Source organism: Kitasatospora sp. NPDC034023, from assembly GCF_055575795.1.
The window spans coordinates 229,598-341,433 of sequence record NZ_JBVIRY010000006.1 but is presented as its reverse complement, the minus strand read 5'-3'; the positions used below and the strand labels follow the sequence as shown (position 1 = coordinate 341,433).

The 111,836-nt window shown below is 73.8% G+C and carries 106 protein-coding genes and 1 riboswitch (1 of these 107 cut by a window edge); of the genes, 50 read left to right on the top strand and 56 right to left on the bottom strand.

Features of this window, described 5'->3' with window-relative positions:
* Nucleotides 1-23 precede the first annotated feature (23 nt).
* Nucleotides 24-698: a FadR/GntR family transcriptional regulator gene (locus tag ACZ52R_RS12610; RefSeq protein ID WP_360499688.1), complete on the top strand. Its 675-nt coding sequence runs from the start codon at nt 24-26 to the stop codon at nt 696-698.
* 179 nt (nt 699-877) lie between these two features.
* Here ACZ52R_RS12610 and fabI read toward each other — a convergent pair whose 3' ends face one another.
* Complete coding sequence (gene fabI, locus ACZ52R_RS12605; protein ID WP_360499686.1) at nt 878-1,645, bottom strand: enoyl-ACP reductase FabI; 768 nt, start codon at nt 1,643-1,645, stop codon at nt 878-880.
* A 2-nt stretch (nt 1,646-1,647) separates the two neighbouring features.
* A complete protein-coding gene (fabG, locus tag ACZ52R_RS12600; RefSeq protein ID WP_360499684.1) occupies nt 1,648-2,367 on the bottom strand; it encodes a 3-oxoacyl-[acyl-carrier-protein] reductase in 720 nt (239 codons plus the stop codon).
* 315 nt (nt 2,368-2,682) lie between these two features.
* Here fabG and ACZ52R_RS12595 point away from each other — a divergent pair, with 315 nt between their 5' ends.
* The 6 genes from ACZ52R_RS12595 (at nt 2,683) to ACZ52R_RS12570 (ending at nt 8,665) form a co-directional block, all read left to right on the top strand.
* Nucleotides 2,683-3,828 (top strand): MBL fold metallo-hydrolase, encoded by a 1,146-nt coding sequence (locus tag ACZ52R_RS12595; protein WP_465621152.1) that lies wholly within the window; start codon nt 2,683-2,685, stop codon nt 3,826-3,828.
* 217 nt (nt 3,829-4,045) lie between these two features.
* Complete coding sequence (locus ACZ52R_RS12590) at nt 4,046-5,608, top strand: TldD/PmbA family protein (protein ID WP_465621148.1); 1,563 nt, start codon at nt 4,046-4,048, stop codon at nt 5,606-5,608.
* Nucleotides 5,608-7,005 (top strand): metallopeptidase TldD-related protein, encoded by a 1,398-nt coding sequence (locus tag ACZ52R_RS12585; RefSeq protein WP_465662677.1) that lies wholly within the window; start codon nt 5,608-5,610, stop codon nt 7,003-7,005. Before ACZ52R_RS12590 ends, ACZ52R_RS12585 begins: the two co-directional genes overlap by 1 nt.
* A gap of 32 nt (nt 7,006-7,037) precedes the next feature.
* Nucleotides 7,038-7,586 carry an RNA 2'-phosphotransferase gene (locus tag ACZ52R_RS12580; RefSeq protein ID WP_465621184.1) on the top strand — a complete coding sequence of 183 codons (549 nt, stop codon included), beginning with the start codon at nt 7,038-7,040 and terminating at the stop codon, nt 7,584-7,586.
* 183 nt (nt 7,587-7,769) lie between these two features.
* Nucleotides 7,770-8,162: a DUF3099 domain-containing protein gene (locus ACZ52R_RS12575; RefSeq protein ID WP_360499678.1), complete on the top strand. Its 393-nt coding sequence runs from the start codon at nt 7,770-7,772 to the stop codon at nt 8,160-8,162.
* 275 nt (nt 8,163-8,437) lie between these two features.
* Nucleotides 8,438-8,665 carry a hypothetical protein gene (locus ACZ52R_RS12570; RefSeq protein WP_465753441.1) on the top strand — a complete coding sequence of 76 codons (228 nt, stop codon included), beginning with the start codon at nt 8,438-8,440 and terminating at the stop codon, nt 8,663-8,665.
* 20 nt (nt 8,666-8,685) lie between these two features.
* Here the strand turns inward: ACZ52R_RS12570 and moaA are convergent, their stop codons facing one another.
* From moaA to ACZ52R_RS12550, 4 genes are all read right to left on the bottom strand, one after another.
* Nucleotides 8,686-9,675, bottom strand: a complete 990-nt coding sequence (gene moaA, locus ACZ52R_RS12565; RefSeq protein WP_360499674.1) for a GTP 3',8-cyclase MoaA — start codon at nt 9,673-9,675, stop codon at nt 8,686-8,688.
* 75 nt (nt 9,676-9,750) lie between these two features.
* Entirely contained in the window at nt 9,751-11,370 is a 1,620-nt protein-coding gene (locus tag ACZ52R_RS12560) for a solute symporter family protein (RefSeq protein WP_360499672.1), read from the bottom strand.
* A complete protein-coding gene (locus ACZ52R_RS12555; RefSeq protein WP_360499670.1) occupies nt 11,367-11,723 on the bottom strand; it encodes a DUF485 domain-containing protein in 357 nt (118 codons plus the stop codon). The genes ACZ52R_RS12560 and ACZ52R_RS12555 overlap by 4 nt, the downstream gene beginning before the upstream one ends.
* A 260-nt stretch (nt 11,724-11,983) precedes the next feature.
* Nucleotides 11,984-13,027 (bottom strand): zinc-dependent alcohol dehydrogenase family protein, encoded by a 1,044-nt coding sequence (locus ACZ52R_RS12550; RefSeq protein ID WP_360499668.1) that lies wholly within the window; start codon nt 13,025-13,027, stop codon nt 11,984-11,986.
* A 126-nt stretch (nt 13,028-13,153) separates the two neighbouring features.
* On the opposite strand from ACZ52R_RS12550, the gene ACZ52R_RS12545 reads away from it, so the two are divergent.
* Entirely contained in the window at nt 13,154-14,137 is a 984-nt protein-coding gene (locus ACZ52R_RS12545) for a DEDDh family exonuclease (RefSeq protein ID WP_465621138.1), read from the top strand.
* Between the two features lie 31 nt (nt 14,138-14,168).
* Nucleotides 14,169-14,966, top strand: a complete 798-nt coding sequence (locus ACZ52R_RS12540) for an SURF1 family cytochrome oxidase biogenesis protein (protein WP_465753440.1) — start codon at nt 14,169-14,171, stop codon at nt 14,964-14,966.
* A 34-nt stretch (nt 14,967-15,000) separates the two neighbouring features.
* On the opposite strand, the gene trxA is transcribed toward ACZ52R_RS12540, so the two are convergent.
* Entirely contained in the window at nt 15,001-15,333 is a 333-nt protein-coding gene (gene trxA, locus ACZ52R_RS12535) for a thioredoxin (protein ID WP_465621136.1), read from the bottom strand.
* A gap of 3 nt (nt 15,334-15,336) precedes the next feature.
* Nucleotides 15,337-15,744 (bottom strand): MerR family transcriptional regulator, encoded by a 408-nt coding sequence (locus tag ACZ52R_RS12530; protein WP_360499660.1) that lies wholly within the window; start codon nt 15,742-15,744, stop codon nt 15,337-15,339.
* 123 nt (nt 15,745-15,867) lie between these two features.
* On the opposite strand from ACZ52R_RS12530, the gene ACZ52R_RS12525 reads away from it, so the two are divergent.
* Entirely contained in the window at nt 15,868-16,629 is a 762-nt protein-coding gene (locus ACZ52R_RS12525; RefSeq protein ID WP_465753439.1) for an SDR family oxidoreductase, read from the top strand.
* 31 nt (nt 16,630-16,660) lie between these two features.
* On the opposite strand, the gene ACZ52R_RS12520 is transcribed toward ACZ52R_RS12525, so the two are convergent.
* The 9 genes from ACZ52R_RS12520 to ACZ52R_RS12480 form a co-directional block, all read right to left on the bottom strand.
* Nucleotides 16,661-17,308, bottom strand: a complete 648-nt coding sequence (locus ACZ52R_RS12520; RefSeq protein ID WP_465753438.1) for an Asp23/Gls24 family envelope stress response protein — start codon at nt 17,306-17,308, stop codon at nt 16,661-16,663.
* Nucleotides 17,305-17,985 (bottom strand): DUF6286 domain-containing protein, encoded by a 681-nt coding sequence (locus tag ACZ52R_RS12515; protein ID WP_465621129.1) that lies wholly within the window; start codon nt 17,983-17,985, stop codon nt 17,305-17,307. Before ACZ52R_RS12515 ends, ACZ52R_RS12520 begins: the two co-directional genes overlap by 4 nt.
* Nucleotides 17,982-18,329, bottom strand: coding sequence for a hypothetical protein (locus ACZ52R_RS12510; protein ID WP_360499652.1), 348 nt, complete (start codon nt 18,327-18,329; stop codon nt 17,982-17,984). The genes ACZ52R_RS12515 and ACZ52R_RS12510 overlap by 4 nt, the downstream gene beginning before the upstream one ends.
* Nucleotides 18,329-18,520 carry a hypothetical protein gene (locus ACZ52R_RS12505; protein ID WP_360499650.1) on the bottom strand — a complete coding sequence of 64 codons (192 nt, stop codon included), beginning with the start codon at nt 18,518-18,520 and terminating at the stop codon, nt 18,329-18,331. Before ACZ52R_RS12505 ends, ACZ52R_RS12510 begins: the two co-directional genes overlap by 1 nt.
* Before the next feature lie 73 nt (nt 18,521-18,593).
* A complete protein-coding gene (locus ACZ52R_RS12500) occupies nt 18,594-19,106 on the bottom strand; it encodes an Asp23/Gls24 family envelope stress response protein (RefSeq protein ID WP_360499648.1) in 513 nt (170 codons plus the stop codon).
* 202 nt (nt 19,107-19,308) lie between these two features.
* Nucleotides 19,309-20,115 carry an enoyl-CoA hydratase/isomerase family protein gene (locus tag ACZ52R_RS12495; RefSeq protein ID WP_465621127.1) on the bottom strand — a complete coding sequence of 269 codons (807 nt, stop codon included), beginning with the start codon at nt 20,113-20,115 and terminating at the stop codon, nt 19,309-19,311.
* A 251-nt stretch (nt 20,116-20,366) separates the two neighbouring features.
* The gene (locus tag ACZ52R_RS12490; protein WP_030059940.1) at nt 20,367-20,600 is read right to left on the bottom strand and encodes a helix-turn-helix domain-containing protein; all 234 of its coding nucleotides are present in this window, start codon (nt 20,598-20,600) and stop codon (nt 20,367-20,369) included.
* 327 nt (nt 20,601-20,927) lie between these two features.
* A complete protein-coding gene (locus tag ACZ52R_RS12485; RefSeq protein ID WP_360499645.1) occupies nt 20,928-22,526 on the bottom strand; it encodes an ABC-F family ATP-binding cassette domain-containing protein in 1,599 nt (532 codons plus the stop codon).
* Nucleotides 22,527-22,730: 204 nt separating this feature from the next.
* Nucleotides 22,731-23,816, bottom strand: a complete 1,086-nt coding sequence (locus ACZ52R_RS12480; RefSeq protein ID WP_465621125.1) for a hypothetical protein — start codon at nt 23,814-23,816, stop codon at nt 22,731-22,733.
* Nucleotides 23,817-24,182: 366 nt separating this feature from the next.
* Here ACZ52R_RS12480 and ACZ52R_RS12475 point away from each other — a divergent pair, with 366 nt between their 5' ends.
* Nucleotides 24,183-25,403 carry a glycoside hydrolase family 26 protein gene (locus ACZ52R_RS12475; RefSeq protein ID WP_465621123.1) on the top strand — a complete coding sequence of 407 codons (1,221 nt, stop codon included), beginning with the start codon at nt 24,183-24,185 and terminating at the stop codon, nt 25,401-25,403.
* A gap of 4 nt (nt 25,404-25,407) precedes the next feature.
* Here the strand turns inward: ACZ52R_RS12475 and ACZ52R_RS12470 are convergent, their stop codons facing one another.
* The 9 genes from ACZ52R_RS12470 to ACZ52R_RS12430 all read right to left on the bottom strand — a co-directional run bounded on the left by ACZ52R_RS12470 (nt 25,408) and on the right by ACZ52R_RS12430 (nt 36,430).
* Nucleotides 25,408-26,568 carry a GNAT family N-acetyltransferase gene (locus tag ACZ52R_RS12470; RefSeq protein WP_465753437.1) on the bottom strand — a complete coding sequence of 387 codons (1,161 nt, stop codon included), beginning with the start codon at nt 26,566-26,568 and terminating at the stop codon, nt 25,408-25,410.
* The gene (locus ACZ52R_RS12465; RefSeq protein ID WP_465753436.1) at nt 26,565-27,506 is read right to left on the bottom strand and encodes a Wzz/FepE/Etk N-terminal domain-containing protein; all 942 of its coding nucleotides are present in this window, start codon (nt 27,504-27,506) and stop codon (nt 26,565-26,567) included. Before ACZ52R_RS12465 ends, ACZ52R_RS12470 begins: the two co-directional genes overlap by 4 nt.
* Nucleotides 27,507-27,555: 49 nt before the next feature.
* Nucleotides 27,556-28,671, bottom strand: a complete 1,116-nt coding sequence (locus ACZ52R_RS12460) for a glycosyltransferase (protein WP_465621120.1) — start codon at nt 28,669-28,671, stop codon at nt 27,556-27,558.
* Complete coding sequence (locus tag ACZ52R_RS12455) at nt 28,668-29,558, bottom strand: polysaccharide deacetylase family protein (protein ID WP_465753435.1); 891 nt, start codon at nt 29,556-29,558, stop codon at nt 28,668-28,670. The genes ACZ52R_RS12460 and ACZ52R_RS12455 overlap by 4 nt, the downstream gene beginning before the upstream one ends.
* Complete coding sequence (locus ACZ52R_RS12450) at nt 29,548-31,320, bottom strand: lipid II flippase MurJ (protein WP_465753434.1); 1,773 nt, start codon at nt 31,318-31,320, stop codon at nt 29,548-29,550. Before ACZ52R_RS12450 ends, ACZ52R_RS12455 begins: the two co-directional genes overlap by 11 nt.
* Complete coding sequence (locus ACZ52R_RS12445; protein ID WP_465753433.1) at nt 31,317-32,681, bottom strand: O-antigen ligase family protein; 1,365 nt, start codon at nt 32,679-32,681, stop codon at nt 31,317-31,319. The genes ACZ52R_RS12450 and ACZ52R_RS12445 overlap by 4 nt, the downstream gene beginning before the upstream one ends.
* 5 nt (nt 32,682-32,686) lie before the next feature.
* Entirely contained in the window at nt 32,687-34,210 is a 1,524-nt protein-coding gene (locus tag ACZ52R_RS12440; protein WP_465621112.1) for an exopolysaccharide biosynthesis polyprenyl glycosylphosphotransferase, read from the bottom strand.
* A gap of 394 nt (nt 34,211-34,604) precedes the next feature.
* Nucleotides 34,605-35,759, bottom strand: coding sequence for a glycosyltransferase (locus ACZ52R_RS12435; RefSeq protein WP_465621110.1), 1,155 nt, complete (start codon nt 35,757-35,759; stop codon nt 34,605-34,607).
* Between the two features lie 230 nt (nt 35,760-35,989).
* Nucleotides 35,990-36,430 (bottom strand): SRPBCC family protein, encoded by a 441-nt coding sequence (locus ACZ52R_RS12430; RefSeq protein ID WP_465621108.1) that lies wholly within the window; start codon nt 36,428-36,430, stop codon nt 35,990-35,992.
* Between the two features lie 91 nt (nt 36,431-36,521).
* Here ACZ52R_RS12430 and ACZ52R_RS12425 point away from each other — a divergent pair, with 91 nt between their 5' ends.
* Nucleotides 36,522-37,421 (top strand): HipA family kinase, encoded by a 900-nt coding sequence (locus ACZ52R_RS12425; protein ID WP_465662654.1) that lies wholly within the window; start codon nt 36,522-36,524, stop codon nt 37,419-37,421.
* Nucleotides 37,422-37,474: 53 nt separating this feature from the next.
* On the opposite strand, the gene ACZ52R_RS12420 is transcribed toward ACZ52R_RS12425, so the two are convergent.
* The 5 genes from ACZ52R_RS12420 to ACZ52R_RS12400 form a co-directional block, all read right to left on the bottom strand.
* Complete coding sequence (locus tag ACZ52R_RS12420) at nt 37,475-37,822, bottom strand: hypothetical protein (RefSeq protein WP_360499619.1); 348 nt, start codon at nt 37,820-37,822, stop codon at nt 37,475-37,477.
* Between the two features lie 158 nt (nt 37,823-37,980).
* A complete protein-coding gene (locus ACZ52R_RS12415; RefSeq protein WP_360499617.1) occupies nt 37,981-39,471 on the bottom strand; it encodes a S8 family peptidase in 1,491 nt (496 codons plus the stop codon).
* Between the two features lie 283 nt (nt 39,472-39,754).
* Nucleotides 39,755-40,873 (bottom strand): amidohydrolase family protein, encoded by a 1,119-nt coding sequence (locus tag ACZ52R_RS12410; protein WP_465621103.1) that lies wholly within the window; start codon nt 40,871-40,873, stop codon nt 39,755-39,757.
* 3 nt (nt 40,874-40,876) lie between these two features.
* A complete protein-coding gene (locus ACZ52R_RS12405; protein WP_465621101.1) occupies nt 40,877-42,340 on the bottom strand; it encodes a type I glutamate--ammonia ligase in 1,464 nt (487 codons plus the stop codon).
* Between the two features lie 76 nt (nt 42,341-42,416).
* Entirely contained in the window at nt 42,417-45,128 is a 2,712-nt protein-coding gene (locus ACZ52R_RS12400) for an MXAN_6230/SCO0854 family RING domain-containing protein (protein ID WP_465753432.1), read from the bottom strand.
* Nucleotides 45,129-45,669: 541 nt separating this feature from the next.
* Between ACZ52R_RS12400 and ACZ52R_RS12395 the strand changes: the two genes are divergently transcribed.
* From ACZ52R_RS12395 to ACZ52R_RS12355, 9 genes are all read left to right on the top strand, one after another.
* Entirely contained in the window at nt 45,670-47,445 is a 1,776-nt protein-coding gene (locus ACZ52R_RS12395) for a 3-hydroxyacyl-CoA dehydrogenase family protein (protein ID WP_360499609.1), read from the top strand.
* 176 nt (nt 47,446-47,621) lie between these two features.
* Entirely contained in the window at nt 47,622-48,551 is a 930-nt protein-coding gene (locus tag ACZ52R_RS12390) for a TetR family transcriptional regulator (protein ID WP_360499607.1), read from the top strand.
* 379 nt (nt 48,552-48,930) lie between these two features.
* Nucleotides 48,931-50,268, top strand: coding sequence for a crotonyl-CoA carboxylase/reductase (ccrA, locus tag ACZ52R_RS12385; protein WP_360499605.1), 1,338 nt, complete (start codon nt 48,931-48,933; stop codon nt 50,266-50,268).
* A gap of 10 nt (nt 50,269-50,278) precedes the next feature.
* The gene (locus ACZ52R_RS12380; protein WP_465753431.1) at nt 50,279-52,327 is read left to right on the top strand and encodes a protein meaA; all 2,049 of its coding nucleotides are present in this window, start codon (nt 50,279-50,281) and stop codon (nt 52,325-52,327) included.
* A 43-nt stretch (nt 52,328-52,370) separates the two neighbouring features.
* Nucleotides 52,371-53,333 (top strand): HpcH/HpaI aldolase/citrate lyase family protein, encoded by a 963-nt coding sequence (locus tag ACZ52R_RS12375; protein ID WP_360499601.1) that lies wholly within the window; start codon nt 52,371-52,373, stop codon nt 53,331-53,333.
* Between the two features lie 3 nt (nt 53,334-53,336).
* Nucleotides 53,337-53,840, top strand: coding sequence for a MaoC family dehydratase (locus ACZ52R_RS12370; RefSeq protein WP_360499599.1), 504 nt, complete (start codon nt 53,337-53,339; stop codon nt 53,838-53,840).
* Between the two features lie 141 nt (nt 53,841-53,981).
* On the top strand, nt 53,982-55,184 hold the full coding sequence (locus tag ACZ52R_RS12365; RefSeq protein WP_360499597.1) for an acyl-CoA dehydrogenase family protein: 1,203 nt from the start codon (nt 53,982-53,984) through the stop codon (nt 55,182-55,184).
* Nucleotides 55,185-55,673: 489 nt separating this feature from the next.
* Nucleotides 55,674-56,366, top strand: a complete 693-nt coding sequence (locus ACZ52R_RS12360) for a phosphatidylserine decarboxylase (RefSeq protein WP_465621092.1) — start codon at nt 55,674-55,676, stop codon at nt 56,364-56,366.
* Nucleotides 56,353-57,231: a CDP-alcohol phosphatidyltransferase family protein gene (locus ACZ52R_RS12355; protein ID WP_030059975.1), complete on the top strand. Its 879-nt coding sequence runs from the start codon at nt 56,353-56,355 to the stop codon at nt 57,229-57,231. Before ACZ52R_RS12360 ends, ACZ52R_RS12355 begins: the two co-directional genes overlap by 14 nt.
* 87 nt (nt 57,232-57,318) lie before the next feature.
* Here the strand turns inward: ACZ52R_RS12355 and ACZ52R_RS12350 are convergent, their stop codons facing one another.
* From ACZ52R_RS12350 to ACZ52R_RS12340, 3 genes are all read right to left on the bottom strand, one after another.
* Complete coding sequence (locus ACZ52R_RS12350; RefSeq protein ID WP_360499593.1) at nt 57,319-58,641, bottom strand: hypothetical protein; 1,323 nt, start codon at nt 58,639-58,641, stop codon at nt 57,319-57,321.
* A gap of 578 nt (nt 58,642-59,219) precedes the next feature.
* Nucleotides 59,220-60,356: an alpha/beta hydrolase family protein gene (locus tag ACZ52R_RS12345; protein WP_465753430.1), complete on the bottom strand. Its 1,137-nt coding sequence runs from the start codon at nt 60,354-60,356 to the stop codon at nt 59,220-59,222.
* Nucleotides 60,357-60,481: 125 nt separating this feature from the next.
* Entirely contained in the window at nt 60,482-61,165 is a 684-nt protein-coding gene (locus ACZ52R_RS12340; protein ID WP_465753429.1) for a helix-turn-helix domain-containing protein, read from the bottom strand.
* Between the two features lie 197 nt (nt 61,166-61,362).
* A riboswitch (cobalamin riboswitch) is annotated at nt 61,363-61,494 on the top strand.
* A gap of 153 nt (nt 61,495-61,647) precedes the next feature.
* Here ACZ52R_RS12340 and ACZ52R_RS12335 point away from each other — a divergent pair.
* From ACZ52R_RS12335 to cpt, 6 genes are read left to right on the top strand one after another with little or no spacing between them, the layout of a single operon-like run.
* The gene (locus ACZ52R_RS12335) at nt 61,648-62,634 is read left to right on the top strand and encodes a cobalamin biosynthesis protein (protein WP_465662646.1); all 987 of its coding nucleotides are present in this window, start codon (nt 61,648-61,650) and stop codon (nt 62,632-62,634) included.
* Entirely contained in the window at nt 62,631-64,169 is a 1,539-nt protein-coding gene (locus ACZ52R_RS12330) for a cobyric acid synthase (protein WP_465621083.1), read from the top strand. The genes ACZ52R_RS12335 and ACZ52R_RS12330 overlap by 4 nt, the downstream gene beginning before the upstream one ends.
* Nucleotides 64,166-66,283, top strand: coding sequence for a putative cobaltochelatase (locus ACZ52R_RS12325; protein WP_465753428.1), 2,118 nt, complete (start codon nt 64,166-64,168; stop codon nt 66,281-66,283). The genes ACZ52R_RS12330 and ACZ52R_RS12325 overlap by 4 nt, the downstream gene beginning before the upstream one ends.
* A 3-nt stretch (nt 66,284-66,286) precedes the next feature.
* On the top strand, nt 66,287-66,892 hold the full coding sequence (gene cobO / locus ACZ52R_RS12320) for a cob(I)yrinic acid a,c-diamide adenosyltransferase (RefSeq protein WP_360499581.1): 606 nt from the start codon (nt 66,287-66,289) through the stop codon (nt 66,890-66,892).
* A gap of 4 nt (nt 66,893-66,896) precedes the next feature.
* Entirely contained in the window at nt 66,897-68,285 is a 1,389-nt protein-coding gene (locus ACZ52R_RS12315; RefSeq protein ID WP_465621080.1) for a cobyrinate a,c-diamide synthase, read from the top strand.
* Between the two features lie 30 nt (nt 68,286-68,315).
* The gene (gene cpt, locus ACZ52R_RS12310) at nt 68,316-68,852 is read left to right on the top strand and encodes a chloramphenicol phosphotransferase CPT (RefSeq protein ID WP_465753447.1); all 537 of its coding nucleotides are present in this window, start codon (nt 68,316-68,318) and stop codon (nt 68,850-68,852) included.
* Nucleotides 68,853-68,924: 72 nt separating this feature from the next.
* Here the strand turns inward: cpt and ACZ52R_RS12305 are convergent, their stop codons facing one another.
* Nucleotides 68,925-70,565 (bottom strand): serine/threonine-protein kinase, encoded by a 1,641-nt coding sequence (locus ACZ52R_RS12305; RefSeq protein ID WP_465753427.1) that lies wholly within the window; start codon nt 70,563-70,565, stop codon nt 68,925-68,927.
* 75 nt (nt 70,566-70,640) lie between these two features.
* Nucleotides 70,641-71,240, bottom strand: a complete 600-nt coding sequence (locus ACZ52R_RS12300) for a TetR/AcrR family transcriptional regulator (RefSeq protein WP_465621077.1) — start codon at nt 71,238-71,240, stop codon at nt 70,641-70,643.
* Between the two features lie 116 nt (nt 71,241-71,356).
* Between ACZ52R_RS12300 and ACZ52R_RS12295 the strand changes: the two genes are divergently transcribed.
* On the top strand, nt 71,357-72,538 hold the full coding sequence (locus ACZ52R_RS12295; RefSeq protein ID WP_465621075.1) for an FAD-dependent monooxygenase: 1,182 nt from the start codon (nt 71,357-71,359) through the stop codon (nt 72,536-72,538).
* Nucleotides 72,539-72,877: 339 nt separating this feature from the next.
* Nucleotides 72,878-73,576 carry a class I SAM-dependent methyltransferase gene (locus tag ACZ52R_RS12290; protein ID WP_465621073.1) on the top strand — a complete coding sequence of 233 codons (699 nt, stop codon included), beginning with the start codon at nt 72,878-72,880 and terminating at the stop codon, nt 73,574-73,576.
* A 255-nt stretch (nt 73,577-73,831) separates the two neighbouring features.
* Here ACZ52R_RS12290 and ACZ52R_RS12285 read toward each other — a convergent pair whose 3' ends face one another.
* On the bottom strand, nt 73,832-74,344 hold the full coding sequence (locus ACZ52R_RS12285) for a MarR family winged helix-turn-helix transcriptional regulator (protein ID WP_465621071.1): 513 nt from the start codon (nt 74,342-74,344) through the stop codon (nt 73,832-73,834).
* Nucleotides 74,345-74,480: 136 nt separating this feature from the next.
* On the opposite strand from ACZ52R_RS12285, the gene ACZ52R_RS12280 reads away from it, so the two are divergent.
* Both ACZ52R_RS12280 and ACZ52R_RS12275 read left to right on the top strand, forming a co-directional pair.
* Complete coding sequence (locus tag ACZ52R_RS12280; RefSeq protein ID WP_465621069.1) at nt 74,481-75,434, top strand: EamA family transporter; 954 nt, start codon at nt 74,481-74,483, stop codon at nt 75,432-75,434.
* 22 nt (nt 75,435-75,456) lie between these two features.
* Nucleotides 75,457-75,753, top strand: a complete 297-nt coding sequence (locus tag ACZ52R_RS12275; protein ID WP_360499561.1) for a DUF1330 domain-containing protein — start codon at nt 75,457-75,459, stop codon at nt 75,751-75,753.
* A gap of 67 nt (nt 75,754-75,820) precedes the next feature.
* Here ACZ52R_RS12275 and ACZ52R_RS12270 read toward each other — a convergent pair whose 3' ends face one another.
* From ACZ52R_RS12270 to ACZ52R_RS12255, 4 genes are all read right to left on the bottom strand, one after another.
* Nucleotides 75,821-76,642, bottom strand: coding sequence for a hypothetical protein (locus ACZ52R_RS12270; RefSeq protein ID WP_465621066.1), 822 nt, complete (start codon nt 76,640-76,642; stop codon nt 75,821-75,823).
* Between the two features lie 93 nt (nt 76,643-76,735).
* Complete coding sequence (locus tag ACZ52R_RS12265; protein ID WP_465621181.1) at nt 76,736-77,743, bottom strand: TolB family protein; 1,008 nt, start codon at nt 77,741-77,743, stop codon at nt 76,736-76,738.
* 20 nt (nt 77,744-77,763) lie between these two features.
* The gene (locus ACZ52R_RS12260; RefSeq protein ID WP_465621065.1) at nt 77,764-79,128 is read right to left on the bottom strand and encodes an MFS transporter; all 1,365 of its coding nucleotides are present in this window, start codon (nt 79,126-79,128) and stop codon (nt 77,764-77,766) included.
* 5 nt (nt 79,129-79,133) lie between these two features.
* Nucleotides 79,134-80,084: an alkaline phosphatase family protein gene (locus ACZ52R_RS12255; RefSeq protein WP_360499555.1), complete on the bottom strand. Its 951-nt coding sequence runs from the start codon at nt 80,082-80,084 to the stop codon at nt 79,134-79,136.
* A 256-nt stretch (nt 80,085-80,340) separates the two neighbouring features.
* Here ACZ52R_RS12255 and ACZ52R_RS12250 point away from each other — a divergent pair, with 256 nt between their 5' ends.
* Nucleotides 80,341-81,678 (top strand): cobalamin biosynthesis protein, encoded by a 1,338-nt coding sequence (locus ACZ52R_RS12250; RefSeq protein ID WP_465753426.1) that lies wholly within the window; start codon nt 80,341-80,343, stop codon nt 81,676-81,678.
* Nucleotides 81,675-82,721, top strand: coding sequence for an Rv2231c family pyridoxal phosphate-dependent protein CobC (gene cobC / locus ACZ52R_RS12245; RefSeq protein ID WP_465753425.1), 1,047 nt, complete (start codon nt 81,675-81,677; stop codon nt 82,719-82,721). The genes ACZ52R_RS12250 and cobC overlap by 4 nt, the downstream gene beginning before the upstream one ends.
* A gap of 35 nt (nt 82,722-82,756) precedes the next feature.
* Here the strand turns inward: cobC and ACZ52R_RS12240 are convergent, their stop codons facing one another.
* The 7 genes from ACZ52R_RS12240 to ACZ52R_RS12210 all read right to left on the bottom strand — a co-directional run bounded on the left by ACZ52R_RS12240 (nt 82,757) and on the right by ACZ52R_RS12210 (nt 89,426).
* The gene (locus tag ACZ52R_RS12240) at nt 82,757-83,602 is read right to left on the bottom strand and encodes an MOSC domain-containing protein (protein WP_465621061.1); all 846 of its coding nucleotides are present in this window, start codon (nt 83,600-83,602) and stop codon (nt 82,757-82,759) included.
* Complete coding sequence (locus tag ACZ52R_RS12235) at nt 83,599-84,135, bottom strand: hypothetical protein (RefSeq protein WP_465753424.1); 537 nt, start codon at nt 84,133-84,135, stop codon at nt 83,599-83,601. The genes ACZ52R_RS12240 and ACZ52R_RS12235 overlap by 4 nt, the downstream gene beginning before the upstream one ends.
* Nucleotides 84,132-84,710, bottom strand: coding sequence for a hypothetical protein (locus ACZ52R_RS12230; protein WP_465621059.1), 579 nt, complete (start codon nt 84,708-84,710; stop codon nt 84,132-84,134). Before ACZ52R_RS12230 ends, ACZ52R_RS12235 begins: the two co-directional genes overlap by 4 nt.
* A 337-nt stretch (nt 84,711-85,047) precedes the next feature.
* Nucleotides 85,048-86,070: a glutamine synthetase gene (gene glnII, locus ACZ52R_RS12225; protein WP_360499544.1), complete on the bottom strand. Its 1,023-nt coding sequence runs from the start codon at nt 86,068-86,070 to the stop codon at nt 85,048-85,050.
* 244 nt (nt 86,071-86,314) lie between these two features.
* Nucleotides 86,315-87,337, bottom strand: coding sequence for an SCO1860 family LAETG-anchored protein (locus tag ACZ52R_RS12220; protein ID WP_465662635.1), 1,023 nt, complete (start codon nt 87,335-87,337; stop codon nt 86,315-86,317).
* 143 nt (nt 87,338-87,480) lie between these two features.
* Entirely contained in the window at nt 87,481-88,158 is a 678-nt protein-coding gene (locus ACZ52R_RS12215) for a uracil-DNA glycosylase (RefSeq protein WP_360499540.1), read from the bottom strand.
* A gap of 176 nt (nt 88,159-88,334) precedes the next feature.
* A complete protein-coding gene (locus tag ACZ52R_RS12210; protein WP_360499538.1) occupies nt 88,335-89,426 on the bottom strand; it encodes an amidohydrolase family protein in 1,092 nt (363 codons plus the stop codon).
* 108 nt (nt 89,427-89,534) lie between these two features.
* Here ACZ52R_RS12210 and ACZ52R_RS12205 point away from each other — a divergent pair, with 108 nt between their 5' ends.
* Nucleotides 89,535-90,620: a pyridoxal-phosphate-dependent aminotransferase family protein gene (locus ACZ52R_RS12205; protein WP_465621045.1), complete on the top strand. Its 1,086-nt coding sequence runs from the start codon at nt 89,535-89,537 to the stop codon at nt 90,618-90,620.
* A gap of 61 nt (nt 90,621-90,681) precedes the next feature.
* On the opposite strand, the gene ACZ52R_RS12200 is transcribed toward ACZ52R_RS12205, so the two are convergent.
* Nucleotides 90,682-92,325: an APC family permease gene (locus ACZ52R_RS12200; protein WP_465621043.1), complete on the bottom strand. Its 1,644-nt coding sequence runs from the start codon at nt 92,323-92,325 to the stop codon at nt 90,682-90,684.
* Nucleotides 92,326-92,422: 97 nt separating this feature from the next.
* Nucleotides 92,423-92,569: a hypothetical protein gene (locus ACZ52R_RS12195; RefSeq protein WP_465621041.1), complete on the bottom strand. Its 147-nt coding sequence runs from the start codon at nt 92,567-92,569 to the stop codon at nt 92,423-92,425.
* A gap of 83 nt (nt 92,570-92,652) precedes the next feature.
* Between ACZ52R_RS12195 and ACZ52R_RS12190 the strand changes: the two genes are divergently transcribed.
* The gene (locus tag ACZ52R_RS12190; protein WP_465621039.1) at nt 92,653-92,784 is read left to right on the top strand and encodes a hypothetical protein; all 132 of its coding nucleotides are present in this window, start codon (nt 92,653-92,655) and stop codon (nt 92,782-92,784) included.
* A gap of 13 nt (nt 92,785-92,797) precedes the next feature.
* On the opposite strand, the gene ACZ52R_RS12185 is transcribed toward ACZ52R_RS12190, so the two are convergent.
* Nucleotides 92,798-93,427 carry a hypothetical protein gene (locus ACZ52R_RS12185; RefSeq protein WP_465662632.1) on the bottom strand — a complete coding sequence of 210 codons (630 nt, stop codon included), beginning with the start codon at nt 93,425-93,427 and terminating at the stop codon, nt 92,798-92,800.
* Nucleotides 93,428-93,611: 184 nt separating this feature from the next.
* Between ACZ52R_RS12185 and tmpA the strand changes: the two genes are divergently transcribed.
* Entirely contained in the window at nt 93,612-95,201 is a 1,590-nt protein-coding gene (tmpA, locus tag ACZ52R_RS12180) for a 2-trimethylaminoethylphosphonate dioxygenase (protein ID WP_465753423.1), read from the top strand.
* 43 nt (nt 95,202-95,244) lie between these two features.
* Here tmpA and ACZ52R_RS12175 read toward each other — a convergent pair whose 3' ends face one another.
* Nucleotides 95,245-95,979, bottom strand: coding sequence for a GntR family transcriptional regulator (locus ACZ52R_RS12175; protein WP_465621179.1), 735 nt, complete (start codon nt 95,977-95,979; stop codon nt 95,245-95,247).
* 435 nt (nt 95,980-96,414) lie between these two features.
* Between ACZ52R_RS12175 and ACZ52R_RS12170 the strand changes: the two genes are divergently transcribed.
* The 10 genes from ACZ52R_RS12170 (at nt 96,415) to ACZ52R_RS12125 (ending at nt 104,499) form a co-directional block, all read left to right on the top strand.
* Nucleotides 96,415-97,578, top strand: coding sequence for an ABC transporter substrate-binding protein (locus tag ACZ52R_RS12170; RefSeq protein WP_465621033.1), 1,164 nt, complete (start codon nt 96,415-96,417; stop codon nt 97,576-97,578).
* Nucleotides 97,579-97,584: 6 nt separating this feature from the next.
* A complete protein-coding gene (locus ACZ52R_RS12165; RefSeq protein WP_465621031.1) occupies nt 97,585-98,556 on the top strand; it encodes an ABC transporter permease in 972 nt (323 codons plus the stop codon).
* Entirely contained in the window at nt 98,556-99,365 is an 810-nt protein-coding gene (locus ACZ52R_RS12160) for an ABC transporter permease (protein ID WP_465753446.1), read from the top strand. Before ACZ52R_RS12165 ends, ACZ52R_RS12160 begins: the two co-directional genes overlap by 1 nt.
* 54 nt (nt 99,366-99,419) lie before the next feature.
* On the top strand, nt 99,420-100,505 hold the full coding sequence (locus ACZ52R_RS12155) for an ABC transporter ATP-binding protein (protein WP_465621029.1): 1,086 nt from the start codon (nt 99,420-99,422) through the stop codon (nt 100,503-100,505).
* Nucleotides 100,506-100,555: 50 nt separating this feature from the next.
* A complete protein-coding gene (locus ACZ52R_RS12150; protein WP_465621028.1) occupies nt 100,556-101,263 on the top strand; it encodes an HAD family hydrolase in 708 nt (235 codons plus the stop codon).
* 7 nt (nt 101,264-101,270) lie between these two features.
* Nucleotides 101,271-101,591 (top strand): DMT family transporter, encoded by a 321-nt coding sequence (locus ACZ52R_RS12145; protein WP_465621026.1) that lies wholly within the window; start codon nt 101,271-101,273, stop codon nt 101,589-101,591.
* A 165-nt stretch (nt 101,592-101,756) separates the two neighbouring features.
* Entirely contained in the window at nt 101,757-102,248 is a 492-nt protein-coding gene (locus ACZ52R_RS12140) for a hypothetical protein (protein ID WP_465621024.1), read from the top strand.
* 146 nt (nt 102,249-102,394) lie between these two features.
* Entirely contained in the window at nt 102,395-102,727 is a 333-nt protein-coding gene (locus tag ACZ52R_RS12135) for a WXG100 family type VII secretion target (RefSeq protein ID WP_465621022.1), read from the top strand.
* 30 nt (nt 102,728-102,757) lie between these two features.
* Nucleotides 102,758-104,209 carry a WXG100-like domain-containing protein gene (locus ACZ52R_RS12130; protein ID WP_465753422.1) on the top strand — a complete coding sequence of 484 codons (1,452 nt, stop codon included), beginning with the start codon at nt 102,758-102,760 and terminating at the stop codon, nt 104,207-104,209.
* An 8-nt stretch (nt 104,210-104,217) separates the two neighbouring features.
* A complete protein-coding gene (locus ACZ52R_RS12125; RefSeq protein WP_465753421.1) occupies nt 104,218-104,499 on the top strand; it encodes a hypothetical protein in 282 nt (93 codons plus the stop codon).
* A gap of 87 nt (nt 104,500-104,586) precedes the next feature.
* On the opposite strand, the gene ACZ52R_RS12120 is transcribed toward ACZ52R_RS12125, so the two are convergent.
* The 3 genes from ACZ52R_RS12120 to ACZ52R_RS12110 all read right to left on the bottom strand — a co-directional run bounded on the left by ACZ52R_RS12120 (nt 104,587) and on the right by ACZ52R_RS12110 (nt 106,617).
* A complete protein-coding gene (locus ACZ52R_RS12120) occupies nt 104,587-105,102 on the bottom strand; it encodes a pyridoxamine 5'-phosphate oxidase family protein (protein WP_360499505.1) in 516 nt (171 codons plus the stop codon).
* Nucleotides 105,103-105,280: 178 nt separating this feature from the next.
* Nucleotides 105,281-105,949 (bottom strand): phosphatase PAP2 family protein, encoded by a 669-nt coding sequence (locus tag ACZ52R_RS12115; protein ID WP_465662624.1) that lies wholly within the window; start codon nt 105,947-105,949, stop codon nt 105,281-105,283.
* The gene (locus ACZ52R_RS12110; RefSeq protein WP_465662622.1) at nt 105,949-106,617 is read right to left on the bottom strand and encodes a DedA family protein; all 669 of its coding nucleotides are present in this window, start codon (nt 106,615-106,617) and stop codon (nt 105,949-105,951) included. Before ACZ52R_RS12110 ends, ACZ52R_RS12115 begins: the two co-directional genes overlap by 1 nt.
* Nucleotides 106,618-106,925: 308 nt before the next feature.
* Between ACZ52R_RS12110 and ACZ52R_RS12105 the strand changes: the two genes are divergently transcribed.
* The 3 genes from ACZ52R_RS12105 to ACZ52R_RS12095 all read left to right on the top strand — a co-directional run bounded on the left by ACZ52R_RS12105 (nt 106,926) and on the right by ACZ52R_RS12095 (nt 110,111).
* Nucleotides 106,926-107,393, top strand: coding sequence for a BlaI/MecI/CopY family transcriptional regulator (locus ACZ52R_RS12105; protein ID WP_465621014.1), 468 nt, complete (start codon nt 106,926-106,928; stop codon nt 107,391-107,393).
* Nucleotides 107,390-108,508 carry a M56 family metallopeptidase gene (locus ACZ52R_RS12100; protein WP_465753420.1) on the top strand — a complete coding sequence of 373 codons (1,119 nt, stop codon included), beginning with the start codon at nt 107,390-107,392 and terminating at the stop codon, nt 108,506-108,508. The genes ACZ52R_RS12105 and ACZ52R_RS12100 overlap by 4 nt, the downstream gene beginning before the upstream one ends.
* A 163-nt stretch (nt 108,509-108,671) precedes the next feature.
* The gene (locus ACZ52R_RS12095) at nt 108,672-110,111 is read left to right on the top strand and encodes a GAF domain-containing protein (protein WP_465753419.1); all 1,440 of its coding nucleotides are present in this window, start codon (nt 108,672-108,674) and stop codon (nt 110,109-110,111) included.
* 62 nt (nt 110,112-110,173) lie between these two features.
* Here ACZ52R_RS12095 and ACZ52R_RS12090 read toward each other — a convergent pair whose 3' ends face one another.
* Nucleotides 110,174-110,674: an SsgA family sporulation/cell division regulator gene (locus tag ACZ52R_RS12090; protein ID WP_465621010.1), complete on the bottom strand. Its 501-nt coding sequence runs from the start codon at nt 110,672-110,674 to the stop codon at nt 110,174-110,176.
* 324 nt (nt 110,675-110,998) lie between these two features.
* On the opposite strand from ACZ52R_RS12090, the gene ACZ52R_RS12085 reads away from it, so the two are divergent.
* On the top strand, nt 110,999-111,836 hold the 5' portion of the coding sequence (locus ACZ52R_RS12085; protein WP_465621008.1) for a hypothetical protein. 473 nt of this gene lie beyond the right edge of the window; the window shows 838 of its 1,311 coding nt (coding positions 1-838); it begins with the start codon at nt 110,999-111,001; its stop codon lies beyond the right edge, outside the window.

Here is a 111,836-nt window from a genome sequence, read left to right as displayed (position 1 = left end):
AGCCGTAGTCGCAAGGAGTCACCGTGGCGCTGTCCTCGCCGAGGCGCACCCCGCTGTCCGACCAGGTGATCGCGCAGCTGCGCGCCCAGATCACGTCCGGGGAGTGGCCGGTCGGCTCGCGCATCCCCACCGAGGCCGCCCTGGTCGAGCAGCTGGGCGTCGCCCGCAACACCGTGCGCGAGGCCGTCCGCGCCCTCGCCCACAACGGCCTGCTCGACATCCGGCAGGGCTCCGGCACGTACGTGCTGGCCACCAGCGAGCTGGCCGGGGTGATGCACCGCCGCTTCGCCGACGCCGACCAGGCGCAGGTCGCCGAGCTGCGGGCGGCGCTGGAGACCTCGGCGGCCGGCCTGGCCGCCCAGCGCCGCACCGAGCGCGACCTGGAGCTGCTGGACGGCGCGCTGGCCCGCCGGGAGGGCGCCTGGCACTCCGGCGACGCCGAGGACTTCATCCAGGCCGACGCCGCCTTCCACCAGGCCGTGGTGGCCGCCGCCCACAACGACGTGCTGCTCGCCGTCTACGCCGACCTCGGCGAGGTCACCCGCGCCCACCTGCGGCACGACGTCGGCCCGGAGCTGATCGCCGAGCGCTACATCGGCCACGACACCATCCTGGACGCCATCCGGGCCGGCGACGCCCAGCGCGCCTCGGTCGAGGCCGGCCGCGCCATCGGCGCCTGCGCGACGGCCGAGACGTGAGGCTCCGGCCGACGCCCGAGACGTGAGGCCCCGGCCGACGGCCGAGACGTGAGGCCCCGGCCGACGGCCGAGGCCTGAGGCCCCGGGCGTGACGCCGTGAGCCCCCGGCAGGACGGAACGCCGCTGCCCGGCACCCCCACGGGAGGGGTGCCGGGCAGCGGCGTACGGGCGGAGCGTCGTCAGGCGCCGATGGCGTGCACTCCGCCGTCGACGTGGATGATCTCGCCGGTGGTCTTCGGGAACCAGTCCGACAGCAGCGCGACGACGGCGCGGCCGGTCGGCTCCGGGTCGCTCATGTCCCACTTCAGCGGGGAGCGGTGGTTCCAGGTGTCGGCCAGGTCGCCGAAGCCCGGGATGGACTTGGCGGCCATCGAGCCGAGCGGGCCGGCCGAGACCAGGTTGCAGCGGATGTCGCGCGGGCCCAGGTAGCGCGCCATGTAGCGGCTGGTCGACTCCAGGGCGGCCTTGGCCGGGCCCATCCAGTCGTACTGCGGCCAGGCGAACTGCGCGTCGAAGGTCAGGCCGACCACCGAGCCGCCGTCCTGCATCAGCGGCAGCAGCGCCATGGTCAGCGACTTCAGCGAGTACGCCGAGACGTGCATGGCGGTGGCCACGGACTCCCACGGGGTGTCCAGGAAGTTGCCGCCCAGGGCGTCCTGCGGGGCGAAGCCGATCGAGTGGACGATGCCGTCCAGGGTCGGCAGGTGCTCGCGGACCTGGTCGGCGATGCCCGCCAGGTCCTCGGGGCTGGACACGTCCAGCGACAGCACCTTGACCGGCTTCGGCAGCTTCTTGGCGATCCGCTCGGTCAGGCTCGGGCGCGGGAAGGCGGTGAGGATGATCTCCGCGCCCTGCTCCTGCGCGAGCTTGGCGGTGTGGAACGCGATGGAGGACTCCATCAGCACGCCGGTGATCAGGATCCGCTTGCCTTCGAGGATTCCACTCATGATCAGTGACCCATGCCCAATCCGCCGTCGACGGGAATGACGGCTCCAGTGATGTACGCGGCCTCGTCCGACCCGAGGAACCGCACGGTGGAGGCGACCTCGGCGGGCGCCGCGTAGCGGCCCAGCGGCACGCCCGCGACGATCTCCGCGCGGCGCTCGTCACTGAGCACGGCGGTCATGTCGGTGTCGACGAAGCCGGGGGCGACCACGTTGACGGTGATGTTGCGCGGGCCGAGTTCGCGCGCCAGCGACCGGGCGAAGCCCACCAGGCCGGCCTTCGAGGCGGCGTAGTTGGCCTGGCCCGGCGAGCCGGACAGGCCCACCACGGAGGAGATCAGCACGACGCGGCCCTTCTTGGCGCGCATCATCAGCTTGGAGGCGCGCTTGACCACCCGGAAGGTGCCGGTCAGGTTGGTGTCCACGACGGAGGTGAAGTCCTCCTCCGACATGCGCAGCAGCAGGGTGTCGTTGGTGATGCCCGCGTTGGCGACCAGCACCTCGACCGCGCCGTGCTTCTGCTCGATCTCCGTGAAGGCGGCGTCGACCTGCGCGGCGTCCGTGATGTCGCAGCGGACCGCGAGGACGTCGTACTTCACCAGGGCTTCGGGCACCTCACCCGAGCGGCTGGTGATGGCCACCTTGTCGCCTGCTTCGGCGAAGGCCTGGGCGATCGCGAGGCCGATGCCCCGGTTTCCTCCGGTGACGAGAACCGAGCGGCTCAACGATCCACCTCTCTCCATGTGTGAGCGCGTACATCGGAATGCGTACGCAGTGTGACGCTATCGGGCGGTCGGCGGCGGCGGCGCATCGGGCTCCCACAGCGCCGCACCGAAGGAACTGTCGCAATCCGACAACCACGCCCGCCACCACGGCCGGGCCCGGCGACACCGCCCCAGGCCCGGGCGCTGCCCGGATCGGGGCGACTGTGCGGGAACAACACGGGCGGGCGCACCCGTTGCCCCCGTGGTACGGACCGGCCCGGGGCGGGCGGTACCGTTCCCCCCCGACCATCCCGGCGAGCGACGAAGGCAGAGCGGATGACCAAGGCACGGCCCGGGAACACCCCCCGACGCGGACGACTGCTGGCCCTCACCGCCCTGGCGGCCGGCCTGGGCGCGGCCGCCTGGTCGCTGCGCGACCTGCCCGCGGCGTTCGGGCGGCGGCCGGACGGCGAGCGCGAGGAGCGGGTGCGCAACTCCCCGCAGTACCGCGACGGCGTCTTCCACAACGCGCCCTCCACGCTCGCCCGCACCGCCGGCGCCCCCGGTTTCGACGGCGCCACCGCCCGCCGGATGCTCTTCGAGCGCGAGGGCCGCGTCCCCGCCCACCCGGTGCCGACCGTCCGTCCGGCCACCCCGCCCGGTCCGGCCGCCGAAGGCGTGGAGATCACCTGGTACGGGCACGCCTCCGCGCTGGTGGAGATCGAGGGCTTCCGGGTGCTCCTCGACCCGATCTGGAGCGACCGCTGCTCCCCCGCCGCGCACGTCGGCCCCAAGCGGCTGCACCCGGTGCCGGTCGAGCTGGAGGAGCTGCCGCCGGTCGACGCGGTGCTGATCTCGCACGACCACTACGACCACCTGGACATGGCGACGGTCAAGCGCCTGGTGCGCAGCCAGTCCGCGCCCTTCGCGGTGCCGCTCGGCATCGGTTCCCACCTGCGCCGCTGGGGCGTCCCGGAGCACCGGATCATCGAGCTGGACTGGGACGAGACCTGCAACCTGGGCGAGCTGGTGCTCACCCTGACCGCCGCGCACCACTTCTCCGGCCGCGGCCTGACCCGCAACACCACCCTCTGGGGCTCCTGGGTGATCGCCGGCCCGAACCGCAAGGTCTTCTACACCGGCGACTCCGGCTACTTCGAGGGCTACGCCCGGATCGGCGAGCAGCACGGCCCCTTCGACGCCGCGCTGGTCCAGATCGGCGCCTACGACGAGGCCTGGTCGGACATCCACATGACCCCCGAGGACGCCGTCCTCGCCCACCGGGACCTGACGGCCGGCCTGCTGGTGCCCGTCCACTGGTGCACCTTCAACCTCGGCCTGCACCGGTGGGCCGAGCCGGTCGAGCGGCTGGTGAAGGAGGCCAAGGAGCACGCCGTCCCGCTGGCCGTGCCGCGTCCCGGCGAGCGGGTGGACGTCGACAACCCGCCGGAGCTCGACGGCTGGTGGGAGTCCGTCGGCTGACGCCTCCCCCGGACGGCTCTCATGACGGCCCTCAGGGCGGCCTTCACGACCGCCCTCACCACCGCCCTCAGGACGGCCGCTGCCGACGGACCGTACGGGCGGAAACCGCAGCGCACCGGGCGAAATGCGCTGGCCGGAAACCCGGTGGACGGGAAATGATGCGGTGCGGGCGCCCCTGTGGCGCCGCACCGCCACCCTCCGCGACCTGGGAGCCCGATTGCCTCCGATCCCTCCGGCCGATCGTGCCGGCGCGCCGCACGGGCGCGCCGTCGACCCGCTGTTCCTCGCCCTGCCGCTGCGCACCCTCGCCGACGCCGCCCTCACCCGGGCCCGCGAGCTCGGCGCGAGCCACGCCGACTTCCGTCTGGAGCGGATCCGCAGCGCCTCCTGGCGGCTGCGCGACGCCCGGCCGGCCGGCACCTCCGACAGCGTGCAGCTGGGCTTCGCCGTCCGGGTCCTGCTGGACGGCGCCTGGGGCTTCGCCGCCGGCGTGGACCTCACCACCGCCTCGGCGGCGAAGGTCGCCGAGCAGGCCGTCGCGGTGGCCCGCCTCTCGGGCGGGATCAGCCGGGCGGCCGGCTCCGCCGAGCGGGTCGAGCTGGCCGACGAGCCGGTCCACCGGGACGTCACCTGGGTCTCCTCGTACGAGGTGAACCCCTTCGAGGTGCCGGACGCGGAGAAGACCGCGCTGCTCGCCGAGCGGAGCTCCCGGCTGCTGGCCGCCGAGGGCGTCTCGCACGTCCGGGCGGCCCTGCTGACCGTCCAGGAGAACAAGTTCTACGCGGACACCGCGGGCACCATGACGACCCAGCAGCGGATCCGGCTCCACGCCGACCTGGAGGCCACCTCGGTCGACGAGCGCACCGGCGCCTTCGACTCGATGTGCACCCTGGCCCCGCCGGTCGGCCGCGGCTACGAGTACGTGACGGGCACCGGCTGGGACTGGGACGCCGAACTCGCCGAACTGCCCGTCCTGCTGGCCGAGAAGATGAAGGCCCCGAGCGTCGAGGCCGGCCGCTACGACCTGGTCCTCGACCCGTCCAACCTCTGGCTGACCATCCACGAGTCGATCGGCCACGCCACCGAGCTGGACCGCGCGCTCGGCTACGAGGCCGCCTACGCCGGCACCTCCTTCGCCACCTTCGACCGGCTCGGCACCCTCGAGTACGGCTCCGACCTGATGCACGTCACCGGCGACCGCACCGCCGAGCACGGCCTGTCCACCATCGGCTACGACGACGAGGGCGTCGCCACCCAGTCCTGGGACCTGGTCAGGGACGGCATCCTGGTCGGTTACCAACTGGACCGCGGCATGGCCAAGTTGAAGGGCTTCGAGCGCTCCAACGGCTGCGCCTTCGCGGACTCCCCGGCGCACGTCCCGGTGCAGCGGATGGCCAACGTCTCACTCCGGCCCGCCGCCGACGGCCCGGACACCGAGGGCCTGTTCGCCGGGGTGGAGAACGGCCTGTACATCGTCGGCGACCGCTCCTGGTCGATCGACATGCAGCGCTACAACTTCCAGTTCACGGGGCAACGAGCCTACGCCATCAAGAACGGCGAACTCGCCGGCCAGGTCAAGGACTTCGCGTACCAGGCCACCACCACCGACTTCTGGGGCTCGATGGCGGCGGTCGGCGGCCCGCAGACCTACGTGCTCGGCGGCGCCTTCAACTGCGGCAAGGCGCAGCCCGGCCAGATCGCGGCCGTCAGCCACGGCTGCCCGTCGGCGCTGTTCCGGAACGTCAACGTGCTCAACACCCAGCAGGAGGCGGGTCACTGATGACCGCGATGCAGCCCCACGAACTCGTCGAGCTGGCGCTCGGCCTCTCCCGCGCCGACGGCTGCGTGGTGATCGCCGACGAGGACTCCACCGCCAACCTGCGCTGGGCCGGCAACGCCCTGACCACCAACGGCGTCACCCGCGGCCGCCGGCTGACCGTGATCGCCACCGTGGCCGGCGCCGAGGGCACCGCCTCCGGCGTGGTCTCCCGCGAGGCCGTCACCCCGGAGGACGTCGAGGACCTGGTGCGGGCCGCCGAGGAGGCCGCCCGCGCGGCCGGCCCGGCCGAGGACGCCCAGCCCCTGGTCACCGACCGGCCCGCCTCCCCGGACTTCACCGAGCCGCCCGCCGAGACCTCGATCGCGGTCTTCGACGCCTTCGGCCCGGCCCTCGGCGAGGCCTTCGCCCGCGCCGCCGCCCAGGGCGAGCTGCTGTACGGCTTCGCCCGCTACGAGCTGACCTCCAGCTACCTGGGCACCTCCACCGGCCTGCGGCTGCGCCACGACCAGCCCACCGGCATGGTCGAGTTCAACGCCAAGACCGCCGACCTGTCCGGCTCGGCCTGGGTCGGCGCCGCCACCCGGGACTTCACCGACATCGACGTCACCGCCCTGCACACCGAGCTGACCAAGCGCCTCGGTTGGGGCGCCCGCAAGGTGGACCTGCCGGCCGGCCGCTACGAGACGCTGCTGCCGCCCTCGGCCGTCGCCGACCTGATGGTCTACCTCAGCTGGTGCTGCGGCGGCCGCGACGCCCACGAGGGCCGGACGGTCTTCTCCAAGCCCGGCGGGGGCACCCGGATCGGCGACAAGCTCAGCGGCCTGCCGCTCACGCTGCGCTCCGACCCGCGGGAACCCGGTCTGCAGGCCCCGCCGTTCGTGCTCACCCACTCCACCGGCGGGGACGTCTCGGTCTTCGACAACGGCGAGCCGCTCGCCGCCACCGAGTGGATCCGCGAGGGCGTGCTGAACGAGCTGGTCACCAGCCGCCACTCGGCCGGCCTCACCGGACTTCCGGTGCGCCCGGCCATCGACAACCTCGTCCTGGAGACGGCCGGCCAGGAGTCGGCGCCGACCCTGGACGAGATGATCGCCCGCACCGAGCGCGGCCTGCTGCTCACCTGCCTCTGGTACATCCGGGAGGTGGACCCGGCGACGCTGCTGCTCACCGGCCTCACCCGGGACGGCGTCTACCTGGTGGAGAACGGCGAGGTCGTCGGCGCGGTCAACAACTTCCGGTTCAACGAGTCCCCGGTGGACCTGCTCGACCGGATCACCGAGGTGGGCCGCACCGAACGCTGCCTGCCCCGCGAGTGGAGCGACGACTTCACCCGCGCCGCGATGCCACCCGTGCGTGTCGCGGACTTCAACATGAGTTCGGTCAGCCAGGCCTCTTAGCCGCTGGCCAACGGGGGGATACGAGAGACATGATGGACGAGAAACGGCTGGTCAGGTCGAGCAGGATGCTGTCGCGCATCCTGCGGCACGAGCCCGGGCTGGTGGGGGTCACGCTGGACGGGTCCGGCTGGGTCCGGGTCGACGAACTGCTCGCCGCGCTCGCGGCCAAGGGCAGGCCGCTCACCCGGGCCGAACTGGACCACCTGGTGGCCACCAACAACAAGCGCCGCTTCGGCTACTCGCCGGACGGTCTCTCGATCCGCGCGAACCAGGGCCACACGGTGGCGGTCGACCTCGGTCTGGCCGCCGCCGTGCCGCCCCACGTGCTCTACCACGGCACCGCCGACCGGCACCTCGCGGCGATCTTCCGCGAGGGCCTGCGCCCGATGACCCGCCAGGACGTCCACCTCTCGGCCGACACCGAGACGGCGACCAGGGTCGGCGCCCGGCACGGCCGCCCGGTGGTGCTGACGGTGAACGCGGCCGCGATGACGGCGGCCGGCCACGAGTTCCGGCTCAGCGAGAACGGCGTCTGGCTCACCGACGCCGTACCCCCGCAGTACCTCTCCCGGCGCTCGTAGCCTGCACCCGCGGCCCGGCACACAGCCCGCCACACCCGAAGGGCCTGTCCGCCGGACAGGCCCTTCGGGTACCCGACCGGGTGGGTCCGCCCCACCCGGCCTCGTCGCCGCGACCTCCCGGGCGTACCGTGAGGAGGCCGCGCCGGCCAGGCGCGCGAGTGCGTGACGAGGGCGGTAGGACACATGGGCAAGAGCGCCGACGGCGGGCAGGTCTTCCGGATCACGGGGGCGCGCAGCAGCCTCACCGAGGACGTCCGGGGACGCCAGCGCCGCTACGTCATCTCGATGCTGGTCCGCACGCTCTGCGTGCTGCTCGCGGTGGTGCTGTGGGACGTCCAGCGCTGGCTGGCGTTCGGGGCGCTCGCGGGCGGCGTGCTGCTGCCGTACTTCGCCGTGCTGGTCGCCAACGCGGGCCGGGAGCGGGCCCCGGGTCTGCCGAGCGCCTTCGAGTTCCCGTCGGAGACCCCGCTGATGCTGGGACCCGGCGGGAAGGGTGGGGCGGGTGGGGCAGGTGGGGCTGCCGGTACAGGAGAGGCAAAGGCCGCTGCCACCGATCCTTCACAGGACGTGAACTGACCGTCCGTTTCACCCCGCTTCATCCTCAAGCGGCTAGGCGAAAGCTCAAAAGAAGCTCAGATTAATCATGCAAGACCTCCCCAACCGAGGGTCCTGGCGTGACATACTGCGTACGCGCTCCGCATCCCCCGTCGGAGCGACGGACCGACGCCGGGCAGCTCCCCCCGTGGCTGCCCGGCGTCGCCATGCCCGCACCCGGTCGCCCCGACGGGCGTGCCTACCGGGCGTGACAGACTGGCGGTGCAGACTTCCCGCCTATCGCTGAGGACGGCCCGATGGACACCCCGCAGACGCCGATCTGCTCCGCCAAGGGCTGCCGGGCGGACGCCGGCTGGGTGCTGGTGTGGAACAACCCCAAGCTGCACACCCCGGACCGCCGCAAGACCTGGCTCGCCTGCGGCGAGCACCGCGAGCACCTGTCCCAGTTCCTCGGCGTGCGCGGCTTCCTCAAGGAGGTCGTCGCCTTCGCCGACTGGACCCCCGGGCCCGGCACCGCTTCCTGACCGCCGAGCCCTGCCCCGCTCTAGCCGCCGATCGCGGACATCGGCCGCTCGGGCTGGTGGAACTCCGGGTCGTCGATCCCGGCCCCGGCCTTCTTGCCCCACATCGCCGCCCGCCACAGCTCGGCCAGCTCGGCGTCGTCCGCGCCCGAGCGCAGCGCGGTGCGCAGGTCGGTCTCGCCCGTCGCGAACAGGCAGTTGCGCACCTGGCCGTCGGCGGTCAGCCGGGTACGGTCGCAGGCGCGGCAGAACGGGCGGGTGACCGAGGCGATCACGCCCACCCGGCCCGGGCCGCCGTCCACCAGCCAGCGCTCGGCGGGCGCCGCGCCCCGGCGGGCGGACGGCTCCGGGGTGAGCGCGAAGCGGGCGCGGAGCAGTTCGAGGATCTCCTCCGCGGTGACCATCGAGGTGCGGTCCCAGCCGTGCTGGGCGTCCAGCGGCATCTGCTCGATGAAGCGCAGCTCGTAGTCCCGTTCCAGGCACCAGGCCAGCAGGTCGGCCGCTTCGTGGTCGTTGACGCCGCGCATCAGCACCGCGTTCAGCTTCACCGGCGCCAGCCCGGCGGCCTCGGCGGCGGCCAGCCCGTCCAGCACGTCCTGGTGGCGCCGGCGGCGGGTGAGGGTGTGGAAGACCTCGGGGTCGAGGGTGTCCAGTGAGACGTTGACCCGGTCGAGGCCGGCCTCGCGCAGCGCGGTCGCGGTGCGGGCCAGCCCGATGCCGTTGGTGGTCAGCGAGAGCTCGGGGCGCGGTTCCAGCTCCGCGCAGGCGGCCACGACGGCGACCAGCCCGGGGCGCAGCAGCGGTTCGCCGCCGGTGAAGCGGACCTCGCGGACGCCCAGGTCCCGCACGGCGACCGTGACCAGCCGGACGATCTCCTCGTCGGTCAGCAGGTCCGGTTTGGCCAGCCACTGCAGGCCTTCCTCCGGCATGCAGTAGGTGCAACGCAGGTTGCACCGGTCCGTGAGGGAGACCCTCAGGTCGACGGCCTGTCGTCCGAAGGTGTCGAGCAGCACGTGCGTCCTTCCCGAAATGCGGCCGGCCCGGCCACCGTCACGGCGGGCCGGGCCAGCATAGTCATCACGGGATGATCAATGGGCGCCCAGTCCGGTCAGCGAGCGGACCTCCAGTTCAGCGTACTTCGCCGGGTCGGGACGTTCCCTGGACAGCAGGGTGCCGAGCCAGCCCGCCAGGAAGCCGATCGGGATGGAGACCAGGCCGGGGTTCTCCAGTGGGAACCAGTGGAAGTCGACGCCCTGGAAGAGGGAGTTCTTGGCACCGGACAGCACCGGGGAGAAGATCACCAGCACGACCGAGGAGATCAGACCGGCGTAGACCGAGCTGACCGCGCCGACAGTGGTGAAGCGTTTCCAGAACAGCGAGTAGAGCAGAGTCGGCAGGTTCGCCGAGGCGGCCACCGCGAAGGCGAGCGCCACCAGGGCGGCGGTGCTGAGCTTGCCCGCGTAGAGGCTGAGCACGATGGCGACCGCGCCGATCGCCACGGCCGCCCACTTCGCCGACCGCACCTCCTCCTTCTCGCTCGCCTTGCCGCGCCGGATCACGTTGGCGTACAGGTCGTGCGCGAAGGAGGCCGAGGAGGCGAGGGTGAGCCCGGCCACCACGGCGAGGATGGTGGCGAAGGCGACCGCCGAGATCACCGCGAGCATGATCGCCCCGCCGGTGGTGCCGGCCCCGCCGCCGAGCTGCTCGGCGAGCAGTGGCGCCGCGGTGTTCCCGGACGGCGTCTTGCCCTCGACGGCCACCATGCCGCTGCGGCCGACCAGCGCCGCCGCGCCGAAGCCGAGTGCCAGGGTCATCAGGTAGAAGACGCCGATGATGCCGATCGCCCAGAGCACCGACTTCCGGGCCGCCTTGGCGGTGGGGACGGTGTAGAAGCGGACCAGGATGTGCGGCAGGCCGGCGGTGCCGAGCACCAGCGCGATCCCGAGGCTGATGAAGTCGAGCTTGGAGGTGTTGGTGGCCCCGTACTTCAGCCCGGGTTCGAGGAAGGCCGAGCCCTTGCCGCTCGCGGAGGCGGCCGCGCCGAGCAGTTCCGAGGGGTTGAAGTGGTACTTGGCGAGCACCAGGACGGTCATCAGCGCGGCGCCGGCGATCAGGAGCACCGCCTTGACGATCTGCACCCAGGTGGTGCCCTTCATGCCCCCTATCACTACGTAGATGATCATCAGCGCGCCCACCGCGAGGATGGTCCACCGCTTGGCGCCCTCCCCGGTGACCCCCAGCAGCAGGGCCACCAGCGCCCCGGCGCCGACCATCTGGGCGAGCAGGTAGAAGATCGACACCACGATGGTGGACACGCCGGCCGCGGTGCGCACCGGGCGCTGGCGCATCCGGAACGCGAGGACGTCCGCCATGGTGAACCGGCCGGAGTTGCGCAGCGGCTCGGCGATCAGCAGCAGCGCGACCAGCCAGGCGACCAGGAAGCCGATCGAGTACAGGAAGCCGTCGTAGCCGTTGAGCGCGATCAGCCCGGCGATGCCGAGGAAGGAGGCCGCGGACATGTAGTCGCCGGAGATGGCCAGGCCGTTCTGGAAGCCGGTGAAGCCACGGCCGCCGGCGTAGAAGTCGGCGGCGCTGCGGTTCTGCCGCCCGGCCCAGACGGTGATGACCAGGGTGGCCAGCACGAAGGCCCCGAACAGGGTCATCGTCAGGCCGCGGTGCTCGGTGGCGGAGCTGGCGAGCAATGTCATTCGGCGGACTCCCGGGGGGCATGGAGGACGGCGCCGTGCGCCTCGCGGATCGCGGTGGCGGCCGGGTCGATCCGCCGGTCCGCGTAGCGGGCGTACCAGGCGGCGATCGCGAAGGTGGTGGCGAACTGCAGCAGCCCGAGTACCAGGGCCACGTTGACGTGCCCGGCGACCTTGGCGCGCATCAGGCCGGGGGCGTAGCAGGAGAGCAGGACGTAGAGCAGGTACCAGAGCACGAAGCCGATGGTGACCGGGAAGGCGAAGCTCCGGAACGAGCGCCGCAGGGTACGGAACTCCTCGCTGTCGTCGATGAGTTGGACTTCCGTGGTGGAAGTGGTGATCGGCGGCGAATCCACTCTTTCTCCTCACTCCTTCGGCGTAGCTGTCACACGGGGGGAACGATCGAGCGTGAGGGGCGTCACATGTCGCGGGCGCGCCGCGCAATGCTAGGAGCGTCGTGCCCGCCCCGAAAGGGGTTGACCGCGATCAGCCGGTCGTTCACCCCCTCGCGCCATCCGAATGGCCGAAAACCACCACCCGCGTCACTTCGGACCACCCCCGCCCCATGCGAAGAGGGGCGGCACCGACCAACGGTGCCGCCCCTCTTGACGATGCGTCAGAAGGCGATCCGGACCTTCAGCGCCGAGCGGTCGTCCATCGCCCGGTAGCCGTCCGGCACGCCGTCCAGGCCGACCGTGCGGTCGAAGACCAGGCCCGGTTCGATGGCCCCGGAGAGCACGTCCGGCAGCAGCTCGGGGATGTACGCGCGGGCCGGCGCGACGCCACCGTTCAGCGAAACGTTTCGGCCGAACATCTGACCGATGTCCACGCCCGCGCTGCCGCCGTGCGGCACGCCGACGTACCCGACCGCGCCGCCGTCCCGGGTGATCGAGATGGCCGTCCGCATCGACTCCTCGGTGCCGACCGCCTCCAGCACCGCGTGCGCGCCCTGGCCGCCGGTCAGCTCCTTGACCGCCTCGACGGCGGCGTCCCCGCGCTCGGCCACCACGTCCGTCGCCCCGAAGCGCCGGGCCAGCTCGGTCCGGGCGGTGTGCCGGCCCAGCGCGATGATCCGGCCCGCGCCCAGCCGGTGCGCCGCCAGGACGCCGCACAGGCCCACCGCGCCGTCGCCGACCACCGCGACCGTCGCCCCGGGCCGCACCCGCGCCGAGACCGCCGCGTGGTGCCCGGTCGCCATCACGTCCGACAGCGCCAGCAGCCCGGGCAGCAGCTTCTCGTCGCCCGCCGCCTCCTTCGGCAGCTTCACCAGCGTCCCGTCCGCGAACGGCACCCGCACCGCCTCGCCCTGGCCGCCGTCCGAGCCGACCTGCCCCCAGAACCCGCCGTGCGGGCAGGAGGTCTGCAGGCCTTCGCGACAGAAATCACACGTCCCGTCCGACCAGACGAACGGCGCCACCACCAGATCGCCCTTGGCGAAGCCGCGCACCTCGGCGCCGGCCTCCTCGACCACGCCCAGGAACTCGTGCCCGATCCGCTGTCCGGCCACCCGCTGGGCCACGCCGCGATAGGCCCACAGGTCGCTGCCGCAGATGCAGGCGTTCACCACGCGGAGCACCACGTCCGTCGGATGCTGGATCACCGGGTCCGGTACGTCTTCGATCCGGATGTCGTTGGGGCCGTGAATCACGGTGGCACGCATGCGCTGTTCCTTCGCTGAAACGATCTCGACCAGGTGTACGACACCCCCGCCGACCACTCTATTCCGGCCGGTCGGTCGGAACATTCCGGCCAGGCCCCTCCGCGGCGCCCCTTATCCTGTTGGACCATGCAACCGATCCAGCCCGCGCCGAGGACCGCCCCGGTCCCCGCCCAGCGCTCCGCCGCCCCCGACGAGGGCTTCGCGGTCGTCGACGTCGAGACCACCGGCCTCGGCCGCTCGGACCGCGTCATCTCGGCGGGCGTCTACCAGCTGGACCCGGACGGCGAGGTCACCGACCACTGGTACACCCTGGTCAACCCCGAGCGGGACCCGGGACCGGTCTGGATCCACGGCCTGACCACCGAGCTGCTCTCCGCCGCCCCGACCTTCCCGCAGGTCGCCGACGAGCTCGCCGACCGGCTGCGCGGCCGGGTCCTGGTCGCGCACAACGCGCTCTTCGACTGGAACATGATCTCCCGCGAGTTCTCCCGGGCCGGCCTGCGCGCCCCGGTCGAGCAGCGGCTGTGCACCATGGTCCTCTCCCGCGACCTGCGTCTGCCGCTGCCCAACGGCAAGCTGTCCTCGCTCGCCGCCCACTTCGGCGTCCAGCAGCGCCACGCCCACAACGCCCTGGACGACGCCCGGGTGCTCGCCGAGGCCTTCCGCCCCAGCCTGCACCTCGCCCGCCTCGGCGGCGTCCCGCTGCCGCTGCAGAACTGCGTCGCCGTCACCGACCTCGGCGAGGACGAGCCCGCCGCCCCCGGCCGCGCCTCCTGGACCGGCGCGAGCTACCGCCAGGCCAAGAAGCGCCCGCCCTGCCCGTACCCCAACCCCGGGCGCTGGCTGGACGGAAAGCCGCTGGTCCAGGGCATGCGGGTGGCCTTCACCGGCGACACCTCGACCGACCGCGAACTCCTCGAGGACCGCGCCGTCGAGGCCGGCCTGCACATCGCCGGCTCGGTGAGCCGCCTCACCAGCCTGCTCGTCACCAACGAGCCGGACAGCTGGAGCGGCAAGGCCCGCAAGGCCCGCGAGGTCGGCACCCCGGTGGTCACCGAGGACGCCTTCCTCCAGCTGCTGCGCGAGGTCGCCCCGCACCCCGGTACGTGAGCCCGTTGTGAGGTCGGCGTACCGTTCCCATGTGTACCGTTTTCTGCTGACCCGCCAGTGGCTGATCACCATGCTGATCGCTCTGCTGCTGATCCCCGCGACGATCAAGCTGGGCTTCTGGCAGCTGCACCGCCACGAGGCGCGGGTGGCCCGGAACGAGCTGATCGGCAAGGCCCTCACGGCCGCCCCGGTGCCCTTCGACACCCTGTCGCCGACCGCCGGGTTCGCGGTCCCCAGGGACCTGACCTGGCGCGCGGTGACCGCCACCGGCCGGTACGACGTGGCGCACGAGTTCGTGGTCCGCAAGCGGACCGACTCCAACGGGAGCATCGGCTACTTCGTCGTGACCCCGCTGAAACTCTCCGACGGCAAGGGCACCGTCCTGGTCAACCGCGGCTGGGTCGCCTCCGGCGACGGCGCCACCCAGTACCCGCCCGTCCCGGCCGCCCCGACCGGCGAGGTCACCCTCACCGGCCGTCTGCGCGCCGAGGAGACCTACGGCGCCAGCGGCATCAAGGACCGCGCCGGCCTGCCCGACCGCCAGTTCAACCTGATCAACACGGACGAGCAGGCCAAGGAGAGCGGCACCGCCCTCCTCGGCGGCTACCTCGAACTCGCCGCCACCACCCCGGCCCCGGCCGACCAGCCCGAGCTGATCCCCGAGCCCAACCACTCCGACATCGGCCCGCACATGGCCTACGCCATCCAGTGGTGGCTGTTCACGGCGATGATCCCGGTCGGCGTCTGGATCCTCGCCCGCCGCGAGGCCAAGGACCGCGCCAAGCAGGCCACCGAACCCGAGACCGTCACCGAACCCGTCCCGGCCTAGCCCACGGGCTCCAGCACATCGCCTGGCCCACGGCCTACAGCACGTCCTCCAGCTCCCGGAGCAGCCGGGCCTTCGCCCGCGCCCCCACCACCGACCGCACCGGCTGCCCGCCCCGGAACACCATCAATGTCGGCATCGACAGCACGCCGTACGCCGCCTGGGTCCGCGGATTGTGGTCCACGTCGACGCTCACCACCCGCAGCCGGTGCCCTTCCTCCCGCGCGACGTCCGCCAGCACCGGCGCCATCATCCGGCACGGCGGGCACCAGTCCGCCGTGAAGTCCACCAGCACCGGCCCCTCGGCCGCCAACACCTCCGCGGCGAACGTCTCGTCCGTCACCGCCGGCACACCCGCGATCTGCACCATCGCCTACTCCTTCGCCAGTTCACACAGTGGTGGTTGCTCGGAAGCCGCGAGGTCGTCCCGCGCCCGCACCGCCCGCTCGAACTGACCGGCCACCCGCGCCCGCACGTCCTGCAGTCGCGCGAGGCAGTCGTCCAACTCGGCGAGCTTGCGCTCGTACACCTCCAGCGAGGCCGGACACGAGTCCCCCTCGGGGTGCCCCGCCCGCAGACACTCCACGAACGGCCGGGTCTCCTCCAGCCCGAACCCGAAGTCCTGCAGCATCCGGATCTCCCGCAGCAGCCGCAGGTCCCCCTCGTCGTACGCCCGGTACCCGTTGCCCGCCCGCCGGGCCGGCAACAACCCCAACTGCTCGTAGTACCGCAACGCCCGCGTGGTCGTCCCCGCCCGCTCCGCCAACTCCCCGATCCGCATGCTGAACCCGCTCCTCCCGCACTTCCGGCAACGACCGTAAACGTTCCCCCGGACGTCAACGCCAGCCCCCGGAACGACCATCCCCTTCTCCGGCCCGCGACCCCACCCGGCACTATGTCCCTCATGGATCTCGGACTGAAAGACAAGGCCTACATCGTCACCGGCGCCACCCGGGGCCTCGGCCTCGCCGCCGCCCGCGAGCTCGCCGCCGACGGCGCCCACGTCCTCGTCAGCGGCCGCACCCGGCAAGCCGTCGACCGGGCCGTGGCCGAACTCGGCGCCCTCGGCACCGCCCGGGGCCTGGTCGCCGACAACGCCTCCCCCGACACCCCCGAGCGCCTCCTCGCCGAGGCCCGGCAGCACTTCGGCCGCCTCGACGGCATCCTGATCAGCGTCGGCGGCCCGCAGGCCGGCCCGGTCGAGACGACCCCCGAGGAGGCCTGGCGCGACGCCTTCGAATCCGTCTTCCTCGGCGCCCTCCGCCTCGCCCGCGCGGCCGCCGCCACCCTCTCCGACGGCGGTGTGATCGGCTTCGTGCTCTCCAGTTCGGTCCGCCAGCCGATCCCCGGCCTGGGCATCTCCAACGGCCTGCGTCCCGGTCTCGCCATGGCCGCCAAGGCCCTCGCCGACGAGCTCGGCCCCCGCGGCATCCGGGTGGTCGGCCTGCTCCCCGCCCGGATCGACACCGACCGGGTCCGCGAACTGGACTCCCTCGCCGCCGACCCGGAGGCCGCCCGGGCCTCCGCCAGCGCGGGTATCCCGCTCGGCCGTTACGGCACCCCCGAGGAGTTCGGCAAGGTCGCGGCCTTCCTGCTCTCCCCCGCCGCCTCCTACCTGACCGGCCTGATGGTCCCCGTCGACGGCGGCGCCCTCCGCACCCTCTGACCCACCCCCAGGACCCCTGCTCCACCCTCGATCACTCCACCCTCGACTGCCTCCGCCGCCGCCGAGTCCGCCGGTGCCGCGGCTCGGCGGGGGCGGCCTGCAACACCCGGATCCGCAGGTCCGCGGGCAGCTCCGGCAGCCCGAGGCTGCGGCACGCATCGGCCCGGGGCCCGTCCTCGAAGTGCTCCACCAGCGCGGCCGGGTCCCCTCCCGGCGTCAACCGCACCGCCCCGCGCAACCGCGGGTGTCCGGGCGCCCGGACCAGCCGGACCCCCGCCCGCTCGACCTCGGGCAGCACCGCCGTCCCGGTCTCCAGCGCCTCCTCCAACGCCCGTGCGCCGACCCGCAGTCGAAGCCCGCTCACCCCCGGCGTGGGCACCGCGATGCTCGACAGCCCGGTGCGCCGCAGCTGCGCCACCAGCCACCACGCCATGCCCACCAGCAGCACGGCCAGCCCGCCGATCACCGTCGGCCACCACCACGTCGAGGACACCCACCGCCCGCGCGTCCGCGCGCTCACCACCGGCTGGTCCGGTGACGTCAGCGGCCACGACTCCGGCGGATGCACGCCCAACCGCCGGTACAGGTCGAGCCCGCCCGCCAGCACCAGCACCCCCACACCCAGCAGCACCACCCCCACCGCGCCCAGCAGCACCCGGTTGACGATCACCCGCCTCATCCGGCCACCCCCGGTCCCGCCCCTGCCTCCGCCGCCGGGCCCTCCGCCGCAGCGCCGTCCGACTCCGGGCCCTTCCCCGCGTCCCCACCCGCCCGGCGCCCACCCGCCGTCCGCACGTCCAAGCGCAACGGCCGCGCCAACCCCACCCGATCCAACTCCTCCCGCAACTGCCGCTGCACCGACGCCGGATCGGCCGGCCCGGCCAGCGAGACCCGGACCCCCCGCCGCCCGACCCGGATCCGCAGGTGGTCGATCCCGGCCAATGCCGCCGCCCGGTCCGCCAGCAGGTGCCCGATCCCGGCCCGGTCGACGGCCGCAGAGGTGCCCCCGTACGGCCGCAGTACCAGCCACCGCCGCAGCCCGGGCGCGATCGCCAACCACAGCAGCCACCCGCCCAGCAGCGCCGCCGCCCCGGCTCCCACCAGCACCCACAGGTCGTCGAGGTGCCGAGTCGCCAGCTCGTCCACGATCTGCGCCCGCCACCTGCGGGCCGGCTGTCCGGCCCGGACCGCGATCACGTCGTACAGCAGCGCCCCCGCGACCACCAGCACGGCCGTCGCCACCAGCGCGGCAGCCACCGTCCGCGGCGCCCGCAGCCTTCGCACCCTCCCCGAGCCCGCTCCGTCGGCCACCCCGTCGGCCGACCCCTCGACGGCCTCGGTCCTCAGGTCGCTCATGAGGTTCCCCCCGGCACCAGCTTCTCGACCACGATCACCACGTCCGACACGCTGGTCCCGGTCAGCCCCACCACCCGCGCGGCGATCGCCTCCCGCATCGCCACGGCCAACCCCGCCACATCCGCAGGGAAGGGCAGCTCGACCTCGACCCGGACCGTCACCGTGCTCCCGGGCACCGCCACCGAGACGCGCGGCGGCGCCCCCTTCACCCGCCCGGCGGGCCACGCGCCGGCCAGCACCTCCCGGGCCGCCCGGGCCGCGATCCGGGCGTAGACCCGGTCGGCGACCCGCAGCCGCCCCCGCCGCCCCGAGAACGGGACCGGGCCGGAGGCAGAGGCCGCCATCAGCGGCGCCGGTCGCGGCCGCGGAGCAGGTCCCCGAGCTCGCCCAGCTCGATGTCGCCCTCCAGCAGCCGCCCGACCACGAAGCCGACCAGCCCGAGCGCACCCACCAGCAGGAACGCCGCGAACCCCCCGAAGTACCCGGCGAAGCCGAGGGCCATGCCCACCACCAGGCCGACGATGGCCAGGTTCATCCGCTACTCCCTCGTTCCGCGCTGCCTCGTTCGGCCGTGCCTCGTGCTTCGCTGCCTCGTTCGGCCGTGCCCGCTACTTGAGCTTGGGGCGCTGCCCCGGCGCCGACGCCGGCTCCTCTTCCTCCTCGTACTCCGGTTCGTCCGGGAGGTGGACGTCGTTGACCGCGATGTTGACCTCGACGACCTCGAGGCCGGTCATCCGCTCGACCGCGTTGATGATGTTCTCCCGTACCTGGCGGGCGAGTTCGGGAATGACGACGCCGTACTCGACCACCAGGGCGATGTCGATGGCGGTCTGCCGCTCGCCGACCTCGGCCTTGATGCCCCGCCCGACGCTCGGCCTGCCGCCGGGCACCCGGTCCCGCATCGCACCGAACGTACGGGCGAGCCCGGAGCCCAGCGCGTGGATCCCGGGGACCTCCCGGGCGGCCATCCCGGCGATCTTCTCCACCACGCCGACGGCCAGCGCCGTACGGCCGCGCTCCTCGACCGGCTTCGCTCCGCCGGAGGCGCCCGGCGGCGGGCCGGGGGTCGGGGCGCCGCCGGCGTTCTTGTGCAGGGTCGCGGGCGTCGGAGTGTCAGGCATGGGCATATCTCCCGTCGTACGGCTCCAGCTATATCGCAAACCTCCCCAACTCTGGCATTTCGCCACGTTCCGCGCCCGCCGAAGGGAACCCGCCCGACCCCGCGACGGACCCCGCGACGGACCCGGGAAGCGCCGAAGGCCCGCCCCGGACATCCTTGGGGGCAGGCCTTCGATCAGAGACGGGCGGTCGAACGATGCGAGGTCAGTCGCCGATCCCGGCGAGCTCCCGCAGCCGACGGGCCTGCGCCACCCGTTCGGCCGAGCGCTGCTCCTCGAAGGAGCGCCCGGCGGCGCCCTGCAGCAGGGCCTTGGTCTCGATCACCGCGCCGCGCGGAGCCGCCAGCAGGGCCGCCGCGAGGTCACGGGCGGCGGCGTCCAGTTCCGCGCCCGATACGGCCAGGTTGGCCAGCCCGATCGCGGCGGCCTCCTCGGCGCCGACCCAGCGGCCGGTCGCGCAGATCTCCAGCGCGCGGGCGTAGCCGACGAGTTCGGTGAGCGGCTTGGTGCCGGCCAGGTCCGGGACGAGGCCGAGTGCGGTCTCCTTCATCGCGAACTGGACGTCCTCCGCGACCACCCGCAGGTCGCAGCCGAGGGCCAGCTGGAAGCCCGCTCCGACGGCGTGGCCCTGGACGACGGCGATGGAGATCAGGTCGGGGCGGCGCCACCAGGTGAAGGCCTCCTGGTACGAGGCGATGGTGTCGTCCAGTTCCTTGTCGCTGGCCGCGGCGAGCTGCAGGAAGTTGGGCTCGCCCGGGATGCCCTCGGCGGTGAACATCGCCCGGTCCAGCCCGGCCGAGAAGGAGACGCCCTCGGCGCGCAGCAGGACGACCCGGACGCTGCCGGGCAGGTCACGGCCGGCGTCGGTGAGCGCGCGCCAGAGGGCGGGCGACTGCGCGTTGCGCCGCTTGGGCTGACAGAGGGTGACGACGGCGAGTTCGCCTTCGATCTCCAGGCGGACGCCGTCCCGCTCCCAGCTCGGGGCCTGCGGGTCGGTGGCGGGGGCGGTCATGCGGGGACCTCCGGTGGCGGGGGATGTGGCTACCGGAGAGTAACAAAACTGGACGCGCGAGGGCAGGGGGCCCGGCCCGGAAAGATCGACCGGGCCCGCAGGAAAGGAGGACGGGGGCGGACGGCGCCCCGGACATGACGATCGGCGGCCGGTCCACACGACCCGAGGGCACACGTCCAGCTGTCGGTCAGCTGCCGTCTCCTCAGTCGGCGCCCTGCCGCCGCGTCATCCAGCCAATAGCTGACGAACCGTCAGGAACCGGCCCCGGCAGTCGCCTTGTTCTTGCCCCGCGTGGCACCGCCGCGGCCCCGGAGGATCACTCCGGACTCGCTCAGCATCCGGTGCACGAAGCCGTACGAACGACCGGTCTCCTCCGCGAGAGCGCGAATGCTCGCCCCGGAGTCGTACTTCTTCTTGAGATCGGCCGCGAGCTTCTCACGCGCGGCACCGGTCACCCGGCTGCCCTTTTTCAGAGTCTCGGCCACCCGTGCCTCCTCGTAGCGTTGCTCGGTCAGATTCCCATGATCACCCATCCACCGCGTCCTGGCCACCCATTCGACAAGGTCGATGCCGGAAATGCGTGGTCCTGCGGTGGTGATCCGAGCGCATCAGGGCGCTCACGCAGAGTGCACGCCCCCGGGCGGTTACCGCCATTCGCCGTGAAAGGGCTGATCAGCAGCGTCGGCCCGACCACGATCGAGTGGCGGGCCGACGGGAAGTCCTTAAACGGAATCCGGGTCTACTTCATTCCCGGACACGCCGTAAGGACTAGTTTTTCTGGTCCGAAAAGCGGATGCCGCGTCTACTTCCGGTCAGGCCAGCGAGACCAGATCGGCGTAGGACGGGTTCCAGAGGTCCTCCACGCCGTCCGGCAGCAGGATGATCCGCTCCGGCTGGAGCGCGTCGACCGCGCCCTCGTCGTGGGTGACCAGCACGACAGCGCCGGAGAACTCGCGCAGCGCGCCCAGGATCTCCTCACGGCTGGCCGGGTCGAGGTTGTTGGTGGGCTCGTCGAGCAGCAGCACGTTGGCGGAGGAGACCACCAGGCTGGCCAGCGCCAGACGGGTCTTCTCACCACCGGAGAGCACCCCGGCCGGCTTGTCGACGTCGTCGCCGGAGAACAGGAACGAGCCGAGGATCTTGCGGATCTGCACCAGGTCGGTGTCGGGCGCCGAGGAGCGCATGTTCTCCAGCACCGTGCGGTCCGGGTCCAGGGTCTCGTGCTCCTGGGCGTAGTAGCCGATCTTCAGGCCGTGGCCCGGGATCACCTCGCCGGTGTCCGGCTGCTCCACCCCGGCCAGCATCCGCAGCAGGGTGGTCTTGCCGGCGCCGTTGAAGCCCAGCACGACGACCCGGGAGCCCCGGTCGATCGCCAGGTCGACGTCGGTGAAGATCTCCAGCGAGCCGTAGGACTTGGACAGACCGCTGGCGGTCAGCGGCGTCTTGCCGCAGGGGGCCGGGTCGGGGAAGCGCAGCTTGGCGACCTTGTCGTTCATCCGGACCTGCTCCAGGCCGGACAGCAGCTTGTCGGCGCGGCGGGCCATGTTCTGCGCGGCGACCGTCTTGGTGGCCTTGGCGCGCATCTTGTCGGCCTGCGCGTTGAGGGTCGCGGCCTTCTTCTCGGCGTTCGCCCGCTCGCGCTTGCGGCGCTTCTCGTCGTCCTCGCGCTGCTGCTGGTACTGCTTCCAGCCCATGTTGTAGACGTCGATCGCGGAGCGGTTGGCGTCCAGGTAGAAGACCTTGTTGACGACCGTCTCGACCAGGTCGACATCGTGCGAGATGACGATGAAGCCACCCTTGTAGGTCTTCAGGAAGTCCCGCAGCCAGACGATCGAGTCGGCGTCCAGGTGGTTGGTGGGCTCGTCGAGCAGCAGCACGTCGGAGTCCGAGAAGAGGATCCGGGCCAGCTCGACGCGGCGGCGCTGACCACCGGAGAGGGTGTGCAGCGGCTGGGCCAGGATCCGGTCCGGCAGGCCCAGCGCGGCGGCGATGGTGGCGGCCTCGGCCTCGGCGGCGTACCCGCCCTTGGTGAGGAACTCGGTCTCCAGCCGGGCGTACTTCTTCATCGCGTTGTCCCGGGTGGCGCCCTTTCCGTTCGCCATCCGCTCCTCGTTCTCGCGCATCTTCTTCAGCACGGTGTCGAGACCGCGGGCGGACAGGATGCGGTCCTTGGCGAGGACGTCGAGGTCGCCGGTGCGCGGGTCCTGCGGGAGGTAGCCGACCTCGCCCGAACGGGTGACGGTCCCGGCGGCGGGCATACCCTCGCCGGCCAGCACCTTGGTGAGCGTGGTCTTGCCGGCGCCGTTGCGCCCGACCAGGCCGATCCGGTCGCCCGGGGCGACCTTGAAGCTCGCGGACTCGATCAGGATCCGGGCACCGGCGCGCAGCTCGAGGGCGTTGGCGGAAATCATGGCTGGGAACTACTCCTGGGACGTGGGCGGGCGGCCGGGCGGGGACCCGGGGCCGGGCGAGCGGAAAGGGGCTTTCATCGGCGGTCGGCGCAGCACACTGGGCGCCGCCGCCCGCTATTGCCCGGAGGAGATAGCCATGACGGCAAGTCTACCGGGCCGCACGAAACGCCCCGGGGGGACTACCGCCCCGGGGTACCCGCCGGCTTACGGCTGCTGCGCGGCCGGCTGGTCACCCGCCGGAGCGGAGGGGCCCGGGGTGTCGGTCGCGGCCGGGGCATCGGTCGCGGCGGGAGTGTCCGGAGCGGCCGGGGCGTCGGTCGCGGCCGGGGCCACCGGGGCCGTGGGAGCCGCCGGGGCGTCCGCGGCCGGGGCCGCCGACGGGTCGACGCAGTTGCCCTGCGGCCGGACGGCGGCGAAGGGTACGTCGAGGGTGCCGCAGGCCGTCTCGGGCGCGGCCGCCTTGGTGTCGAAGACCTTGGGCGGCATGACCGGGCCGTCGGTGATCTCCACCCGGCTGGCGTCCAGCACCTTGACCGTCGCGGCCGGGCCGGTGCTCATCGCCCAGCCGTTGCTGTCCAGCCGGTAGCCGGTGATGGCGCCCGAGACGGCCTGCCCGCTGCTGTTGGTGCAGGTGCGCGGGATGAGTACGGCGTAGTCGGTGTGCACGGCGCGCAGCGGGTCGAAGGCGCAGCCGTTGGCCGGCTTGTCGTTGTAGCGCAGGTCACCGTCGGCGTCGCGCAGACCCATCGTCAGGTTCGGGGTCATCAGGGCCAGCCAGGGCGAGCCGTTCCGCTGGACGGGGTGCAGCGCGGCCGCGGCCCGCTGCTTGGCGAGCTGCTTGCGCTGGGCGTCGGTCCGCTTGTCGGCGCCGGGCTCGCCGTCGCCGCGCAGCCAGTCCGCCAGGCCCGGCACCGCGCGGTGCCAGCGCACCTCGTGGTCGCCCGGGCGCACCGAGGTGACGATGCCGTCGTCCCAGACCACGATCGCGTTGTCCCCGGCCATCGCCAGGTAGAGCGCCTCGGCGCCCTCGCGGCGGTAGGACCAGGCCTGCTCGCCGGTCTGCTTGTGGAAGGCCTCCAGGCCCGGGCCCACCCGCAGGTCCAGGTCGGCCGCGCTGAGCGACTCGGAGTTCACCGGCGTCGCCTCCGCGTCGCCCGGCCCCGCCACCCGGTCGCCGAACGGCACCGGCTTGTTCGCGTGGGCCGCCGCGCCGGCCGCAAGGACCAGCATCACCGCCAGGGCAGGCAGGATCGAGCGGGGGGTCAGTACACGCAGCGGCTTCCGGGACACGGCCGGAGCGTACCTTTCGCCGGGCACGCGAGTCAGCCCGGTTCCGGGCCCCGCCCGTACCGCGAACCGCGCGCCCGGCCGCGCGCGCCCCGCCCGCACGCCCACCCGCCCACCTGCGTCGTCGGCTCCCCGGCCGCTCCGCGGGGCGGGGCGGGCCGGGCCGCGGGGCCCGGTCGGACCGTTACAGATCTGATACACGGCGGCCGGTCGGCGGCCATTGCGGCAGACGGCGTTCGAATATCGCCCACTTTAGGGTGACATTCGGCTTTTCTGTCCTCCGGCGGCCCTACTGTCGGCGAGCGGGGCGCCACGGTCCGTCCACGCCGAGACCGGGCGCCCCTCCCACGCGACGTCGGAGGAGAGACCATGCGAATCGGCCGCCTGACGCTGGCCGCCGCCGCCCTGCTGCTGATGGCCACGGTCGGCGTCCCGGCCGGGACTCCGCTCAGCCAGACCGAACGGCGCGCCCTCTCCTCGGACGCCTTCGACCCGCGCGGCGCCGCCCCCCGCCCGCCCGCCCAGCGGCCGAAGCACGAGCCGCCGTTCGGCGCCTTCGTCGGCTCCTGGGACAACTACATCCCGCAGATCGGCCGGTACGCCCAGTGGCTGGGCGACGCGAACCTGCAGGTCGGCCACACCTACCTGGCCGGCAACGGCTGGGCCGACATCGACGGTGACCCGGTGGTGCTCGGCATGTGGTCGCAGTGGCGGCTGGCCGACCCGTCCCGGCTGCTCGTGCTCGGTGTGCCGATGCTGGTGCCCAACGAGGAGAACGTGCCGGACGGCGAGGTGGCGAAGCTGCTCGCCCAGGGCGCGCGCGGGGACTACGACGCGCACTTCCTCAAGCTCGCCCGACGGCTGGTCGCGCTGGGTGGCGCGGACACCGTGCTCACCGTCGGCTGGGAGATGAACGGCACCACCTACACCCACCGCTGCAAGCCCGACCCGTCCGCGTGGAAGGCCTACTGGCGGCGGATCGTCGGAGTGATGCGCTCGGTGCCCGGGCAGCGGTTCCGCTTCGACTTCGCCCCGAACCGGGGCCCGGACGCCATCCCGTGGACCAAGTGCTACCCCGGCGACGACGTGGTCGACATCATCGGCATGGACAGCTACGACCAGCCCGCCGGGGGCACCTTCGACGACTACGTGCGCGAGCCGTACGGCCTGCAGGACCAGGTGGAGTTCGCCGCCAAGCGCGGCAAGCCCGTCTCGTACCCGGAGTGGGGGCTGTTCCGCAACGGCGACAATCCCGAGTTCGTCCAGCGGATGGTCGACTGGATCCGTACCCACGACACCGCTTACCAGACCGTCACCGACTACTGCCCGCACGGCTTCTTCCAGTGCGGCAGCAACCCGCGCTCGGCGGCGCGGTTCAAGCAGCTGATGTCCGGGTCGAAGGGGGCGCCGGCCGTGGTGCCGACGGCGCCCCCGGCGCCCACCGCTCCGGCGGTGCCGACCGTACCCGCGGTGCCGAGCATTCCGGCGCTGCCGACCGCGACCGTCCGGCCGAGCGCGACCGCGACCGCGACGCCGCCGACGGGCCCGGCCGCGAGCCCGTCGGCCGGTCCGACGCCCACCCGGCGTTGAACGGTCAGCTGCGGCGGCGGGCCAGCAGCGCCTCCTTGAGCCTGGGGAAGCGGGTGCGCAGCTGGTGCGACGCCGCCTGCCGGGCGCGCACCGCCCCGGCCCGGACGAGCGCCGCCGGCGCCGGCCCCGACGGGCCCAGCAGCAGCCGCTGGTTGGGCAGCCGGTCCGGGCGCCAGCGCTGCTTGTACGGCTCCTGGCCGCGCAGCAGGCCGAGCAGCGGGATGCCCGCGCCGACCGTCTCGTCCAGTGCCGCGCCGAACAGCAGCCCGGCGATGTCCAGCCGCTCGCGCAGCATCGGGTGCGCGCCGTAGAGGTACAGCCCGCCGAAGGAGGGGCAGAGCAGCAGCAGGTTCACCGCGACCACCTGGCCGTCCAGGTGGAACTGGTGGACGGCGGCCCTGCCGGTGGCGACCAGGCCGGTGGTGGACTCGGTCAGGTGCCGGGCGAACCGCTCGGTGCGGTGATCCGGGGTCACACCGCGTACCTGCCACTGCAGGAAGTGCAGCCGCAGCAACTCCTCCAGCGCCTCCGCCACCTCGGCCGGCGGCGTCGAACGGACCTGCACCCCGGCCTCGGCGATCTTGCGCAGCTTCACCCGGCTGCGCTGGGCGGTCTTGCCGGGCAGCCGCTTGAGCAGCCGCTCCATCGGGACGGCCGGCAGGTACTGGCAGAGCGAGTCCTCGAAGCGGCGGCGGTCGCCGCGCCAGTGCGCGTACACCCGCTGCACCGCCGCCTCGGGGTGGACCTCGCGCAGCTCCAGCCAGTGCCACGGTCGGGTGAGCGGGAGCGCGGCGGCGAACTCGGCGGCGGCCCGGTCGGCGCACTCGTCGTCGAGCAGGACGTCGGTGTAGTCGGCCAGCCCGGCGCCCAGGCCGGTCAGGCCGCCGAAGGGGCCGCCGCGACGCCGGAAGGCGCCCGCGCCGACCAGCAGGCCGTCCCGGCGGACCAGCACCACGACCAGGCCGCCCGGGCGGCCGTAGTGGCGCCACCAGGAGCGCTGCCAGGCGGCGGCCTGGAAGAAGGTGGCGGTCCGGCAGCGGGCGGCCAGGTCGTCCCACTCCTCGGCGAGAGTGTCCAGGGCGTCGTCCTCGCAGCGCAGCTCGGTGGTCCAGGACGACGCCGCCGACCGGGCCGTCCGGCCTGCGCTGCGGGTCTCGGTGCTCATCGGCCGCTCCCGGCCGCGCTCTTCTCCTTGGCCGCCGACTTCTCCTTCGCCGTCGGCTTCTCCGTGGCCGGGGGCTCCTCCGCCGCTTCGGGCTCGGCCTCGGCGGCGGCGGCCTTCGCGGTGTCAGCCTTCCGGGTGTCGCTCCTCACGGCGTCGCTCTTCGCGGTGGCGGCCTTCACGGCGTCGGCCTTCGCGGTGCTGCCCTTCGCGGTGCTGCCCTTCACGGTGCTGCCCTTCACGGCGTGGGCCTTCGTGTCCGGCCCGGCCTTGGCAGGCTGGTCCTCGCTGCGCGGGCGCGGCGTCGTCGGGGCCTCGGCCGGTCCGGCGGCCGCAGGGGTCTGCGGGGTCCCGGTGCCCTCGGCGGCCTGCGGTGCCTCGGCCTCGCCCCGGCGGCGGGTCGTCATCGCCAGCGCGCCCAGCAGCAGTCCGGCCGCGCCGCCGACCGCGACGTCCAGCTTGGCGGAGGGTGTGGTCGGCGTGTCCGGCGCGGCGGCCGGGGCCAGCGTCACCAGCCGGACGTTGGTGTCCTTGCTGCTGGTGTTGGCGAAGGCGACCAGCGAGCGGGCCACCGCGTCGGCGGTCCGGGCGGCCTCCTGGGCGCGCGTCCCGGTGCCGGTGATCTCGATCATCGGGGCGTCCGGGGAGGTCGTCCCGTGCACCAGGGACTCCAGCTCGGCCCGGGTGTGGCCGGTCTCGGCGGCCGCCACCGCGAGCACCTGCGGCTGGCCCGCCAGCCGCCCGTACGCCTGGGCGAAGTTGGTCGCGGTCGCGGCCTCGCCGGGGTTCTGCGGGACCACGAGGACGTAGGCGTTGGCGGCGTACGAGGGGTGCGAGACGACGGCGTACCCGGCGCCGGCCGCGGCGCCCAACGGAACCGCGAGCGCCACCGGCCACCAGCGGCGGACCAGGCGGCGGGCGCTTCGGCGCGGTGTGGTCATGGGTGTGGCTCCTTGGGTATGGGACGGCGGTTCCGGCGGTGGCGGGCGGTCAAGCGCGGGCCAGCCGGTCGTAGAGGGCGCCCAGGTCGGCGGCGACCCGGGCGATGTCGTAGTGGCCGACGGCCGGCGGGTACGGCAGCGGGTCGGCGGTGTGCTCGCTCAGGTGCCGCAGGTCGCGCAGGGCACCGGCGTAGGCGGCGGGCTCGGACGGGATCCGGCGAGCCTGCGGGGCGGCGCTGGGCGGCAGTTCGTCGAGCGCCGGGCAGGCGCTGTGCCGCACCGGCAGCCCGGCCGCGAGGCCCTCCAGGACGCCGAGGCCGAAGGTCTCCGCGGTGGAGGGCGCGGCCAGCACGTCCAGGGCGGCCAGCAGCTCGGGCACGTCGTCGCGCTCGCCGGTGAGCACCAGCCGCTCCCGGACGCCGAGTGCGGCGGCCCGGCGCTCCAGCGCGGCGCGCTCCGGACCCTCGCCGACCAGCACCAGCCGGGTCGCCGGGTCGAGTTCGGCGAGTGCCTCGACCAGGACCTCGAAGCGCTTGCCGGGGACCAGCCGGCCCACCCCGCCGATCACCCAACTCCCCTCCGGCAGGCCGAGTTCGGCCCGCAGCCGACGGCGGGTGACGGCCCGGTCGACGGGTGGAAGGCGGTAGCGGCCGGTGTCGATGCCGTTGGGGATCAGCTCGATCCGGGCCGGCGGCACGCCCCAGGAGCGCAGCGTCTGGGCGACCTGCCGGGAGACCGCGACGGTGGTGCAGCCGAGCCGCTCGGCCGCCAGGTAGAGGCCCTTGACGCCCCGGGTGACCGGGCGGCCCTCGATCACCCCGGCGTGCAGCGAGTGCTCGGTGGAGACCACCGCGCGCACCCCGGCCAGCCGCGCGGCCAGCCGGCCGTACAGCTGTGCCCGGTAGAGGTGGGTGTGCACCAGGTCGTAGCGGCCGGCCCGGACCAGCCGGACCAGCCGGGGCAGCGCGCCGAGGTCCCGGTTGCCGCGCATGCCGAGGTGGTGGACGGTCACGCCGTCGGCGCGCAGGGCGGCCGCGACCGCGCCCGGGTTGGTCAGGGCGAGCACCTCGCACTGTTGGTGCGCGGGCAAGTGCCGGAGCAGCAGGTGGAGTTGGCGCTCCGCTCCGCCGGAGGCGAGCCCGGTGACGATGTGCAGCACCCTCACGGCCGACGCTCCGTGACCGCCCGCTCGCCTCCGGGGCGCTCGGGGCGCGCCCTGCGCGCGCGGCGCAGCTCGGTGAGGGCGTCGCGCAGTCGGTGCCGGCCCTTCTTGGCGCGCAGCCGCCAGGCGCCGTCGCGGTCGCCGACGTAGCAGCGGGGCAGGGCGAATCGGCCGGTGAGCGGGGAGTGCGCGATGGCGCAGGCGTAGTCGTACCCGGCGTCGCGGATGGCCAGGGTGGCGGGCAGGTCGACGGCGCCGTACGGGTAGCAGAAGCCGGTGACCGGGCCGCCGACGACCTCCTCCAGCAGGCGCCGGCTCTCCCGGGCCTGCACCGCGAGGGCCTCGGCCGACAGGCCGGGCAGCGCCTGGTGGCCGAGGCCGTGCGAGCCGATCTCCCAGCCGGCGGCCGCGAGTTCGGTGACCTCCGGGACGGTGAGCAGCTTCTTGCGCGGGCCCTCGGTGTCCCAGTTGTTGTCGCGGCCGAGCAGGTCGGCGACCACGTACGCGGTGGCGGTGAAGCCGTAGGCCTGGAGGATCGGTACGGCGTACCGGGCGAAGTCCGCGTAGCCGTCGTCGAAGGTGAGGCCGACCAGCTTGTCGTCCCGGCCGAGGGCGCGGGCCCGCATCAGCTCGCGGACCGAGACACCCCGCCGGCCGCGCCGGTGCAGCCAGGCGATCTGCTCGGCGAACCGCTCGGGGCTGACGGTAAGCCGGTAGGGGTCCTCCTTCTCGACCGCCACCGAGTGGTACATCAGGATCCACGGTGAGGCGGGGCCGGGAATCGGCGGTTCACCGACCGGGTGACGGCTCCTGGGCAGTCGCGCCCGGTGCGGCGAGGCGTTGCTGACGCCCGCCTGGGCCGAACGAACGGTGCCCCGTTCATTGTCCATGGGGACGCTTCCCTTCTTCGGCGACGGTGGCGACGGTGTGCGGGTTCAGGGCCCGGGCGGCGGCGAGGACCGGACCGCGCACCTCGTGGGCACCGAGACCGGCGCCCAGGGCGGCGAAGGCCAGCGCCACGGTGAGGCCCCCGAGGAGGGTCGAGAGCAGGGGGTCGGCGGCCAGTCCGGCGGCGACGGTGCCGAGCACGGTGGCCCCGGCGGCGGCGGCCACCAGCCGGCCGTGGCCGCCGAGGACCCGGCGCAGCCGTAGCGGGATGCCGCGCAGCACCAGGCCGCGCAGCAGCAGCGCGGCGGTGGTGGTGATGCCGGCCGCGTTGCCGGCGGCGAGTCCCAGGGCGCCGAAGGTGGGCGTGGCGAGCAGGCCGGTGGCGACGGTGACGCCGAGGCCGAGCACCATCGCGGCGGCCGGGAACCAGTCCAGCAGCCGGCGGCGGCCGTCCTCGGTGCCGGGGTCGTCGGCCCGGCGGACCACCGGGCGCAGCGAGAAGTACGGCCGGATCATCACGCCGATCAGCGCCTGGGCGGGCAGGCCGAAGCTGTACACCCGGATGACGTCGGCGGTGGCGGCGGTGTCGCGGGGGCCGAAGGCGCCGCGCTCGAACAGCAGCGCGACGACGGAGGGGGCGCAGGCCATCAGGAAGGCGGTGCCGAGCAGGACGACGGCCGCCGCCTGGCCGAGGTCCTTCTCCACCCGGTCGCGGGCGCCGGCGAGGTCTCCGGCGGCGAGCGCCCGGGCGACCAGCGGGAAGGTGACGGTGCAGATCAGGATGCCCGCCGTCATCGCGAGTTGGGAGACCTTGGCGGCGTAGTTGAGGTGCGAGATGGTGCCGGGCGGCAGCGCCGAGCCGAGGTAGCGCTCGACGAAGACCTGCGACTGGCGGGTCAGGGTGAAGGCGCCCACCGGCAGCAGCGCGAGCGGCATCAGCACCAGCGCCTTGCGCGAACGGCGGGCGCGGCCGGCGCCGCTGCCGCCGCCTGTACCGGTGCCGGTGCTGCTGCCGGGGTGGCCCTGGCGCAGCCCGCGCAGGAACGGGCCGACCAGCAGGCCGGCCATCAGCAGGCTGCCGGCCGCGACGCCGAGGGCGGCGGAGCGCACCCCGAGGGAGGCGTGGAAGCCGAGCAGGACGGCCAGGATGCCGAGGTTGTAGACGACGTAGATGCCGGCCGGGGCGGTGAAGCGGTGGTGCGCGCGCAGCGCGGCGGCCAGGTAGCCGGCCACGCCGAAGGGCAGCACGGTGATCGCGGTGATCCGGGTGCAGGTGACGGCCAGGCCGGGGTCGGGCAGGCCGGGGGCGAGCAGCTCGACCAGCTGCGGGGCACCGAGGGCGGCGGCCAGGGCGAGGCAGCTGAGCGCGAGCAGCAGCCAGGGCAGGGTGGCGCGGGCCAGTTGGCGGACCGGGTCGGGGGCGTCCGGGTCCTCCTCGCGCAGCACCAGGGCGAGCGCGAAGGCGGGCACCATGAGGAAGGACATGGCGTCCTCGATCAGCAGCGGCGCGGCCGTCTCGGGGACGGTCCAGGCGACCAGGAAGGCGTCGGTGCCCTGGTTGGCGCCGAAGTAGCGGGCCAGCAGGAGGTCGCGCAGCAGGCCGAGGCCGGAGCCGGCGGCGCTGAGCACGGCGGTGATGCCGAAGGCCTTGGCGAGGAAGCCGCGCCGGGGCACCGGGTCGGGTGCGGGGGCAGGCTGCTCGGCGGGCGCGCTGCGCGGGGCCGGCAGGGCGGAGGCCAGGGCGGCCGGCCGGTCGGTGGTCACAGGTCCGCCTCCCCGGCGGCGGCGCGGGCGGCGAGGCCGAGGACGACGGAGGTCAGCACGGTGGTGGTGCCGCCGATGTCGGCGTACAGGTAGTCGACCAGCACCCAGGTCAGCAGGGCGAGCGCCGCGAGGCCGAAGCCCCGGGAGCGGCGCAGGCAGCCGAGCAGGAGGGCGAGGAAGAGCGCCGCGTAGGCGGTGATGCCGATCAGGCCCTGCTCGCTGAGGACCAGGAAGTACATGTTGTGCGGGGAGAGCAGCGGCTCGCGCTGGAAGCCGATGGTGGGGTCGGCGGCGTCGCTGCCGGAGGACAGCCGCAGCGGGGCGTGGCTGTCGCGCAGCTGCTGGAAGGCCTTGGGCCCGGCGCCGTGGACGGGGTGGTCCTGCCAGATCCGCCCGGCGGTGGCCCACAGGTCGTAGCGGTCGGAGACGGACTGGTCGGGGGCGGCGGAGACGGAGCCGATCGAGCTGACCCGCTTGGTGACGCCGGAACCGCCGAGGCCGAGGCCGCCGACCAGGACGACCGCGGCGGCCAGACCGAGGACGGCGCTGCGGACGGCCAGCCGGGCGTCGGCGCGCAGCAGCAGCACGGTGGCGGCGACGCCGGTGGCGATCCAGCTGCCGCGGCTGAACGAGACGGCGAGCGGGAAGGTGAGGAAGGCGGCGGCGGCGAACATCGACCGCCGCAGCCGGGCGTCGCCACGAGGCCCCCGTGTGGCGCCTTCCCCACTCGCTTCCGGTCGCTCGAGCGCGACCTTCGGCTCGCGGGCCCCGAGCGCCAGGGCCAGGGCGGCGAGCAGGCCGAAGCTGACCACCGTGGACATCGCCATGACGTCCAGCGCGCCGAAGGTGCCGACGGCCCGGATCGGCTCGCCGGTGTAGGAGGCGCCGGTGTGGGTGAGGTACTGCTTCGCGCCGACCATGCCCTGGATCAGCCCGGCGAGCACGAAGGAGCCGAGGACCAGGCGCTGGTCGGTGCGGTCGCGCAGCGAGCAGAGCACCGCGGCGGGCACCAGCACGAAGACCTGGACCAGCCGGACGAAGCCGGTGACGCTGGTGGCCGGGTCGATCGAGCCGACGGTGGCGACGGCGGCGGCGACCACGATCCCGCCGAACAGCGCGCAGGTGGTCCGGCCGACGGCGGGCAGCCGCCCGCGCAGCAGGTTCAGCGCGGTGAGGGCGACCAGCGCCAGCGAGGCGAGGTCGGCGGCGGTGACGTGGACGGCGGCGGTGACGTCCTTCTCGCCGGTCGGCACGCAGACCAGCAGGACGGTGGCCGCGGCGAGCAGGCTGGGCCGGTCCGCGAGCGCGGGCAGCGCCCTCCGTAAGGCGGGGCGCGGGACGGCGGGAAGGGTCAGGGCCACGCGGGTCAGCTCCCGTCCGGGTGGAGCATCAGGGCCGCGGTGCGGCACAGGATCTTGACGTCCTGCCAGAGGCTCCAGCTCTCGATGTAGCGGTTGTCGAACCGGGCCCGGTCCTCGATGGAGGTGTCTCCACGCAGGCCGTTGACCTGGGCCAGGCCGGTGAGGCCGACCGGGACGCGGTGGCGGTCGGCGTACTCGGGGTAGGCCTGGCCGAACCGCATGACGAAGTACGGGCGTTCGGGGCGCGGGCCGACCAGGCTCATGTCGCCGCGCAGGACGTTCCACAGCTGCGGCAGCTCGTCCAGCGAGCTCTTGCGCAGCAGTCGGCCGACGGCGCCCATCCGGTGGTCCTGCGAGATGTTCCAGCGGGTCGCCGACTCGTGCTCGTTGCTCGGGCGCAGGGTGCGGAACTTGAGGACGGTGAAGACCCGGCCGTCCAGCCCGGTGCGCTGCTGGCGGAAGAGCACGCCGGGGCCGGTGTCGAAGCGGACGGCGAGGGCGCAGAGCGCCAGGACGGGGGCGAGCAGCAGCAGGCCGAACGCGGCGGCGGTGATGTCCAGGGCGCGCTTGCCGGCCCAGCCGGGGCGGCGCATCGCCGGGCGGCCGACCCGCAGGCAGGGGAAGCCCCACAGGTGGTCGCTGCCGGCGATCGGGGCGGTGGGCAGCGAGCCGAACTCGCGCAGCGCGGGCACCAGCCAGACCTGGCAGCCGAGCCGGGTGGCCTCCCGCAGGGCGGCGGCGGTCTCGGCCTCGTCACCGGCGCCGGCGGTGGCGATCACGTGCTGGATCCGGTGCCGGCGCACCTCGCGCTCCAGCACTTCGCGGCCGCCGAGGACGGGCAGGTCGGTGTCGCCGGCGAGCAGCGGCGGGTCGGCGTCCAGGAAGCCGACCGGGCGCATCCCGTACTCGCCGTGCTCGCCGAGGGCGGCGGCGATCCGGCGGCCGAGCCCGCCGGCGCCGAGCACCAGGGCGGGGCTGGGGCGGCTGCGGCGGATCCGCCGGACCAGGCGGTAGAGGACGGCGCGGCCGACGGTCGCGACCAGCAGCTGGGCGCCGAGCAGGACGGTGAGGCGGGCCGGGTCGGCCGGGCCGTAGTCGGGCCAGTGGCCGCTCAGGCAGCCGGACAGGGTGACGGCGAAGGCGGCGGCGACCACCGCCCGGGCGGCCAGGACGGGCAGTTCGTCCAGGACGGACAGGGTGAGCCGGGCCCGGTAGAGGCCGCCGGCCAGGTTGAGCAGGAGCAGCAGGGGCAGGACCGCGGGGACGCCGAGCAGGGGGTCGAGCGGGGCGGACGGGTCGACGGCCCGGTTGGCGATGCCGGTGGCGGAGAACAGCGCGATGGTGTCGGCCTGGACCAGGGCGAGCGGCAGGGCCAGCCGGTTGCGGACCGCCCCACGGTGCCGGCGCTGCGCCGGGACCGTCCGACTGTGTGCCGATCCCGCCGGGCGGTCGAGGAGCCCGGTGCCCGGCCGGCGTGGGCCGGCCAGGGGCAGGCCCGATCGCGGCACACTGTCGTGGTCAATGGTCATCAGCGCACGATCTCCCCTGCTGTGTGCCCGGGGTGACGGTGCCCCGACACCGGTTGGCCCGGGGCGGCCATCCCGGCCCGGTGGGCGCGGTCCTGACAGCACCTGCTGCCACTGGCGGCTTTCGGATCTCCCGCGGCGGGGCCGATCGCAATGGGGCCGGTCGCACTGGACTCGGTCGCGAGGGGCTCAGCCGTGAATTCCCGGTATGAAATCTGAACGAAGCAGGCAAAATCCGACAATACCGAACCAGGGTCTACGGGCCGTAAGTTGACTTGCCGCTTCATTCCAGCCGCCCATTGATAGGTATTTCAGATTTGACGCCTCGTCCCATATCCGGTTGAGGGTGCGAATACGACAGCGCCGGAACGGCGGGCATTCACGGCATGTGAAACGATCAGATCCGCTCTGGGACACGGGCCCGGCGCCGCCGCGCCGACGGTCCGGCGCCCAGCAGATGGCGGTAGAGGACGTCCACCTGTTCGACCACGGTGCGCACGTCGTGCCGCACCACCACGTGGTCGCGCAGCCGCGCGCCGCGTCGCTCGCATTCGATCGGATCGGACAGCGCCTCCGCCATTCGGGTGGCGAGGGCCGACGCGTCCTCCGGCGGGACCACCGCGTGCTCCCGCTCCGCCGGCGGCAGGCACTCCCTCGCCCCCGGCACATCGGTCAGCAGCACCGGACGGGCCGCCGCCATCGCCTCCAGCGGGGCCAGCGCCATCCCCTCCCAGCGCGAGGGCAGCACCACCAGATCGGCCGCCGCCAGCCACGGACGCGGGTCCGCCACGTCCCCGACCAGCCGGACCCGGGCCGGCTCGACGCTATCCCGGACCAGCTCCGCCACCCGCTGCTCCTCCGGCCCGCCGCCGACCAGCGCCAGACGGGCCTGCGGCACCCGGCGCAACACCTCCGGCCAGGCCGCCAGCAGCACGTCCTGGCCCTTCTGCCGACACAGCCGCCCGACACAGACCGCGAGCGGGGCGTCCAGGTCCAGGCCGAGCGCGATCCGGGCGGCCCGGCGGTCGGCGGGCGCGTAGTGCCGGACGTCCACCCCGTTGGGCACCACCGCCCAGTCGGCGTGCACCCCGGCCGCCACGCCGTCGGCCCGCTCCTGGACGCTGACGCAGAGCAGCCGGTGCGCCCACCGGGTGGCGAAGCGCTCCCAGCGCAGGGTCGCGGCGGCCAGCGCGCCGTCCACGGCGGCGAAGGACCAGGCGTGCGGCTGGAAGACGGTCGGGACGGCGCCGCGCACCGCCAGCCGGCCGGCCAGCCCGGCCTTGGCGCTGTGCAGGTGGACCACGTCGGGCGCGGCCGCCCGGACGATCCGGCGCAGCCGCCAGGCCTCGGCGGCGGCACCCGGGCCCGGCGAGCGCCCGGCGGACCAGTCCTGGACCAGCGCGCCCACCGCGGCGGCCTCCTCGGCCAGCCGTCCACCGCGCGGACAGGCGACCAGCACCCGGTGGCCGGCCTCGCGCTGCCCCCGGACCAGGTCGGCGACGACGCGGGCGACCCCGCCGTCCACCGGTTGCGAAATGTGAAGGATCGTCATATGCACGGCGGCGAGCCTAGGATGGCTCGCCCGTGCCGGGCGGCCCTCGTCACCCGGAGGTGGCGGTTCGGCCACCCGTACGGCTTTCGGCTCGCACGGGTGGCCGAGCCGCTCGAATTCCCGCGCGATTCAAGCGCGTTGAAGGATCAACCCGCTCGAATCGCGCCGGTCAGCATACCGGGCCGCGTCGGCGGCGGACCTCGGTGGAGCTCAGCGGACCTCGGTGGAGCTCAGCGGACCTCGGCGGCCAGGTTGGCCAGCACCTGGTCGTGGATGCGGTTCAGGCCCTTCGGGGCGAAGGTGCGCTCGAAGAATCCGCCGATGCCGGTCGCGCCCTGCCAGGTGGCGGTCACGGTGACCTTGGAGCGGCCCTCGCCGGCGGCGGAGACGGTCCAGGTGATCACCATGCTGGAGTTGGCGTCCTTCTCCACCAGCTGGTCCGGCGTCGGCGCCGAGACGGTGAAGAGGCAGTCGCGCACGCGCTTCTCGGTGGCCTGCAGCCTCCAGTGCACCTGGGTGCCGGCGCCGGTGCCGCCGACCCGGACCTCGTACTCGCTGTACTGCGCGGGCAGCAGCTTCGGGCGGGTCACCTGGTAGTCGGCCAGCGCCTCGTACACCCGCTCGGGGGCGGCATCGTAGTCCCGCTCGGTGGTGGCCTGCACCTGTCCCATGACCTTGCTCTCCTCGTGTGGGGGGTAGCGCTCTCACCGGCAAGCCAATCACAGGGTCACGCCCGTGACGCCTCGGGATAGGGTGACCGGTGTGCTCGATCTGGTGACTGCAGTGCGCTACGTCGACCCGCTGCGGGCCGGCGGCTCCGTTCCCGGCGTGGTGGAGACCGACGACCTGGGAACGTACGTGGTCAAGTTCACCGGGGCCGCGCAGGGCCGCAAGGCGCTGATCGCCGAGGTGATCGTCGGCGAGCTGGCCCGGCGGCTGGGCCTGCGGGTGCCGGAGCTGCGGCTGGTGGACTTCGACCCGGCCGTCGCCGCCGACGAGCCGGACACCGAGATCCAGGACATGCTCAAGGCCAGCGCGGGCCTCAACCTCGGGATGGACCTGCTGCCCGGGGCGCGGGACTTCCGGCCGGGGATGATCACGGTGGACTCCGTCGAGGCCGGCCGGGTGGTCTGGCTGGACGCGCTCACCGGCAACGTCGACCGCACCGTGCACAACCCCAACCTGGTGGTCTGGCACGGGCGGCTCTGGCTGATCGACAACGGCGCCGCGCTGATCTTCCACCACCGCTGGGCGGGCGCCGAGGCCTCGGTCGGCAAGCGCTACGACCTCAGCGCGCACGCGCTCGGCGGCTCGGCCCCGGACGTCCGGCTGGCCGACGAGGAGCTCGGCCCGCTGGTCACCGTGCCGCTGCTGGAGGAGGTGCTGGCGCTGGTCCCGGACGAGTGGCTGGCCGACGAGCCCGGCTTCGACTCGGCGGACGCCGTCCGGCACGCGTACGTCACCCATCTGGCCGCCCGGGTGGTGCTCGCCGGGGAGTGGCTGCCGGAGGGCTTCGCCACGCCCGAGCAGCTGCGCGAGGCCGAACGGCGGCGGGCGGCCCGGACCCGGGCCGGGCGCCCGGCCTGGCTGCGGGAGGTGCCGGACCTGCACGGCAAGCCGTCGGTGGAGACGGTCTGGGAGCACCACGTCGACGAGGGCTGACCGGGAGTCGGCCGAGTGTCAGCCGCAGGGTCGACCGAAGGTCGGCCACAGGGTCAGCCGAGCGCGGGGCGGATCCAGCCGAAGTACTCGACGGCGGTGCCGAGCAGCAGGCCGAAGCTGACCGCGGGGAACGCGACGTCCCTGGGCAGCCCCTGCAGCCGGACGATCAGGAACGCCACGCCCAGGCCGATCAGCGGGCCGGCGGTGAGCAGCAGGGCGAGGAGCAGCACCGCGGGCGCCGAAGCGCCGGCGGCCAGGCCCATCACCGCGACCACCAGGCCGCCGGTCGCGAGGGTGGCGAGCATCGGGGCGGCGAGCAGCAGTTGACCCACGCCCAGGGCCAGCGCGAGCCGGTTCCGCTTGCCGGGAAGGGCCTGCCGGCCGGTGAGGCTCTGCGCCATGCCGCTCAACTCCTGTGGTGGCTCCGGTGGGTACGGCTCCATCCTGGGCGGCGGGCGCGGCGGCGGCCTGAGTACGGGTACTCAAACGCGACCGGGGAGCGGGGCCCACGTGGCCCCGCTCCCCGGCTCAGCGATCAGGTGTGGTCGCGGTCAGCGCCTCAGCGCCACCACTGGACCGCCTTCTCGGCGTTGATGATGCCCGCGCCGTAGAAGCCGTTGTCGTCCGCGCCGCCCTCGCAGGTGGCCTTCCACTGGCCGGCGCCGCCCGGGTTGACCTCGCCGGTCGGGCACGGGTGGGACTCGGCCTGGCTGGTCAGCATCTCGGTCAGCTCGTCCGGGCTGGCCCACGGGAAGGTGCTGGCGAGCAGGGCGAGCACACCGGTGGTGTGCGGGGAGGCCATCGAGGTGCCCTGCATGTAGCCGTACTTGCCACCGGGGAGGGTGGACAGGATGCGGCCGTCCTTGTCCGGGGTGTTCGGCAGCTGGTAGCGCTTGTCGCCACCCGGCGCGGCGACGGTCACGACGCCCTTGCCGTAGCTGGAGTAGTAGGCCTTGTCACCGTTGACGCCCACGGAGGAGACGGCGATGACGCCCGGCAGCTCGGTCGGCAGCGACAGGCAGTCGTTGGTGACCGGGCGGGTGCCGGGGGTGGTGTCGTCCGGGCTCGAGACGTCGGTGGTCTTGTGGGCCAGGTCGATGTTCTCGTTGCCCGCCGCGGCGACGTTCAGGACGCCCTTGCGCTGCGAGAACGCGACGGCCTTGCGGACGGCGGCGGTGATGGCCGCCTGGTCCTTGTCGTTGGGGCAGTTGAACATCCACGGGTCGACGTAGTAGCTGTTGTTCGTCACCTTGAACTGGTGCTCACCAGCCCACACGAAGCCGCAGATCGCGTACTCGGGGTAGATGAAGCCGCCGTCGTCGACGACCTTCACGGCGGCGAGCTTGACGTTCGGAGCGATGCCGACGATGCCCTTGCCGTTCTTGGCGGCGGCGATGGTGCCGGCCACGTGGGTGCCGTGGTCACCGTCGGGGCCCGGCTGCCAGGCCTTCCAGTCGGTGTTCGGCTTGCCGCCGTCGATGCAGGAGACCGACTGGGACGCGTCCACGTTGGCGGCCAGGTCCTCGTGCGTGGCGTCGATGCCGGAGTCCAGCACGCCGACGGTGACGTTGCGGCTGCCGAGCGAGATCTTGTGCGCCTTGTCGACGCCGATCTGACGCATGTCCCACTGGTTGGCCTCGTACGGCTCCTGGCCGGCGGCGGCGGTGCCGGTGGGCTCGGCGGCGACCTCGGCCTTGCCCTGGTCGGCGGCGGTGATGCCCTTGGTGCGGCTGGCACCGACGGAGTCGACGCCCTTGGCCAGGCGCAGCTTCTCGGCGAACTTGGTGTCGGTCGAGCGGGCGATCACGACGCCGATCTGCTCGTACGAGTAGACAACGGAGCCGCCGAGGCTCTTGACGGCCTGCTCGACCTTCTGCACCTGACCGTGGTTGGCCTTGGTGTTGACGACGTAGCTGAGCAGCGGACCGGTCGTCGAGTCGGCCGAGGGAGCCGCGACGGCGGTGCCGGCCGGGAGCGCGAGGGCGCCGGCGGTGGCGAGCACGAGGCCCACTGCCGCGTACCGGGTCCGGCTGATCCGAGGAACTCTCATTGGGGTTGGCCCTCCCGAGTCGTCATGCGGCAGCTGCGGTTGGCAGGTGCACTGGCAATGACCGGGACGTTAATGAATATTCGCTGATAAGCGCAAGAGACAGTCATCTAATCGTCACATCTCGATCAACAACGGGGGCCGGAAGTCCGCAGGTCAACAAGGGCAACAGGTTCAAGATTGTTAAAAAGTGATGGTTCGCCGACGTGCGACCCCACGCTTCGGAAGGCTCGCGGCCGACCGGATCGCGCCGCCGCGGCACAGCTGCGGAGCAGCTAGGATGCCGTTACAACCCGTACAGCCGACGGGCGTTGTCGGCGGCGATCAGGCGCGCCAGCCGTCGCGCGTCGGCCGCGGAACACGCACCATCGGCCTGCCAGCGATCCAGCAACCCACCCAGTCCGTGCCGGAACTGGCAGGTGCCCACCAGGAAAAGTTCGGGCAGCCCGTAGGCGTCGGTGGAGAACAGCAATTTGCCGAATGGCGCCAGTTCCAGCATCTCGCCCAGCACGGCCGCCACCCGCGGGCCGGTGTAGGAGGCGGTCAGCCCGAGGTCGGTGAAGACCGTCGGGAAGGCCTGGGCCAGCCAGGCGGCCTGGCGGTGGTACGGGTAGCAGTGCAGCAGCACCAGCGGGACGCCGCTGGGCTCGGCGGCGCGCACGAAGTCCGTCAGCAGGGACGGGTCGGCCCGGTGCAGGGTGAGGTCCGGATCGCCGAAGCCGGTGTGGAGTTGGAGCGGCAGGCCGAGTTCGGCGCAGACGTCCACGGCCGTCCAGAGCAGGTGGTGCAGCAGGACCGGGTCGGTCAGCCGGTCCTGCCCGCCGCGCAGCCGGGCGCCGGCCGCGGCCACCACGGCCGGCCCGGCAGGGCGTTCGGCCGGGGCGGCCAGGCCGTGCCGGTAGGCGAGCACCGACTTCACGGCGACGGCCCCGTCGGCCGCGGCCGCCAACGCCTCGGCGACGGCCCGCGGCCAGTCCTCGGCACCGGCCGTGACGGACTCGGCGACCGACTCCAGCCGGATCACCTCACGCACCGACGCCCCGGCGGCCTCGGCCAGTTCGCCCAGCGGCAGCAGCGGCAGGCCCGCGGCGGCGGTCAGCCCGGTGTCCACCAGGCAGGTGTCCAGCCCGGCCGCGCCGAGCAGCCGTCCGGTCGCCTCGGCGGCGCCCAACTCGCGCCGCCGGGCCAGGTAGTCGGCGGCCGGGGCGTGCGCCGGCAGGCCGAGCGCGGGCGGGCACCAGCGCCGCACGGCGAGGCCGAGCGCGCTGTCGAAGGGCGAGCAGCCGGGCGCGGGCGGGCGGTCGGACTCGGTGAGCAGCCCGGCCAGGGCGTCGTCGGCGAGGTCGGCCACCACCACGCTGTGGCAGTGGTGGTCGACCAGCGCGGGCGGCTCCGGCCGGGCCACCGGTCAGTACCGCCAGCGGGCGGCCGCGGCCACCTCCTCGGGTGTGGCGGCGGCGTACTGCTCGCTCTCCGCGCGGCGCACCGCCAGCACCGCCTGGTACAGCGGCTCGCCGAGCGCCTCGCGCAGCACCGCCGAGCGCTCGTACGCGGCCAGCGCCTCCGCCGGGCTCTCCGGCAGCCGGGGCACCGTGCCGGGCTCGGCGGCCGCCGGGTCTCCGGTGAACTCCGGCGGGAGCGCCCGGCGTTGGTCCAGCCCGGCGAGGCCGGTCGCGATCACCGCGCCGACCGCGAGGTACGGGTTGGCGCTCGCGTCGAAGCACTTGACCTCGGCGTTGGCGGCGGCGGCCCGCTCCCCGGTGGAGCCGGTCACCAGGCGCAGCGCGGCCTCGCGGTTCTCCAGGCCCCAGCACTGGTAGGCGCCCGCCCAGTGCGAGGGCACCAGCCGCAGGTACCCGGCCGGGCTGGAGCAGCCCAGCACCAGCAGTTCGGGCAGCGCGTCGAGCACCCCGGCGAGGAAGCCCTCGGCCTCGGCGGTCAGTCCGTGCGGCCCGGGGCCGCCGTGGCCGAGGTTGCGCTCCTCCCGCCAGAGGCTGAGGTGCAGGTGGCCGCCGTTGCCGACCGCGCCCGCCTCGACCACCGGCGCGAAGGAGACCCGCAGGCCGTGCCTGGCGGAGACGGCGCGGATGGTGTGCCGGACCAGGACGGAGGTGTCCGCGGCGCCGACCGGGCCCTCGGGGGCGACCGAGACCTCGAACTGGCCCGGGGAGTACTCGGGGTGGATCTGCAGCACGTTCAGCCCCTGCTCGCCGAGGGCGCGCAGGACGTCCCGCAGGTAGTCGGAGAGGTCGGTGAGCCGGTGCATCCCGTACGCGGGGCCGTGCGTCGGGTACCGCGGCTCCTCCTGTGGGGAGCCGGCGAGGGCGACCACCCACTCGACCTCGATGCCGGCCTTGATGCCCAGCCCGCGCGCGGCCGCCGCCGCCTCCGCCCGGCGGGCGAACAGTCGCTGGCAGCCGGGGTGCGGGGCGCCGGCCTGGGTGTACCTGTCCCCCGGGGCCCAGGCCCAGCCGGGCTGGGCGGCCAGCGGGACGACCCGCTCCAGGTCGGGGTAGAGCCTGAGGTCCCCGGTGGGGCCGCCGATGATCGGGCTGGTGGTGATCGCGTCGTCGGCGAGGAACACGTCGAAGCACGGCGCGGTGCCGACGCCCCACTGCGCGGCGTGCGTCAGGGCGCCGAGCGGCACCGCCTTGACCCGGGTGATGCCCGCGTTGTCCACCCAGGTGACGGCCACCGCCTCCACGGCGGCGGTGCGCAGCCGGTCGGTGGCCGCCTCGGCGCGCTCGGCCCGCTCGGCGCGCGGGGGCAGCGCGACGGCGGCCGCCCCGGCGGCGCCGAGCGGCCCAGCGGCCCCGGACGGCTGGGCGGGACCGGGCGCGGTGGGGCCGGCGGTGGCGGTTCCGATGGTCATGTCCCCATGCTGCCCCGCCGGTCGGGCTTCCGTAACTCCCCTATCGGGTGGTCCAAACGGAAGGCCGTCCATCCGTTCACCCGTTCGGGGCGAACCGGGCCACCAGCTCCCCCGCGGTGATCCGCTCCAGGGCGTCCGGGGCGGCGTCCGTCCGGCCCGGGTAGAGCCGGTAGAACGTCCCGTGCGCCCCGGCCGGGGCCTGCACGTCGGCGTGCACCAGCGCCACGAACGCCTTGGAGTCGGTCAGGCGTTCGGCGATCAGCCGGGCGGTGTCGTCCGGCCGCTCCTCGGTGCGCCGGTCGCTCACGTGGCGTCCGCGCAGCCGCTCGGCGAAGTCGGCGACCGGCTCGTCCGCGCCCCGGCGGTAGACGTCCAGCCCGCAGCCCGTCCGGTCGCGGACCAGCACCTCGTCGCTGCCGGCCGCGGCGGCCGCGCAGGCGAGGTCCCAGAGGGTGGCCCGGGCGCCGGGCGCGAAGTGCGCCAGCACGTCCTCGGCCAGCGAGCCGATCCTGTCGTGGTGCCGGTCGAGGTTGTGGAAGCCGCTGCCGGAGCCGGGGTTGAGGTCGGTCCAGGTGTAGTCGCGGGTCTGGAGGTCGACGATCATCGGCACGCAGATCTTGGCGTCCCCGGCGAGGTCCAGCCGCTGGCGGACGCTCTGCGGGTGGAAGCTTCCCTTCCGCTGCCGGGCCGCCTCGGACGGGGTCAGGGTCATGAAGCCGGCGAAGGCGTCGGTGAGGTCCTCGAACGGGATGTCGTTGTAGCTGAACACCACCACCACGGCGTACCGGGCACGGGCCTTGCCCAGCCTCTGCACGTCGAGGTCGACGAACTCGGTGGCGCCGTGCGGCGGCGGGGCGGTGGTGTAGTCCCCGGAGTGGACGGCGGCTCGCCCACCGAGGACCAGGCGGGTGTAGTCGCACAGCCCGACGAACTGCCACTCCTCGTCGTAGAAGGCGACCGACAGGTCGAGGTCGACCCGCTGGTGCGGGCGCTGCATCCAGTGCACGAACAGCCGCAGGTGCTGCCCGTCCGGGAGCCGCTGCACGCTGCCGCGCGGCACGGCGACCAGGGTCTTGGCGCTCGCGCGCTCGGCGAAGGGCACCACCAGGTCGGCCAGGCCGTCGTCCAGCACGGCCACCTCGTAGCGCCCCGCCTCCCCCGCCGACCGCTCGGCCCGGCGCAGCAGTTCGGCCTCGATCAGGGCGCAGACCGGCGCGCTGAGCCCGGCCGGGACGCGCGTGCCCCAGTCGGAGCGGGCCTTCGCCGAGGCGACCCGGCCGCGCGGGAAGTACAGCCGTCGCTCGCCGAGCGCGCGCGGGGCTCGCAGCCGCCCGTACGCGCCGAGCAGCGGGCCGGGCGCGACCGCGCGCAGCGCTCCCGGCAGCGCCTCGGCGAGCTCGGCGGGCAGCGGCCGGCCGGGGAACCAGGCCTCGTGCACCCGCAGCAGGTGGTGCAGCCGGCGCACCAGCTCGCCCGGGCGGCGCGTCAGCAGCCGGACGGCGGCGGGCAGGTCGCCCTGCTCGAGGGCGTGCTCGACCCCGGCGGCGAAGGTCTCGACGGTCAGCCGGGTGTGCCCGCCCGGCGTCTCGCGCACCCGCAGCGGGGCGGGCGCCTCGCGCAGTTGCGGGCCGAGGCCGTGCAGGTCGAGGTCGCTCTGCCGGAGCACGGCGAAGGCGGCCGCCGCGTACGGGAAGCGGGCGCGGTGCTCGTACGGGTGGAGCAGTTCGCCGACCCGCAGCCAGGGCTCACGGTGGCGGCGCAGGTCCTCGGCGAGGGTGCCGACCGGGAACGCGTCCAGGACGGCGAGCAGTTCGCGCCGCAGCGGGCGGGGCAGGCCCCGCAGCCGCAGGGTGCGGGCGGTCCCCGGCAGCAGGTCCGGTTCGGCGCCGGACCACGCCCAGATCAGCCGCAGCACGTCGGTGGCGGTGGTGAGGTGGCCGGCGAGCAGCGGGCGGGCGCGCTCCGGGTCGCGGCGCAGCAGTGCGGCCAGCACGGTGGCGCGGCTCTCCCGGACGGGGATCTCGGCGGGCAGCCAGGCGGCCGGGTCGGCCGGGGTGTGGTCGAGGAGCAGCGTGAGGTCCTCGCGGTCCTGCGGGCTCAGCGGGGTCTGCCGGGCGAGCAGGGCGGCCAGCGCGGTGCCGGCGAGTTCGGTGAGCGTGACGGCCTCGGCGAGGCGCAGCGGCTTGAGGAGGTTGCCGGGCGGGAGGCCGTCGGCGACGGCGCGGGCGCCCTTGGTGTCGGGCCTCAGGTGGCGCGGCCGCTCCAGCGGGGCGTCGCAGATCGGGCAGCTGCGGCCGTGGCCCTGCTCGACCAGTTCCTCGTAGCACTCGCCGCACAGCAGGTGGGCGCACGGGGCGAGGGCGCCGACGCCGGCCTCGACGCTGCCGCGCGCGCACAGCAGGCAGATCTGGCTCGCCTGGCAGAGCAGGAAGCCCCGGATCATCGCGGAGTAGGAGGCGTGCGCGTGCGAGGGCACGCCGTCGGGGAAGCGGCGGAACAGCGGGTCGTGGCGGCGGTCGGCGCCGAGCATGGCGTCGATTTCCCCCAGCAGCCGGTTTCCGGTCGCGGCCAGGTCCGCCGGGCGCAGTCGGCCGAGGGCGGTGCGCAGGTCGCGGGTCAGTACGTACCCGCTCTGCGCCAGGTCGGCCTCGAGGGCGACCAGGCCCTTGGCCGTCCACGGCTGCGGTTCCTCGGGCGGGGCCCCGGCTTCGACCGGGAACATCCCGTGGCGGCGCAGCAGGTAGGTGGCCAGGGCCGTCCCGGCCGCGGCGGTGTTCTGCTTCTTCACTGCTCTTCCCCCGGTGGATACGACAAAGCGGGGGCGGAGAGTGGGCGCACTCGGTTCATTGGAAGATGAGGAGAAGGAAGCACGCCGCGGAGCCGCCCCCGCGTCGATCACCCTAGCGAAGGCCGGGCCCGCGCCCGAACGGTTTTCCGCGCACGCCCCCTTCCTACCGGTGAGTAGCTTCGCTACAGTGGCCGCACGCACCATCGCCGGGCTTCGGGAGCCGCACCGGCGGGAGCCTGCGATCGCCGTGTCTGCGGCGCTCGCGCGGTGCGTTTTCACCGGCCGGCGCCGCGAACCGCGGCGGGCCGGGTTTCTCCTCGCATCAGAGCCGCTTCCTTCACCTTCGAGCGCCTGAGTACCACGGAACACCCGCAGTTCGGCCGGAGCGGACCGGCCGCTGCCCTGGTGGGCCGAACCCCGTCATCTCCCCAAGCCCCCGCGCGTGAACCCTCCTCCGGCGGCGGCCGCCCCCGGTGTCCGGGCGCGGCGGCGTGCCCGCCGGAGCACGCGCGGGCCCTTCATGACTAGGAGTTCAGGACAGATGGAGCGTCCCTTCCCCACTGTTGCCGTCGTCGGCCTCGGCACGATGGGTGCCGGCGTCGCGGTGGCGGTCGCCAAGAGCGGCCGCCGGGTGATCGGCATCGAGGCCACCGAGGACTCGGCCGCCCGGGCGTTGGCCCGGATCGAGGAGGCGACCGCGCACGCGGTCGACCGGGAGCGGCTCACCGCCGAGGAGCGCGCCGGGCTGCTGGCCCGGATCTCGGTCGGACACGAGCTGGCGGCCGCCACCGGAGCGGACCTGGTGATCGAGGAGGTGCCCGAGCAGCTGGAGCTGAAGCGGGAGATCTTCGCCGAGCTGGACCGGATCTGCCCGCCGGCCACCGTGCTGGCCACCGGCACCACCGCGCTCTCGGTGACCCGGATCGCCGCCGCGACCGCCCGTCCGGAGCGAGTGCTGGGCCTGCACTTCTTCAACCCGGTGCACACCATGAAGCTGGTCGAGGTGGTCCGCACCGTGCTGACCTCCCCGCAGACCGCCGAGGACGCCGCCGCCTTCGCCCGGGACCTCGGCAAGGAGCCGGTGGCAGCCGGCGACCGGGCCGGCTTCGTGGTGAACGGCCTGCTGTTCGCGTACCTGAACCAGGCCGCCTCGATGTACGAGTCCAAGTACGCCTCGCGGGAGGACATCGACGCCGCGATGCGGCTCGGCTGCGGCCTGCCGATGGGCCCACTGGCGCTGCTCGACCTGATCGGCGTCGACACCGCGCGCACCGTCCTGGAGGCGATGTACGAGCAGTCCCGGGACCGCCTGCACGCCCCCGCCCCGATCCTCGGCCAGCTGGTCGCGGCCGGGCTGCTCGGTCGCAAGACCGGCCGCGGCTTCTACACCTACGAGGCGCCGGGCTCCTCGAAGGCCGTGGACGCGGCCACCGGGCCGGCGCTGCCGAAGGTGCCGGGCCGCGAGGTCCGTACCGTCGGTGTCTGCGGCTCGGGCACCATGGCCACCGGCATCGCCGAGGTGTTCGCCAAGGCCGGACACCCGGTGCTGCTGGCCGCCCGCAGCCAGGAGAAGGCCGACCGGGCCAAGGCGCAGCTGGCCAAGTCCCTGGAGCGCTCGGTCGCCAAGGGCCGGATGTCCGCCGAGCAGCGGGACGCCGCGCTGGCGCTGGTCACCCCGGTCGGCCGGTACGCCGAGCTGGCCGACGTCGACCTGGTGGTCGAGGCGGTGGCCGAGGACCTGGAGGTCAAGCGGGAGCTGTTCGCCACCCTGGACAAGATCGTCAAGCCGGGTGCGGTGCTCGCCACCACCACCTCCTCGCTGCCGGTGATCAGCTGCGCGACCGCCACCTCGCGGCCGCAGGACGTGATCGGCATGCACTTCTTCAACCCGGCGCCGGCCATGAAGCTGGTCGAGGTGGTCTCCACCGTGCTGACCGCGCCGGACGTCACCGCGACCGTGCTGGAGCTGACCGCCAAGGTCCGCAAGCACCCGGTGGAGTGCGGCGACCGGGCCGGCTTCATCGTCAACGCGCTGCTCTTCCCCTACCTGAACGACGCGGTGCGGATGCTGCAGGAGCACTACGCGACGGTGGACGACATCGACACCGCGATGAAGCTCGGCTGCGGCTACCCGATGGGCCCGTTCGAGCTGCTGGACGTGGTCGGCCTGGACGTCTCGCTGACCATCGAGCAGGTGCTGCACCAGGAGTTCCGCGAGCCCGGCCTGGCCGCCGCGCCGCTGCTGGAGCACCTGGTCGCGGCGGGCTGCCTGGGCCGCAAGACCGGCCGCGGCTTCCGCGACCACGCGCGCCGGTGACCACGCCGCAGCCGGGGGGCGGCGACCCGTACGGGGCGGCGCCCGCCGCGCGGCCCGGCTGGAGCCCGGGGACGGTGTCCGCGCGCTGGCCACGGCCGGCCGTGGCCGGCCCGGTCGCCCCGGTGCGCCGGGGAAGGCCCGCGGCCGCGCCCGCGGGGCCGTGTAGCGTTCCGGACATGGATCGGGTTCAGTCAGCCTCCCCGCAGCACCCCGCCGGTTCGCACGGTGCCGACCGCGCCGACCGGACGGCCCCCTCGACCGGGGGCACCGGGCCGGAGGCCGGGCCGGGCAGCCGCCGGGCGGCGGCGCAGCGTCAGCAGATGCGTCAGGACCTGGCCACGGCCGCGATGGAGCTGTTCGCCTCGCAGGGTTACGAGGAGACCACGGTCGACCAGATCGCGGCCGCCGCCGGGGTGGCCCGGCGCACCTTCTTCCGGTACTTCCGGTCGAAGGAGGAGGCGATCTTCCCGGACCACGACGACACCCTCGTGCGGGTGGCCGACCTGCTCGCCAGCGCCGAGCCGGAGGAGCACCCGCTGGACGTGGTCTGCCGCGGCATCAAGGAGGTGCTGCGGATGTACGCCTCCACCCCGGGGGTGTCGGTCGCGCGGTACCAGCTGATCCGTCAGGTCCCGGCGCTGCGCGAGCGGGAGATCGCCGTGGTGGCCCGCTACGAGCGGCTGTTCACCCGGTACCTGCTGGGCCGGTTCGACACCAGCGAGTCCATCCCGTCCGGCTGGCAGCGCGGCGGCGAGGACGACTCGATGCTGGCCGAGGTGTCGGCGGCGGCGGTCGTCGCGGCGCACAACCACGTGCTGCGGCGCTGGCTGCGGGCCGGCGGCCGGGGGGACGTGGAGGCGCAGCTGGACCACTCCTTCGAGGTGATCCGGCGGACCTTCTGGGCGGCCAGTGCCCCGGGGGCCAGACGCCGGGGATCCCTGGTGGCACCCGGTGCCAGTGGGGCACCCGGTGACATCGTGGCGGAGAGCGTACTGAGTGCCAGCCCCGGGGGTGAGGTGCTCATCACAGTCGCCCGGACGGATGCCCCGCTGGATGTCGTGGTGGACAGCATCCGGGCCGCACTGAGCGGCGCCCGGGAGTCGTAAGCCCGGCATTTTCGCAGGTCAGAGCAGCATCGAAGGCCCGCGCCGACGAATCGGCGCGGGCCTTTCGGCTACCCGCGCAACGCGCGTCACGCGCCGTTTCGGCCCGTTCCGAGCCTCGGGAATTCCTGACACCCGGTGTCTTTACGAGTGGCACAGGGTGCCACTACCTTGTTACTCACCAGTCGCGGCGCCGCGGCTCCCCACCTCGGCGCGCCGTCGTCCGGTGTTCCCACACCCCGGGAGCAGTGCCAGCCCGGCCCGGTCCACACCGGGCGCCCAGCCTGACCCGCCCACCACCCAACTCAGCGAAGCCGGTGTCCGCTCCCGGTTCCCCCAGACGCCCTGTGACCCTCACACAGGTACGCCTTCGGAGGCAGCCATGCAGGAAATCCTCGACGCGATCCTCAGCACCGACAGCACGTCGGCGGACTTCGCAGCGATCAAGCTCCCCGAGTCCTACCGAGCGGTGACGCTCCACAAGGACGAGGAGCAGATGTTCGCCGGCCTCGACAGCCGCGACAAGGACCCTCGCAAGTCCCTTCACCTCGACGAGGTCGCCCTGCCCGAGCTGGGCCCGGGCGAGGCCCTGGTCGCCGTCATGGCCAGCTCGGTGAACTACAACACCGTCTGGAGCTCGATCTTCGAGCCGGTCTCCACCTTCGGCTTCCTGGAGCGCTACGGCCGGCTGTCCCCGCTCACCAAGCGCCACGACCTGCCGTACCACGTCCTCGGTTCCGACCTCGCGGGCGTCGTGCTGCGCACCGGCGCCGGGGTCAACGCCTGGAAGCCCGGCGACGAGGTCGTCGCGCACTGCCTCTCGGTCGAACTGGAGTCCCCGGACGGCCACAACGACACGATGATGGACCCGGAGCAGCGCATCTGGGGCTTCGAGACCAACTTCGGCGGCCTGGCCCAGGTCGCGCTGGTGAAGACCAACCAGCTGCTGCCCAAGCCGAAGCACCTCACCTGGGAGGAGGCCGCCTCCCCCGGCCTGGTCAACTCCACCGCCTACCGCCAGCTGGTCTCGCGCAACGGTGCCGGCATGAAGCAGGGCGACAACGTGCTGATCTGGGGCGCCAGCGGCGGCCTCGGCTCGTACGCCACCCAGTACGCGCTGGCCGGCGGCGCCACCCCGATCTGCGTGGTCTCCAGCGAGGCCAAGGCGGACATCTGCCGCGCCATGGGCGCCGAGGCGATCATCGACCGCTCCGCCGAGGGCTACCGGTTCTGGAAGGACGAGAACAACCAGGACCCGCGCGAGTGGAAGCGCCTGGGCTCCAAGATCCGCGAGTTCACCGGCGGCGAGGACGTCGACATCGTCTTCGAGCACCCGGGCCGCGAGACCTTCGGCGCCTCGGTGTACGTCACCCGCAAGGGCGGCACCATCGTCACCTGCGCCTCCACCTCCGGCTACATGCACCAGTACGACAACCGCTACCTGTGGATGTCGCTCAAGCGCATCGTCGGCTCGCACTTCGCGAACTACCGCGAGGCCTTCGAGGCCAACCGCCTGGTCGCCAAGGGCAAGATCCACCCGACCCTGTCCAAGGTCTACTCCCTGGAGGAGACCGGCCAGGCCGCCCTCGACGTGCACCACAACAAGCACCAGGGCAAGGTCGGCGTGCTCTGCCTGGCCCCCGAGGAGGGCCTCGGCGTGCGCGACCGGGAGCTCCGCGAGAAGCACCTGCCCGCCATCAACCGCTTCCGGAACGTGTGAGACCGATCCGATGACCGAACCCCAGAAGCGGGACCGGCCCTGGCTGATGCGTACCTACGCCGGCCACTCCACCGCGAGCGACTCCAACGCGCTCTACCGGCGGAACCTGGCGAAGGGCCAGACCGGCCTGTCCGTCGCCTTCGACCTGCCGACCCAGACCGGCTACGACTCCGACCACATCCTCGCCCGCGGCGAGGTGGGCCGGGTCGGCGTCCCGGTCGGCCACGTCGGCGACATGCGCGCCCTGTTCGACGGCATCCCGCTCGAGCAGACCAACACCTCCATGACGATCAACGCCACCGCGATGTGGCTGCTGGCGCTCTACCAGGTGGTCGCCGAGGAGCAGGGCGCCGACATCGCCAAGCTCACCGGCACCACCCAGAACGACATCGTCAAGGAGTACCTGTCGCGCGGGACGCACGTCTTCCCGCCCGGCCCGTCGGTGCGGCTGATCACCGACATGATCGCCTACACGGTCGGCAACATCCCCAAGTGGAACCCGATCAACATCTGCAGCTACCACCTGCAGGAGGCCGGGGCCACGCCCGTCCAGGAGATCGCGTACGCGATGTGCACCGCCATCTCGGTGCTCGACGCCGTCCGCGACTCCGGCCAGGTGCCCGCCGAGCGGATGGGCGACGTGGTCGCCCGGATCTCCTTCTTCGTGAACGCCGGCGTGCGCTTCGTCGAGGAGATGTGCAAGATGCGCGCCTTCGCCCGGCTGTGGGAGAATGTCACCCTGGAGCGCTACGGCGTGACGGACCCCAAGCAGCGCCGCTTCCGCTACGGCGTCCAGGTCAACTCCCTCGGCCTGACCGAGGCCCAGCCGGAGAACAACGTCCAGCGGATCGTCCTGGAGATGCTGGCCGTCACCCTCTCCAAGGACGCCCGCGCCCGGGCCGTCCAGCTGCCCGCCTGGAACGAGGCGCTCGGCCTGCCCCGCCCGTGGGACCAGCAGTGGTCGCTGCGGATCCAGCAGGTGCTGGCGTACGAGTCGGACCTGCTGGAGTACGGCGACATCTTCAACGGCTCCGAGGTGATCGAGACCAAGACCGCCGAGCTGCTGGCCGGCGCGGAGGCCGAGATCGCCAAGGTGCTGGAGATGGGCGTCAAGGCCGGCAACCGAGGCATCATCCCGGCTGTGGAGTCCGGCTACCTGAAGTCCAACCTGGTCGCCTCGCACGCCGCCCGCCGGGCCCGGATCGAGTCCGGCGAGGACAAGATCATCGGGGTCAACTGCTTCGACACCACCGAGCCGAGCCCGCTCACCGCCGACCTCGACACCGCGATCATGGTCGTCGACCCGGCCTCCGAGCAGTCCGTGCTCGCCGCCCTGGAGGCCTGGCGCGGACAGCGCGACGAGGTCGCCGTCCAGGAGTCGCTGGCCGAGCTCAAGGCCGTCGCCGCCACCGAGGCCAACCTGATGCCGGCCACGCTCGCCTGCGCCCGGGCCGGCGTCACCACCGGCGAGTGGTCCTTCGCCCTGCGCGAGGTCTTCGGCGAGTACCGCGCCCCCACCGGCGTCGGCGGCGCGCCCGTCGCGGTCGCCGCCGAGCCCGGCGGGGAGCTGGAGCAGGTCCGCGCCGCGGTCGCCGCGACCGCCGCGGAACTGGGCGCCGGCAAGCTGCGCCTGCTGGTCGGCAAGCCCGGCCTGGACGGGCACTCCAACGGCGCCGAGCAGATCGCCGTCCGGGCCCGCGACGCCGGGTTCGAGGTGGTCTACCAGGGCATCCGGCTGACCCCGGAGCAGATCGTCTCCGCCGCCGTCGCGGAGGACGTCCACTGCGTGGGCCTGTCGATCCTCTCCGGCGCGCACTGCGAGCTGGTGCCCGACGTCCTGAAGCGCCTGAACCGCGCCGGGGTGCAGGATGTCCCGGTGATCGTGGGTGGCATCATCCCGGCAGCGGACGGCGAGGCCCTCAAGGCCGCCGGCGTCGCCGCCGTGTTCACCCCGAAGGACTTCGGCATCACGACCATCATCGGCCGGATCGTGGACGAGATCCGGCTCGCCAACAAGCTCCAGCCGTGGACGCCCGCACCGACCTCGGCCACGAACTGACCAGCTGACCAGCTGACCACTGGGAAGGAACAGACCCACCCTCATGACGAACGTGAACCGCCTGCGCCCGCGCCGCTCCTGCCTCGCCGTACCGGGCAGCAACCCGCGCTTCCTGGAGAAGGCCCAGGGCCTCCCGGCCGACCAGGTCTTCCTCGACCTCGAGGACGCCTGCGCCCCGCTGGTCAAGGAGAGCGCCCGCCACACCATCGTCGACGCCCTGAACAACGGCGACTGGGGAAACAAGACCAAGGTCGTCCGGGTCAACGACTGGACGACGCACTGGACCTACCGCGACGTGATCACCGTCGTCGAGGGCGCCGGCCCCAACCTCGACTGCATCATGCTGCCCAAGGTCCAGGACGCCGAGCAGGTCAAGGCCCTCGACCTCCTGCTCACCCAGATCGAGAAGACCATGGGCTTCGAGGTCGGCAAGATCGGCATCGAGGCGCAGATCGAGAACGCCAAGGGCCTGATCAACGTCGACGCCATCGCCGAGGCCTCGCCCCGGCTGGAGACCATCATCTTCGGCCCCGCCGACTTCATGGCCTCCATCAACATGAAGTCCCTGGTCGTCGGCCAGCAGCCGCCCGGCTACCCGGCCGACGCCTACCACTACATCCTGATGCGCATCCTGATGGCCGCCCGCGCCAACGACCTGCAGGCGATCGACGGCCCGTACCTGCAGATCCGCAACCAGGAGGGCTACCGCGAGGTCGCCGGCCGCTCCGCCGCCCTCGGCTTCGACGGCAAGTGGGTGCTCCACCCGGACCAGGTCGCCGCCGCGAACGAGATCTACTCGCCCTCGCAGGAGGACTACGACCACGCCGAGCTGATCCTCGACGCCTACGACTACTGCACCTCCGAGGCGGGTGGCGCCAAGGGCTCCGCGATGCTCGGCGACGAGATGATCGACGAGGCCAGCCGCAAGATGGCCCTGGTCATCTCCGGCAAGGGCCGGGCCGCGGGCATGGAGCGCACCACCAAGTTCGAGATCCCGGAGGCCTGAGCCATGCAGTTCGGACGCACCTACGAGGAGTTCGAGGTCGGCGCGGTCTACAAGCACTGGCCCGGCAAGACGGTCACCGAGTACGACGACCACCTCTTCTGCCTGCTCACCATGAACCACCACCCGCTCCACATGGACACCAACTATGCGGAGAAGACGACGGACTTCGGCAAGAACGTCGTCGTGGGCAACTACGTCTACTCGCTGCTGCTCGGCATGTCCGTCCCGGACGTCTCCGGCAAGGCGATCGCCAACCTGGAGATCGAGTCGCTGCGCCACATCGCGCCGACCTTCCACGGCGACACCATCTACGGCGAGACCACCGTGCTCGACAAGTGGCCGTCCAAGTCCAAGGACGACCGCGGCATCGTCTACGTCGAGACCAAGGGGTACAAGCAGGACGGCACGGTCGTCTGCATCTTCCGCCGCAAGGTGATGGTGCCGACCGAGACGTACATCAAGGAGCGGGGCGGCGAGCAGCCCGGCCGCCCGACCCCGCTCTCCTGACTCCCCTCTCCCCTGGAGACCCCGGACGGGCAGGCCGCCGTCATCGGCCGACCCCCACCCGGTAACGGGGGCCCTGCTGCCACGCCGGCAGGGCCCCCGCAATCCCCCCCCCGCCCTCTTAGACCTTTCCGGAGCCGCACGATGGGACGCCTCGCACAGACCGACGGCCTCACCGAGATCCAGCGGGACATCCTCGCCACCGTGCGGGATTTCGTCGACAAGGAGATCATTCCGGTCGCGACCGAGCTGGAGCACAAGGACGAGTACCCGACCGCCATCGTCGAGGGCATGAAGCAGCTCGGCCTCTTCGGGCTCACCATCCCCGAGGAGTTCGGCGGCCTCGGCGAGTCGCTGCTCACCTACGCCCTGGTGGTCGAGGAGATCGCCCGCGGCTGGATGTCGGTCTCCGGCATCGTCAACACCCACTTCATCGTGGCGCACATGATCAACGCCCACGGCACCCAGGAACAGAAGGACTACTTCCTGCCGAAGATGGCCGCCGGCGAAATCCGCGGCGCCTTCTCGATGTCCGAGCCCGGCCTCGGCTCCGATGTTTCGGCCATCTCCACCAAGGGCGTCAAGGACGGGGAGTTCTACGTCCTCAACGGCCAGAAGATGTGGCTCACCAACGGCGGCACCTCCACCCTCGTCGCGGTCCTCTGCAAGACCGACGAGGGCGGCAGCAGCCCGTACAAGAACATGACCACCTTCCTCATCGAGAAGGAGGCCGGTTTCGGCCCGAACCCCTCGGTTCCCGGCCTGACCGTGCCCGGCAAGATCGAGAAGATGGGCTACAAGGGCGTCGACACCACCGAGCTGGTGCTGCAGGACGTCCGGATCCCGGCCGACCGCGTCCTCGGCGGCGTCCCGGGCCGCGGCTTCTACCAGATGATGGACGGCGTCGAGGTCGGCCGCGTCAACGTCGCCGCCCGCGGCTGCGGCGTCGCCCGCCGCGCCTTCGAGCTGGGCATCTCCTACGCCCAGCAGCGCTCCACCTTCGGCAAGAAGATCGCCGAGCACCAGGCCATCCAGTTCAAGCTCGCCGAGATGGCCACCAAGGTCGAGGCCGCCCACCAGATGATGGTCATGGCCGCCCGCAAGAAGGACAGCGGCGAGCGCAACGACCTCGAGGCCGGCATGGCCAAGTACCTCGCCTCCGAGTACTGCAAGGAGGTCGTCGAGGACGCCTTCCGCATCCACGGCGGCTACGGCTTCTCCAAGGAGTACGAGATCGAGCGCCTCTACCGCGAGGCCCCGATGCTGCTCATCGGTGAAGGTACTGCGGAGATCCAGAAGATGATCGTCGGACGCCGGCTCCTGGAGGAGTACCGGATCGCCGAGTGATCCCCGGGCCGCCCGCCGACGGACCACGTCGCGGGCGGCCCCCTCGAACCGCCGGTCGACGGGCGTGCGGGTCCGTCCCGGCGGAGCGCCGTGCCCCGTCACGGACCCGGCCTGGTCCGCCTGGGTCCGGCACGGCCCTCCGGAAGCGGCCGCAGGGCGTACAGCTGCGACAACACGCCCGGCGGCCGCTTCCGCACACCTTCTTCCGGCCACTACGGCCGTTTCCCCCACCGGGTTCCGCCGGGGCACCTCTTGAGACAAGTCTCACCAGCTCTGTCAGGTCCCTTGGGAACCGGACCGGGGCGAGCTACGGTCGTAGAGGTGGGACGCGCACACGCGCTCCCACCGGACACATGAACGAGCAGGCGGGTTGCCCACCCACCGTGTGCTCCCGATAGCATCCACCGGGACAGCAAGCCGTCCCTTCTATTACCGATCCCGCGGTGGCCCCCGTCCAGCGGCCATGATCCCCCGCGACAAAGGTCTTCGATGCCCATCAGCCCGTCCCCTCGCACTTCCGTCACGGACCGCGATGCCCTCGCAGCCCCGGCGGCCGGTCGGCGACCCCGCGTGACCATCGCGCGCGGAGCCACCCCCTGGTTCGTCCCCACCCTCGCCACGGCCGCCGTGACCACCGCCCTCACCCGGCGCAGCGGCAAGTGGGCCCTGGCGGCGGTTCCCGCCTGTGCGCTCAGCGCGGGCATGCTGTGGTTCTTCCGCGACCCCGAGCGTGAGATCGCCACGGGCAGAGTGATCTCCCCCGCCGACGGCGTGGTGCAGAGCATCGACGCCTGGCCGGACGGCCGCACCCGGGTCGCGATCTTCATGAGCCCGCTCAACGTCCACGTCAACCGCGCGCCCCTGCCGGGCACGGTGACGTCGGTCGAGCACGTCGCGGGCGGCTTCGTCCCCGCGTTCAACAAGGACAGCGACCAGAACGAGCGGGTCGTCTGGCACTTCGACACCGAGCTCGGCGACATCGAGATGGTCCAGATCGCGGGGGCCGTGGCCCGCCGCATCGTGCCGTACGTGGCCGCCGGAACCAAGGTCGAGCAGGGCGACCGGATCGGCCTGATCCGGTTCGGGTCCCGGGTCGACACCTACCTGCCGGCCGGCGTCGAGGTCGGCGTCGAGGTCGGCCAGAAGACCACAGCCGGGGTGACGCGCCTTGACCGTGACTGATCCTGAGACAATCGTCGGCCTGGACGACGAGGAGACGGCCCTGCGCCGCCGCCGCTGGGCGCGCGACCGCGAGCTGCGCGCCCCGCGCTCTCCCCAGCACCTGTCCACCGCCGACTTCCTGACCCTGGGGAACGCCGTCTGCGGCTTCCTGGCGATCTACTCGATCACCACCGGGGTCCTTGTCCCGCACATCACCAACCCGGACGCCGCTCCGGACCGGCACAGCGCCGCCACCGCGGTCACGCTGCTGCTGATCGGCTCCATGTGCGACCTCTTCGACGGCCTGGTGGCGCGCAAGCTGCGCTCCTCCGCCCTCGGAGCGGAACTGGACAACCTGGCGGACCTGATCAGCTTCGGCATCGCGCCGGCCTACTTCGTCGCGGTCTGGGGCATGGTCTCCCAGGGCTCCAACAGCAAGCTCTCGGCGCTCATCGCGATCACCGTGCTGCTCGCGGTCGTCCTGCGGCTGGCCCGCTTCTCGGCCGTCAAGATGCGGCCCGGGGTGTTCCAGGGCATGCCCTGCCCGATGGGCGCGATGACGGTCATCGCCATCGTGCTGCTCGACCCGCCGTTCCTGCCCGGTCTGCTCGCCATCTTCGGCGCCGCGTACCTGATGGTCAGCCGGATCGAGTACCCGAAGCCGCAGGGGCTGCTGGCCACCGCCACGCTCTGCTGGATCGTGGTCTCCATCGGCTGCCTGGCCGCCTGGGCCACCGGCCTGCCCGGCGGCGACGCGCTGATGCACGTCGGCGCGTTCGCCCAGATCACGCTCGCCGCGATGGCGCCGCTGCTGGTCATCCGCCGCAAGGTGGGGCAGAAGGTCGGCGACGTCCGCGCCCGGCGGGCGGAGTCGCGGCTCGGCTGAGGCCGCTCGTTCGACCCACGCGGAAGGGCCCGGAACCGATCGGTTCCGGGCCCTTCGCCGTGCTCCGTTCCAGCGAGCCCGCGGTGGCTACGCCCCGCCGGTGTGGACGCTGAAGGCCGAACGGCGAGCCGCCCGCGCCACCCCCGGGTCCGGGTGCACGCCCGAGACCGCCGTCAGCACCGAGGCCGCCCTCGGGTGCCCGGACTGCCGGGCCCGGGCGAACAGCCGCACCGGGTCGCCCGCCGAGGCACCCTCGACATGGCCCACCAGCAGCTCCGTCTCGCCGTGGTCGAGCACCGCCGCCGCCGTGTCCACCCAGAGCCAGGCCGCGTCGTCCGCGCCCAGCACGTCCGCCGGGGAAACCCCCTCGTCCGCGCGCTCCGCCAGCCACAGCAGCGCGTACGGGCGCAGCACCGGCGCGTCCACCGCCGCCCGCACCGCCTGCTCGGCCGGCCCTCCGGCCACCCGCAGCGCCTCGAATGCCAGCCCGCGCACCAGCGCGTCGTCGCCCCGTGCCGCCTCCAGCAGCTCGGCCACCGCCCGGTCCGCCGGACGGGCCGCCACCCAGGCGCGGTACTCGGCGCGGGCCGGGCCCGGCGAGTAGTCCGCACAGGCGTTCAGCAGCTCGAAAGCGCTCTGCTCGATGTGCCCGGCCGCGGTCTGCGCGACCGTGCAGATCTCCTCCAGCTTCGCCCGCACCGCCCAGTGGCCGAGCGGCGACAGCTCGGCGGCCTCGTTCCTGCGCGTCAGGGCGCCGACGGCCGCCAGGCCGTCCAGCATCCAGTCCAGGACGGCGGCCACGTCCGAGGGCGAGGCCGGGGTGTCGATCTGCGGCTCCCGGCAGGTGCCGCGGACCGCGGACACCGCGGAGGCCGCGTGCGGCACGGGCGACAGGCCCGGACCGCCGGCCCCGCCGACCCGGCGCTCGTCCAGGCCACGGCGCAGCAGCTCCAGCAGCTCGCTCTCGGCCACCGGACCGTCCACCAGGTGCAGGAAGGAGAGCAGCTGCGGAGCCTGGTCCACGGCCTGCCCGGCCAGTACGGCGAACACCCCGCGCAGCGCGGCGGGCGGCACCGGGGCGAGCAGGGTCCAGGCGTCGAACAGCGCCGACCAGCCGCGCACCACGGCCTCGTCGTCGTGCTCCCAGGCGTGCAGGCGCCAGCCCGGACCGGCCCCGGTGTCCCGGGCCTCCACCAGGCCCACCAGGAGCGCCTGCCCCCAGGCCTTGGCGGCGGCACCGACCGTCATGGCCAGCGCCCGGCCCGCCGCACGGGCGTCCTCCGGGAGCAGCTCGCCACGCTTGTCGATCTCCGGCAGCTCCCCGGCCCAGCGGGCGATCCGGACGGCGTCCACCAGCATCCGGCGGGCCAGCGGCGCCAGCTCGGCCGGCGCCGGAAAGCCCTCCGGCACGGGAACCCGGCCCCGTCCGGGCGCCGGCGCGGGTCCCCGTCGCCGGGGTACGCCGTTACGGGGTACAACCGCCCCGCTCGGCCTGCCACCGGCTGGCCGGTGGGCCGTACCGGGGAGACGGGTCACCGTCGCACCGGTACCGATCGGAGGCGGGAGCGGGGCATCACGGTCGCGCGGGTTCCGAGACGTCACGTCGAGCAGTCTTCCCCTTGTACCGGCCTTCTGTCACATCCGGTTGTCCGTACGACCGGGCGCCCGGTGGCGACACCTCCGCAAGATCGGGCAACAGAGGCAAACCGCCTGGCCGGAAACATGTGACCTGCTCATGCCAGGTCAGTCGCGACGGTTGCTGCGGCCGTTCGAGCGGTCACGGAACGTGAGGGGGAGGGTGGTGTGCGGGGCCAAAAATGTGCCCCTCACTGCGCGGCGACCGCTGCGGGCCGCGCCGAAGCCGTCGGCGGGCGGCAGGGCTGTCGAGCCCGGATCCGGACGGATGGGCGCGCGGGACGGGCCGATCTTGGAGCACGAGAAGTCGGCGGGTCCGACTTCCCGCGCTCCGCACGGGCGGTGGCTCCCGGTCAGAGGAGCGGGGTGAGCCAGCGACGGAGGAGTTCGGTGTAGTGGTCGGGGGCGGAGTTCCAGAGGGTGCCGTGGTCGGCGCCGGGGAAGGGCTGGAGGCCGACCACGTCGGGGCGGGCGGCGGCGAGGCGCTCGGCACTGCGGAACGGGGAGACCCGGTCGGCCGGACTGTGCAGGAGGAGGGTCGGGACGCGCAGGTCGGCTCCCTCGGCGATGCGGGAGAAGTCGGCGAGGTCGACGCCGGTGCGGCCCTGGGCGGCGAGGGCGCCGAGTTCGACGGCCGCACCCCGGACGCCCAGCCGTTCGGCGTCGCCGCGGGCGGTGGCCGGCAGGTCGAGGACCGGCGAGTCGAGGATCAGGCCGCTGACGGCGTACGCCCAGGCGGAGCGGGCCGCCGTCTGCAGGACCATCGTGGCGCCGACCGACCAGCCGTAGAGGATCACCCGACCCGCACCGTGGGCGAGCGCCAGCCGTACCGCCGCCTCGACGTCACGCCACTCGGTCTCGCCGAAGTGGCTGTACCCGTCCGCGGAGGCCGGGGCGCCCTCGTCGCCGCGGTAGGTGACGGCGAGGGCGGGCAGGCCGAGACGGTCGAGGACGGGCAGGACCGGAAGGGTCTGCTGGCGGTCGGCCTCGGGGCCGTGGACGAGGATCACCCACGTGCCGCGCTTGCCGTCGAGATACCAGGCGGGGAGGGCGCCGAGTTCGCCGTCGACCGCGGTCTCGGTGTAGGCGAGGCCGAGCGCCCGGGTGGGGTCGCCGACGTGGACGCGCGGGGTGAAGCGGACCTCGGCGCCGGGGACGAGGGTGCCCCGGTCGGCGCGGACCAGCCGACGGGTGACGCCCTCCTCGTCGCTGTGCAGGACCTCCTCGACGACCGCGTGGCCGCCGTCGTCCCACTCGACCGCCCAGCGGCCGGGACGCAGGCTCTCGGGGCTGCGGCTGAAGGTGATCCGCCCGACGCCGAGGCCGCGGACCAGGACCGGCCCGGACTCCTGCACGGCCGTGACCGGGCGGACCATCCGCTCGGAGGCCCGGCGGCCGATCACCAGGACGACGGCCCCGGCTCCGACGGCGGCGGCCGCCACGACGGCGGCGGTTCCCCAGCGCATATCGATCCCCGCTCTGTTGGTCACGGACCGGACGGTGTTCGTGCACCAGTCCACCGGCGCCCCGGCCGCCCGGCCACCGGGCTGGGCCGTCCGGGTCACTCGGCGCGGGGTCGGGGCGCGGGGACGGGGTCCGGCGTCGGGGCGCGGGGTCAGTCCGTGGCGGCGTCGAGGAGGTGCCAGAAGCGGGGGGTGAGGGAGTCGGTGGTGGGGGGTGGGGCGGCGCGGGTGGTGGCGCCCCAGTGGGTGGGGACGTGGTGTTCCTGGTGGAGGACGGTGAGAGCGGCGGCGAGGGTGTCGGCGGGGGCCGGGACGATGCGGGCGAGGGCGCGGAGGCGGGGTTGCCAGCGGCCCGCGACGCACTGGCGGAGGAGCTGGCCGAGGGCCTCCCGGCGGCCGGTGGCCTCCACGAGCTCGGGCAGGGTCAGGTCGAGGACCTCGGCGAGGGCGCGGGTCTGTTCCTCGTCGCCGTCCCATTGGCCGGTCAGTTCGGCCTGCCGGTAGGTGGCGAGGACGGTGCCGGTGCGGTCGGCGACGGCGGCCTGGCCGAGTTCACGGGCGACGCGGTGGTCGCGCAGCCGTACCGGGCGGGTGTCCATCAGCTGGGCGGCGGGGCACCAGAGGGCGCGGGCGAGGGCGACGAACTCCGGTTCGCTGGGGCGCAGCTCGCCGGCCTCCCAGGCGAGGACGTGGGCGGGCAGCAGCCGGACGCCGTGCGCGGCCATGCCCTCCGCGACCTGCTCGGGGGTCAGGCCGAGGCCGGCCCGGTGGGCGCGGGCGGCCGCGGGGGAGAACGGCACCGGAGGCGGGACAGTGGGGGTCTTTCTGCGACGCATGCCACCGAACGGTAGGCGCGGACCGCGGTGCGCCCCAGCGACCGAACCCACGAAGCGGCCGGTCCGGGGGCGGTGCTCCGCTGGGCGATCCCACAGCGCGTCGGGGCGGTGCCCGGTGTGACCAACCCCTCCGTGACCTCGGTTGACTCCCGGTTCGGCCGCGTGATGGGATCCTGGGGCCAATCGGAGGCATGGAGAGGAAGCCGGTGCGAGTCCGGCGCGGTCCCGCCACTGTCACCGGGGAGCACGCTCGGAATGATCGCCACGGCGGGCCGTCAGAAGCCGCTGGAAGGCCCCGGGGGTGTGTCCGACCCGGAAGCCAGGAGACTCTCGCCCCCGCTACGTCGATCCAGGGCGCGGACCCTGAGTGAGGACACGCACGCGATGCAGGCTGCCCCGCCCCACCGGACTCCGAGCGGCCTTCCGCCGAGCTGTCTCCCGATGAGTTGTCTTCCGATCAGCCCCCTTCCGGCGTTCGTCCTGTGACCGTCCGTCCTGCGACCGGACGCCCCCTGGCCCGCGCCGCCGCGTTCGCACTGGGCGCCGTCGCGGGCTACGCCGCCGACGCCCGCTTCGCCGACCCGCGCCGGGGCCACCCGGTGGCCGTCTTCGGCAGCGCGGCGACCCGGCTGGAGCGGCGCCTGTGGCGCGACGACCGTACGGCCGGGGCCGGGTACACGGCGCTGTGCGTGGGCGCGGTCGCGGCGGGCGCGCTCGCCCTGGACCGTACGGTGGGCCGGCGCCCGCTGGGCCGGGCGGCGCTGGCGGCGGCCGCGACCTGGACGGTCCTCGGCGGCACCTCGCTCACCCGGGAGGCCCGCGCCATCGGCCGCTCGCTGAAGGACGGCGACCTGCGGGCCGCGCGGGAGCGGCTGCCGCACCTGTGCGGGCGGGATCCGAGCGCGCTGGACGGGCAGCAGATCGCCCGCGCGGTGGTCGAGTCGGTGGCCGAGAACACCGCCGACGCCGTGGTGAACGCGCTGGCCTGGGGTGCCCTGGCGGGCACGCCCGGGCTGCTGGCGTTCCGTGCGGTGAACACCCTGGACGCCATGGTGGGACACCGTTCGCCGCGCTACGCCCGGTTCGGCTGGGCCTCGGCCCGGCTGGACGACGTGGCGGGCTGGCCGGGCGCCCGGCTGACCGCACTGCTGACGGTGGCCGCCGCCCCGCAGCCCCGGACGGCCTGGCGGGTCTGGCGGCGCGACGGCTCCTCGCACCCGAGCCCGAACGCGGGCCAGGCGGAGTCGGCGTTCGCCGGGGCGGTGGGCGTGCGGCTGGGCGGCACGCTGCAGTACGGCGAGCGCGTGGAGCACCGTCCGGTGCTGGGCGCGGAGCTGCGGCCGGTGACGGTGGACGACATCGAGCGGGCCTGCGCGCTCTCCCGGCGGGTGGGCGCGCTGGCACTGGGTACGACGGTCGCGGGGCATCTCGTGATCAGGGCGTTCGGTAAGAGGAGGGGTGGGGCATGAGCAACGCGCTGCTGGTCGCCGGGACGACCTCGGACGCGGGCAAGAGCGTGGTGACGGCCGGCATCTGCCGCTGGCTGGCCCGCCAGGGTGTGCGGGTCGCGCCGTACAAGGCGCAGAACATGTCGTTGAACTCCTTCGTCACCGCCGACGGCGCCGAGATCGGGCGGGCCCAGGCGATGCAGGCGCAGGCCGCCCGGGTGGAGCCGGAGGCGGCGATGAACCCGGTGCTGCTGAAGCCCGGCGCGGACGGCCGCAGCCAGGTGGTGCTGCTGGGCAGGCCGGTCGCCGAGGTGGGTGCGCTGGACTACCGCGAGCGCAAGCCCGTCCTGCTGGAGCGCGCCCTGGAGTGCCTGGCCGACCTGCGCCGCCGCTACGACGTGGTCGTCTGCGAGGGCGCCGGCTCGCCCGCCGAGATCAACCTGCGCGACCGCGACATCGCCAACATGGGCCTGGCCACGGCCGCCGGGCTGCCGGTGGTGGTGGTCGGGGACATCGACCGCGGCGGCGTGTTCGCGGCGATGTACGGGACGCTGGCGCTGCTGTCGGCGGAGGACCAGCGGCACGTGGCCGGCTGGTTCGTCAACAAGTTCCGCGGCGACGCGCGGCTGCTGGCGCCCGGGCTGGAGATGCTGCACGAGCTGACCGGCCGTCCGGTGCTGGGCACCCTGCCGATGCTGCCCGGACTGTGGCTGGACGCCGAGGACTCGCTGGACCTGTCGACGGTGGTGGACCGGGTCGACGGGCGCGGGCCGCTCGGGGCGGACGTGCTGCGGGTGGCCGTGGTGCGCTTCCCCCGGCTGTCCAACTTCACCGACCTGGACGCGCTGGCGCAGGAGCCGGGCGTGCTGGTGCGCTGGGCCACCAGACCCGAGGAGCTGGCCGACGCCGACCTGGTGGTGCTGCCCGGCACCCGGGCCACCGTGGCGGACCTCGCCTGGCTGCGCGAGCGCGGCCTGGAGCCGGCGCTGAAGGCGCGGGCGGCGGCCGGGCTGCCGGTTCTCGGGGTGTGCGGCGGCTACCAGATGCTGGCGCGCGGGATCGTCGACGAGGTGGAGTCCAAGGCGGGCGCCGTCGACGGGCTCGGCCTGCTGCCGACGCAGGTGCGGTTCGGCGCCGAGAAGGTGCTGGCGCGGCCGGTCGGCGAGGCGTTCGGGCACCGGGTCGAGGGCTACGAGATCCACCACGGGGTGGTGGCCGTGGAGGGGGGCCAGGCGTTCGTCTCCGATGGCCGAGGGCAGAGTCTGGACGGCTGCCGGGTGGGCTCGGTCTGGGGCACGACCTGGCACGGCGTGCTGGAGAACGACGACTTCCGTCGCGAACTCCTGCGCGAGGTCGCCGAGTTGGCGGGCCGGGCGTTCGTCCCGGCGCCGGACACCTCCTTCGCCGAGGCGCGCGAGGCCCGGCTGGACCGGCTGGGCGACCTGATCGAGGAACACGCGGACACCGACGCGCTGTGGAAGCTGATCGAGGGCGGGGTGCCGGCGGCCGGATCGCTGCCGTTCCTGGCGCCCGGGGCACCTGGGAGTGACGCATGACTGACGTCCGCTATCCGTTCACCGCGATCGTCGGCATGGCCGACCTGCGGCTGGGGCTGCTGCTGAACGCGGTCTCCCCGGCCGTGGGTGGCGTGCTGGTCCGCGGCGAGAAGGGCACCGCGAAGTCGACCATGGTGCGCGCGCTGGCCGGCCTGCTGCCGTCCATCGCCGCCGTGGACGGCTGCCGCTTCGCCTGCGACCCGGCCGCGCCCGACCCGCAGTGCCCGGACGGGCCGCACTCCGCCGCCGGGAGCCACGAACGGCCGTCCCAGCTGGTCGAGTTGCCGGTCGGCGTGGCCGAGGACCGGATCGTCGGCTCGCTCGACCTGGAGCGCGCGCTGGCCGAGGGCGTCAAGGCGTACGAGCCCGGGCTGCTCGCCAAGGCACACCGCGGCGTGCTCTACATCGACGAGGTGAACCTGCTCCAGGACCACGTGGTGGACCTGCTGCTGGACGCCGCCGCGATGGGCCGCTCGTACGTCGAGCGCGAGGGCGTGTCGGTGCGGCACGCGGCCCGGTTCCTGCTGGTCGGCACGATGAACCCGGAGGAGGGCGAGCTGCGGCCGCAGCTGCTCGACCGGTTCGGCCTGACCGTCGAGATCGCCGCCACCCGGGACCCGGCCGAGCGCGCCGACGTGGTCCGCCGCCGGCTCGCCTACGACGCCGACCCGGCCGGCTTCGCCGCGCGGTTCGCCGAGGAGGAGCGGGCACTCGCCGAACGCATCACCGCCGCACGGGAGTTGCTGCCCAAGGTCGAGCTGACCGAGGTGGCGCTTCGTCAGATCACCGCCGTGTGTGCCGCGTTCGAGGTGGACGGCCTGCGCGCGGACATCGTGATGGCCCGCACCGCCGTCGCGCTCGCCGCCTGGGACGGGCGCACCGAGGTGCTGGAGGAGGATGTCCGCAAGGCCGCCCAGCTGGCGCTGCCGCACCGGCGCCGCCGCAACCCCTTCGACGCGCCGGGGCTGGACGAGGAGCAGCTGGACCGGACGCTGGAGGAGCACGCCCAGGGGGACGACCCCGAGCCCGACCCCGAGCCCGACCCCGAGCCCGAGGGCGACGGCCCGGGGCCGGACGGCGACGGCCCCGACCCCGAGGGCGGCCCGGACGGCGGTGGTCCGGACGGCGGCGGGGCGCCCGAGCCCTCCGACGGCGGCGCCCCGGAGGCGTCCACGACCGGCGGGGACGACCAGCCACAGTCGCCGGTCCCGACCCAACACCCGGCCCCCGCACGGGAGTCGACGCCGGCCGCGGCCGGGGACCCGTACCGGACCAAGCTGTTCACCGTCCGCGGCACCGGCCACGGCGCCCAGGGCCGCCGCTCCCCCGCCGAGACCACCGGCGGGCACACCATCCGCGCCCGCCGCCCGCAGGGCGCGCTCGGCCGGCTGCACCTGACCGCGACCCTGCAGGCCGCCGCGCCGCACCAGGCGGCACGCGGACGCAGCGGCCGGGCGCTGGTGCTGCGGAAGGACGACTTCCGCGAACAGGTGCGCCAGGGCCGGGAGTCCAACCTGGTGCTGTTCGTGGTCGACGCCTCGGGCTCGATGGCCGCCCGGCAACGGATGACCGCCGTCAAGGGCGCCGTGCTGTCACTGCTGATGGACGCCTACCAGCGGCGCGACAAGATCGGCATGATCACTTTCCGCGGCGCCGGCGCCGAGCTGGCGCTGCCGCCCACCTCCTCCGTGGAGGTCGGCGCGGCCCGGCTGGAGTCGCTGCCCACCGGCGGACGGACCCCGCTGGCCGAGGGGCTGCTGCGGGCCCACGAGGTGCTGCGGGTCGAGCGGCTGCGCGACCCGAGCCGCCGCCCGCTGCTGGTCGTGGTGACCGACGGCCGGGCCACCGGTGGCCGCGACGCGCTCGCCCGCTCCCACCGCGCGGCCGCGCTGTTCGCCGCGCAGGGCACGGCGAACGTGGTGCTGGACTGCGAGTCCGGCCCGGTCCGGCTGGGCCTGGCCCGCACCCTGGCCGGGCAGCTCGGCGGCACCGCCGTCAGCCTGGACGAGCTGCGCGCCGAGGGCGTGGCCTCGCTCGTCCGCGAGAACCGCGGGGACAACCGTTCCTCGACCGTCCGCGACAACCTCGCGACAACCATGCGAAAGGCGGCCTGACCCATGCCCAAGGGCGTCCCCGAGAGCGTTCCCGACGACGGCCTGACGACCCGTCAGCGCCGTACGCAGCCGATCACCGCCGTGCACACCGGCCCCGGCAAGGGCAAGTCCACGGCCGCCTTCGGCATGGCGCTGCGGGCCTGGAACCAGGGCTGGCCGGTCGGGGTGTTCCAGTTCGTGAAGTCCGCCAAGTGGAAGGTCGGCGAGGAGAACGCGCTGCGCGTGCTCGGCGCCTCCGGCGAGGGCGGCACCGTCGACTGGCACAAGATGGGCTCCGGCTGGTCCTGGATCCAGCGCTCCGCCGAACAGGAGATGACCAGCGAGGAGGCGGCCAAGGAGGGCTGGGAGCAGGTCAAGCGCGACCTCGCGGCCGAGACCTACCGCTTCTACGTGCTCGACGAGTTCACCTACCCGATGCACTGGGGGTGGATCGACGCCGACGAGGTGGTGGCCGTGCTCAAGGACCGCCCGGGCAGCCAGCACGTCGTCATCACCGGCCGGTACGCGCCCGAGGCGCTGACCGGTTTCGCCGACCTGGTCACCGAGATGACCAAGGTGAAGCACCCCATGGACGCCGGCCGCAAGGGCCAGCGCGGTATCGAGTGGTAGACCGTTGAGCACCGTCCCCCGCCTCGTCATCGCCGCGCCCTCCTCCGGCGCCGGCAAGACCACCGTCGCCACCGGCCTGATCGCGGCACTCGCCGCGCGCGGGCTGGCGGTGTCCCCGCACAAGGTCGGCCCCGACTACATCGACCCTGGCTACCACGCGCTCGCCGCCGGGCGCCCGGGCCGCAACCTCGACGCCTTCATGTGCGGTCCCGAGCGGATCGCGCCGCTGTTCCTGCACGGCGCGGCGGGCGCGGACGTCGCGGTGGTCGAGGGCGTCATGGGCCTGTTCGACGGGGCCTCCGGGCGCGGGGAGTTGGCGTCCACCGCGCACGTCGCCAAACTGCTGCGGGCACCGGTGGTGCTGGTGGTGGACGGCTCCTCGCAGTCCCGCTCGGTGGCCGCGCTGGTGCACGGCTTCGCCTCCTGGGACCCGCAGGTGCGGCTCGCCGGGGTGATCCTCAACCGGGTCGCCTCCGACCGGCACGAGCACCTGCTGCGCGAGGCCCTGGAGGAGGGCTCCGGCGTGCCGGTGCTGGGCGCGCTGCGCCGCTCGGCGGCGGTCGCCACGCCGTCCCGCCACCTCGGGCTGATCCCCGCGGTGGAGCGCTCGGCGGAGGCGCTGAAGGCGGTCGCCGACATGGGCGAGCTGGTCGGCTCCTCCGTCGACCTGGACGCGCTGCTGGAACTCGCCCGCACGGCACCCGATGTGGACGCCGAGCCGTGGGACCCGTCGGCCGAGGTCACCCCGGTGGCCGGTCGGCCGCGGATCGCGGTGGCGGGCGGCCCGGCGTTCTCCTTCTCGTACGCCGAGAACGCCGAACTGCTCGGCGCGGCCGGGGCGGAGGTGGTCCCGTTCGACCCACTGCACGCCACGGCCCTACCGGCGGGAACCGCCGGGCTGGTCATCGGCGGCGGCTTCCCGGAGCTGTACGTACGGGAGTTGAGCGGGAACACCGAACTGCGCTCGGCGATCGCCTCCTTCGCCGCGTCGGGCGGGCCGATCGCCGCCGAGTGCGCCGGACTGCTCTATCTGGGGCGGGAGTTGGACGGCCTGCCGATGTGCGGCGTGCTCGACACCGAGGCCCGGATGACCGAGCGCCTCACCCTCGGCTACCGGGAGGCCGTCGCCCTGCACGACTCACCGCTCGCGGCGGCCGGCACCCGGGTGCGCGGGCACGAGTTCCACCGGACGGTGTGCGAACCGGGCGCGGGCGAACACCCCGCCTGGGGCTGGCGCCTGCCGACCGGGCCCCGCACGGAGGGCTTCGCCGCGGGCCGGGTGCACGCCTCCTACCTGCACCTGCACTGGGCGGGGGCGCCGGCGCTGGCAGCGTCCTTCGCGGCCGCGGCGGCGGCCTACGACGGCACTCCGCGCGGGGCGGCCGCCGTGTAGGGGGCGACTGCGTAGGATGCGCGCATGCATGTGATCGTCCTCAACGGCGGCTCCAGCTCCGGCAAATCCAGCATCGCCCACCGTCTGCAGGAACTGCTGCCGCAGCCGTGGCTGCACCTCGGCGCGGACACCATGGTCGGCGCCCTGCCGCCCTCGCTGCGCAGCGGCGGGGAGGGCATCGGCGCCCTGGAGGACGGGACCGGCACGGTCGAGGTCGGGCCGGCCTTCGCCGCGCTGGACGCCGCCTGGACGGTCGGGGTGGCGGCGATGGCCCGGGCCGGCGCCCGGATCGTGGTGGACGAGGTGTTCCTCGGCACCACCGCCTCGCAAGCCCGCTGGCGGGCGGCACTGGAGGGCCTGGACGTGCTCTGGGTCGGCGTGCGCTGCGACCCGGCGGTGGCCGCGGCCCGGGAGGCCGCGCGCGGCGACCGGGTGGCCGGGATGGCCGCCGCGCAGGCGGAAGCAGTGCACGAGGGGGTCGCGTACGACCTGGTGGTGGACAGCTCCCGGACCTCGGCGGACGAGTGCGCCGAGCTGATCCTCGCGCGGGTGTCCGCCCGCGGCTGACTGCCCGCGCCCCTCCGCCCCGGGTGACCGCCCGCGCCCATCCGCCCCGGGTGACGGTCGCGGGCAGAGCCGCTACAGGACCAGGGTCCGCCAACCCCGGGTGATCTGGTCGTCGACGGCCACGGGGTCCGGCGTCGTCGGCTGGGCCGCCTCCAGCACTGCCAGCAGGGCGGCGCCGTCCGCCGGGCGCTGCGCCGGGTCGATGGCCAGCGCGCGGGTGACGACGGCGGCGAGCGCCGGGTCGAGAGCCCGGACCGCCGCCAGCGCGGTCGGTTCGGGCCCGGTGTCCACGATCCGGCGGATCACCGCGCCGGTGCTGGTCGCCGCGAACGGGCTGGCCCCGTGCGCCGCGCACACCACGCAGCACGCCCAGGCCCACACGTCGGCGGCCGTACCGACCCGCTCATCGCCGAACTGCTCCGGCGCCATGTACGTCAGGGTGCCGGGCCCGCCGCCGGTGGCGGTGAGCCGGGTGCCGTCCACGATCGCCGCGATGCCGAAGTCCAGCAGGCGCGGGCCGGCCGTGGTCAGCATGATGTTGGCCGGCTTGAGGTCCCGGTGGATCAGCCCGAGCCGGTGCACCCCGGACAGCGCCACGGCCAGCGCCAGCGCGAGCGCACGGAGCGCCTCGGCGGAGCGGATCGGCCCCTGCTCCCGCAAGTGGACGTCCAGCGGGCGGCCGTCCAGCAACTCCATGGCCAGGTACGGACGTCCGGCGTCCACGCCCGCGTCGAGCACCCGGGCGGTGTAGGCGCCGGGCACCATGGCCAGCACCTCGGACTCACGCTGGAAGCGGCGCAACAGCTCGGCGTCGTCGAGGAGTTCGAGGTTGATGGTCTTCAGGGCGACCTGGGTGGCGGAGCCCTGGCGCTGGGCGAGGTAGACCGTGCCCATCCCGCCGGAGCCGATCCGGCCGAGGAGCTGGTAGCCGCCGATCGTGCGGGGCTCGTGGACACGGAGTGGACCGTGGGCCACGGGCGGGGCAGGTGATACGGGCGGCGCAGGTGACACGGGCGGCGCGAACTGCGGCACCGGCGGGGCGGCCGGAACGTGCTGCGTCGGAACGTACGCCTGCGGCGCCGGGGTGGTCGCGGCCGCGTTCGGCGCAGGGGTGGCCGGTGCGGCGGTGTTCGACCCGGTGACGACCGGCTCGTGCCGCCTGCTGGTGACGACCGCACCGATCTGGAACAGCAGCACGGCGAAGACCAGCCAGTACGGCAGGGCGAACACGCCGATCACCGCGCGCAGGGCGAGCAGGCCGAGGACCCGGCGCCAGGTGGCACGTGCCGACCGGACCTGCTCCGGCATGCGGACGGTCAGCAGGTTGCGCTGGGTCAGGAACCAGAACAGCAGCCAGAGCACCAGGGCCGAGATCACGGGAACGAGGTACCAGAGCCTCGCCGTGTGGAGGGCCAGGTGCGCCTCCCTGCTCAGGTAGCGCACGTTGTCGGTGTCGATCGGCTCCCGCAGCATCCGGAGGGTGTCGGTGTCGCCGAGGAACAACAGGGCATCCAGCCCTGCCGCGCAGACGAGCCCCACCAGCGGCGCGGCGATGAACGGCACCCGACTGACCGGGGCGCCCGCACCCACGGCCGCCGCCGCCCGTTGGCGCGTCGCCCGTTGAAGCCACAGCAGCAGCGGAAGTGTCACCACCCGCACCACCAGCAGCACGAGCAGGAGGAACACCGGTGCGACGAGGCTGACCACGCTCATGTCTCCCCCTTGGCCGATCGAGCACACGGAGTAACGGAGTATAAGCGGGACGACCCGGGCCTCTCCCCCGGGCTCCTACTCTGCCGCCGTGAGCAGCGCGTCGAGGTAGCGCGCCGCATCGTCGCGCAGTTCCTCCGGCATCGGCGTGCGCCAGTGCCCGCTGCCGGCCGTCGCGTTGAACAGCACGCCGTCGCACCAGCGGACCAGCCGTCGGGCGTCGGCTGCCGGGTCGGTCGAGCCGCACCGGGCGAGCAGGACGGCGGCGGCGTCGGCGAAGCGCGCGCCCAACCGGTCGTAGACGGCGCGCAGTTCGGGCCGCCTGGTGGCTTCCAGGGCGAGTTCGAGCCGGGCCAGGGTGAGCCGGCGTCCGGTGGTGAGCGCCTGGAACAGCAGATCGGCGGCGACCCGTACGAGCAGCTCGCGCGGCGGGGTGTCGGCCGGCGGCTCACCGGTGAGGACGGGGTGCTCCCGGGTCTCCCGCTCGACGATCCGGGTGAGCGCGACCTCGAGCAGGGCGGCCCTGGTCCGAGCGAGGTTGGAGGTCGAGCCGGCGGGCAGCCCGGCCTCCTCGTCCACGGCGCGGTGGGTCAGCCCGCGCAGGCCGCGTTCGGCGATCAGGGCGATGGCTGCGTCGGCGATCAGGGTCGGGCGCGGGGGCGTCATGGGTCCGATCATGGCCTTTCTCCTCGGGCGTCCCAACCTACTACGGCAGTAGTCTGCGGCACTACATCCGTAGTACGGTGTGCGGGCAGCGCTAACTACAGCCGTAGTGCGAGATGAGGAGCCCACCCATGGACAGGCACCAGGCGATCGTCATCGGCGGCGGCATCGGCGGGCTCACCGCCGCCCTCGCCCTCCACCGGCAGGGCATCCCCGTGGCCGTCCACGAACGCGCCGCCTCGCTCGAACCCGTCGGCGCCGGACTCGCCCTCGCCCCCAACGCCCTGCGCGCCCTCGACCGGCTCGGCGTCGGCGAACGCCTGCGCGCCCTCGCCACCCCGCACCCCGCCATCGGCCTGCGCCACCCCTCCGGCCGCTGGCTCGCCCGCACCGACACCGCCACCTTCGAGGCCCAATTCGGCGACCCGATCGCCGCCGTCGCCCGCGCCGATGTCATCGCCGCCCTGGTCGACGCCCTCCCGGACGGCACCGTCCGCACCGACTCGCCCGCCTCGCTCGTCACCCCCGGCAGCGCCACCGAACCCGCCGTCGTCCGGACCCCGGACGGCGACCGGCCCGCCGGGCTGGTCGTCGCCGCCGACGGCATCCGATCCGCCACCCGCGGCCTGCTCTTCCCCCAGCACCCCGGCCCCCGCTACAGCGGCTTCACCACCTGGCGCACCATCGTCACCCCCACCCGCCGACCGGACGCCGCCGGCGAGATCTGGGGACGCGGACAGCTCGCCGGGATCGTCCCGCTCGCCGACGGCCGCGTCTACGTGTACGGCGCCGCCCTCGCCCCGGCCGGCGCCCGCGCCGCCGACGGCGACGAGAAGGCCGAACTCCTGCGCCGGTACGGCACCTGGTGCGCGCCCGTACCCCAACTCCTCGCGCTCGCCGAGCCGGAGCGCGTCCTGCGCCACGACGTCTGGGACCTCGCCGACCCGCTGCCCGCCCACCACCAGGGCCGGGTCGCCCTCCTCGGCGACGCCGCCCACGCGATGTGCCCCTTCCAGGGCCAGGGCGCCTGCCAGGCCATCGAGGACGCCGTCGTCCTCGCCTCCCTGCTGACCCCGTCCACGGACCCCGCCACCGCCCTCCCCGCCTACACCGCCACCCGCCTCCCCCGCACCACCGCCATCGTCACCGCCTCCCGCCGCATCGGCGACCTCGTCGCCCTCCGCACCCCCGTCGCCACCCTCCTCCGCACCAGCGCCCTCACCCTCGCCGGCCTCCTCCCCGCCCGCGCCCTCCTCCGCCGCTCCGCCCCGATCTACGACTGGCAGCCGCCGGCCCTGGACGCGACGGCCTGAGGGCGCCGCAAGGCACCGGAGACGGCGCGGACCGGGCCGCCCGGACTACGCGTCAGTGTCCTTCGGATGCCGGGACGAGGCGTAGACGACATGCACGGCCCGGCCCGCCTCGTCCACCAGGTAACGCACCCGCCCCCCTGCGGTCACCTCGTACTCCAGCCCTTGGCGGCCTCGCTCGTACCGATCCGCAGCCGCCACTCGTCACCGATGGGCGGCGACGGGACGTCGTCACCGCGCTTGGGGCTCACGGCTCGACCACCTCGCCGTGGTCGTCGCCGGGGAGCGGCCTGGTGAGCAGCGGTACGGCCGGTGTCAGTGGCGGTGGGGACAATGCCCGGCATGAGCGACTCCGACGATTCCAGCGGGCCCGCCTCCGACCCCGGCTCCGGCTCCGGCCCCGACATCGCCGAGTACTGGGACGCGGCCGCCGAGGCCTTCGACGAGGAGCCCGACCACGGGTTGCGGGACGCCTCCGTCCGGGCGGCGTGGGTGCGGCGGGTTCGGGGGTGGGTGCCGGGTGAGGCCTGCGACGTGCTCGATGTGGGGTGCGGCACGGGCTCGCTGTCGTCGCTGCTCGCGGCGGACGGGCACCGGGTGACCGGGGTGGACCTGGCACCGCGCATGGTCGAGCGGGCGCGGGCGAAGCTCGCGGCGGCGGGGCTGCCGGGCCGGGTCCTGGTGGGTGATGCGGCGGCACCGCCGGTCGGGGGCGAGGGTTTCGACGTCCTGTTGTCGCGCCACCTGATCTGGACGCTGCCCGAGCCCGAGCGGGCCCTCCGCGCCTGGGTGGGGCTGCTGCGCCCGGGCGGCCGGCTGGTCCTGATCGAGGGCCGGTGGCGCGAGGCCGGGCAGGCCGTGGCACCCTACGCGGCCGGGGCGGAGCGGCTGCCGTGGAGCGGCGGCATCGGGGCGGACGAACTCGCCGGTGCCGTACGACCATTGGTGGCCGAGCTGCGGGTCGAGCCGCTCAGCGGGGACGACGAGCTGTGGGGTGGCCCGGTGTGCGACGAGCGGTACGCGCTGGTCGCGTACCGCTGAGCGGCGCGTCCGCCTGAGCCTTTCGTACAGCCGGGCGGCACGTACGGCCGGGCAGCCCGTCAGGCGCCGCTGCCGAAGGTGCCGCGCCGGGGGTCGGCGCGGCGCTTCTCCTCCGGTGCGGTTCCGCAGGGTCCGCGGGTGCGGTTCCGCCGGAGTCAACGCGGACGGGCGGGCGCTGGACACGCCCGCCTCCGCGTCACGCTCCCCGTCGATCCTTCCCCGCCGGCCCTCCCCCGCGTCGACCGGAGTCGCCGCTCAGCCGAGGAGGGGTTCGGTGTCCCCGTGCGCGATGAGGAGCTTGCGCAGCAGGCCGTCGAGCTGGGTGCGCTCGTCGTCGTCGAGCGCGGCGAGGATGCGTTCCTCGTTGCGGACGTGGCCGGCCAGGGCGCCGTCGATCAGCTCCTTGCCGGCCGGGGTGAGGCGGACGAGGACGGCGCGGCGGTCGTCGGGGCAGGGGTTGCGCTCGACCAGGCCCTTGGCCACCAGCCGGTCGACCCGGTTGGTGATGGCTCCGGAGGTGACCATGGCGGACTTGAGGAGGGCGCGGGCGTTGAGCTCGTAGGGCTCGCCGGAGCGCCGCAGGGTGGCCAGGACGTCGAACTCGGAGGAGTCCAGGCCGCAGGAGGTGAAGTACTCGCGCAGGGCGGCGTCGACCCGGACGTTGAGTCGCCGCAGCCGGCCGATCAGGGCCAGTGCCCTCGGGTTGAGGTCGGGACGGGTCCTCGCCCACTGCTCGACGATGTCGTCGACGGTGTCGCGCTGCTCCATGGTGTGCCGCCTTCCTGGTTCTGCTTCGCGGACCCCCGTCCAAATATCTTAGCCTTCACATACTTGACGTTCACCTACCTGGGGGCGTAGAACTTATCTCAACGTTCAGATAATCAACGTTCAGGGGATGGCCGTCATGGACCGCAAGCGCGCAGCAATCGCCGCCACCGCCGCACTCGCCCCGGCCGCCTGGGGCACGACCTACCTGGTCACCACCCAGCTGCTGCCCGAAGGCCGCCCGCTGCTGCTCGCGGCACTGCGCGCCCTGCCGGCCGGACTGCTGCTCCTGCTGATCGGCCGCAAACTGCCCAAGGGCGCCTGGTGGGGGCGCGCGGCCGTGCTCGGGATGCTCAACATCGGGCTGTTCTTCCCGCTCACCTTCGTCGGCGCGTACCGCCTGCCCGGCGGGGTCGCGGCCACCATCGGGGCGATCCAGCCACTGCTCGTCGCCGGGCTCTCCATCGGCGTCCTTGGCGTACGGCCCGGACGGCGCGCACTGCTCGCGGGACTGATCGGAGTCGGCGGCGTCGCCCTCCTGGTGCTCAAGAGCGGCGCCCGGCTGGACGGTGTCGGGATCGCCGCGATGGTCACCGCCATCGCGCTGATGGCCACGGGCACCGTCCTCACCCGCCGCTGGGGCCGCCCAGAGGGCGCCACCCTGCTCGACCTCACCGCCTGGCAGCTCCTCGCCGGCTCGGTCTTCCTGGTGCCGCTCGCGGCCCTCGTCGAGGGCGCACCGCCCGCCCTGAGCGCCGCCAACCTGGCCGGCTTCGCCTATCTCGGCCTCTTCAGCACCGCCCTCGGCTACATCCTCTGGTTCCGCGGCATCGAGCGGCTGGGCGCCGGACCGACCTCGTTCCTCGGCCTGATCAACCCGGTGGTCGCGACCGTGGGCGGTCTCGTCGTCCTCGGCCAGACCCTCACCGGGTGGCAGCTCCTCGGCCTGACGCTCGCCCTCGGCGCCATGTTCGCGGGTCAGGCCCCCGCCCGGCGGCCCAAGGCCGTCACCGCCCCCACCACGCCCGCCAACCCTGTCGCTCCTCTCGCTCCTGCCACCACTGCCATCCCTGTCGTTTCTGCCACCCGCTGACCACTACCGCACGGAGTACGCCATGCACTACATCGTCATCACCCGCACCGACAGCACCCCCGACGCCGACCTCGGCCACTACCTCGCCAATGTCGGCGCCACCATGGAGCCCCACCAGGGCCGCCTGCTCGCCTTCGCCGCCCCGGCCCGGCTGGAGGGAGACACCGCCTACACCAAGACCGCCATCCTCGAGTTCCCCACCGAGGCCGACGCCCACGGCTGGTACCACTCCCCCGCCTACCAGGCCCTCGCCACCTGGCGCATCAGCACCATGGGCCACCCCGTCACCATCGCCGCCGTCCCCGGCCTGCCCGGCTGACGCCGCCACCCGAACCGTCCAGGCCCCGCCGCGCACCGGCGGGGCTTCGGCATGCCCGGCGGCGAGGTCAGCCGGTGGCGCGGATGTAGATGTCGGCGGCGCCGGAGAGGCCGCCGGGGATGGCGGCCACGTAGATGCGGCGGGCGGTGGGGGTGTGGGTGGGCGTCGGGGTGGGGGCTGGAGTCAGGGTGGGGACGGGGGTGGTGACGACGGGCTCGTCGTCGGGGGTCGCCTCGGGGGTTGCTTCGGGAGCGGCTTCTGGGGCAGCTTCCGGAGCTGCCTCCAGGCCGGCGTCGCCATCGCCATCGCTATCGGCATCGCCATCGGGGGCCAGGACGGGCGTGTCCTCGGCGGGAGCGGGGGAGGCCGAAGGGGACGGAGAAGCGGAGGGGACGGCCGACGGGGAGAAGGTCGGGGCGGGGGAGCTGATCGGCCCGTCGGGGAGTTCCGGGGCCTCGGCCGGCTCGTCGCCGCCGAGGGCGGCGACGAGGTCGGGCGGGAGGGGGGCGGCCGGGCCGGGGGCGGGGAGGTCGTAGGCGCTGAGGAAGTCGCCGACGCCCGGGGCCTTGCCGCCGCCGAGGCGGTAGTGGAGGTAGGCGACGGGGGCGCCGTCGGAGGTGTGGGTGTAGACGGCGCCGACCGGGACGTAGTACCGGCCGACGCCCGGGTGCTGGGAGGGGTGGAGGCCGGCCAGGCGTTCGGCGCGGTCGCGGTCGGTCTCGTGGCCGGTGCGGCCGACGGTGAGCGCGTTGACGCCGCGCACCACGAGGGCGGCGGCGACGGACACGCACAGCACCAGCCCGACGGCGACGGTGCGCCGCAGGACGGGGCGGCCGTGCAGGGCGGGCCAGGAGTCGGTCACCATGCGCTCGGGTGGGATGCCGTCCATGGTTGCTCGCTCCCCATCGGTCAGGACGTTCGATCCGGACATTCGATCAGGACGTCGCACTGTGCTCGACGTGGGACCGTATCCGAGAGTTCCTCAGCCCAGGTAGGCGGGGGCCACGGCGGCCTTGGTGAGTGAGTGCGGGCTGCCCGAGCCGTCGGCCGGCACGGTCCACAGGTCGGCGCCGTAGTCGCCGGGCAGGGCGTAGACCAGGGTGCCGTTGCCGTCCCAGAGCGCCTGGTCGTCGATGTTGCGCTGCTCGGCGGTGGCGGTCTCGGTCATGGTGGCGAGGTCGAGGACGTACAGCCGCCAGGGTACGTCGGCGGGGAGGCCGGGGACGCGCTTCTTGTACGCGATGCGGGTGCCGTCCGGGGAGAGCGAGGGGCACTCGACGTTGTCGTGCAGGGCGGTGAGGGTGCGGGCGGTGAGGTCGCCGCGGACGAGGTGGGTCTGCCCGGAGCCGGCGACGGTGGCGTAGAAGGTGTTGTCGTCGGCGAAGGTGACGCCCCAGATGTTGGTGTCGTGCGCCTGGTACGGGTGGCCGTCCAGGATGACCGCGAAGTCCTCCAGGTTCTCCCGGAGGTTCCAGTCCCGGACGTCCACGATCGAGGTGCGGGTGGAGAAGTCGCTGCCCGCGTAGGAGTCGCCGCTGACGAAGACCGTCCAGGCGGCGAGGTGCCCGGACGGTGAGACCCGGGAGCGGGTGGGGATGCCGGCGGCCGGGAAGGAACGCCGCTCGCGCAGGTGGTCGTCGAGGATGACGGCCCGGTAGGTGTCCTCCAGCGCGCCGCGCTGGGCCTGCAGGCAGATGCCGGTGCCGGCGGCGGCGTGGAAGCGCAGGCACTGGACGCCGGAGGCGGTGCGCGGGCCGTCGGGGCGGTCGGCGGGGACGGTGGTGATCTCGTCCCGGTGCGGACCCCAGGCCATGTTGCGGAACAGCAACCGGCGTCCACTGCCGGGCACCTGGAGGGAGACGGCGCCCGACTCGACGGACGGCCCACCGGGCTGGACCTGGTCCCGGCGGGCGGTGCGGCCGGCCGCGTGCAGGACGGCCCCGGTGCCGACCGCGCCGAGCAGCACGACGGCGACCAGCAGGATGATCATCCTGGTCCGGTTCGGCAGGTTCACGAGCTCTCCTCGGCGGCGACGGGTGCGGCATCGCAGTCAGCAGCAGGTCCGGCAGGTCCGCCGTCGGCCACGGTCAGCGGTTCGGACGGGCGCAGCACCGCCGCCGCGCCGAGCACGCACAGCGCCAGCGCCCCCGTCGACCAGCCCAGCGCCGCCGGGCCGCCGACCGCGCCCCACAGCGCGCCGAACAGCAGCGAGCAGGCGAACCGGGACAGCGCCTGCCCGGTGCCGACCAGGGCGAGCCCGGCGCCGCGCTGCTCGGCCGGTACGGCGTCGGCGGCCGCGGCGGCGAGCACGCCGTCGGTGGCCGCGTAGAACGCGCCGTGCAGCACCAGGACGCAGATCACCGCCGGCAGTCCGCGCAGCGGCGAGAGCAGCAGCCCGTACGCGAGCAGCAGCACGCCGTGTCCGGCGAGGAAGAGCCGGTGGCGGCCGATCCGGTCGGCGAGCGCGCCGAGCGGGACGGCGAGCAGCAGGAAGGCGGCGGCGGTGCCGAGCGGCAGCAGCGGGAAGAGGGTGACGGACAGGCCCAGCCGGCGCTGGATGAGCAGGTAGAGGAAGGAGTCGCTGACGGTGGTCAGCCCGAGCAGGACGGCGCAGAGGGCGAGCCGCCGGAGCCCGGGCAGGCGCAGCAGGGTGAGGCTGTCACGCAGCGAGGGAGCCATAGTTGACGGATCGTCGGATCGCGGCCGGTTCGGCACGAACAGCAGCAGGATCAGGACGCCCAGGGCGGCGACGCAGGAGCTGACCGTGAACACCGCGTCGTAGCCGTGCCGTTCGCCGCCGTCGGCGAGCAGCGGGCCGCCGGCGAGCCGCAGCACCAGGAAGGCGGTGAGCGGTCCGAGCAGGGCGCCGGCCGTGTCCATCGCCCGGTGTACGCCGAACGCCCGTCCGCGGTGGGCGGGTTCGGTGGCGAGCGAGATCATCGCGTCCCGGGGTGCGGTGCGCAGGCCCTTGCCGGTGCGGTCGACGGCGATCACCGCGCCGATCAGCGGCACGGTGTGGACGAGCAGCAGCAGCGGCCGGCAGAGCGCGGAGAGTCCGTACCCGACGGCCGCGACGGCCTTGTGCCGGGCGGCGCCGTCGCGGCCCCGGCGGTCGGCGAGGTGGCCGCCGACGAGGCGGACAAGGGCGCTGAAGCCGTTCTGGATGCCGTCGAGCAGGCCGAAGCCGAGTGGGGAGAGGCCGAGCCCGGTGAGCAGGTAAAGGGGGAGGACGGCGGTGACCATCTCGGAGGAGATGTCGGTGACCAGGCTGACGGTGCCGAGGGCGAGCACCGTGCCGGGGACGGCGCCCCGCCGCACCGGGCCGGTGGCCGGTGCGGCGGGCGCCTTCGAGCTGCGGGAGTCCGCGACGTACACGGGCGTCAGTTCCAGATGCCGGTGATGTCGACGGCGCCGGCCGAGTTGCCCGCGTGGGCGTCGAGGCCGGCCAGGTCCTCCAGGGTGTGCAGCACGTCGTAGTGGTTGTAGGTGGTGGCGGTGCTGCTGCCGGGGGCGACGTGGGCGCCGTAGACCAGGGTCGGGATGCGGTTGCCGGACAGCCTGTTGTCCTCGTCGAAGGTGACGACGAGCAGGCTGTTGTGGCTCTTCGCCCACTGCGCGTAGGCGTCGAGGTTGCTCTGCAGCCAGGAGTCGCCGGTGCCGACGGAGCAGTCGTGCATGTCGTCGCAGAGGTCCGGGACGACGAAGGAGACCTTGGGCAGGGTGCTGTAGTCGGCCGGGAACGCGTCCATGCCGTAGGCGCTGTCGGTGGGCACGTTGCCGAAGCCGAACCACGGGTTGTGCTTCTGCGCGTAGTTGTCGACGCGGCAGTCGGTGGCGCCCTGGGCGGGCAGGCCCTCGTTGTAGCTGGCCCAGGTCTGGCCGGCGGCGAGCAGTTCGGAGGCCAGGTTGGGCCCCTGCAGCGCGCCGACGTCCACGCAGCTGTCGTCGACGATGCCCTGCGAGCTGCCGGAGAACAGCATGTAGTAGTTGGGCTGGCTGGGGTGGGTGAGCGCGTGGGACTGGGTCAGCCGCGCGCCGCCGGCCACCAGCGTGCCGTTGATGTACGGGGCGCTGGAGCTGCCGATGACCTGCGAGTAGGCGTGGTTCTCCAGGACGACGACGACCACGTGGTCCGGCGCGGGCAGGCCGGTGGCGGTGTCGGCGAGGGCGGTGTCGGCGGCCGCGCTGCCGCCCGCGGCCCAGAGGCCGAGCGAGCCGGCGATCAGGCCGAGCCCGGCGGCGAGGGCGGTCAGCGGGCGGGCCGTGCGGAGTCTGCGCTGGGGGCGGTGGGGGGTGGGGGTTCCGGGGGTGCGGGGTCGTGCGAAGGCCATGGGGTCCTCCGTGCGTCGGGCTGCCTGGCTGGAGCGCCGAGAACAGTAGGATCGCGCCGGTGTCGTGTACGGCACAAGACAGGTGAAGAACAGACGAACAGCTGTCTCCCCCTCGGCCGTCGGGCCCGACTGCACGGCCCTGTATGCACGGGCTTGAGCCGCGTCACACCCTCCGCGATTGACCCCCTCCGGCCGCCCGTGGTGGGATCGCGGGGGCCCGCTGCCGGAGGGCCGGGAACGGCAAGGAGTGCGGTACGTGATCGGACTGGTCGCCATCGACGGGCCGGGCCGCCCGCTCGCCGACGAGTTGCACGCGCGCTGGCCGGAGAGCAGCCACGTCCACCAGGCCTACCGCGGCAACTGCTCCCAGCCGCCCGACGTCCTGGACTTCGCCCTCCGCCGGTACCGGTTCGTGGTCGCCGTCGCCCCGCTCCCGACCGTCGTCTCCCTGCTGACCGGCGGCCTCGTCGACCTTCCGCGCGGCAGCGCTCTGCTCTGCGTGGACCCGCAGCGGCGCTGGGTGATCCCGATGGCCGGCGGGGACGCCGCGGAGGAGCTGTCCGTCGAGGTGGCGGCCGCCCTCGGTGTCACCCCCGTCCCCACCGGCCACGCGCCGCCGGCAGGGCCGCCCCCGGGGGTCCGGGCCGAGCCGGCCGAGGCGGCCCAGGCGACCGACGCGCCCGAGACAGCCGACCTGCCCGAGGACGCCCCGATCCTGCGGGTCACCGACCGGGAGGACCCGGGTTACGGCGACCTGCTGGTGCTCCCGCGCACCCTCGTCGTCGGGATCGGCGCCACCGGCGGTGCCAGGCGGACCGAGGCGATGCGGCTGCTGGCGGCCACGCTCGAGGAGGCCGGCCTGGCCCGCTCGGCGGTGGCCCGGCTGGCCACGGTGGCCGGCAAGGCGGACCACCCGGCGGTGCGCTGGGCCGCGTTCTGCCTCGGCGGGGTGCCGGTGGACGAGTACCCGGCGGAGGAGCTGGCGGAGGTGGCGGTGCCGAACCCGTCCGCGGTGGTCGGGGCGGCCGTCGGCACGGCGAGCGTCGCCGAGGCGGCGGCGCTGGCCGGCGCGCCGGGCGGTCGGCTCGTGGTCGCCAAGCGGAAGTCGGCGACCACTACGGTGGCGATCGCCCGGGCGACGCTGCGCGGGCGGCTCGCCCTGGTCGGCCTCGGGTCAGGCGATCCCGACCTGCCGACGCCGGGCGCGCTCACCGAACTGCGCGGCGCCTCGGCGGTAGTGGGAACACCCGAGGCGTTCGAGACGCTCGCAGCGGTCGAGAAGCTCGCAGCAGCCGAGGCGGTGGCCGGGCTGCTCCGGCCGACGACCCGGCGGATCGCGGTGGACGTCGCCGCCGGGACGACGGCGGACGGCTCCGGGGCACCCCTGGACCCCGCCGGAGCCGCCGCGCACCTCGCCGCCCACGGACACACCGTCGCACTGGTCGTCCTCGGCGACGGCGCCGGACTCACCGTGCCGCCCGGCCCGTACGAGCTCCACCGCCTGCCCGGACCGCCCGCCGTCACCGCCGACGGCACGGCCGGCGCCACCACCGCCTCCGCCCACCCCACTCAGCACCAGGGAGACCCCGCGTGACCGCCCCCGAACCCGACCTGCGCCACCACGGCGACGCCGAGGTCCGCGCCGACGGTCTCGGCCTGGTGGACCTCGCCGTCAACGTCCGCACCGGCACGCCCCCGACCTGGCTGCGCGAGCGCCTCGCGGCCACCCTCGGCGACCTCGCCGCCTACCCCGACCAGAGCACCGCCCGCGCCGCGGTGGCCGCCCGGCACGCCCGCCCGGTCGGGGAGGTGCTGCTCACCTCGGGTGCGGCGGAGGCCTTCGTCCTGCTGGCCCGCACTCTGACGTCCAGTCACATCGTCGTCGTACACCCGCAGTTCACCGAACCGGAGGCGGCACTGCGGGATGCCGGCCACCGGGTGCACCGGGTACTGCTCTCCCCCGAGGACGGGTTCCGACTCGGCGCCGTCCCCGAGGAGGCGGACCTGGTCGTCCTCGGCAACCCGACCAACCCGACCTCCGTGCTGCACCCGACCGAGGCCGTCGCCGCGCTCGCCCGGCCGGGGCGGACCCTGGTGGTGGACGAGGCGTTCATGGACACCGTGCCGGGCGAGCGGGAGTCCCTCGCCTCCGTGCGGGACCTGCCCGGCCGGGTCGTCGTCCTGCGCAGCCTCACCAAGACCTGGGGGCTGGCCGGGCTGCGCATCGGCTATGTGCTCGGGCCCGCGCCGCTGATCGCCGAACTCGCCGCCGCCCAGCCGCTCTGGCCGGTCTCCACCCCGGCGCTGGCCGCCGCCGAGGCCTGCAGCGGCCCGGCGGCGCTCGCCGAAGCGGACCGGGCCGCCGCCGAACTCGCCCTCTGGCGCGACCACCTGGTGAAGGGCCTGGCCGCCTTCCCGCAGGTGCGGATGTACGGAGAACCGGCGGCCTCCTTCGTGCTGGTCCGGCTGCCGCACGCGGCGGCCGTCCGGGAGCGGCTGCGCGAGCACGGCTTCGCGGTCCGGCGCGGCGACACCTTCCCGGGGCTCGGCGAGGAGTGGCTGCGGATCGCCGTCCGGGACCAGGACACCACCGACCGGTTCCTCAAGGCCCTTGAGGCGGTACTCAGTTCAACCTGAGCTCGTTCAGCCCCGCTCCTTCAGCCTCAGCTCCTTCAGCCACGCTCCTCCAGCCTGAGCCCCTCCAGCCTCAGGTCGTCGCCCGTCCGGATCCGCCCGGGCACCAGCACCTGTGCGTACACCCCCGCGCAGGGCAGCTCCGGCATGCCCTCCAGCGGGACCACCCGGTTCCGCTCGGCCGGGATGCGCAGGGCCTCGGTACGGCGGGGCAGCGGGCCGTGCCGCAGGGTGGGGACGGCGCAGCGCGGGGTGGCCGCCAGGACGCGCAGGCGCAGCGTCGGGCCGATGGCCAGCTCCCGCCCCACCCAGGCGTTCTCGACGAAGCCCTCATCCTCGGTTCGGATCACCAGGTTCGGCCGGTAGCGCTCGGCCTCGGAGCCGGTGGCGCGCAGTGTCGAGGTGGTGATCAGGTGCAGCGGAGCGAAGTCGAAGAACCCGCCGTCGGGCGCGGCGCGGCCCAACTCGTTGACCGTGACGTCGACTTCGGCCGCGATGCCGTGCGCCAGCACCTCCTCCGGCACGGCCCGCTCGACCGTCGCGCCGGGTGGGCGTTCGGCGACCAGCGCAACCTTGCGGCCGAGCGCCTCGGACAGCTCCGCCTCGTCCGCGCCGCGCCCGTCCGGACCGGTGATCGCCACGCCGCCGTCCGCCGTGGCCGCCGCCGCGTACCCGAGCAGGCCCGACCAGAGCCGGGGGTGCTTGGCGCTGGCCACCCGCCCGGTCGCCAGGTCGAGCAGCGCGCGCTCCCGGTCACCGGCCAGCCCCCGGCCGGTGATGTCGGCCGCGTCCAGCTCCTCCCCCAGCAGGGACTTCACGGGGTAGCGCCGCAGCCGCTCGACCGTGCCGATGCCACCCCCGACGCGCATGCCGGTACCGCTCACTGCTCCTCCTCCGCCCATTCCCGCAGCGCCTCGAAATGCAGCTCGCGCAGGCCGAACCGGGGATCGATCCAGAGCGCCACGGCCGGTCCCGGGTGGTTCGCCGCGATCCATTCGATGTCCCGCGGGCCGAGTTCGTCGTCCACCCAGACGAACGGCCGCCCGGCCGCCCAGGCGACCAGGTCCCGGGTCTTCCAGTGCAGCCCGTCCGGATCCTCGCCGAACATCTCCGTCCAAGGGATGTAAGGGAGTTCGGGCAGCCCGATGCGCGGCCCGATGAAGGTGTTGGCCTCGTCCATCCAGGTGGTCGCCCACACCAGTTCGTACGGCAGCGCGAGCAGCTCCGGCCCGTGCGCCGGGTTCAGCCACACCCGCAGCGGCTTCACCCGCCCGCGCGGCTGCGGCGCGTGGCGGGCCACCCACGACTCGGGGAGCAGCCGGTGGGTCCGGTAGCCCTCCGGGCGACGGGTCTTGGGCGCGGCGTAGGGGTTGAGCGGTCCGTCCACGTCGAGGAGGAGCAGCGGCTGCCCGGTCATGCGGCGGCCGCCCACTCCCGCAGGGCCGCGAAGTCGTCGGCCAACAGGCCTATGCGGGGGTTGACGTGCAGGGTGAGCGCCGGCCCCGGGTGGTTTGCCGCGATCCACTCGGCGTCCTGCGGGCCGAGTTCGTCGTCCACCCAGACGAACGGCCGCCCGGCCGCCCAGGCGACCACGTCCCGGGTCTTCCAGTGCAGCCCGTCCGGATCCTCGCCGAACATCTCCGTCCAGCGGATGTACGGGAGTTCGGGCAGCCCGATGCGCGGCCCGATGTGGGTGTTCGCCTCGCTCATCCACCCGGTGGCCCACACCAGTTCGTACGGCAGCGCCAGCAACTCGGGCCCGTGCGCCGGGTTCAGCCACACCCGCAGCGGCTTGACCCGGCCGGCCGGGCGCTTCGCGTGCTTCGCGCGCGTCGCCAGCCTGGCCTGCGCGGCCGCCTGCCGCTCCTGCTTCGCGACCCACCAGCCGGGCAGCAGCCGGTAGGTGCCGTAGCCGTCCGGCCGCCGCTTCGGCGCGGCGAAGGGGTTGAGCGGTCCGTCCACGTCGAGGAGGAGTAGCGGCTGCTGGGTCATGCCATGAATTCTCGGTCCGGCGGGGGCGGTTGACCAGCGATTTGCCGGTCACGATCGGGCCCTGCTTGCCTGCCCGCCTGCCCGCCTGCCCGCCTGCCGCCTGCCGCCTGCCGCCGCCCTCCGGCCGCGCGCCCCGGGCGTGCCGGGCGTACCGGCCGTGCTGGGCGTCACAGTGGCCAACCGAGTTCAACGATCCTGCGACCGTCACCCCAGCCACCCCCGGGTGCCACGCCTCGGCAGCCGGGAAGCCCGCCGACGCCCGAGCGCGCGAACGCCCGCAGGCCCTCCCCGGCGGGGGAGGGCCTGCGGGCGTCGTGCGCGCCTCGGGGGCGGTGGATCAGACCTGGCCGGCCTTCTCCAGGGCCTCGCAGCAGGTGTTGATCAGGAGGCGGGTGACCACGTAGGGGTCGATGTTGGCGTTCGGGCGGCGGTCCTCGATGTAGCCCTTCTGCTCCACCTCGACCTGCCACGGGATGCGGACGGAGGCACCGCGGTTGGAGACGCCGTAGCTGTAGACGTTCCACGGGGCGGTCTCGTGCTTGCCGGTGAGGCGGGACTGGATGTCGTCACCGTACTGGCTGACGTGCTCCAGCACCTTCTCCTGGGAGGCGCCGAGCGACTCGCAGGCGGTGATGATGGCGTCGTAGCCCTCGCGCATCGCCCGGGTGGAGAAGTTGGTGTGGGCGCCCGCGCCGTTCCAGTCGCCCCTGGCCGGCTTGGCGTCGAGGGTGGCGTCGATGCCGAACTCCTCGGCGGTGCGGTAGAGCAGGTAGCGGGCGATCCACAGGTCGTCGGAGACGGTCAGCGAGTCGACCGGGCCGATCTGGAACTCCCACTGGCCGGGCATGACCTCGGCGTTGATGCCGCAGATGGCGAGGCCGGCGTCGATGCAGCGGTCCAGGTGCAGCTCGACGATCTCGCGGCCGAAGACCTCCTCGGCGCCGACGCCGCAGTAGTAACCGCCCTGCGGGGCCGGGAAGCCGCCCTCGGGGAAGCCGAGCGGGCGGGAGCCCTTGAAGAAGGTGTACTCCTGCTCGATGCCGAAGATCGACTCCTGAGCGGCGAACTTCTCGTGCACCTCACGGAGCAGCGCGCGGGTGTTGGACTCGTGCGGGGTGCCGTCCGTCTCCAGGACCTCGCAGAGGACCAGGATGTTGTCGCCGCCACGGATCGGGTCCGGCACGACCTTCACCGGGTCCAGCACGCGGTCCGAGGCGTGGCCCTCGGCCTGGTTGGTCGAGGAACCGTCGAAGCCCCAGGTCGGGATCTTGTCGGCGTTCGGCAGGACGCGAGTCTTGGAACGGAGCTTCGCGGTCGGCTTGGTGCCGTCGATCCAGATGTACTCGGCCTTGATTGCCACGGCTTGTCCCTCGCGTTACTGGGTGGTGGGTGCCCGCGTAGCGTCGCAAGCCGCCGTTTCCCAGTTGTTCCTCTCATGTAACGCGCATGTGAACCAACCGTCCGCGTTGGCACGGTCACGGTGCGGGAGTGCCGGGGGTGGCACTCCCGCGTCGCGCGGTGCCTCCGGTGCCTGCGGTGCCCGGGTACTGCGGCGTTCCTGGCGCCCCGACACCGCCACGACACCGCCCCGACACCGCGCCGGCTCAGGGCCGGCGGGCGTGCGCGGCCCGGCGGCGCCGGGTGGCCCACAGTGCGGCCGCCCCGCCCGCGACCAGGGCCGCGGCCCCGGCGGCCAGCGGGCCGGTGGCGCTGCTGCCGCCGGTGGTGGCCAGCCGTTCCGGCTGCACGGACCTCTCCGCCCCGGCCTGCGGGACGGCGGCGCGCGAGGTGGTGGCATCGGCCACCGGCTGGGCGGTGGGCGCGGTGCTCGGGGTGTTCGGGGTGTTCACGGCGGACGGGCCGGCCGACGGCGCCGTGGGCTTCTCGCAGCCCACCGAGGCGACGGTGACCTTCCCGGTGACCTTGGCGACGTTCAGGTTCAGCGGGTTCACCTCCACCTGCACCTCCAGGGCCGAGGCGGCGGCGGTGGTCGTGGTGGTGGTCTTCTTGGAGAACTCCACCGACACGCTGCCGATCAGCGGCACGTCCACCCTGGTCGGCCCGTACAGGCCGACGGTGACCGGCTTGCCGAGCACGGTCAGCTTGGCAGGCGCGACCACGTCCGCCGTCGGCGGCCCGTCCACCGGGCAGGTCACCTCGGCGCTCATGGCCTCCAGGCCGAGCAGCGCGGTGGCGGGCAGGCCGGGGGCGTGCACGTCGGCGTTGACCAGCTTGACGGAGGCCGCGGCGCCCTTGGCGTCGACGCGGGTCACGGACTTGCCGACGTCCGCCTTGACCAGGGTGACCGGACCCTGCTGGTCGACACCGTCCACAGTGGCGGTGAGTACGGAGCCGTCCCTCTGGGCCGGCGACTCCACCTTGTTCAGCGCGATGTTCACCGGGACGTCCACGGCGTTGTTCAACAGCTTGACGTCCAGGGCGAGTTCGGCGGTGACGGCGCGCGCCTTGCCCGGGGAGGACGCGGTGGACGGGACGGCCGAAGCAGCCGGGGCAGCCGGGGCGGCGGGAGCGGCAGGGGCGGCAGGGGCCGCTTGGACGGGCCCGGCGGTGAGGGCGGTGCTCACCAGCACGACGGCGGTTGCGGAAGCGATTCGGCGAGAAGACATGGCGGTACCCCCACACAGATGAAACGATGAGCCGCCAGTCTTCTCGAACAATCCGTCACATCAGCAACACAGAACGTAATTTCACCCGTTGGAGTGAGATTGACGTTCCGGGCTGACCCGACTCTGCTAGAGGGGCCGCACCCCTACGGCAGCCGCCAGTCCACCGGCTGCGCCCCCTGCCGCACCAGCAGCTCGTTCGCCCGGCTGAACGGCCGCGAGCCGAAGAAGCCGCGGTCGGCCGACATCGGGCTCGGGTGCGCCGACTCGATCGCCGGGACCTGTCCGAGCCCCGGCCGCAGCCTGCGGGCATCGGCCCCCCACAGGATCGCCACCAGCGGCCCCCCGCGCGCCACCAGCGCCCGGATCGCCTGCTCGGTGACGTCCTCCCAGCCCTTGCCCCGGTGCGCCGCGGGCTTGCCCGGCGCGGTGGTCAGCGCGCGGTTGAGCAGCAGCACGCCCTGCTGCGTCCACGGCGTGAGGTCGCCGTTGGACGGCTGCGGCAGGCCGAGGTCGGTGCCGTACTCCCGGTAGATGTTGATCAGGCTCGCCGGGATCGGCCGCACCTCCGGCGCCACCGAGAAGCTGAGCCCGACGGCGTGGCCGGGGGTCGGGTACGGGTCCTGCCCGACGATCAGCACCCGCACGTCGGCGAAGGGCTGCTGGAAGGCTCGCAGCACGTTCGGGCCGGAGGGCAGGTAGGTGCGGCCGGCGGCCAGCTCGGTGCGCAGGAAGTCGCCCATCGCGGCCACCCGTCCGGCGACGGGTTCCAGGGCGGTGGCCCAGCCGGGCTCGACGATCTCATTCAGTGGACGCGGTGCCATGGTCGCCACCCTATCGGCCTACACCGACAGGGCGTTCAGCGGATGATCATGTGATCAAGGGCCCGCCGGAGGGCCCTCCCCGCGGCCCTCACAGCAACCCTCACAGTAACCGGACAAACGCTCAACGAACCGGTCAACGAACCAGCCGACCAACGGCCGACCAACCGGGCCGACCGTCAGCCGACCGGCCGCCCCCGCAGCACCACCAGACGCGGGTCCGCCAGCACCCGGACGTCCGCCCGGGGGTCCTCCGCGTACACCACGAAGTCCGCCGGCGCGCCCTCCTCCAGGCCCGGCCGCCCCAGCCACTGCCGCGCACCCCAGCTCGCCGCCGACAGCGCCTCGGCCGGACTCAGCCCCGCCTTCACCAGCTCCGCCACCTCGTCCGCGACCAGCCCGTGTGCCAGCGAGCCGCCCGCGTCCGTGCCGACGAACACCGGGATGCCCGCGTCGTGCGCGGCGCCCACGGTGTCGTACCGGCGCTCGTGCAGCCGCCGCATGTGCGCGGACCAGGCCGGGAACTTGGCCTCGCCGCCGGCCGCGAGGTCCGGGAAGGTGGCGATGTTGACCAGGGTCGGGACGATAGCGACGCCGCGCTCGGCGAAGACCGGGATCAGCTCCTCGGTCAGCCCGGTGGCGTGCTCGACGCAGTCGATCCCGGCCGCCAGCAGGTCCGGCAGGGACTCCGCGGAGAAGCAGTGCGCGGTGACCCGCGCGCCCTCCTCGTGCGCCGCCGCGATCGCCTCGGCCAGCGCGTCGCCGGGCCAGCAGGCGGTGAGGTCGCCGCGCTCGCGGTCGATCCAGTCGCCGACCAGCTTCACCCAGCCGTCCCCGCGCCGGGCCTCGGCCCGGACGTACGCGGCCAGGTCGCCGGGCTCGATCTCGTGCGCGTAGTTGCGGATGTAGCGGCGGGTGCGGGCGATGTGCCGCCCGGCGCGGATGATCCGGGGCAGGTCCTCGCGCTCGTCGATCCACCGGGTGTCGGCCGCCGAGCCCGCGTCGCGGATCAGCAGGGTGCCCGCGTCACGGTCGGTGAGCGCCTGCTTCTCGCTGGTCTGCGCGTCCACCGCGCCGTGCGCGTCCAGTCCGACGTGGCAGTGCGCGTCCACCAGGCCCGGCAGCACCCAGCCGGTCACGGTGCGCACGTCCCCGGCGGACGGCGGACGGGTGAAGCTCACCCGGCCGTCCACCACCCAGAGTTCGTCCCGGACGTCCTCCGGGCCGACCAGCACCCGACCCCGCACGTGCAGCACCGCACCATCACTCATGGCCGCACTCTACCGACGGGGGCGCCACGTGTAAGCAGCAAGAATGCGGCACACTCGTTCCGGCACCCACCACCCCGTAGACGAAAGCCCGCGAAAGGCCGTGAAGCCGTGAGTCCCTTCCTCGACCTCCCCCCGCTCAGCGCCGCCGAGTTCGCGGCGATCGAGGACCAGGTGGCCGCGCTGCTGCACACCGAGGCCGACGTCATCGTCACCCAGGGCGAGGCCCTCCTCCCCCTGGAGGCCGCGATCCGCGGCGCCGCGCACCCGGGCTCCACCGCGCTCAACATCGTCACCGGCCCGTACGGGCAGACCTTCGGCAACTGGCTGCGCTCCTGCGGCACGACCGTCGTCGACCTCGCCGTCCCCTTCGACAGCGCGGTGAGCGCCCGGCAGGTGGCCGAGGCCCTGGACGCCGACCCGGCGATCGACTTCGTCTCGCTCGTCCACGCCGAGGCCGCCACCGGAAACACCAACCCGGTCGCCGAGATCGGCGCCGTGGTCCGCGAGCACGGCGCCCTGCTGATGCTCGACGCGGTCGCCTCCGTCGCCGCCGAGCCGCTGCTCACCGACGCCTGGGGCATCGACCTGTGCGTGATCGGCGGCCAGAAGGCGATGGGCGGCCCGGCCGGGGTGTCCGCCGTCTCGGTCTCCGAGCGCGCCTGGGAGCGGATCGCCGCCAACCCGGCCGCGCCGCGCCGCTCCTACCTGTCGCTGCTCGACTGGAAGGAGCGCTGGACCGACGCCGGTCGCGCCGTACTCCCGCACGCCCCGGCCCAGTTGGAGATGCTCGCGCTCGGCGCCTGCCTGGACCGGATCGCCGCCGACGGCCTGCCCGCCGTCATCGCCCGCCACCGCGCCGCCGCGGCCGCCACCCGGGCCGGCGTCCGCGCGCTCGGCACCCTGACCCCCTTCGTCACCGAGGACGCCCACGCCGCCCCGGTCGCCACCACCCTGCGCACCCCGGACGGCCTGCACGCGGCAGAACTCGCCGCCCTCCTCGACCCGGCCCTGCCCGTCCAGCCGGGCGGCGGCGCGCTGGCCGCCTCCATGCTCCGGATCAACCACTACGGACCGGCGGCCACGCTGGACACCGTCCGCGCATGCCTCACCGGCCTGGCGACGGCCACGAACGCCGCCGCGGAGCCGGCCCTGGCCGCCGCCGAGGCCGCCTGGAGCGCGACCGTCGACGCCTGAGGACACAGCACTGCGGCCCCCGGAGGACGTCCTCCGGGGGCCGCACCCGCTCCGGGACGCCTCAGTGCCCGCCGGCGTCCACCACCTCGACGCCCCGGATGTTCCGCTCGATCTCCTCCGTGGGCAGCGCGACCGCCAGCGCCCAGTAGTAGACGACCAGCGAGAACACCACCACGACGCCGATGTCCCACCACAGCGGCAGGTTCCCCTGCGAGCCCTCGCCGAAGGTGCCCTGCCAGGAGACGATCCCCATCCCGACCAGGTAGACCGGCAGCCACTGCCCCGCCTTGAAGTCCATCCGCGGCGCGTTCGGCACTCCCTTGGACGCGGCGTACGCGGAGTAGCCGCCGAGCAGCACGTACCCGATCACGATCGCCAGGCCGAGGCGCCACAGGGTGTCCCAGCCCGACCAGTAGATGACCAGGCTCGCCACCACGAAGGCCAGCGGCGAGATGACCGTGCCGCCGGGCAGGTGGTACGAGCGCTCCATCCCCGGCAGCCGCTTGCGCAGCACGCCGAAGGCCAGCGGCGCACCCGCGTACATCAGCACGACGGCCGAGGTGATGAAGCCGACCAGCCGCTGCCAGCTCGGGAAGGGCAGGAAGCAGATCACCCCGGCGACCCAGGCGATGATCAGGCCCAGCCAGGGCACCGAGCGCTTGTCGGTGTACTGCAGGGCCTGTGGGGCGTAGCCGTTGCGGCTCAGGCCGTACGTCACCCGCGAGCTGGAGGTCATGTAGACCAGCCCGGTGCCGGCGGGCGAGATGATCGCGTCGATGAACAGGACGGTGGCCAGCCAGCCCAGGCCGATCAGGGTGGCGAGGCCCGCGAACGGTCCGCTGATGCCGGGGTAGGTGAGCGTGCCCCAGCCGCCGGCGAAGGTGTCCGGCGGCAGGGCGCCGATGAACACCACCTGGAGCATGACGTAGATGATCGTGCCGATCACCACCGACCCCAGGACGGCCCGGGGGATGTCCCGCCGGGGGTTGCGGCTCTCGCCGGCCCACTGGATGGCCTGCTCGAAGCCGAGCAGCGCGAAGATCACCCCGCTGGTGCTGATCGCGGCGAGCACGCCCTTGGCGCCGTCCGGTGCGAAGCCGTGGACGCTGAAGTTGGAGCCGTGGAACTCGGTGATCCCGAGCGCGAAGATGGTCAGGATCGGGACGGCGACCTTCCACACGGTGGCCACGCTGTTGGTGTGGGCGAGGAGCCTGACGCCGAGGAAGTTGATCGCGACGAAGACACCCATCAGCGCGGCCGCGACCACGAACCCTGCGGCGGTGAGCGTCAGGTTCTTGTTCAGCAGGCCGTCCGCCCAGGACCAGTGCTGGGCGTAGTTGATCATCGCCTGCACCTCGATCGGCGCGATCGTCGCCGCCTGCAGCCAGGTGAACCAGCCGAAGGACATCCCCGCGAACCCGCCGAAGGCGTAGTGCGGATACCGCGCCGTCCCGCCCGCCACCGGGAACAGCCCACCCAGCTCGGCGTGCACCAGCGCCAGCAGGATGATCGCCACCGCGCCGACCCCCCACGACACCAACGCCGCCGGCCCCGCCGCCACCGCCGCCTTCTGCGCCCCGAACAGCCACCCGGAGCCGATGATCGCGCCGACCGAGGCCCACAGCAGCCCGGCGACCCCGACCTCGCGCTTGAGCCCGGTATGCCCGGAGGCTCCCGTACTCGAATTCGTATCGGCATGAGCCATGCCCGGCCGCCTCTCACCTATCAGGACAAAATCCATCCCGACACTGCCGCAACACGCCGAACTCCCCCACGCCAAAACGCGCTCCGACCCGCACCTGTCAGCCAGACGGAGGAAGCGACCGCCGATGACGACCGCTCCCCTTCCGCAACAACGCCACCGGGGTATCGTCCTGCGCCTCGACCAGTTCCCCGCCCCGCCGCACGATCAGCGGATAAGCCTCCGAGAAGTCAGCCGCCACCGCCACCGGCCGCCAGACCCGCCTGGCGCAGGCGGGGCGTCGCCACCGCGATGCACCGCGCGCTGGTGGACGGGTTGGAGAGCCGGCGCGTGATGCTGAACAGCCGGCCGGAGGCGACGGCGGCCCAGGCCGCCTATCGGGCGTGGGGCTACCGCAGGGTGGGTGCGGCGGTTCCGTGGGAGGGCGCGGCGGAGCACGATGTCCTGGTGCTGGAGCTGTGAGGCGCCGGACCTGCTAGGACGGGACCTCGGCGAGGTGGCGGAACGTGCGGGCGTGGTCGGCGAGGGTGTCGCTGTCGAGCGTGATGTCGTCGTAGTGCTCGACGTAGATGGCCGCCATGCTGCCGTCGACCCAGGTACAGAACCCGAGGTCCTGGGGCTTCCCGGCCTTCTTCATGTCGGTGCCGTGACCGCATCTCATGACGCCGTCGCGGTCGCCCGGATCGACGGTGCGCAGGCCCACGACGTGCTGGCCGGTGCTCGCCAGGGTGGTCATGTGGTCGATCTCGGCCGAGGGCGCGATGGAGGGCAGCTCGCGAACAGCCAGGAGGACGGTCCGCGTCCTGTCCGCGGCCTGGTAGCCGCTGACCTTCGCATCGGCCAGGAGCGGCGAGATCTTGGGGAGCCGTTCCGCGGGGACGCTCGGCACCCCCAGGAAGTCCTTCGGCGGGCTGTAGCGGTACGCACCGAAGGCGGCGATGTTGTCGGCGAAGACCACAGCGAGGGTGGTGACTCCGGCGACCCCGAGTGCGGCCAGGGTCAGCCAGAGCCTGCGGCGGGAGCGCGGCGGTGGGGGCGGGGTCGGGGCGGCGGGGGTGACGTCCACCAGGACGTCACCGGCCGGGGTCTGATCTTGATCGAGCACCGGCATATCCGAGCAGGTCGGGGCCATGGGCACAAGAGATTTGGCGGCGGTCTCGACGGACAGTTCCCCGGACGTTCATCCGACGGGCACGCGGAACTCACCGGGGAGCGGCAGGCTCCCTGCCGGAGGCCGAGTTGGCTATACAACTTTACCGGCAGGGCTGCCGCCGAGGAGGAGACCACCGATGACCGAGCTGCCGCCGTACTGGCTGCGCGACAACTGCCCCTGCGCCGAGTGCCGGGATCCCCGGAACGGGCAGAAGCTGTTCCGGATCGGCGATCTGCCGGAGGGCCTGAGCATCGCGGCGAGCACCGAGACCGACGGGCACCTGGAGGTGCTCTGGTCGGACGGGCACCGGTCCCGGTACGCGCCGGAATGGCTCGACGAGGCGGACGAGGGAGACGGGCGCACCGAGGACGGCAAGCGGCTCTGGGCGGCGGCGGACTTCGCCCGCGGCATCCCCGAGGCGGAGCGGGCGGCGTACCTCGCCGACCCCGCCGAGCAGGCCGCCGTCCTGAGCGCCGTCCGCCGCAGCGGGTTCGCGGTGCTGCGCGGGGTGCCGGTCGTGACGGGGCAGGTGCTGCGGGTGGCGGAGAGCTTCGGGTACGTCCGGGTCACCAACTACGGGGAGCTGTTCGACGTCCGGGTCGAGCCGGACCCGAACAACCTCGCCTTCACCAGCGCCGCGATCGCACCGCACACCGACAACCCGTACCGCGACCCGGTGCCGACGCTGCAGCTGCTGCACTGCCTGGAGAACGCGGCGACCGGCGGGGACTCCGGGCTGGTGGACGGGTTCAAGGCGGCGGCGGTGCTCCGGGCGGAGTCACCGGCGGACTTCGCGACGCTGACCCGTACGCCCGTCCCCTTCGTCTTCCGCGACCGCCGCACCGAGCTGCGTGCCGACCGTCCGCTGATCGACGTGGACCCCCTCGGCCGGATCCGCGAGGTCAGGTTCAACAACCGCTCGATCGGCACCCTCCGGGGAGGCGACCGGGAAGCCTTCTACGCCGCCTACCGCCGCTTCGCCGCGATCACCCTGCGCCCCGAGTTGCAGCTCGCCTTCCGCCTCGGCCCCGGCGACTGCCTGATCTTCGACAACACCCGTCTCCTGCACGCCCGTACGGCGTTCCGACAGGACGGTCGCCGACACCTCCAGGGCTGCTACGCCGACCTGGACTCGCTGTCCTCCACCCTCGCCGTGCTGCACCGCCGCACCGCCGCCCTGGACGCGATCGCCGGGCTGTTCGCGGGCGAGGGCGCCGGGGAGTACCTGGGCGAGGAGGTCACCATGGCCGAGCACATGCTGCAGGCCGCCGCTGCCGCCGAGGCCGCCGGCGCGCCGGACCACCTGGTCGCCGCCGCCCTGCTGCACGACGTCGGCCACTTCTTTGACGAGCACGGCCAAGGTGCCCTGCACGGAGTGGATCTGATGCTGGGTCATGACAATCGGCACAGCCACACCGGCGCCGACTGGCTGACCCGCTGGTTCGGCCCGGAGGTCACCGAGCCGGTCCGGCTGCACGTGGCCGCCAAGCGCTACCTGTGCGCGGTCGAGCCCGGATACCGGGAGCGACTGTCCGAGGCCTCCGAGTACACGCTGGCCGTCCAGGGCGGCCCGATGTCCGACCGGCAGGCCACCGAGTTCGCCGAACTCCCGGGCGCCACGGACGCGGTGGCGGTGCGGCGCTGGGACGAGCAGGCGAAGGTGGCCGGCGCCGCGACCCCCGGCTTCGACCACTACCGCCCGCTGCTCGCCTCCCTCATGCGCTGACCCCGCAGAGCGCACGAAGCACGCGGAGCGCACGGGAGGTGGCTCAGTCCATCTCCCGCGCGTGCCGCGAAAGCGCCGAGGTGGCCAGGGAGTTGTGCACGCTGAAGGCCACCGTCCCGGGCAGGTAGCGGTCCTGGGACCATTCCACGGGCGTGCCCGTCGGGTCGGTGGTCCGGCGCCGTTCGCGCAGCAGCGGGCTGCCCCGGCGGCAGCCGAGCAGTCGGGCGTCCTCGGCGTTGGCGGCGACGATATCGATGGTGTGGTCGGCGTCGGTGAACAGGATGCCGTGCTCGCGCAGGACTTCGGTGTGGGAGACCACGTCCGGGGGCAGTTCGGCGACGATCTCGCCGACCCTCGGCGGGTAGACGGTGCGCTCGACCATCACGGGCGTGCCGGAGAGCGTGCGCAGTCGGACCGTCACGTACACCTCGGCGCCCGGTTCCAGGCGCAGTTGCTCGCGTTCGGCGGCGTCGGCCGGGCGGCGCACCAGCGAGTCGAGGATGCCGCCGGGCTCCTCGCCCATCGAGTAGGCCCAGTGCGTGAAGCTGAGCAGTTCGGAGAAGCTCTGTACCCGGGCGCCGCCGAGCACGACCCGGCGGGTGCCGCGGCGGGAGGTGACCAGTCCGTCGGAGCGCAGTACGGCGAGCGCCTGGCGGACGGTGCCTCGGGAGACGCCGTACTGCTCGGCCAGCGCGCCTTCGGCGGGCAGCCGGCCGGCCTCGCCGTACGCGCCGGTGGTGATGGCCTCGCGCAGGTCGGCGGCCACCTTCCGGTACAGGGCTCCGGAGGTTCGCTCCTCGGTCGCGGCGGGGCGCTGGGGCTCGGTCGCGGCGGGGCGCTGGGGCTCGGTTGCCACGTCAGTCAATGTCCCTCCTGGGGCAGTGTCCTGCGCAGCCGTACCGGCGCGGACAGCCCGACCTTATCCCGCTGCGCTTTCGAAGCATGGCACCGAACGGATCACGCTCCGGTGGCCGGATTCCACCGTTCCCGCAGCCGACCCCGGTTCTGGGCCGTCTGTTCACCTTCCCGTCACCGGACTGCGGCGTACTTACCCCCGTCAGCGAAGTTGGCTAGTCAACTCGGACGGTTCCGAACAGCCCCCGTAGCCCGGACGACTCCGGAAACGACTCCGGAAATCACTCCGGACCGCCACTCGCCAGATCCCCCGATCGAGACGCCCACTCGCAGTTCCCCCTTCTCAGGAGACTGACCCGTGTCCGTGCACCGCGCCCGCTCCGCCGCCTTCGCGGCCGTCCTGACCGCTGCCGCGCTCTCCCTCACCGCCTGCGGCTCCGCCGGCTCCTCCGCGAAGTCCGGCGACGCCGCGGGCGGCAAGAACGCCAAGACCGCCACCTCGGTCGCCGACTTCGGCGGCATGGACGGCCTGGTCGCCGCCGCCAAGAAGGAGGGCAAGCTGCACGTCATCACGCTGCCGCGCGACTGGGCGAACTACGGCAAGCTGATGGACGACTTCAAGGCCAAGTACGGCATCGAGATCGAGGACGAGAACCCGGACGGCTCCAGCCAGGACGAGATCAACGCGGTCACCTCCCGCAAGGGCCAGGACCGCGCCCCCGACGTCGTCGACCTCGGCTCCGCCTTCGCGATCAGCGCCGGCAAGCAGGGCCTGCTGGCCCCCTACAAGGTGACCGACTTCGACAAGATCCCGGCCACCATGAAGGACGCCAACGGCCTGAGCTACAACGACTACGGCGGCTACATGTCGATCGGCTGCGACGCCAAGAAGGTGTCCGTCTGCCCGAAGACCTTCGCCGAGCTGCTGAAGCCCGACTACAAGGGCATGGTCGCCCTGAACGGCAACCCGACCAAGGCCGGTGCCGCCTTCGGCGCCGTGTACGCGGCCGCGCTCGCCAACGGCGGCTCGCTGGACAACATCCAGCCGGGCATCGACTTCTTCGGCAAGGTCAAGCAGACCGGCAACTTCAACCCGGTCGAGGTCACCCCGGCGACCATCGAGAAGGGCGAGACCCCGATCAGCATCGACTGGTCGTACCTGAACGCCGGCTACGCCGACAAGTTCAAGGACAAGGGCATCGACTGGCAGGTGGCCATCCCGTCGGACGGCTCCTACGCCCAGTACTACAACCAGGCGATCAACAAGGACGCCCCGCACCCGGCGGCCGCCCGCCTGTGGGAGGAGTACCTCTACAGCGCCCAGGGCCAGAACGGTTTCCTCGGCGGCTACGCCACCCCGGCGCTGTTCGACGCCATGAAGGCCGCCGGCACCCTGGACGCGGCCGCCTCGGCCAAGCTCCCGCCGGTCGAGAAGCCCTTCACCACCTTCCCGACCCAGGACCAGACGGACGCGGCCAAGAAGGTCGTGACCGAGAACTGGGCCAAGGCGATCGCGGGCTGACCTGAGATGACCACGGCACCCACCCCGGTGCCGGCCTCCGCCTCCGCCGCCCAGAGCGGCGGAGGCGCCATCGCCGGCTCCGTCACCCCCGTCACCACGGCCGCCAAGGCCCCCCGCCCCGGCAAGCGCCGGGCCGGCGGCAGCCGAGCCTGGCTCGCCGCCCTCCCCCTCCTGCTGTTCTTCGTGATCGGCTTCGGCCTGCCGGCCGTGGCGATCGCCATCGGCGCGTTCACCACCTCCTCGGACGCGCCCGACGGCGGCGGCACCTTCACCGCCGCCAACCTGACCGGCTCCCTCCAGGGCGCCTACTGGACCGCCCTGTGGGGCAGCGTGAAGCTCTCGCTGCTGACCGCGCTGATCGCCACCGTGGTCGGCCTGCCGCTGGCCCAGGCCGTGGCGACCTCCCGGTTCCGGATGTTCCGCGAGGCGGTGATGTCGGCCTCCGGCGTGCTCGCCAACTTCGGCGGCGTGCCGCTCGCCTTCATGTTCGTCGCCACCCTCGGCAACTCCGGCGAGGTCACCAAGAAGCTCGGCCTGACCAAGCACGGCTGGAGCCTCTACACCTTCTCCGGCCTCTCGGTGGTCTACCTCTACTTCCTGGTCCCGCTGATGGTCATCACCATCACCCCGGCCCTGGAGGGCCTGCGCGTCCAGTGGCGCGAGGCCGCCTACAACAACGGCGCCACCTCCCTGCAGTACTGGCGGCACGTGGCGCTGCCCGTCCTGCTGCCCTCGCTGCTCGGCGGCTTCGTGCTGCTGTTCGGCGCCTCCTTCGCCGCGTACGCCACCGCCGAGGCCATGGTGGGCAGTTCGGTGCCGCTGATCTCGATGCAGATCGGCGACGCACTGTCCGGCAACGTCCTGGTCGGCCAGGGCAACCTCGCCCTCGCCCTCGGCCTCGACATGATCGTGGTCGCCTGCCTGGTGATGGCCGTGTACCTGCCCCTTCAGCGCCGGAGTGCCAAGTGGCTCGCCTGATCGATCGCATCCGTTTCGGCCGCGGCCTGGTCCTGCTGGTCTGCGCCGTCTACTTCGCCGTGCCGATGGCCGCCTCGCTGTGGTTCAGCATCGACGACAACAAGGGCGGCACCACCTTCCGCGCCTACACCGAGCTGCTGAACGCCCCCGGCTTCACCGACAGCCTGGTGCTCAGCCTCGAACTGGCCAGCGTCACCGTCGCGGTGCTGCTGCTCCTGCTCGTCCCGGCGATGCTCGCCGCCCGGCTCGGCGCGCCCAGACTGCGCCCGGTCATCGAGGTGATGTGCTCGATGCCGCTGGTCGTCCCGGTGGTGGCGCTCACCACCGGCATCATCGGCGTACTGCGCTGGGGCCCGGACTACCTGCAGGACACCCCGCTGTTCCAGACCATCGTGGCGATCCAGAACCCGGACTTCCCGATCGTCCTGGTCATCGCGTACGTGCTGATGGCGCTGCCCTTCGCCTACCGGGCGATCGACGCCGGGCTGCGCGGCGTGGACGTCGTCACCCTGGTCGAGGCCGCCCGCAACTGCGGCGCCGGCTGGCTGCGCGCGGTGTTCACCGTCGTCCTGCCGAACCTGCGCAGCGCGCTGCTGAACGCGGCCGTGCTCACCGTCGCCCTGGTGCTCGGCGAGTTCACCACCGCCTCCATCCTCGGCTTCGCCCCCTTCTCGGTGTGGATCAACTCCAACGGCAAGAGCGACGGCCAGATGTCCGTCGCGGTCTCGATGCTCAGCCTGCTGATCGTCTGGGTCGTCCTGCTGCTGATGTCCGCCGTCGGCCGCGGCCGCAAGGCCGCGCGCTCCTGAGCGCACCGCCCTTACGGTCCTGAACCGCCCCACGTTTTCCAGGAGTCACCAGCCATGACCACGGCCCCCGCCCCCGTCACCGGCGTCGCGCTCGCCCCCGGCAGCGCCACCGTCGAGTTCCGCTCGCTGCGCCGCTCGTTCGGCGCCACCACCGCCCTCGACGGCCTGGACCTCACCGTCCACCCCGGCGAACTGCTCGCCCTGCTCGGCCCGTCCGGCTGCGGCAAGACCACCGCGCTGCGCATCCTGGCCGGCTTCGAGCAGCACGACTCGGGCGAGGTCCTGGTCGACGGCCAGGACATCACCGCGATCCCCGCGCACAAGCGCGACGCGGGCATGGTGTTCCAGTCGTACAGCCTCTTCCCGCACCTGACCGCGCTGGACAACGTCGCCTTCGGGCTGCGGATGCGCGGCGCCGGCAAGGCCGACCGCCGCAAGCGCGCCCAGGAGCTGCTGGAGCTGGTCGGCCTGCCGCACCGCGCCGAGCACTACCCGCACCAGATGTCCGGCGGCCAGCAGCAGCGCATCGCGCTCGCCCGCGCGCTCGCCCTGCAGCCGCGTGTGCTGCTGCTCGACGAGCCGCTGTCCGCGCTGGACGCCAAGGTCCGGCTGCAGCTGCGCGAGGAGATCCGGCGCCTGCAACAGGAGTTGGGCATCACCACCCTGTTCGTCACCCACGACCAGGAGGAGGCGCTGTCGATGGCCGACCGGGTCGCGGTGCTGCGCGCGGGCAGGCTGGAGCAGTGCGCCACCCCGTCCGAGCTGTACGGCCGGCCGGCCACCGCCTTCGTCGCCGAGTTCGTCGGCACCATGAGCCGCATCCCGTGCACCCGCACCTCGGACGGCGTCGAGGTGCTCGGCCGCCGCCACACGGTGGACGGCGAGATCCCGGCCGACGGCGAGCTGCAGGTGCTGGTCCGCCCGGAGAACGTCACCCTGACACCCGCCGAGAACGGCCCCGCGCTGGTGGTCTCCGCGTCCTTCCTGGGCGCCGTCACCCGGCTCACCGTCCGCCTCGACGACGGCACCGAGGTCAAGGCCGACCTGCCCACCGAGGCCACCGCCGCGCTGCCGGCCGGCTCGCGCGCCGAGCTCACCCTGCCCGAGCGCCCCGTGCTGGTGGACCGCCGCCCGGCCTGAGAGCCTTGCACGTCCCTGCTCCGACGTTGAGAACCACCGAAGGTACCGCCATGCCTGAATCCGTCCTGCCCGAATCCGCCGCCTCGTCCGAGGCCGCCCTGCCCGCCGCCGTCCTCTTCGACATGGACGGCACCCTGGTCGACACCGAGCAGCTGTGGTGGCAGACCGCCGCCGAGATCGCCGAGGAGCTCGGCCACCCGCTCACCGACGAGGACGCCCCCGAGGTGCTCGGCCAGGCCGTCGAGCACACCGCCGCCCACCTCCACCGGGTCAGCGGCACCACCCTCGACGAGGCCGAACTCGCCGCCCGGCTGGGCGAGTCCTTCGCCGGCAAGGTCGCCGTCGAGACGGTGCCGCGCCCCGGCGCGCTCACCCTGCTCGCCTCGCTGCGGGACGCCCGGGTGCCCACCGCGCTGGTCTCCGCCTCCCCGCGCCGGGTGGTCGACCTCGTGCTGTCCGCCATCGGCCGGGACTGGTTCGCCGTCACCCTGGCCGCCGAGGACACCGAGCGCACCAAGCCCGCCCCCGACCCGTACCTCGCCGCCGCCGAGCGGCTGGGCCTGGACCCGGCCGTCTGCCTCGCCGTCGAGGACACCCCGACCGGGGTCGCCTCCGCGAGCGCGGCCGGCTGCGCCGTGCTCGCCGTGCCGTCCACCGCGACGCCGATACCGGACGGGAAGCGGATCACGCTGCTCGCCAGCCTGGAGCAGGCCGACCTCGCGCTGCTCGGGAAGCTCACCGCCGCCCCGGCGGTTTGACACCGACATGCCCTACGTCCTGCTCGCCCTCGCCATCCTGAGCGAGGTCTGCGCCACCAGCTGCCTCAAACTCACCGACGGGTTCACCCGCCTCTGGCCGAGCCTGGCGGTCGGCATCGGCTACGCGCTCTCCTTCCTGCTGCTCGGCCGCGCGCTCAAGCACATCCCGGTCTCGGTCGCCTACGCGGTCTGGTCGGGGGCCGGGACGGCGGCGGTCGCCGGGATCGGCGTGCTCGCCTTCGGCGAGTCGCTCGGGCGGCTGCAGTGGCTGGGGATCGCGCTGGTGATCGTCGGGGTGGTCGTGCTCAACCTCAAGGGCAGCCAGTGACCGTCGATTTCCGAACAGATCCCGACGGACCCTGACGGACTCTGACGGACTCTGACGGACTCTGACGGATCGTCATGTCACAAGACAGCTGGTCAACTCGCCGACCGGAGCGGGAAGTCGGACGGGCCGACTTCCCGCTCCGAGCCGTTCGCTACGGTGTTGCCCATGACGAACCCCCGGCCCCACCACTACCGCTTCGTCCACCGCGAGCTCGCCCGCCAGGTACTGGAGTTCGGCCCGCGCGTGGCCACCCCGGCCCCGGACGGCGGCAGCCTGCTGCCCGTCGTCACCAAGATCTGGGACGACCTCGGCGGGACCCTTCCGCCCGAGGACCGCCTACCCACCCACGGCCTCGACTGCCGCCACCTGTCGGTCGACGGCCACCACATGCTGCTGGTCACCCTGCCCAGCCCGGTCGGCGCCACCGAGGCCCACTTCGTCGCCGCCGTCCACCCCCAGGGCAGCCGGACCGTCCGCTACGTGACCCTGGAGCACGCACTCAACCCCTTCGACGGCAGCCCCGGCACCGTCCTCGGCGAGTGGACCACCGAGAGCCACCTCAACCACGGCCCGGGGCCCTCCCCCGTCGCCGAACTCTTCGTCGCGTCGGTCGTGCAGCTCGTCACCCCGAAGAAGCGCGGCTTCTGGCGCCGCTGACATCCAGCCCACCCCATGGCCCGGTCAAGCAAATGCCCAGCTACGGCAAAGTGTTGCTCGTCACACGAACCATCTGGAACCCGCCCGCCCCGCCGAGTCTTCTTCCCCATCGCACGTCAGATGGACGACGGACGGGGGGAGAGACCGTGGCGGACGACGGGGCGAAAGCCGGCGGGCCGGAGTTCAAGATCCGGCCGGGGGACCTGAAGGACGCCGCGCCGACGTTCGAGAACCAGAGCAAGGCGCTCAAGGAAGCGCTCGACAAGCTCAAGCAGAGCCTCACCGAGGCCGGCAGCCCGTGGGGCGGCGACAAGCAGGGCAACGAGTTCGCCCAGGCCTACAACGGCCCGCACGACAAGGTGCTCTCCGCGCTCGACGTCCTGGTCAAGGGGCTCACCAGCATCCACGACGGCCTGGTCGCCCACGCCGACAACCACACCGACGCCGACAACCACGCTCGCAAGAACATGACGCCATGACCGGCGCTCCCTTCCGGACGGGGGCGGCGGGTGGGTGAGTCCACGGCGGCGAAGGCCGTCCGCAAGCTCACCGGGATGTGGTGGCCCGACGCGGACCCGGACAAGCTCCGCAAGGTCGCCGACGCGTGGGAGGCGATGGCCACCGCCATCGACAACGTCACCGCGCCCACCAACCAGGCCGCCGCCGCGATCGTCGCCAACAACCACGGCCCGGCGATCGACGCCTTCGGCACGTTCTGGGGCCGGTACTACGGGGGCAAGGACAGCGCGGGCCAGGGCAAGGGCTGGCTCCCCGACACCGCCACCGCCTGCCGCAGCCTCGCCAAAGCCCTGCGCGACTTCGCCGCCGAGGTGGACAAGGCGATCAAGAAACTGGAGGAGGAGGCCGCGATCGTCGGCGCGACCCTGGTCGCCGGCACCGCCCTCGCCTTCTTCACCGTCGGAATCTCCGAAGGCGTCGCCGTCACCGCCGCCGCGGGCATCGTCGCCACCGCCGCCGGCCTCGGCGTCGCCGTCTCCGAGACCATCGCCATGATCGCCGCCACCGTCCTCACCGGCGTCGTGTTCGGCGCCGTCGAAGCGATCGCCGTCGACGTCGCCGTCGCCCAGCCCATCCGGGTCGAGTTCTACGACGACGGCGGCTACAGCCTCAAGGAGGCCGTCGAGGCCGAGAAGACCGGCGGCATCATGGGCGGCGCCGGTGCCGGCCTCGGCGCCGGCGGCCGGGTGCTGTCGACCGCCGCCGAGGTGTCCGACAACGCCTCCGTCGCCCTCGCCGCCGCCGGCAAACTCGCGAGTGCCGCCGACACCCTGCCAGGCCGCATGGTCACCGGTGCCGGCCTCACCTACGGCTACGACACCGCCTTCCAGACCGGCCCGGTCTTGCCGCTGGACGTCGCCCTCGGCGCCGTCGGCGGCGCAACCGGCCCCAGCGGCAAGGGAGTCGACACCGCAAAACGCATCGCCGACCTCACCGGAGAGGGCCACGCCCCGGGCCGGCACGTGAAACCCGACGACGCCGCTCTGCAAATCCGCCTGGGCACCACCATGACCAACCCCGACGGCTCCCCCAAGACCTACACCCAGGCTTCGAACAACGCCGGCCACGTCAAGTCGAACGATCACATCGACCCGCTGACGGGCAGCACGGTGGACGGCGACCACGGCGGAGTCCACAAGTGCGGTCCTTACGCGACCCGTTACAACGACCCGGCGGACTTGGTCGCGGTCGACAAGTACATGCGCAAGTACATTCGGGAACACGGCGAAGCACCGCAGGGCCCCGTCCCGATCTCCGACATCCTGGGCCCGGAAGGGCACAAGCGCTTCACCGGTTTCTACAAGGATCCACAGAATCCGAACCAGTACCTGCCGGTCGACTTCGAAGGTGGCAACATCGTCGCCATCTACGCGAAGGACGCGAACGGCCACTACGATCTCGTGACGTCGTATGCCAACCCCGCACAGGGGAAACACCCGTGAGGAACTCCATGGACCCCGAGCTGGCCGGATTCCTGCAGATGTACCTGAACGTCGAGATGGCTTCCGGCACCCTGGCTCGCGTCAAACGAACCATCCGGTCGGCGAGTTGGTGCGACGACGTACAGCGCAGGCTTGAGCGGAGCATCGCCGAACGGACCATGACCCGCGGCGAGTACTGCGAGAACACCTGGGTCGACTTCGAGACGGACGAAGAGATGTACGCCTATCTGGAAAAGGTTCACGCATACCTCTTCCTCGATGCCGCGGAACTCCCGCTCCCGCCTGACTGACTCCGCCGCAGGGGCGGGCGTCGAGATGACGCCCGCCCTGATGCCGGTCAGCGCGTCGCGGCCGGCACCCCTCGACAGCCGCGGGGCCTACGACCGCACCACCCGCGCCCGCAGGTAGTTGCGCCGGCCGAAGTTCGGTTCGTCCACCGCCGTCAGCTCCTCCACCTGGAACCGGTACAGCGCCGCCGCCCCGCCGCCGGTGAGGAACTGGCGCCGGACCTCCTCGTCCTGCGCGAAGGACGGGTAGCGCCCCTGGTACGCGGCCAGCGCCGCCTGCGCCTGCCGCCCCCAGGCCTCGCCCGCGCTGCCGGTCAGCTGCAGTCCGCGCAGCTGCTCGCCGAAGGCGGGCGGCGGCAGGAACACGGTGGCGGCGGCCCGGGCCTCCTCGGCGAGATGGTGGCTGTGCCGGGTGGAGCGCTCGCTGACGAAGTAGAGGACGAGGTCGTCGTCGTGGGCGAAGAAGGCGAGGTTGGCGTGCGGTCCGTGTTCGTGGCCGGCGGTGGCGAGGGTGAGCACCATGGCCTCCGCGAGCAGGCCCTCGACGCCCTTGTGCAGCAAGTCGCCCGGCCAGTCCCCCTGTGTGATGTCGAGTCTGTACGGCATTCGGCACTCCCTCCGCTGGCACGCCCGGCGCCCTCGCGCCCCGAGCACGACTGAGCCGGGCGGGCGCCCCCTGAGGAGGCCCCACGCCCGGCTCACATGCTCTACCCGCCACCCCGGCGGAACAAGGGTCGCGGAACGGGTGGAACGAGCGCGATCAGCGCCGCCGCACCCGACGGTCTCAGTGCCGCTGCGCCCCGTACGCCGAGTGCCCGTGGCTCACCAGCGGCGGCACCCCCGGGCCGAGCAGCGGCCGCAGCGCGCCGGTCCGCATCCGGTCCACCAGTGGCCCGCAGCGCCCGGCGACCGGTGCCAGCACCACCGCGACCAGCAGGCCGACCAGCGCGCCCACCGCCACGTCGTGCGGGTAGTGCACGCCGACCCAGACCCGGGAGGCGGCCATCAGCACCGCGAACAGGCCGGCCACCCAGCCGAGCCGCCGGTTGACGAACCAGAGCGAGGCCGCGGCGGCGACGGCGATCACCGAGTGGTTGCTCGGGAAGGACCAGTCCCCGGTGCCCGGGCAGGTCTCCAGCGAGACGCTGCCGGGGATCTGCGCGCAGGGCCGGACCTCCTCGACGATGCCCTTGAGCCCCGAGTTGACGACGTAGGCGATGACCACGATCACCGGCGAGGCCAGCACCTTGGCCATCACCGCGGAGTCCGCGCCGCGCGCCCGCCACCACGCCCAGAGCATGAAGATCGCGAACAGGCCGAGACCGATCGCCGACCAGACCTTGATCAGCTCGTCCAGCCAGTGCGGGGCCGACTGCGCCCACCCGTTGACGCGGGTGTAGAGGCTGCCGTCGATGCCGCTGCCGTCATAGACGGCGAGGGCCCGTGAGGACATCACGCGTCACCTCCGTGACGTGGCGCCTTACGGGCGCGGAACAGTTCGAGAACAATGGGGAACACGGAGACAACTACTACCAGACCGATGATGGGCAGCAGATACTGGTCGATCCCGGGTACCGACGATCCGAGCGCGTACCCGGCGAGCACCACGCCGACCGTCCAGACCGCACCGCCGACGACCTGCCAGAGGGTGAACGAGCGGACTGGCACTTCGAGCACGCCGCACAGCGGATTCAACACCGTTCGGACCACCGGGATGAACCGGGCGAGCATGATCGCCTTGCCGTGGCCGTACTTCGCCAGCAGTTCCTCGGCCCGCGCGGCGCCCTTCAGCAGGCTCTTCCGCCTGGTGCGGCGCAGCAGCGACCGGCCGCCGCGCCGGCCGATCAGGTAGCCGACCTGGGCCCCGCCCAGTGCTCCGACCAGGGCGGCGGGCAGCACCTGCCACAGTTCCAGCTGGGGCCCCTTGGTCACGCCGGGCACGCAGAGCAGTCCGGCGGTGAACAGCAGCGAGTCGCCGGGCAGGAAGAAGCCGATCAGCAGGCCGGTCTCGGCGAACAGCACCACGGCGATGCCGAGCGCGCCGAAGGCGGCGAGCAGTGAGGACGCGTCCAGCGGGTTCACCGCGAGGTGAACGGCCGGATCGCCGGGGAACTGGAGCAAGGCTGGCGGACCTCCCGTACGTTGGAGGGCGGTTCACGGCGCATTCCGCCGGAACCGACCGGTTCACAGCGGATCCGCTCAGGCCGGCTGTTCACGGCGAACCCGCCGGGACAGCGGTTCACAGGGACCCGCCCGGACCGGGAGGCTCACAGGGACCGCCCGGACCGGGAGGCTCACAGGGACCGCCCGGACCGGGGAGGTTCACAGCCGGACTTCACTGCCGGGCTCTTCAGCCGGACCCGCCCGACCGTCTACAGTCACGTAGACGGTCTACATGACTGTAGACGAAACTTGGAGGAATCGCCGCCATGTCCGACGTACCGTCCGCCCGCCGGCCCGCCGGGGAGCTGGAGGCCGAGGTGCTGGCCGCCCTCTGGTCGGCCCGGCAGCCGATGACGCCGCAGGACGTCCAGGCGGCGCTCGGCGGGGACCTCGCCCGCACCACGATCGCGACGATCCTGGCCCGGCTGCACGACAAGGGGACGGTCGAGCGCACCCGGGCCGGCCGCGCCTACGCCTACACCCCGACCGTCCAGGACACCGCCGGACTGGCGGCCCGCCGGATGCACACCGAGCTGGGCCGCGAGGCCGACCGCTCCACCGTGCTGGCCCGCTTCATCTCCGACCTCTCCGCCGAGGACGAGCAGCTGCTGCGCGACCTGCTCGGTGACGGCCCCGCCGGCCCCGGCACCGGAGCCGCCGACGCCGGAGCCCTCACCAGAACCGTCGGCGACGACCACCCGTGGCCGGGCAGCAGGGGAGCGGCCGGCCGATGATGATCGCCGTCTGGGCCCCGCTGCTGCTGCCGTTCCTGGCCGCCCCGCTGGCCCGCCGCCTCGCCGAACTGCTGTCGCCGCGAGCCGCCGCCTGGATGCTGGCCGGCAGCGCCGCCGTCCTGGCCGGCGGCACCCTCTGCTCGCTCGGCCTGCTCGCCGCTGCCGGGCTGCTCCAGCTGCCGCCGGTCGCCGCCCTCGGCCACCTCTCGCTGCCGTGGCTCACCGCGGCCGCGCCGGCCGCCCCGCTCGCCGCCGCGGCGGCGGCCCTGGCGCTCGTCGCGCTCGCCGCGCTGGCGGTGCGCACGGCCCGCCGCCGACGGCTGGAGCTGCGCACGGCCCGGGCCTCCCTCCCGGCCGATGACCGGCATCCGGATACGCGCCTCCCGCGCGCCACCGTGCGCCGGGCTCGCACCCCGGATCGCCGCACCGCCCCGCCGAGGCCCGCCGAGCCCGCGTTCTCCGCCCTCCTGCGGCCCGCCGGATCGGTGCTCACGGCGCTTCTGCGGCCCGCCGAGCCCCCGCTCGCCGTCCTGGACGACGAGCGCGCCGACGCCTTCGCCCTGCCCGGCCGTCTGCGCCGCCCCGGCCGACCGGGCGAGCCCGGCCGGATCGTGGTCACGTCGGGGATGCTGCGGGCCCTCAGCGGCCCCGAGCGCTCCGCCCTGCTCGCCCACGAGCGCGCCCACCTGGCCGCCCGCCACCACGTCTTCCTCGCCCTCGCCGAGCACGCCGCCGACGTCCACCCGGCGCTCCGCCCGCTGCGCGCGCCGCTCGGGTACCACCTGGAGCGCTGGGCCGACGAGGTGGCGGCGGCCCGGGTCGGCGACCGCACCGTGACCGCCCGCGCGGTCGGCCGGGCCGCCCTCGCCGCGAGCCGCTCCCCCTGGCCGGACCGGCCCAGGCTGGCCCCCGCCGCGCACTCCGGGCCGGTCCCGCGCCGGGTCGCCGCCCTGCTCCAGCCCCGCCCGGCGGCCACCCCCGGCACCCGGCTGCGGGCGGTCGCGCTGGCCCTGGCCGCCTGCCTGGCGCTGAGCACCGGCGCCACGCTGGAGGCCACCGCCGACCTGCACCACACCGTCGAGGCGGCCCAGCAGGGCGTGGGCGCGCAGCGCTGAGACCCACCCGGGCCCGGGGGTCGCCCGGGCCCGGGGCCGCTCCCGCGTACCGTCCGGTATGCCGAGTTGGCAGACCCCATCCCCACGGGCCCAGCTCACCCGTACGCTTTCGTCAGCGCGTCGGCCCCGGCGCGACCTCGAACGGCGGCGAGGAGCGGACCGAGTGCGGCAGACCGGACGGCAGTCCCGACGACCAGAGCGCCGCACCCCGCCGACCGCGACGGAGCTGGCCAAGGTCCACGAGCGCACCCTCGCCGACGCCGCCGCCCGGGAGCTGACCGGTCCCGCCTCCCCCGAGGAGGGCGGCGTCCCCGGCCTGCTCGAACCCCGCCCCGAGATCGGCGACTCCTGGGCCCGGCTGCGCCGGCTCGGCCTCGACCCCGACACCGGTGCCGCCGCCGCCCTGCTCGGCCCGGCCGAAATCGAACAGCGCCGCCGCGCCAGTGGGCTTGACGCAGTCATGCCAGTCCTGCGGCAGACCCTGCTGGAACCGACCGACGCACTCCCGCTGATCCTCGCCATCGCCGACGCCGAGGGCCACGTGCTCTGGCAGGAGGGCGAGCGCGGCCTGCGCCGCAGCGCCGACCGGATCGGCTTCATCACCGGCGCCCGCTGGATCGAGGAGAGCGTCGGCACCAACGGCATCGCCGTCGCCCTGCGCGCCCGCCGCCCGATGCACGTCCACTCCGCCGAGCACTACCTGCGCAGCCACCACTCCTGGACCTGCGTGGCCGCGCCCGTGCACGACCCCGGCACCGGGCAGCTGGTCGGCGCCATCAACCTGAGCGGCCCCGCGCACAGCATCCGCCCGTACCTGCTCCAGCTCACCGCCACCGCCGCCCGGCTCGCCGAGACCGAGCTGCGCGCCCACCGGCTGGAGGCCCTGCACCAGCTGCGCACCCTGGCCGCCCCGCTGCTCGCCCGGGTCGGCGGCCCGGCCCTGGTGGTGGACGCGGCCGGCTGGACCGCCGCCGCGGCCGGGCTGCCGCCGCCCAACCGGCTGCGGGTGCCCAGCGAGGGCTGGGCCCCGGCCGCCGTGCACTGGGTGCCCGGCCTCGGCGAGTGCGTACTGGAACCGCTCGCCGACGGCTGGCTGGTGCGCCCGATCCGGCCGCCCGAGGAGGACGGCTCCGGCACGGTGAGCGCCGAACAGGCCGAGGGGGCCCGGCTCCGACTCGACCTGCGCCGGGCGGACCGGCCCGAACTGTCCGTCCGGGGCGCGGTCGGCAGCTGGTCCCACCCGCTCAGCCCGCGCCACGCCGAACTGCTGCTCCTGCTCGCCACCGGACGCCAGGGCAGCACCGCCGCCCAGCTCGCCGAGGCGCTGTTCGGCGACGCGGGCCGGACGGTGACGGTCCGCGCGGAGCTTTCCCGGCTGCGCCGCTACCTGGGCGGGCTGCTGGCCCACCGGCCGTACCGGATCGCCGAGTCGGTGCTGGTCACCGTGGAGGGGCCGGACGACCCGTACGACCTGCTGCCCGCCTCCACGGCCCCGGCCGTCCGGAGACTGCGGGCCGCGCTGGCGACGGGGGCGGTGCGGCTGCCCGGAGCGGTACCCGTCCCGCCGCCGCGCGCACCCGGCGACCAGCCGCTCGGCCGCTGAGGCCGCGGCCGACCGCCAACCGCTCACCGACCGCCGACCCTCAGCCGCTTGCCCGCCGCCCGTCAGCCGCCCGCGAGCAGCGCGGCCAGGTCGTCGTCGGTGGGGCCGCAGTCGCACTCCCGCGCCTCGGAGACCAGCGCGTACGTCCGGTCCAGCCAGGCCTGCACCCGGGGCTTGGGAGCCTCCAGCAGGGCGCTGCCGTGCGGGGATTCGAGCGCCAGGTGCAGCGTCGAGCCGTGGCACGGGCAGTACGCCGGCCACAGCTTGACGTCACCCTGGCCGCTCAACATGCCCAGGCCGTCGCGCAGCAGCTCGCGCGAGAACACCCAGTCGGCCTCGTCCGGCCGCCCCAGGTGGAACGTCAACAGCACCTCGTACGGGCGGGCGGCGTCGAACCGGAACCGGGTGCGCACCTCGCCGACCACCTCCTCGCCCAGCGAGATCCGGAGCGTCAGCACCTCCTCCACCGCCGCCGGAGCGGCGGTGGAGCCGTCCCCATCGCCGCCCGTGGGGGTGGCGGCGATGGGTGCACTGGAGGCTGCGGACAGCGGGTCGGGCGGCATGACGGTCTCTCCGGGGCGGCGTGGGATGGACCCAGCCTGCGCCACCCCGTGCCGGGCGGCAAGGGTTGCAAGGGGGTTGCAACAACCGCCACCATCCAGGCCAACCGCCCCCTACTTCCCTGTCGGACGGAGCGTCAACTTCCGGACATCGAACGGGTGTCCACGAAATGGATGGAACCCGTCCACGGTATGACCGCCCGCTGGTACGCTCTCCCCCTCCCCGGCGCGGGCCCGCGGCGGACCGGCCCGCGACGGCCGGAACCAGGCCCGGCGGCAGCGCGTGGGAGAATACGGCGACGCGACTTCGGGGAGGGAGGGGGTCCGGTGGCTGTGCGCGAGGACACCGCGCGGGACGTGCGGCACGAGCCCGAGCGGCACGGCCGGCACGGCCGACCGCGCCCCTTCGGCGGCCGACTCCGACTGCCCACCCTGCGCTTCTCCGGCGCTGCGATGGCGATGTCCACCGTCGTCGGCATCAGCATCGCCACCACCCTCCTGCTCAACGAGCAGCAGGGGATCGGCCGTCGGGCCGGCGTGGCCCGGGTCGGCTCCACCCCGCCGCCCACCCCGGGCGCCACCGACCAGGCCGAGGCGGCCTCCGCGCAGACCCCGACCGCCACCCCGGCCGGCGGACCGTCCGCCACCCGGCAACCGGCACACCCGTCCACGCGCCCCGCGGCCCACCCCTCGGGAGCGGCACCGGTCCTGGCCACCCCGCCCGGCGACCGCTCGGCGCACCCGGGCTCCTCGGCCCCGACCGGGGGTCAGACCGCCACCGGGCAGGATTCGCAGCCCCCCGGCACCCAGCTCGCGGGCACCCAGCCGGGCGTACCGGCTCCGGCCGGGCCCTCGCCCGCCGCCCCGACCCCGCCCGCCGGACAGCCCGACGGCCAGCCCACCGACGGCGTGCCACCGAAACTGCCCGGCATCAGGCCCACCGCGCCCACCCGCCCCGTGCCGCCGCCCACCGAGACCGCCCCCGGCACCGGCGGGTCCCCGGACGGCCAGGCCCCGACGGACCCGGGCGGCGACGGCGGCACACCGACGGACACACCCGGCCCCACCGCACCCGCTCCCACCGCGCCCGGCCCCACCGCGCCCGGCCCCGGTACGCCGGACCCGAGCACCGACCACGCCCTGTCCGGCACCTCCCTGGTCGCCC

Coding starts and splice junctions, on each gene's coding strand:
- fabI (WP_360499686.1), bottom strand. CDS start 1,645: ATGAGTGGAATCCTCGAAGGCAAGCGGATCCTGATCACCGGCGTGCTG.
- ACZ52R_RS12595 (WP_465621152.1), top strand. CDS start 2,683: ATGACCAAGGCACGGCCCGGGAACACCCCCCGACGCGGACGACTGCTG.
- ACZ52R_RS12585 (WP_465662677.1), top strand. CDS start 5,608: ATGACCGCGATGCAGCCCCACGAACTCGTCGAGCTGGCGCTCGGCCTC.
- ACZ52R_RS12580 (WP_465621184.1), top strand. CDS start 7,038: ATGGACGAGAAACGGCTGGTCAGGTCGAGCAGGATGCTGTCGCGCATC.
- ACZ52R_RS12575 (WP_360499678.1), top strand. CDS start 7,770: ATGGGCAAGAGCGCCGACGGCGGGCAGGTCTTCCGGATCACGGGGGCG.
- ACZ52R_RS12570 (WP_465753441.1), top strand. CDS start 8,438: ATGGACACCCCGCAGACGCCGATCTGCTCCGCCAAGGGCTGCCGGGCG.
- ACZ52R_RS12560 (WP_360499672.1), bottom strand. CDS start 11,370: ATGACATTGCTCGCCAGCTCCGCCACCGAGCACCGCGGCCTGACGATG.
- ACZ52R_RS12550 (WP_360499668.1), bottom strand. CDS start 13,027: ATGCGTGCCACCGTGATTCACGGCCCCAACGACATCCGGATCGAAGAC.
- ACZ52R_RS12545 (WP_465621138.1), top strand. CDS start 13,154: ATGCAACCGATCCAGCCCGCGCCGAGGACCGCCCCGGTCCCCGCCCAG.
- trxA (WP_465621136.1), bottom strand. CDS start 15,333: ATGGTGCAGATCGCGGGTGTGCCGGCGGTGACGGACGAGACGTTCGCC.
- ACZ52R_RS12530 (WP_360499660.1), bottom strand. CDS start 15,744: ATGCGGATCGGGGAGTTGGCGGAGCGGGCGGGGACGACCACGCGGGCG.
- ACZ52R_RS12525 (WP_465753439.1), top strand. CDS start 15,868: ATGGATCTCGGACTGAAAGACAAGGCCTACATCGTCACCGGCGCCACC.
- ACZ52R_RS12520 (WP_465753438.1), bottom strand. CDS start 17,308: ATGAGGCGGGTGATCGTCAACCGGGTGCTGCTGGGCGCGGTGGGGGTG.
- ACZ52R_RS12515 (WP_465621129.1), bottom strand. CDS start 17,985: ATGAGCGACCTGAGGACCGAGGCCGTCGAGGGGTCGGCCGACGGGGTG.
- ACZ52R_RS12510 (WP_360499652.1), bottom strand. CDS start 18,329: ATGGCGGCCTCTGCCTCCGGCCCGGTCCCGTTCTCGGGGCGGCGGGGG.
- ACZ52R_RS12505 (WP_360499650.1), bottom strand. CDS start 18,520: ATGAACCTGGCCATCGTCGGCCTGGTGGTGGGCATGGCCCTCGGCTTC.
- ACZ52R_RS12500 (WP_360499648.1), bottom strand. CDS start 19,106: ATGCCTGACACTCCGACGCCCGCGACCCTGCACAAGAACGCCGGCGGC.
- ACZ52R_RS12495 (WP_465621127.1), bottom strand. CDS start 20,115: ATGACCGCCCCCGCCACCGACCCGCAGGCCCCGAGCTGGGAGCGGGAC.
- ACZ52R_RS12485 (WP_360499645.1), bottom strand. CDS start 22,526: ATGATTTCCGCCAACGCCCTCGAGCTGCGCGCCGGTGCCCGGATCCTG.
- ACZ52R_RS12475 (WP_465621123.1), top strand. CDS start 24,183: ATGCGAATCGGCCGCCTGACGCTGGCCGCCGCCGCCCTGCTGCTGATG.
- ACZ52R_RS12470 (WP_465753437.1), bottom strand. CDS start 26,568: ATGAGCACCGAGACCCGCAGCGCAGGCCGGACGGCCCGGTCGGCGGCG.
- ACZ52R_RS12465 (WP_465753436.1), bottom strand. CDS start 27,506: ATGACCACACCGCGCCGAAGCGCCCGCCGCCTGGTCCGCCGCTGGTGG.
- ACZ52R_RS12455 (WP_465753435.1), bottom strand. CDS start 29,558: ATGGACAATGAACGGGGCACCGTTCGTTCGGCCCAGGCGGGCGTCAGC.
- ACZ52R_RS12440 (WP_465621112.1), bottom strand. CDS start 34,210: ATGACCATTGACCACGACAGTGTGCCGCGATCGGGCCTGCCCCTGGCC.
- ACZ52R_RS12435 (WP_465621110.1), bottom strand. CDS start 35,759: ATGACGATCCTTCACATTTCGCAACCGGTGGACGGCGGGGTCGCCCGC.
- ACZ52R_RS12430 (WP_465621108.1), bottom strand. CDS start 36,430: ATGGGACAGGTGCAGGCCACCACCGAGCGGGACTACGATGCCGCCCCC.
- ACZ52R_RS12420 (WP_360499619.1), bottom strand. CDS start 37,822: ATGGCGCAGAGCCTCACCGGCCGGCAGGCCCTTCCCGGCAAGCGGAAC.
- ACZ52R_RS12415 (WP_360499617.1), bottom strand. CDS start 39,471: ATGAGAGTTCCTCGGATCAGCCGGACCCGGTACGCGGCAGTGGGCCTC.
- ACZ52R_RS12405 (WP_465621101.1), bottom strand. CDS start 42,340: ATGACCATCGGAACCGCCACCGCCGGCCCCACCGCGCCCGGTCCCGCC.
- ACZ52R_RS12395 (WP_360499609.1), top strand. CDS start 45,670: ATGGAGCGTCCCTTCCCCACTGTTGCCGTCGTCGGCCTCGGCACGATG.
- ACZ52R_RS12390 (WP_360499607.1), top strand. CDS start 47,622: ATGGATCGGGTTCAGTCAGCCTCCCCGCAGCACCCCGCCGGTTCGCAC.
- ccrA (WP_360499605.1), top strand. CDS start 48,931: ATGCAGGAAATCCTCGACGCGATCCTCAGCACCGACAGCACGTCGGCG.
- ACZ52R_RS12380 (WP_465753431.1), top strand. CDS start 50,279: ATGACCGAACCCCAGAAGCGGGACCGGCCCTGGCTGATGCGTACCTAC.
- ACZ52R_RS12375 (WP_360499601.1), top strand. CDS start 52,371: ATGACGAACGTGAACCGCCTGCGCCCGCGCCGCTCCTGCCTCGCCGTA.
- ACZ52R_RS12370 (WP_360499599.1), top strand. CDS start 53,337: ATGCAGTTCGGACGCACCTACGAGGAGTTCGAGGTCGGCGCGGTCTAC.
- ACZ52R_RS12365 (WP_360499597.1), top strand. CDS start 53,982: ATGGGACGCCTCGCACAGACCGACGGCCTCACCGAGATCCAGCGGGAC.
- ACZ52R_RS12360 (WP_465621092.1), top strand. CDS start 55,674: ATGCCCATCAGCCCGTCCCCTCGCACTTCCGTCACGGACCGCGATGCC.
- ACZ52R_RS12340 (WP_465753429.1), bottom strand. CDS start 61,165: ATGCGTCGCAGAAAGACCCCCACTGTCCCGCCTCCGGTGCCGTTCTCC.
- ACZ52R_RS12330 (WP_465621083.1), top strand. CDS start 62,631: ATGAGCAACGCGCTGCTGGTCGCCGGGACGACCTCGGACGCGGGCAAG.
- ACZ52R_RS12325 (WP_465753428.1), top strand. CDS start 64,166: ATGACTGACGTCCGCTATCCGTTCACCGCGATCGTCGGCATGGCCGAC.
- cobO (WP_360499581.1), top strand. CDS start 66,287: ATGCCCAAGGGCGTCCCCGAGAGCGTTCCCGACGACGGCCTGACGACC.
- ACZ52R_RS12305 (WP_465753427.1), bottom strand. CDS start 70,565: ATGAGCGTGGTCAGCCTCGTCGCACCGGTGTTCCTCCTGCTCGTGCTG.
- ACZ52R_RS12300 (WP_465621077.1), bottom strand. CDS start 71,240: ATGATCGGACCCATGACGCCCCCGCGCCCGACCCTGATCGCCGACGCA.
- ACZ52R_RS12295 (WP_465621075.1), top strand. CDS start 71,357: ATGGACAGGCACCAGGCGATCGTCATCGGCGGCGGCATCGGCGGGCTC.
- ACZ52R_RS12290 (WP_465621073.1), top strand. CDS start 72,878: ATGAGCGACTCCGACGATTCCAGCGGGCCCGCCTCCGACCCCGGCTCC.
- ACZ52R_RS12285 (WP_465621071.1), bottom strand. CDS start 74,344: ATGGAGCAGCGCGACACCGTCGACGACATCGTCGAGCAGTGGGCGAGG.
- ACZ52R_RS12280 (WP_465621069.1), top strand. CDS start 74,481: ATGGACCGCAAGCGCGCAGCAATCGCCGCCACCGCCGCACTCGCCCCG.
- ACZ52R_RS12275 (WP_360499561.1), top strand. CDS start 75,457: ATGCACTACATCGTCATCACCCGCACCGACAGCACCCCCGACGCCGAC.
- ACZ52R_RS12270 (WP_465621066.1), bottom strand. CDS start 76,642: ATGGACGGCATCCCACCCGAGCGCATGGTGACCGACTCCTGGCCCGCC.
- ACZ52R_RS12265 (WP_465621181.1), bottom strand. CDS start 77,743: ATGATCATCCTGCTGGTCGCCGTCGTGCTGCTCGGCGCGGTCGGCACC.
- ACZ52R_RS12255 (WP_360499555.1), bottom strand. CDS start 80,084: ATGGCCTTCGCACGACCCCGCACCCCCGGAACCCCCACCCCCCACCGC.
- ACZ52R_RS12235 (WP_465753424.1), bottom strand. CDS start 84,135: ATGACCGGGCAGCCGCTGCTCCTCCTCGACGTGGACGGACCGCTCAAC.
- ACZ52R_RS12230 (WP_465621059.1), bottom strand. CDS start 84,710: ATGACCCAGCAGCCGCTACTCCTCCTCGACGTGGACGGACCGCTCAAC.
- ACZ52R_RS12220 (WP_465662635.1), bottom strand. CDS start 87,337: ATGTCTTCTCGCCGAATCGCTTCCGCAACCGCCGTCGTGCTGGTGAGC.
- ACZ52R_RS12215 (WP_360499540.1), bottom strand. CDS start 88,158: ATGGCACCGCGTCCACTGAATGAGATCGTCGAGCCCGGCTGGGCCACC.
- ACZ52R_RS12210 (WP_360499538.1), bottom strand. CDS start 89,426: ATGAGTGATGGTGCGGTGCTGCACGTGCGGGGTCGGGTGCTGGTCGGC.
- ACZ52R_RS12200 (WP_465621043.1), bottom strand. CDS start 92,325: ATGGCTCATGCCGATACGAATTCGAGTACGGGAGCCTCCGGGCATACC.
- tmpA (WP_465753423.1), top strand. CDS start 93,612: ATGACCGAGCTGCCGCCGTACTGGCTGCGCGACAACTGCCCCTGCGCC.
- ACZ52R_RS12165 (WP_465621031.1), top strand. CDS start 97,585: ATGACCACGGCACCCACCCCGGTGCCGGCCTCCGCCTCCGCCGCCCAG.
- ACZ52R_RS12155 (WP_465621029.1), top strand. CDS start 99,420: ATGACCACGGCCCCCGCCCCCGTCACCGGCGTCGCGCTCGCCCCCGGC.
- ACZ52R_RS12150 (WP_465621028.1), top strand. CDS start 100,556: ATGCCTGAATCCGTCCTGCCCGAATCCGCCGCCTCGTCCGAGGCCGCC.
- ACZ52R_RS12145 (WP_465621026.1), top strand. CDS start 101,271: ATGCCCTACGTCCTGCTCGCCCTCGCCATCCTGAGCGAGGTCTGCGCC.
- ACZ52R_RS12140 (WP_465621024.1), top strand. CDS start 101,757: ATGACGAACCCCCGGCCCCACCACTACCGCTTCGTCCACCGCGAGCTC.
- ACZ52R_RS12125 (WP_465753421.1), top strand. CDS start 104,218: ATGGACCCCGAGCTGGCCGGATTCCTGCAGATGTACCTGAACGTCGAG.
- ACZ52R_RS12120 (WP_360499505.1), bottom strand. CDS start 105,102: ATGCCGTACAGACTCGACATCACACAGGGGGACTGGCCGGGCGACTTG.
- ACZ52R_RS12115 (WP_465662624.1), bottom strand. CDS start 105,949: ATGTCCTCACGGGCCCTCGCCGTCTATGACGGCAGCGGCATCGACGGC.
- ACZ52R_RS12105 (WP_465621014.1), top strand. CDS start 106,926: ATGTCCGACGTACCGTCCGCCCGCCGGCCCGCCGGGGAGCTGGAGGCC.
- ACZ52R_RS12100 (WP_465753420.1), top strand. CDS start 107,390: ATGATGATCGCCGTCTGGGCCCCGCTGCTGCTGCCGTTCCTGGCCGCC.
- ACZ52R_RS12090 (WP_465621010.1), bottom strand. CDS start 110,674: ATGCCGCCCGACCCGCTGTCCGCAGCCTCCAGTGCACCCATCGCCGCC.